Genomic DNA, 115,343 nt, shown 5'->3' with positions numbered 1-115,343 from the left:
TACCTAATACATCTGTAGTTTGGGAGTTTGTTCTTTCGTATCCATTGAGTTCCTTTACCGTCGTTGTTAAGCCTGAAACAGAAGTTACAACCTCTTTTCCATTGAATGATTTTGCCGTTATTTTTGTTGGAAAAACAGTATCATCATAAGTGATTGTGTTCCATTGGGTAGGATTACTTCCTTCGAAGAAAGGCTCACTTTCTGCAGTTTTTCTTCCCAGTATATCATATTTGGTTTTTTTTGACACAAACTTCCCCTGTGTAAATGCTTTGGTTAAAATTTCAGACTTCTGTCCCAGTTTGTTGGTGTATGTTTTTGATACATCACCATTAGGGGCATATTGTATAATTGTTATGCTGGAAATGGCATCTCTTACATACTGATAAGTTGTTGTACCTTCCACATTGGTTTTGGAAGATAGAAGTTTGCCCCATTCGTCATATTTATTGATGAGTATATTACCAAGCGGATCGGTTTGCTTTTCAATCTGCCCCCAATTATTGTAAATAAGGTGAGTTTCCAGACCTAAATTATCGGTTTTCTTTTCTACAAATCTTCCTTTAGGTTCATATACCGCTTTGTTAGTTTGTACCTGAGAATCTATACTATTATTGATTGTTTTTTGAGTGAGGTTTCCAAAACCATCATAATTATATGTTTCTAAAAGATAACCAGTATTGTCTCTATTCCAGGTTTTGAGCGTTTTTAAAAGGTTATTGTCATAAGTATATTCCTCTTTGGCAGATTTCGTATCTCCATAAGCCTGAACGATATCAGTTTTAGATTCCGGGCGGCCAATATAATAATCTGATCCGGAACCTGCTGGATTATGGATGTAATTGAATGTGGAAGTTGTTGTTGCATACCCATTATTAACATTTAATACCGTTTGTACCGGAAGATAATAACCATTATAGGATACTGTGTTACTTGTTATGGTATTTGTTAAAAAATCTTTTGTCCTTGTGCTTTCCGGAACAATAGCGGTAACAATTTTCGGTTTGTCAGTAGTATATATCGAATAAATGTCTACGATCTGACCGTTTAATAGACTGATGGTTTTATAAATGGTTGATTTTAAACTTAATAATTGGCTGTTACTTTCCGAAATATCTGTTGGGAAAATTTTTGATTCATCATTAGTTCTGATGCTCCATTCTTTTACTGGAACGCCTTCGTTCAGAAGGTCTATTTCTGTTCCGGACCATATTTTTGTATTCTCCAAGCCATCAGCATACCAGGAAGAACGTGCGGTCTGATAATATCCTATCACTCCTTTTCCCTGCATATGTACAGTCATCCCTCTGTATCGGAAGTCCTGTTTTCTGCCTTCCTGTTGAAGTTGAGAGACAGCATACCCTCTGTCTATTCTATTTAAGGAGAAATAGGGATACAGTTCACTTTTTGTATTTTTATAAAAATTAGGAGTAGTCACATTATCAGGAACAATTTCCAAATAGGTAGCAGATGTGGTAATTCCACCTTGAGTAACAGACTGTATTCTTTTTAATTCATCTACCCCTGTAGGTGCCTTAATTTTAAGGACATTATTTTTTCTGAATAAGAAAACATTATAATAGTTATTATTGGATCTTATCACATTGGTTATTGGCTGATAGATGGAAAGATCATCATACGGTTGAATTATAGTATACTGAGGTGGGGTAGGAAAAGTATAAATATTCTGGGTTACAAAATCTATAGCCCCGAACGTGGGAGTTCCTTTAGAAATCAGCCCATTTACAGCAACCCCTATAGTTCTAGTAGTTGGAGTTAATGAATTTGAATAGGAATGCACCTGAACAATATCTGATTTTCCATCTGCATTAAGATCCGAAATGGAATACATCGTTCGGCTAAATCTTAGCCACGCCCCATTATTTTGGGTAGATTCATTTTTATACATTAAGAAATTAGGTTTGAATGCTGTATTAAAGCTTTTTCCTGTTCCTATGTAAAATTTCCAGTCATCTTTACCCACTTTTCCTTCCGTAAGAGGAAGGGTAAAGTCAAGCTTTCCATCCCCGTTGAAATCTCCAAATAATACAGGAAACCCGTTCCCTTTAGTTTCTTCTAAATTTCCGGAAAACTTAACCTTTCTTATGTACTCATCGTTTGCTACCTTTACAAATTCAAATATCGTGTATGCAGTGTTGGATATATTAATGATATCTACTTTTCCATCACTGTCAATATCTATATATTTTTGATCCGTATATAAACTTTCATTAATCCCACTATCTAAAGTATGAGTAGCGACAGGATTTCTTACGTTGCTCAAATCTACAATGTATCTTTCTACAGATCCTGATCCTGATAGAGTAAGAAAGACATCAGATATTCCGTCACCATTGATATCTCCTTCATTTAGTACAGGTGTACATGTTGTACATACTGTATGAGAAATCAGCTTTTCAAATACCTTGACAAAAGTATTGTTTCTAAAAGCATATACAGAAATTTTACCGCCTTCATATTCAGCAATCCCGTTACCATTAATCACCTTTTTAGTCTCGTCCAGAAATGTATTGACAACCACAGAACTGGAATTGAATATTTTATTAGTCTGAATAACATTAAAATCATCATTAAAAACCCCCAACTTGATAGTCCCATCGGTCATTACAAAATCCAGGTAAGCATCCCCATTAAAATCTCCGGTAAGTTGAATTTTATCAAACAAGGCCTGACTGTCTAGATTCCAGCCACTAATAGAGGTTGGACTTACAGCCGGATAATTAAATTCAATTGGATTCGCCAACTCGCCTGTCGAGTTAGATTCAGTAATATTTTTAACGTACTGATAACCTGTATAGTCGGTTGCATATTTTGGTTCATATTTCTTGAAGACTAGTCCATTTGTTTTTACTGTAATATCTTTTAGAATCTTTGTTTGGGTAAACAAAGTTCCGGAACCGTTGATATATGCACTTTCCGGAATATTTCTATTTTTATAATCGAATATAATTTCGTTGAAAGAAGCAGTTCCTAGCTTCTCGTTTCCTCCCCAAGTTATCGATTTAATGACGTTGACATTCTCTTCCTGATCATAGCTATAATTGATAACATTTCCTTGAGCATCTTTCCATTTTACGATACTGAATCCTAAACGATTGGTAGCATTATTGGAGCCGGGAGCTGTTCCGCCATACCAGGCCTGAGAGCCATCTTCAAAGGTTACCTCCCAATATTCAGGCTGTTTCCAGTTAGGCATATTTCCAAGGGACTTAATTTTGATGTTAGAATACTTCTCTGTAATATACTCTGCACCGTCTTTGCCGTATTCTCCTGATTTTAAAATAAGTCTCTGTCCGTTGAAGCTGTAATAGTCCGAATAATCAATCTGGATACTTTTTACCTCTCCGTCTTTTTCGATGTTTTTTCCAGTTCTGGAAATAGAAGTGATACCGGATAAACTCCAGCCATAACCGGCAACTCCATTTCCGGAATCACTGGAATAGACAAGATTGATTTGAGGAGCGACGCTTTTTACTCCCGGAGGTAGGGCAATTGGTAAAGTAAATTGCAACTGGCCACCACCTGCAACTTCAATATTCCCCTTAGTATCATGGAATTTTTGGTTACCAAAAACAGTTGTTCCACTTGGGTTATTCGCTCCTGCATTAGAGTCCAAAGGACCCCCTCCGGGATTTACTGTACCGGGTCCTATTTTAGCAACAAAAGGATCAGCCACTGTGGAAGAAGCATGGAACCCTTGTGCAAGCACCACAGTCTGTGGGTCCTGAACCGTTCGCGAGGCACTTTCCGGCTGGTATAATATAGTTTGTGAATAGCCTAATACCGAAATACAGGATATAATGAATGAATAGAAAATTTTCATATTCTTTTTCTTTGTGTTAATAAATTGATAAATAACGAAATCAAAAACAGTTTATCGTTTTGTAACATTTCTACCGAATACTCTTCCGTCTTTCAGGGTAAATCGGAGAATATAGATTCCCCAATCATATCCCGTCATATTGATCTTCAGTTGACGGTTTAGCCCCGGAATATTCTGTTGCTGGAATTTCCAGTGTACGGTGCTGTGCTGATAGAGTGAAACGGATTCTATAAGATCATCTGCTTCTTCAGTCCAATCGATGGTAAGAACATCATTGACAGGTACCGGATACAGCCTGATCTGTTTCCAAAATGTTTTTTCATCCATTGCAGCTGGCTGTTGCAAAGAAGCTGCGGTTGTAGTTTCTTTTTTTGCTGTTTCAGCGGGAGCATTTTTTCCTGCAGCATTTGGACCTCTGTATCTTTGGTTTCCAGCTTCGTCATATTTAAAATAGACTTCAGTTTGAGAAAACCCGAAAAAGCCTATAAACAAAGAAAATATCGAAAGTAATTTTGTTTTCATAAGTGTTTTATTTTTTTTCAGAAAGGAGTTTTTCCAGTTGTCTCTCTATTTTCTCGATCTTTTCAGATTGAGCTTTTAAAAGCGCATTTTCTTTTTGAAGACTTTTTATTTGTTTGTTTTGCTCAATAGAATAGAGAGTAAGCTCTTCAATTTTTTGTAATAGCTTAATTTGAAATTCACCGACATTGACGCCTTCTTTTTCCATTACATTAGCTGAAGCGATTTCCGGAAGATGTTTTTTCTCTTTGATATGTTTTTCTACATCTTCGAGCTTTGGAAGGTCATACTTCTCATCAAAAACAAAATCTGCTGTTGGTGTAAGGGTTACTTTAACTTCTTTTGCCTCGAATTTACCTTGAAGAGAAGCATTTCCATTAGGCATAATGGCCATTTGTATTTTCTTATTGGAAACAAAATTAATAGCTCCTAAACTTGCGCTATTATTATCATTTTCGATATTAAAATCACCATAGCTTCCATATCTGAATCCACTGCCTGTATAGCCTGAATTGAGTTCCAGATTGGCAGTAGTATGATATCCTATACTCACCATCGCGCTACCTCCGGTTGGACCTGAAGCCATAAATTTACCCAAAACTACATTTTGGTTATTTGTATTCTCTTTAAGGACATGTAGCTTTGAATTGGGATCAGTGGTTCCTATACCAACATTCCCATTGTTTAATAATTGTACTAACGCCTCAGATGTTTGCAGTCTAATACCACCATACCACTTGATATCCAGGCCGTCGGAACCCGTTACAGGATAGTGGGTAAGGTAATAATTTGTGGGGTCTGAATTTCCATATAATTTGTCAAAAGGAATATTTTGAGAAAACAGTGTTCCAAAGGTGGCTATTCCGATAATTGATAAAATTTTTTTCATAATGAGGTATAATTGTTTCTGTTTAAATCTTAAAAATATTTTTTTAGTTTCCATGAGAAATCTGTTAAATTCAATACAGCTTCTCTGATCGTAAATTTTATAAACATTCCTTTATATAAATAAAGGGGATATCATTGCCTATAAAGTTTAAAAATATAATTTATATATTCTGGAGATGAGATAATTAAATATATAGAATGCTTTTTTCACTTACCGTGGAGATTTGTGTTTTTTTGGCAAAAGTAAATAATATCTTTATTAAATCCATCTAACGTTGATACATATCATCTAAGAGAGATCTATTGGGGTTTAAGATGAAGAAAAAAAGAAAATATTTAATTAAATATTAAAATTGAATGAAAAATACACCATAGAAGGAGATCTTTAATAGTCCTAACCTGTAATGAATCTTTAGATCAACAGGTAGAACGTATTGAAAAACCTGCCTGATTATTCAGAAAGGTTTCTTAATTATTCGATCTTAAATTGCTTCTTCTCCGGAGGAACTACTTCTATGACAACCTGCTGCTGATCTTTTAAATCTCCTTTTGCATATTCATCAGAACCAAAAGCATGCTGGGGACCGAAAGTCATAAAACTATATCTCTCTCTTTTGTCAAGATTCATTGATACTGTTCCCAAACTATCTGTAAAATATTGTCCGACTTCTACATATTTTCTGGTTGGAAATCCCCACGATCCCATTCTGACCTCAACTCTGTCATTTACTCTGGGTTTCTGCGTGTAGGAATCAACGACCTTTATGGTGACCTTAATTTCATTTTCTTTTGTAGAATTACTACAACCGATTAACAGCCAACAAAAAAGCATTTGCATTATTACTTTGACCGCCATAGCCTTTTTTTTAAAATTTAAATAAGTAACCGTCTTATGCATACTTTCTACTTATTAATAGAAACAGTAACCCAATAATAATACTTAATACCAGATATAAATAATTTACAGAATTATTAATGATGGTTTTACTATCTATTTTGAGTTTCTGTATTTCAATATCTCTATAATTTTTACTTTCTTCCTCACCAACCCAGATCGAAATTTTGCTGCCTACCGGAATTTCAGATGCAACTTTTTCAAGGTATTTACTTCTTAGATCATTTCCAGTGTTTTCATAGGTATAGAATCTATGATCAGTAGACTCCGTTTCAATGTATAAATAATTGATATTCAAATTGGTTTTTCCATACTTGAACTCACTTTCTGTCTTTTCTTTTTTGATGTAAACTTTTTGTACAGTTTGAATTATTGAGGTTAAATGTTGAAGGTGATAATAATTATAGAGCATAATGATTATGGAACCTGTTACTAAAAAAGAGCCTAAAACCGATAGCTTATTTTTAAAAAGGAATCTTAGCATATTTTTTATATTGTAGATTTAAAATGTTTTATAATCATATAACATCCAGGAATACATATTAAAAGAAGAAACAAGAAAATCCCAATCTCTTTTTTGTTCATCAGATTAAATTTTAGGATAAATATTTTTAGTGATATAAATGATAATGCTAAGTAAAAATAAAAAATAACTTAGAATTGTAAAATTCTTTGATTTTGTTTTTACCAAATGATTGAAAAATTTTGAAAACTCTCCTTTAGATACCTTCTCATCACCGGCACTCGTAATATAGTTTACCAAAATCGAAAATAGTCCAAATAAAAATAATGCTATTGAAAGTTTTAAAATCTTTTCATCCATAATTTAAATTATATTTTGTTTTCAGGAATGGTTTTGGCGGGTTTCTAAAATACCTACTGTTTTTCAATTCTATAATAAATCAACGAATCAAAAGTTCTCATGAATCTTTTTAGTTTTCCACTTTTATCTTGGTCTATTTTATCTTTTCTGTCCATAAAATAATGATAAGTAATAGACAGCTTTCTTTTGTTCGTTTTAATGCTGATGGTCTTAGGAAGAGATATGGAAGTTGTGCTTTCACCTATGTCAGAATCATCATCTAAGGTATAGATCTGATTTTTATCAAAGCTTTTTCTCAGAATATCCCAATCCTGGTTGGAAAATCGAATTTTAAAAGTATCAGACTTTGATTCTTCCGTAAAACTGTTGCTCTCGTACACCACAATTCCTTGAGTCGTGGAAACAAAAGTATTCTCCTTTGAAAGAGAGAGATCTCTGCCCTCTAACTGTTCCTTTTCTGTACAGGAAAAAAGCACTGCAAGAGAAAGGAAGGTTACAATTTTTTTTATTTTAAACACATTCTATTTTTTTTTACTGTGTAAGAATCGGTACTCTTCATTATGTCAACTTTCATCCTCTCTGAAATAGTCTGCGACAGAAATTCAGGATTAGATCCTACACCCAAAAATAAAGAAAATATATCGTCCTTTCAAAAAACACTGCAATGTCAAGAATATATTAAATAGCCCATATAAATCTCCCGTTTTAGAAAAAAACTTTACCTTTGTCCATATGAACCTGTTAAGATGGATACTTGCATTCTATTTCATGGCATTGTCACTGATGCCCTGCGAAGATGTGCACCGTCCTGCAGGGCCTTCGGAAATTAAACTATCATTCAATATTCAGGAATCCCATTCAAAGGACAAAGGTGATATTTGTTCACCGTTGTGTACATGCAGCTGTTGTCAGATGACGGTATCTTCTTTTAAAATGGATTCTTTGTTTGAAATTCCAAGCCATGTTCAGGCTTATTTTTCAAAGAAAATTCTTTTCCAGAAAAACAATTTCGCTTACCAGATGTACGATCATATCTGGCAACCTCCTAAGATTTAATTTTATTGATTATTAGAAAGTTACGCTTTCTATCTATTGAACTTTGCAATACCGTTGCAGAGGTCTTCGTGATATTTTTGCAACGGCATTATTGCCGTATGCAGTTATTACCAATAAAAAATTAAATACAGATCGTGTTAGATAAAATCATAAAATTCAGTATCAAGAACAAGGTGGTTGTGGGGATCATGACCTTACTTCTCATTATCTGGGGAGTGTGGAGTGCTACAAAACTTCCCATAGATGCGGTTCCTGATATTACCAACAATCAGGTGCAGATTATTACGGCATGTCCTACACTCGCAGGACAGGAAGTAGAGCAGCTTGTTACCTTTCCCATAGAGCAGAGTATTGCCAATGTTCCGGATATCCAGGAAACCAGAAGTATTTCAAGATTCGGACTTTCCGTGATCACTGTGGTATTCAAAGAAAATGTAGACGTTTATTTTGCCAGACAGCTGATCAATGAACAGTTGAAGCTGGCTGCTGAAGAAATTCCTAAAGGAGTGGGAACTCCCGAACTTGCTCCTGTAAGTACAGGCCTTGGTGAAGTGTATCAGTATATTCTTCACCCGAAAAAAGGCAGCGAAAAGAAATATTCTGCCAAAGAACTCCGTACCATGCAGGACTGGATCGTCCGCAGACAGCTGAACGGTACGCCGGGTGTTGCAGAAATCAACAGCTTCGGAGGAGAATTGAAACAGTATGAAGTAGGGGTAAATCCTGACCGGCTTAAAGCAATGGGCGTAAGCATTTCCGATATCTTTACAGCCTTAGAAAAAAACAACCAGAACACCGGTGGAGCTTATATAGACAAAAAACCGAATGCCTATTTTATCCGTGGAATCGGCTTTGTAACCTCTTTGGAGGACATTAAAAATATTTCCGTTAAAAATGAAACAGGGAGTGTTCCGATTTTTATAAAAGATGTTGCAGACGTACGTTTCGGAAGTGCTGTACGGTACGGAGCATTGACCTATAACGGAAAAGTAGATGCTGTAGGCGGTGTCGTCATGATGCTGAAAGGAGCCAACAGTAATGACGTTGTCAGCCTTATTAAAGCTAAAATTCCAACCATTCAGAAATCCCTTCCCGATGATGTTGTGATAGAACCATTCTTGGATAGAACAGATCTTGTAGGAAGAGCAATCAATACCGTGGAGAAAAACCTGATAGAAGGTGCGCTGATCGTTATTTTCGTATTAGTGGTTTTCCTTGGAAACCTGAGAGCAGGACTTATTGTAGCTTCAGCCATTCCATTGTCTCTTCTTTTTGCTTTGGGAATGATGAATGTTTTTGGAGTCAGTGCCAATCTGATGAGCCTTGGAGCCATAGATTTCGGATTGATTGTGGATGGCGCCGTAATCATTGTGGAAGCCACTTTACATCATTTAGGCGTAAGGAAATCGGTACGGAATCTCACGCAAAGTGAGATGGACAAGGAAGTTTTCCTTTCTGCATCAAAGATCAGAAGCAGTGCTGCTTTCGGTGAAATTATTATCCTTATCGTTTACATTCCGATCCTTACACTGGCCGGAGTAGAAGGGAAAATGTTTACCCCTATGGCTAAAACAGTTGGATTTGCCATTTTAGGAGCATTAATCCTTTCACTGACCTATATTCCGATGATGAGCGCCTTGTTTTTGTCCAAAAAGATTTCGCATAAAGAAACCTTTTCAGATAAGATGATGAGCTTCCTGCAGAAGATCTATCAGCCAATGTTGCACAAAGCAGTGAAAGTAAAATACATCATTGTTTCAGCCACGATTTTCATTTTCGTCATCAGCGCCTTTATTTTCAAAAATATGGGTGGCGAATTTATTCCCCAGCTGCAGGAAGGAGATTATGCATTTCACTGTATCCTGCCGCAGGGAAGTTCACTTAGCCAGAGTATCGAAACCTCCATGCAGGCTTCAAGAATTATCAAACAGTTTGATGAGGTAAAAATGGTCGTTGGAAAAACCGGTTCCGCTGAGGTTCCTACCGACCCGATGCCTCCCGAAACTACCGATTTGATTGTCGTTTTAAAACCGCAAAAAGAATGGAAATCAAAAAAATCATACACAGAACTCGCCGATGAGATCAGTGAGAAATTAGAAACTATTCCAGGGGTATTCTTTGAAAAGAACCAGCCGATTCAGATGCGTTTCAATGAGCTGATGACAGGGATCAGACAGGATGTTGCCGTTAAAATTTTTGGGGAAAATCTGGATTCACTGTCTATTTATGCAGATAAAGTAGGAAAGATCATCCAGACCGTTGACGGTGCGACGCCTCCTCAGATCGAAAGAATAAGCGGACTTCCCCAGATCAACGTAGAATATGACAGAACGAGAATGGCCAATTATGGTTTAAATATAGAAGACGTAAACAATGCCGTAAGCACAGCCTTTGCCGGAAAAGCAGCCGGTCAGGTGTTTGAAAACGAAAGACGTTTCGATCTTGTAGTGCGTCTCGACAGTCTTCACAGAACGAATATCGATGATGTGAATAATTTAATGATTGCAACAGGTACAGGAGCACAGATTCCCCTTTCCCAGGTGGCCAATGTCAGCTATAAACTGGGGCCTGCACAGATCAGTCGGGAAGAAGGGAAAAGAAGGATCGTGATCGGTTTTAATGTAAAAGACCGCGATGTACAAAATGTGGTGAAAGATATTCAGGCGAAATTAGATGAACAGATCAAGCTACCTTCCGGATATTACTTTACCTATGGTGGACAGTTTGAAAATCTGCAGGAAGCCAGCAAGCGTCTAATGATCGCGGTTCCGGTTTCCCTGTTTCTGATTTTTATGCTGCTCTATTTCACTTTCCACTCATTTAAGCAGGCTGCATTGATTTTTACAGCCATTCCGATGAGTGCCATCGGAGGGGTTTTTGCCCTTCTTTTAAGAGATATGCCGTTCAGTATCAGTGCCGGAATCGGGTTTATTGCCCTTTTCGGAGTCGCAGTTCTTAACGGAATTGTTTTGATAGGAACTTTTAACCAGCTGGAAAAAGAGGGCGAGACGGATGTATTGAAGAGAGTATATGAAGGAACAAAAACCAGATTAAGACCGGTTCTGATGACCGCAACGGTAGCTTCATTAGGATTTCTGCCTATGGCGATTTCTACAGGAGCAGGAGCTGAGGTACAGAAACCATTGGCAACCGTAGTTATCGGAGGATTGGTGACCGCTACATTCCTAACCTTATTTGTTCTGCCAATGCTCTATATTATTTTTAATTCAAAGATTCCACGAAAGATGAGTAGAATTAAGCCCATCACAACAGTTATTATTCTTGGGTTGCTGATGTTCGGACAGACGTTCAATGCGCAGACCAGACAGATTTCTGTTGATCAGGCCGTAGAAATGGCTGCCGAAAATAATTTGGTTTTAAAATCAAAAGATCTGAATATAAAATCTGCAGAAGCTTTGAAAGGGACGGCAAAAGAACTTCCCAAATTAAATTTTGAAGCTCAGCTGGGTCAGTATAACAGTCCGAAATTCGACCAATCATTTGCCATTTCGCAGAGTATTCCTTTTCCTACGCTGTTCAAAGCAAGGAGAGAATTGATCACTGAAAATATAAAAGCCAGACAGATTGATAAAGAAGTTTCTGCAAACGAACTTACAAAACAGGTAAGAACGTATTATTATCAGATCGAATATCTTCAGTACAATAAATTTAAACTGAAAGATCTTGATAGCCTTTATCAGGATTTTATCAGGATTGCAACCGTAAGATTTAAAGCGGGAGATATCAAGAAGATTGAAATTAATACAGCAGAAACCCAAAAAGGAGAAATCAATCTGCTGCTGAAACAGAATGAAGTGTATTTAAACAATGCCTATAAAAATTTAAAGACATTACTGAATACCTCCGAGAATTTCGAAGTTCCGTTTAAAAGCGATTATGAACCCCTGAAGACAGAAAATATTCTGGACAGTTCATCTGTAGCCAATAATCCGACAGTTAAAGCTTTTTATCATGAAATGGAAATGGCCGAAAAGAATAAAAACGTGGAAAAATCCCAGGGGCTTCCTGAATTCAGCCTTGGTCTGACGAGCCAGTCACTGATAGGTTTACACACCAAAAACGGACAGGAGAAATTCTATAATGCCGGCGACCGTTTCAATTCGTTCTCTGTCGGGGTTGCGATTCCATTGACGTTTGGAGCAACAAAAGCAAGAATGCAGTCTCTGGAATATGAAAAATATGCCGCTGAAACCAATGCGAAGATGCAGCAGAAACAACTTTCGACACAGCTCGAAAATGCTTTCGGACAGTATCAGCAGGACATACAGCAATATGAATATTATGTCAATCAGGCTATTCCGAACGCTGAAAAAATTGTCAAGGCAGCTCAGTTAGGCTACAAAACAGGAGAAATCTCTTACGTAGAATATCTTTTTGCCCTGCAGACCGCCACCAATATTCAGTTGAAATATTTAGAATCCATTCAGCAGGTCAATCAATCTGTCGTTACCATTAATTCAATCATCAATAAATAACATGAAAATAAAGCACAATATCATATCTCTGACCGTCACGGCACTTTTATTTTTAAGCTGCGGGAAAAAAGAAACGCCTGCAGAAAAACCCGAAGTGAAAACTGAAAAAGCTGAAGCCGGTCATGAAGAAGCACCGCAGACTATTGCTTCTTTAACGGAAGAACAGATCAAATCGGTCGGAATATCTTTAGGTCCCTTAGAAATGAAAGAACTTACGTCCACCGTCAAAGCAAACGGTCTTTTGAGGGTTCCAAATAATAATAAAGCCACCATCACCTCTCTGTACGGCGGAGTGATCAAAACTCTGAATGTACAGGTTGGAAGCATCGTGAAAAAGGGACAGGTGATCGCAACCATCGCCAATCCTGAATTTATCCAGTTACAGGAAGAATACCTGACGACGAACAGCAGAATTACCTATTCAGAGCAGGAATACAGAAGACAGCGTGAACTTTTTGACAACGATGCAGGCGCCAAGAAAAACCTTCAGAGTTCAGATGCCGAGCTTAAAACACTGAGAACGAAAAAAGCTTCCCTTATGAGACAGCTTCAGATGATGGGGATCAGTCCGGGAAAAGTGAATAATGGGAATATGAGATCAGGGTTGGTGATTACAGCCCCAATCAGCGGAACCGTCAGCAGTATTTCAGCACAGATCGGAAGCTATGTAGACGTTTCATCACCTGTGGCAGAAGTTATCGACAACAATTCGATTCACCTTGACCTGCAGGTTTTTGAAAAAGACCTTCCTAAAATGAGAGTAGGGCAGATCGTGCATTTTAAGCTGACCAATAATCCTGAAACGGAATATGATGCCATGGTGTACAGTGTAGGATCTTCTTTTGAAAATGAAAGCAAAACCGTTTCTGTACACGGCACAGTGACCGGAAATAAAGCAGGTCTTATCGACGGAATGAATATCACCGGAATTGTCAGTCTTGATAAAAATACAACGCCTGCTGTTCCTAATGAAGCCATCGTAGAGGCAGACGGAAAATACTATGTCTTCATCCGTACCGATAAAAAACCGGAGGAGCATGAAGGGGAAGAAGGTGGAGCCGATCATAAAAATGAAAAAGGAGAACCTGCACAACATCAAAAAACCTTGAACTTTGAAAAAGTAGAAGTGATAAAAGGAACATCAGATATGGGATATACAGCCATTACGCCTGTAAAAGGAATTCCTGCTGATGCCAGAATTGTAGTAAAAGGAGCCTTTTTCGTGAATGCTAAACTCTCCAATTCCGGCGGGCATGAGCATTAAAATAAGGAAATGATAATCGATTTATAGAAACTGGCCGGAAGAACTACCGATTTTTATGCCTAAATTAGAGGTGTTTACGGTACATTTTCAGGGGCAGAATATAAAAAACATTCTAATACATCATTCAGTTATGCTGTTAAACAAGAAAATATCCATCTGGTATTTCATCCGTGAAATAAAAACCCAGATACTGTATATGGGAATATTTGCTGTGTCCATAGGATTATTAGACCTTCTCCCATGGTTCCGGAAAATTTCACTTCCCCTTAATATTCCGGCTCTTTTAGGAACAGCTGTTTCGTTGCTGCTGGCATTCCGTACTTCCCAGTCCTACGAAAGATGGTGGGAAGCCAGAACAGTCTGGGGTGCCATAGTGAATGATTCAAGAACGCTGATGAGGTTGATCATCCAGTTTTTCCCGGCAGGAGAAGATAAAATCATAAAGGAATTTGCAGAAAGGCAGATCATCTGGACGTATGCTCTTGGTGAATCTTTGAGAAGACAACCTTTTTCAGACCGGGTTCAGAACTATTTGGATCAACATAAGATCAAAGCGGCCAACGTTCCGAATGCACTTCTGGATGCCCATTCCCAACAGCTCAGAGATATCGCTTCTTCAAAAGGTTTAACAGACTTTCAGCAGATGCAGCTGAACGACATCATCACAAGGCTCTGCGACAGTATGGGAAAATGTGAAAGACTGAAGAATACGGTTTTTCCAAGGTCTTACAGTATTTTGCTGCATACCTTGATCTATGTTTTTGCGGCCATCCTTCCTTTTGGACTGGATGATGGACAGCTGGCTGTAGAGATTATCATTACGTTCCTGATTCCGGTGATGTTTCTTGCGATCGAGAAAACATCTATTATCATGCAGGATCCTTTTGAAAACGGACCTGTAGATACACCTGTGACCGCATTGGCACAGACCATTGAAATTAATATTAAACAGATGACAGGAGATCAGAACATTCCTGCCAAAAAAGATAATTCTTTGTATTACGAAATGTGATCCACTAAAATTTCAGAAAAACATGGAAGAAATAAAAACACAGACAGGTTCACCGGCCAGCAGACATAAAAAGAATCTGCTTTTTGTGCTGATATTGAGCGGAACCTATATGATCGCTGAGGTGATCGGGGGCCTTGTCACCCAAAGTCTTGCCCTGATGGCAGATGCGGCACATATGCTGACCGATGTGGTCGGTTTATTTTTGGCATTTATCGCCATCAAAATAGGAGAGCGGAAGGCAGATGCTTCTAAGACATTCGGGTATTACCGGACAGAGATATTGGCAGCAGTAATCAATGCAGTGGTATTACTAGGTATTTCCCTGTATGTACTGTATGAAGCTTACCAAAGATTTCAGAATCCTCCCGCAGTCCAGAGTAAAACAATGTTGATTGTAGCGGGAATAGGACTTGTAGTCAATATTATCGGAATGATGATCCTGAGAAAAGATTCAGAAGGAAGCCTGAATATGAAAGGTGCTTATTTTGAAGTGCTTTCCGACATGCTTACTTCCATCGGAGTCATGATCGCCGGAGTCATTATGCTGACAACAGGTTGGTATTATGCAGATCCAATTATTTCTGCATTGATTGGTCTTTTGATTTTCCCCAGAACCTGGCGTTTGCTGAAAGAAGCAGTTAATGTATTATTAGAAGGAACTCCCAAAGATGTAGATATTCACAAGCTGCGTCAATCACTGGAAGAAGTTCCGGGAGTGAAAGAAGTTCATGATCTTCATGTATGGTCATTGACATCAAGCGTAAATGCGATGAGCGTGCACATTATAAGAGATAACAGAACGGCTCAGAATCCATTGCTGAAAACTTTAACGGAAGTGACCACCGGAAATTTTAAAATCATTCATACTACTTTTCAGATTGAAGAGGAAGGGTATGAAGAACAGGAAATGCACTTATAAAAATTAATTGTAGAAATGAAAAAAGATATAGAAAACAAACTCATCGATAAAAATACCAAACCCACCAGCATGCGGATTCTGGTGTATGATTTTTTGAGTACACAGGAGGCGGCACTCTCCCTTTCAGAAGTGGAAAGTCATTTTGATAATGCGGACAGGACAACGATTTACCGGACACTGAAAACGTTCGAAGAAAAAGGAATTGTCCACAGCATACAGGAAAATACCACTACAAAATACAAATTATGTGATGACGGCTGCGATGAGAAAACCCACAAAGACTGGCATCTGCATTTTTACTGCAAAATATGCAAGCAGACGACCTGCAGAGAAGATATTTCCTTTCCTCAAAATGTTCAGTCCAATTTCAGAATCGATGAAATAAGACTTTTTGCCAAAGGAATCTGTGAAAACTGTCTTGAAAGTTTGCAATAGTATTGCATTGAGTATAACTTTAATTTTACATCAAAATAGTATTTATGGAAGAATGTTGCAGTACAAAACCCAAAAAGAAAGAACAGCATACACACGATCATTCCGAAGGAGACGGGCATGATCACTCTCACGATACAGGAGACAAAACACCTTTTCAGATGTTTCTACCTGCTATCATCTCTTTCCTGTTGTTGCTGATAGGAATAGCATTGGACAATTATATAAAAACAGAATGGTTTACAGGCTGGGTGCGTTTGGTCTGGTATCTGGCGGCCTATATTCCTGTAGGATTTCCTGTATTAAAGGAAGCCTACGAAAGTATCGTTCATGGAGATGTCTTTTCTGAATTTTTCCTGATGGGAATTGCCACAGTAGGAGCATTTGCAATCGGGGAATATCCCGAAGGTGTTGCTGTAATGCTGTTCTATTCCGTAGGAGAAGTATTCCAGGGAATGGCCGTTTTAAGAGCCAAAGGAAACATCAAAGCCTTGCTGGATCAGCGTCCTGATGAGGTAACGATCATTGAAGCCAGCCAGCCAAAGACCATTAAAGCAAAAGAAACCAAAATAGGAGACATCATCCAGCTGAAGCCGGGAGAAAAACTGGCCCTTGACGGTGAACTGATGACTGAGTCAGCTTCATTCAATACCGCAGCGCTCACAGGTGAAAGTAAACCGGATACCAAAACAAAAGGGGAAGCCGTATTGGCCGGGATGATCAATATGAACAGCATTGCTCTCGTAAAAGTAAATACGGCTTACGAAGACAGCAAACTGAGTAAAATTCTGGAACTGGTTCAAAACGCAACCGCGCAGAAAGCCCCGACCGAATTATTCATCAGAAAATTTGCAAAAGTATACACGCCGATTGTCGTATTTCTTGCCATAGGAATCTGTCTTCTGCCGTATTTCTTTGTTGATGATTATCAGTTCAGGGACTGGCTGTACAGAGCCTTGATCTTTCTGGTGATCTCATGTCCTTGTGCATTGGTGATCTCCATTCCTTTAGGATATTTCGGGGGAATTGGAGCAGCGAGCAGAAACGGGATTCTGTTTAAAGGAAGTAATTTCCTAGACAGTATCGCAGAGATTAAGAATGTGGTGATGGATAAAACCGGAACCATGACGGAAGGTGTATTCAAAGTACAGGAAGTAAGCATTAATCCAGAATTCAATAAAGAAGAGATCCTGAAACTGGTCAATCTACTGGAAAGCAAAAGTACGCACCCTGTGGCTACAGCAATTCATAATTATGCAGGAGAGATTGAGCATTCTATTCCCCTGGAAAATGTGGAAGAAATTGCAGGACATGGTTTAAAAGCGTCAGTCAATGGAAAAGAATTGCTGGTCGGTAATTTTAAGCTGATGGATAAATTTAATATCAGCTACGATACCAAGCATGCTAATATTGTGTATACGCTAATTGCTATAGCTTATGATAAAAAGTTTGCAGGGTACATCACCATTGCAGACAGTATAAAAAGCGATGCCAAAGAAACCGTTGACAATCTTCACAGAATGGGCGTAAAAGCAACCATGCTGAGCGGTGATAAAAGTACTGTTGTCAAATATGTGGCAGATCAGTTGGGCATCGACAATGCTTTTGGAGATCTCTTACCGGAAGACAAAGTCAATAAAGTAAAAGAGATTAAAGCAAAAAATCAAACCGTAGCCTTTGTTGGTGATGGCGTAAATGATGCTCCCGTTGTTGCGCTCAGCGACGTAGGAATTGCCATGGGAGGACTCGGAAGCGATGCCACGATTGAAACCGCAGATGTAGTTATCCAGGATGATAAACCGAGCAAAATTCCAATGGCGATCAATATTGGTAAGCAAACCAAAAAGATCGTTTGGCAGAATATTGTTCTTGCGTTTGCGGTAAAAGCTGTAGTCTTAGCGCTCGGAGCCGGAGGTCTGGCAACGATGTGGGAAGCTGTATTCGCAGATGTAGGAGTAGCGATGCTGGCTATTTTAAATGCGGTGAGGATTCAGAGGATGAAGTTTAATTAGGGAGTAGGTATAAGGAATAGGTTGCAGATAGCAGGTAAAAGGTGCCAAACAATAGCTTCTAGGTTGAAGCGACCCATTATTAACTATTAAAACGGTATAAAATTTTATCGGAGATAAAATCCTTGCGTCTTAAAGCATCTTTTTATAATATTCTTCGCGGCTTTGCGATAAAAAATACGACATCATCGGTTTAAAAATAAAAACACCCAAACCTATAAGGTTTGGGTGTTTTATGCGCAAAAAGAATCTGCAAAATGACCATAATCTGCGAGAGCAAACTATCATAACAATAAGAAACCTTATTTTCCCCTAATCCCTAATCCCTAATCCCTAATCCCTAATCCCTAATCCCTAATCCTAATCCCCAAAATAATCAATGACATTCATCATAAATAATACATAAACCCAATTTGAGTAGTATATTTGTAGAACAGAACTGATCATTGAGACTTTTTATTTCCATATTCATCATTTTTACCATTGCATTACGCCCTGTTTTGCCATTGGTGAACTATGCCGTGAACTATGATTATATTGTAAAAAATCTCTGTGAGAACAGAAATATTCCTCAGTCTACGTGTAAAGGGAAGTGCTACGTCAGCAAAGAACTGGCGAAAACAGAAAAGCAGTCCAATAATTCCCAGGTCATCAAAATATCCGTTCTGGATGTTTTTGTTTCCCACGGTACCCTTTCATTTTTAGGACTGAAAGCATCTGATGCTGAAAATGAGGCTATACATTCAGATTATCATATTAATCATACTTCGGAATATTTTTCCAGAATATTCCATCCTCCTTTAGCTTAATTTCAACTATTCTTTTAGTTTTTTCTCAAAGTGTCTTCTTTTTTTACGACCTCATGTTGTAAAATCGGTGCTTAGCTTTGCATTAAAAATTAATTCACACATTCATAATACTATCAATTTCAATTTACCATTAAAATGAAATCAAAAATTATTTTGACTGCATTATTGTCAGTTTCATTATTTGCCTGTGCCCAGGAAACCCCTAAAGTAAAGCATAAAAAGAGCAGTGCCTCTTCAAAATCAACGGTTAAAAAAGTAAAATTTGCCAATGCTGAAGATCCTATCTGTCACATGAAAACAGAAGATTATATGAAAGATACGGCAGTCTATAAAAATAAAACGTACGGTTTTTGCAGTAGTCTATGTAAGGACGAGTTCAAAAAAAATCCCGAGAAATATGCCAAAAAATAATAAGACCAAAAACGGAGCCAAGAGAAAGGTGATCATTCCGATTGCGATTTTCGCTCTTCTGTTTCTGGGAATAGGTGTAGGAATGGGATATTTCAAGAAGAACCTGTACACCGTAATGAAGGTTCCCGATTTTGAACTCACCGACCAGAATAATAAAAAAATCACCAATAAAGATATGCTGGGAAAGGTATATCTGGTAGAGTTTTTCTTTAGCAGATGTCCTACGATTTGTCCTGTGATGAACCGGAATATGAGATTTATTGAAGATGAGGTGAACAGTCCTGAATTCGGGATCATTTCAATAAGTATAGATCCGGAAAATGATACACCTGCTGCGTTGAAAGAACATGCTAAAAGTGTAGGTGCAAAATCTCCGGACTGGCATTTTCTTACCGGAAACAGAGATTATATCGGAAAACTGGCAGACCAGTTCAATATCTATGTGGGAGATAAGGAAGACGACAGTGAAAGCCTTAACCATAGCGGAATGATCGCTTTGGTGGATAAAGAAGGAAATATCCGTTGCAGATACAATAAAGATAAAATGCCGATCCTGTATTACTCCGGACTGAATTATGAAGATCCGGAAGGGAAAACTCCCAAGCTTACCGGAAAGTATCATCCAGACCGAGAAATATTGATCGAGGATATTAAGAAATTATTGAAATAGATTTGGGAAAGGAAGATGGAAGAATGAAGCTGGAAGTTTAATGATGAGGGTAATGATGAATGAGAGTCATCAATGTAGAGGATTAAAAGACTGAATGAATTGGTGATCATGAAGTAGGGTAGTCTTAATGTAGAAAGTAATGACTGGGATAATGATGGGTGAAAGTCATGAATGCTGAGGGTTAAAAAGAGAGATGAAGAAGTATCGATGAAGTATAGTTATCTTAAGACAGAAATGACTTCCCTCTTCCATCCTCCCGCTTCCCTTCTATAAGTATAAAAATATTGTTAAACCATAAAAACAAAACGTTATGAAGATTTTGAAAATAGCAGCTTTAAGTGCCGTATTTGCCGCACAGTTTGCTTTTGCGCAGTTTAAGCAGACACCGCTTCCGTATGCATACAATGCACTGGAAGGTTCAGTAGATGCACAGACGATGGAAATTCACTATTCAAAGCATGCGGCAGCCTATGTTGCCAATTTGAATAAAGCGATTGCCGGAACACCACAGGAAAAACAAACGCTTTTCCAGATCCTTTCAGGAGTTTCTAAACTTACGCCGGCAGTAAGAAATAATGCAGGTGGACATTACAACCACGAGCTTTTCTGGACGGTTCTTACGCCTGTAAAAAATACACAGCCCTCTGAAAAATTAGCCAAAGCGATTACGGAAACTTTCGGAAGCATGGATGCGTTCAAAGAAAAGATCAGTAAAGCAGGGGCGGACCGTTTCGGTTCAGGATGGGCATGGCTTTCTGTGGATAAAAACGGAAAATTATTCGTGTCTTCTACAGGAAATCAGGATAACCCTTTGATGGATGTTGTAGAGGAAAAAGGAACTCCAATATTAGGAATTGACGTTTGGGAACACGCCTATTATCTGAAGTACCAGAATAAAAGAGCAGACTATCTTACTGCTATCTGGAATGTGCTAAACTGGAAAGAAGTGAGCAGAAGATATGATGAAGCCGTAAGCAAGAAATAAAAGATGAATTTAATTTGCAGCATATTCCTCACTCTTTATATGGTGTTCAGACCTCTGATCCCACTGATGGAGTATGCTGTAAATTATGATTATATCTCCACCGTTCTCTGTATCAATAAAAGCAAGCCGGAGCTTCACTGTAACGGAAAATGTTACCTGAGCAAAGAACTTGCAAAAACGAATGATTCCGATTCTTCGCCTTTAAACAAAACCAAAAATTCAGGACAGAAAATTCTTGACATCTGTACACTCCCTGAAATTACAGGAATCAATAAAGCGGAAAGTTTCCTTTCTGTACACTCCAATTTTCTCTACGAAACAGCCTATTCTTTTCTGTTTCTCAAACACATTTTCAAACCACCGGTTTTTTAAGTTCAGTTTTAATCATTACAAAACTACAGAACGCATATAAGGTTCGCTGAAATTCAGTGTTCTTCTATATAGTTGTTCAATACACTTTACATAACTGAAGTGTCAAAAGCTTTTGTGCCTTTGATGTGATATTTTTCACCACAAATTGCACAGATGTTTACACATATTATTCAGGTAAAAAATCTTTGATTTTTTTTAAACTTAAGTGATCTTCTTATGGAAAAGCATTTCAACTTCAAGTAACTAAAGTGTCAAAAAACTTTTGCGCCTTCTGTGGTTAATATAATGAATGTTCACGCATTCAAAAGTATTTCTATTTTAAAAATTCAACTTAAAAAATCAAAATGAAAACTTATAAATTTTTATCATTATTCTTTATTGCCTTTAGTTTATTCACTTTATCGTCATGCCGAAACAACGACGATGACGATCCACAGGATACTTCAACCGGAAACCTTCAGATAAAATTTGAAAACGGATTCAATAACCTGGGGAATATCGTACTTAACCAAACTGTACAGACTTCAGCTGCCGGGCAAAAACATAATTTCTCCGCTGTAAAATATGTTATCAGCAATATCACACTGATTGACGAAAGCGGAAATGAATTCAAATACAATGAAAATAACCCTGATAGAGGTGCTTTCATCGTAGATCAGGCAGATGCCGTTGCAGGAGTTGTTTACCTTGATCTGAACGGAATTCCGAAAAATAATTATAAGAAAGTAAAATTCGGACTTGGGATAAGTCAAAAGGCTTATCTGTTGGGGCAAAACGGTCAGGCTGAATTCTGGACGAAAGCCAAGCAGAAAGGAATGTCATGGTCATGGGCAGCCGGTTATGTCTTTGTAAAACTGGAAGGTAAATACGGAACTGCCTCCGCAGATACAGAATTCATGAATCACACCGGAAATATGGGAAATGTAACGGCTAATAATACGCCGGATCTTTACCGGGAAATTACGTTGAATCTTCCGACAACCGCCAGAGTAACGGCTCAGGTAAGACCTTCCATTCACATTCTTGCAGATTTGAATCAGTTTCTGAGCGGCAGCAAAACGCTTTCCCTTACTACAGAAAATAACATGATGATGGGTTCAAGCCAGCACTTGGTGGATGTTACCAATAACCTTACCGCAATGTTTAAAGTAGATCATGTTCATAATGATTAGGATTTTATTAAAAACAATGCTGCTGGTCATTACATTTCTGAGCTGTTGGTCCTGTTCAGATGAGGTGATGCAGCCGCTGGAAAAAGATGAGGCCTATTCATTGCAGTTTCCGGCGTACTTTCCGGAAATGACGTTCGATGCATCCGGGAATCCGGTGACGAAAAAAGGAGTAGAGTTGGGAAGAAATTTATTTTATGAGGGTAGACTTTCCAGAAACAATACCATATCATGTGGTTTCTGTCATATTCAGGAAAATGCTTTCACGCATCATGGCCACACGGTTAGTCATGGAGTGGACGACAGAATTGGAATCCGTAATGCACCACCCATTCAAAACATGGCCTTCCTGAAAAGGTATATGTGGGACGGAGTGATCCATAATTTGAATGAGCAGCCGATCATTCCGATCACGGATGCCAATGAAATGGACAGTTCCATGCCCGAGGTGATTTCTAAATTAAAGGATGATCAGAAGTATAAAAAACTCTTCATGGCGGCTTATGGTGACGAAAATATAACCGGTGAACGAATATTGAAGGCTTTGTCACAGTTTATGGTCAGCATGATTTCTGCAGATTCGAAATATGACAGGGTGAAACAGGGAAAAGAAAATTTCACCTCTGACGAATCTCAGGGACTAGCTCTTTTTAATCAGAAATGTGCTTCCTGCCATGGCGGAGAATTATTTACCGATGAAAGTTTCAGGAATACGGGGATGTATTACAATGCCCAGTTCAAAGATGCGGGCCGTCATCGCGTGACCCTTGATCAGAATGACTGGATGAAATTCCGTGTGCCGAGCCTGAGAAATGTAGAATATACCGCACCTTATATGCATGACGGGAGATTTTACACGCTGAGCGCAGTTCTTAATTTCTATTCAGATAGTGTGGAGGATAATCCCAATCTGGATCCGCAGCTAAAAAAGAACGGGCATATCGGAATTGCGATGAATACGCAGGAAAAGCAGTTTGTCATCGCCTTTTTGAAAACCTTATCCGATAAAAACTTTATTTCTAATCCAAAATTTGCAGAATGAGCATCATGAACATGAAAAACATAATTTTTATACTGAGCATCACATTATCATTAGTCTGTCAGGCTAAAACAATCAACGACAGTTTGTATATCGCAGATCATATAGATAAAATTGTATTTGACGACTGTGATGCGTGCGGCTGTGCTGCAGGAAACGGGTCTTCCGGTTTTGAATCTTTGCTGAATCCGCAGTTTATCGGGATCAAATATTTTGCCCAGCATTATAAAGCTAAAGAAAATCTTTTTGTAAAAGATCTTACACAGGATCAGTATTTCAATACCCTGCAGGTTTGGGGGAAAATTCCATTGACAGAAAAGCTGAGTGTATACGCCAGCCTGCCCTTTCATTTTCATGAGAAGAGAACCATGCAGGGCGATATCAACATTAATGGGATCGGAGATCTGAACCTGATGGGAATTTATCGGATCGTGAGTTCTAAAGATAATTTTCACCAGCTTAATGGAGGTTTGGGAGTCAAAATTCCTTTAGGAAAATTTGATGAAAAAGGAGCTTCTGGCGTTAATCCAAGTTTTCAGCTGGGAACGGGAAGCTGGGATTATCAGGCCGCTTTGAATTATAAGTTTCAAAAGAATAAGCTGGCTGTACTGATCAACACAGATTACACCGTAAAAACCGAAAACAAAAAGAATTACCGTTTCGGAAACCAGTGGAATTACGCCGCGACAGGTTTTTATCAGCTTTCAGGAAATGAAAAGGCCATTTTCTCTGCAAAAGCCGGACTTCAGGGCGAAGTTTATGATAAAAACAAACAGTTTGACGAGGTATTGCCCAAAACGGCCGGAAGCGCTTTATATGGAAAACTCGGTTTTGAGGCTTCCTATAAAAAGTTCAGTCTGGGAGGAGAGGTCATGCTGCCTGCTTATTCCAATCTGGCAAGTGGGGACATTGAAGCAAAATCAAGATTCAGTGTTTTTATCAATTTTGGAATTTAAGGTCATGGTGGCTTCGAGCCTCAGCCATCAAGTGTAGGTTATTCAATGTTCATTACATGAGAAGTAATTTTACATTTTACTGTAATTTCTAAAAAAACCGCTGGCTGAGGTTCCCAAAGCCACCGGTTTTTGTACAATCTCTTCTTTGCACACTTGCTTTTTTCCATTAAAAAAAAGAGTCTTTACAATTTTTAGTCATTAAAAATGTCGTTTAAGATGTTTTTATAGTGTTGATAGTTAATTTATTATGTGATGTATTGCATCTGCTAATTATTTTCTATCTTTGCCGAAATCTGGTGCGCTGTAAAAAGCACTTAAAAGGGAATCCGGTGAAAATCCGGAACAGACCCGCTGCTGTAAGCTCCACATCAAAGTTTTTGAAGAGTATATCCACTGTTTTTTAATGGGAAGGATTTCAAAAACGGAGTAAGTCAGAAGACCTGCCAGAAGATAAACGTTTGATGCTTTCGTGGAATAAAGCTTAGGACAACAATGATTCTGTGCAGTAACAGCTGCGCTTTATCTTTGCTATCTTATATCCATTAGCGTCAACATTATTCTCAATGAGCTAATGGTCAGAAAATATACTGCTTCACAGTTTAAAAAAGGCGTTATCACATTATTTGTGGCAGCATCTCAACTTATATTCTCACAATCCGGAGACACCCTCAGGGAGAAAACCATTCTTCCTATCCAGCTTTACAAAAAAGATTTTAAAGAAATTCTTCCCGCACAGATCCTTTCAGGGGAACAACTTGAAAGATTGAACAGCCAGTCGGTGGCCGATGCTTTACGGTATTTTTCAGGAGTTCAGATCAAAGATTATGGCGGAATGGGTGGCCTGAAAACGGTCAATATCCGAAGTATGGGAAGCCAGCATGTGGGTGTTTTCTATGACGGTATCCAGCTGGGAAATGTTCAGAACGGAATCGTGGATCTTGGAAAATTTTCACTGGATGATCTTCAAGCCATTTCTTTATATAATGGTCAGAAAAGTGAAATTTTTCAGCCTGCAAAGGACTTCGGATCTTCCGGATCTATTTATCTTCAGCCTAAAATACCTGTTTTTAAAGGAGATCAGAAGACCAATCTGACGGTTAAGCTGAAATTAGGTTCGATCAGTTTGTTTAATCCTTCCTTCCGTCTGGAGCAGAAGCTTTCAGACAGAGTTTCGGCAAGTTTCAGCTCGGAATTTGTACAAAGCGATGGATTATATAAATATAAATACGAAAAGAAAAATTCCGACGGATCTGTTGCCAATGATACCATTGCCAGAAGATATGATTCCTACATCCGAGCGAAACGTTTTGAAGGCACCTTAAACGGAACCATTAATGACGGAAGCTGGAGTGTACGCGGATACGGCTATATTTCCGATCGTGGAGTTCCCACAGCCATTGTTAATAATAATTTCACACCTAAAGGTCAGCAGATGCTGGATGAAAACTATTTTGTCCAGGCCAGTTTCCGAAAAAAGCTGTTTCCAAAATTTGAAACGCAGTTCAAAGCTAAATTTGCTTACGACTACACCCGGTTTTTAGATACAGTGAATATAGCCAACACAGCGCTGCCGATAGATAATTCTTATGTTCAGAGAGAGCTCTATTTTTCCAATTCAAATATTTATTCTATTAATAACAACTGGGATGTAAGTGCGAGTTTTGATTTTCAGTATAATAATCTCAATGCCAGTCTGAGGGATTTTTCATATCCTACCCGTTATACTTCGCTCGTTTCTTTTGCTACGACCTATCAATGGAATAGATTTAAGTTTCTGGGAAGTGTTCTGGGAACTTTTGTCCATGAAAACGTAAAAATGAATGCGAAGTCTCCCGATAAAACCGAATGGACCCCTTCCGCTTTCCTGAGCTATCAGCCTTTTGAATCTAAAGATCTTACCGTTCGGGCTTTCTACAAAAGAGTTTTCAGAATGCCTACTTTCAATGATTTGTATTACACCATGATCGGGAATGTAATGCTTAAACCTGAATACACGAACCAGTATGATGCAGGTTTCACCTATCAGAAACTCTATGACCATCAATTTTTTAAAGGAATCTATGTGAAAGTGGATGGCTATTATAATGAAGTTGAGAACAAGATTATCGCGGTTCCTACCACCAATCTTTTCAGATGGATGATGGTGAATTTGGGTGAAGTAAAAATCATTGGGGCAGACGTGAATGTTCAGGCTGAATTTGATATTAATAAATTGAAACTGAAACCTTTGGTAAGCTATACCTATCAGCGCGCCGGAGATTATACTGATAAAAGTGACGATTATTACGGTGACCAGATCTCCTATGTGCCATGGCATGCATTAACTTTTACCATGATGGCAGACTATAAAGACTGGAGTTTCAATTACAGTTTTATGTACACCGGAGAACGCTATGATGCCCAGCTGAATAATATCAAAGCCAATTATCTTCAGCCATGGTACACCCATGATTTATCCGTTCAGAAAAAATTCAACTGGCATTCTCACCAGATTAATGCCGGTTTTGAGGTCAATAACGTCCTTAATCAATACTATGACGTGGTCAGGAATTATCCGATGCCCGGAAGAAATTTTAAACTTATTGTAAGCTTTACATTATGAAAAAACTAAACTTTTGCCTGCTGGCCTTTACTCTTTTCTTTCTGTTCTCATGTAGGACAGATGACAATATAGTTCCTTCGGAAACAAAAGAGGTAAGCAATGGAGAAGATACACCTATTAAAGGATTTTATCTTCTGAACGAAGGAAATATGGGCAGCAACAAATGTACGCTCGATTATTTCGATTATGCGACAGGAACATACCGTAAAAATATTTATGGGGAAACCAATCCGAGTGTGGTAAAAGAGCTGGGTGATGTGGGAAATCATATCATGATCTACGGTAGCAAAATGTATGTCGTAGTGAATGTTTCCAATAAAATTGAAGTACTGGAAGCGAAAACAGCCAAAAGAATCAAGACTATACAGCTGCAGAACTGCCGTTATCTGGCTTTTAAAGGCAATAAAGTCTATGCCAGCAGCTACGCAGGTCCCGTTGATCTGAATCCGAACTCGCCACCGGGAAAAGTAGTGGAAATTGATACCACATCACTGAACATCGAAAGGCAGGTTGTAGTTGGATATCAGCCGGAAGAAATAGAAATTATGGGAGATCAGCTTTTTGTGGCTAATTCCGGGGGATATATGTTCCCGAATTATGACAAAACCGTTTCCGTTATTGATTTGAACAGCTTTACGCAAATCAAGAAAATTGATGTGGCCATTAATCTTCACCGTATTAAAAAGGACAACTATGGAGATCTGTATGTAAGTTCAAGAGGAGATTATTATAACATTCCATCCAGTCTTTTCCTTGTGGATGCTGCTACAGGTACTGTGAAAAAAGACTTTCACGTTGCTGTCAGCGGAATGACAATCGTCAATGATAAGCTGTACTATTACGGAAATGAATTTAATTACAATACCCATACATACGTCAAAACCTTTGGAATCATTGATGTAAAGACCGAGCAGGTTATTTCCAACAAAATCATCGACCAGCAATATGTGGACGAGATCAAAGCGCCTTATGGAATTGCTGTAAATCCTTATACGGAAGACATTTATCTAACGGATGCGAAAAATTATGTAACCACCGGATATGTATACTGTTTCGACAAGAGCGGAAAATTCAAGTGGAAAACAGAAGGCGGAAATATTCCTGCTCACTTTGCTTTTTTATATAAATAATCAGATCAGGAAAATAATGGAAAGAAAAACGAAACATATTTTAAAAACACTTCTTCTCTCTTCCTTGCTGTTGGGAACGGCAGCCTGTAAAAGCGATAGTGAAGAAGTGATGGAGGAAGTAACTTTTCCAGCAGAAGTTCTTAAAGAATCATATACAATTGACAGGCTTAAACTTTTAAGTATAGATCCAAAAATTGACGGCAAGCTGACCTGGAGCATCAATGATGCTGTTATTTCCGATCATCTGCAATTGGATTTTGTGAGTTCCACCGTGCAAAACTATCCTTTGACATTGAAAGTAGAGGTAAAAGGAGCGGTGAAGATTTATAAGTCGACTATCATTGTTAATAAAGAACTCACGCCTTACAGTAAATATATTTCAGATGTCTTTGAATTCCGTCCCGCTATAGGCCAGTTTATCAATGAGAACCCGGAATATTTGAACGGAAATACGGAGTTGGATATGATCAAAAAGGCAAAAGAATCATTGGTAGGGGGAAATTCAACGATGGTTACGCTTGGCGGTTTCGGAGGCTATGTTGCTTTCGGCTTCGATCATACGATCCCGAACCTTGACGGAAGAGATTTTAAAATTCTCGGAAATTCATTCTGGGGAAATGATGCCAATGCTACCAGAACAGGATCATGCGAACCCGGTATCATCATGGTTGGCTATGATAAAAATAACAACGGTAAACCGGACGAGGATGAATGGTATGAGATCGCCGGCAGCGAATATTTTAAAAATTCAACAACGAAAAATTACAGCATAACCTATTTCAAACCCAACGAAAGCAAGCCGCCTGTTCCCGGAAGTGATTTTTGGCAAGCTGATGTGGAGTACATCAAGTGGCAGGATAATATAGGGAATTCTGGATTTAAAACCAGAAACGCCTTCCATGCGCAAAGCTATTATCCTTTATGGCTCCCGACTGCTTCTTACACACTTACGGGGACCAGACTTAAGGATAATTTTTACGACCAGAGCGGAGTGGGGACTTATTGGGTGGGAACCTCTTATGAGTACGGCTATGCAGACAACGCCCCGAACAACGATGAAGCTTCCAACATAGATATTTCCTGGGCTGTAGATAAGAACGGAAAGTATGTAAAACTTCCGGGCATCGATTTTATAAAGGTGTATACGGGAATCAATCAGGAAGCCGGCTGGCTTGGAGAGGTTTCCACAGAAGTGGCAGGAGCCTATGACCTGCATCTCAATTAGAAAATGGAAAACAAAATTTAATATATATAATTCGAAAAATGAAAAAGTTTTATCTTTTTACCGTACTGTTTCTGTTTGCGTTCTTTGCGAATGCACAGGTAAAAGTACAGGGCGTACCCAGAAATGATATTCAGGGTACTGGCAGCAATCAGCTGAATACGACAGTAACCACCAATATCAGTTTTTCTGATATTCAGTATTGGGTGGGAAGCGGTACCAACGAAGCAGCTTTCGTGGTACAGTGGAATGACAGCAAAAATCCTGATGCTTTGGTATGGGGATTCAGATGGAACGGAAACGCTACCGGAGAAGACATGCTGAAAGCGATTGCACAGGCAGATCACAGATTTTTCACATTGCTTTATCCGGGGACACAGTTCGGAACTGCAATCGGAGGAATGGGCTTTGATTTGAACGGACAGAACAGCAATGCACTCTATAAAAGCGGGAATGTAACTTATCCTTATTACCCTGTCAATGGTATCGTAAATACAGCTGCTTATGATTTTGATGATTATACGGCAGCCGATGCTTCAGATCATTGGGGATCAGGATGGTACAACAGCTACTGGTCATATTGGGTAAAAGATCCTACAGATGCCGATTTCGGATATTCAGGAGTAGGTGCTACTTCCCGTGTCCTTCAGAATGGGTCATATGATGTTTGGAATTTTAACCCGGGAATGGCTTCTTTCCCTATTTCATCAACGATGACGCCAGTATCTCCTTATGTGGCATCAACCAATTTTACGAATGGATATTTTATTGTGAATGAAGAATGGTTCGGGCATACCAATGGTTCTGTGAACTTCATTGACAGTAACGGACAGATCAATTACCGTGTGTACAGCAATGCTAATAATAACCAGGCCTTTGGTGCTACAACGCAATATGGAACAATCTACGGAGATAAATTCTATTTTATTTCTAAGCAGGCTGCAGACGGTGGTGATACACAATATACGCCTGGAGGAAGGCTGGTCGTAGCGAATGCGCAAACGATGCAGAAAATCGCAGGATTTAATAATATCGGCGGAGGTGACGGAAGGTCATTCGTCGGAGTTAATGAGAATAAAGGATACATCGGAGCTTCGAACGGTATTTTTATATTTGATATCGCGAATATGCAGGTGGGAAGCCTGATCACTGGAACAGGCGGTGGCGGCCAGTATGCAGGACAGATCGGGAATATGGTCCGTTCTTCGAAATATGTATTTGCCGTGAAACAGTCTGCCGGAATTTTAGTAATTGACCCGGCAACGGATACGCTGGTGAGCACAATTCCGGGAGCTTTCCATTCTATTGTTCAGGCAAAAGACGGAAGTATCTGGGCCATTCAGGATCAGAAAGTAGTGAACATTAATACAACGACATTTGCAACGACTCCTTATAACATCCCGACGACTAAATATTTAGGATCCTGGGGAGCCTGGAATGCTGGAAGTTTTACAGCAAGCAGCAAACAAAATGTTTTATATTGGAATAATTCAGTAAACAGTTTCGTGTCAGGAGCACAGATCGTAAAATTTGATGTAACGACAAAAGTATTTAACGAAAACTTTGCTGCAATTCCTGGTCAGACAGGTACTTATAAGCAAATTCCTTACGGTGCCGCACTTCGTGTGAATCCTATAACGGATGAGTTGATCTTAAATACAACAGAAAGTGGCTTTGGTGCCCACTACCAGAAAAACTGGATCCATACTTATGATGCAACCGGAACCCTTACCAATACAAAAACGCTTAATGATTATTATTGGTTCCCTGCTGTAACCGTATTCCCGGATAATACACTTCCTACAGTAAGCAGTACGTTCCCTTCACAGGTTAGTGTGAACAGTGCATCTGTGATTGATCTGAAAACAATCGTTTCTGATGAGGATAACCTTTCATCAGCTATTGTAAAATCAATTAAATCCAATTCAAATCCGGCAGCTGTATCTGCAGTAATCAACGGAAATGATGAACTTGTTCTGACACCGATTGCTTCAGGAATTGCTGATATCAAGATCAGCTTTAATTCAAACGGAAAAGTGGTTGAGAAAACCCTTACCGTAAACAGTACAGTTTCTGTTTTAGCGACAGCAGAAGTGAAGAAAATTGAATTCAGCATCTATCCGAATCCGGTGACCGATATTCTTACCATCAAAACTCAGGAGAAAATTCTAACCGTTTCCGTTTATGATGCTTCCGGAAAAATAGTGAATACGCAGCTTAACAATGGCCAGATCAATGTAAGCATGCTTCCGAACGGAGTATATATTCTGAAAGCGGTAACTGATAAAGCAGTATACCAACAAAAATTGATCAAAAAATAGTTTTCACAGTCTATTTTATTTCAAGGAATCGGCGGCCCTTCGGGCCGCTGATTTTTTTTAACTTGTAATTAACTTCTAAAAAGTTTAAAAATGTTCAAAAAAAACTCCGGCAGGCTAAAAGCCTGCCGGAGTTTTAATAAGTCCTGTTACTTAGTTTGTAATTCTGATCTTACGGGTGTAAGTCTTTTTATCTTTTGCTTCCACGGTCAGGATGTAAACACCTTCCGGTTGTGGAGTAGACAGTTCAAAAGTATTTGATTTCAGGGTAGAACGGTGTACTTCTTTTCCTGAAGTATTTCTTAGAGTAACTTCAGCTCCTTCTAATGGAACAGTACCACCCAGCGTAATCTGTCCGGCTTTGCTGTAAGCCATGATCGTAGCAAGCGGATCCTGGTAAGCATAATATACTCTGAATCCACCACCAAGACTTAATACACCTCCGCTCAGTCTGATTTTAACGGCGTTGTATGAGCTGGCAGGAGTAAGTTCAATCGTTGCTCTGTTAGGAGTGTCTGCTAGCTTCAGTAAACTAGCCGTGATCATTTGGCTGTCATTATTAGACGTCGTTCCGCTGATCGTTTCTATATACACACCGCTTAACAGCTGAACTGTCAGAGGAATGTTATTGGTTCCGATACCGATTACTAATTTAGTGTTGATTCTCACATAAGGGAATCTTAGGGTCTGTTCAACGCCCCCCAATAAAACGGTACCCATGACCATGGTAGAGTAATTGTCTTCGTTGTCTCCCACGGCATTCAGAGGATTCTGTACGGCACATCCCAGACATACTCCATATACATTGGAATGCTGATCGTTTGCATAGATTCTGCTTTGTGCCTGTGAATTATTCGATTGGAATAAAAAGGCTAAAAATAAGGCGGCCTGAAAAAGGCGGCTTTTGGAAAGTAAAATAGATTTCATACTATAGAGATTTACGGTTAATGTTTTAACCAAATTTAAGCATAAAAGTATATGTATACAATATTATCTCTATAAAATGTGAAATATATAATGATTCCTTAACCTTGAGCATATTGCCCGTCAGAAAATAGTATGATCAAAATGGATAAAGGATGTTCTTTACAGCTTTTATTTTCAGCCTATTTTTTATGACCTTTAATATTGGGTAAGAAAGCTGTGATAATACCTATAAGAGGTAAAAATGCACAAATTCTGAATACATATTCGATTCCGGTATCATCTGCTACAGCTCCTAAAACTGCAGAACCAATTCCTCCCATTCCAAACATGAACCCGAAGAATAATCCCGCGACCAATCCAATTTTATTAGGCATAAGATCGGTAGCATACACCAATATGGCAGAAAATGCCGATGCGATAATTAACCCTATTAAAACAGCAAATACGATGGTCCATCCCAGAGAAAGGTAGGGAAGACAAAGGGTAAAAGGGGCTGCTCCCAGAATAGAAGCCCAAATAATTTTCTTTCTTCCGTATTTATCACCCAATTTTCCACCGAGAATAGTTCCTATAGCCACGGCTGCAAGAAACATGAATAAATACAGCTGGGAATCCTGTACGGAAATATGAAATTTATCAATCAGGAAGAACGTAAAATAGTTCGTCATGGATGCCAGATAGATGTATTTGGAAAATACCAAAGCCAACAGAATGGTAATAGAAAATAGGACCTTTTTGCGGGAAAGCTGTATCTCAATAATGTTATCAGGATGTTTCGCTGATTTCTTAAATGATAATCTTTCTGCATACCAATTTCCGATTCTCCATAATACGATGATTCCTATAAAAGCGGCAATCGCAAAAAGAGCGACATAGCCCTGTCCCAGAGGAAGTATAATTAATGCAACCAATAAAGGCCCGATAGCGCTTCCCGAATTTCCGCCTACCTGAAAGATCGATTGAGCCAGTCCTTTTTGTCCGCCGGATGCCAGTTGGGCAACTCTTGAAGCTTCAGGATGGAAAATAGATGATCCCATACCAATCAGTCCAACGGCAATCAGAATCACATAATATTGATGAGCAGCGGCCAGAAGTAATAAACCGGCCATTGAAAGTCCCATTCCTATGGCCAGAGATCTTGGATTGGGCTTTTTATCGGTGTAAATTCCAACAAACGGTTGTAAAATAGAAGCCGTAAGCTGAAAAACCAGCGTGATGATCCCGATCTGCGCAAATGATAAACTGAATTCGCCTTTCAGAATAGGATATAATGACGGAATAGTAGATTGGATCAGATCATTCAGCAAATGCGAAAAACTGATCATAAATAAAATAGGATAAACAATTTTAGTGGTATCAATGGTTTGTGTATGTACCTTTTCCATAATGTAATCTTTAATTCGTCAGGTCATCTGATGAATTTTGTTATAAATTTAATGTTTAGTATACTTTTTCAACAATCAGCTGGGCAATACGCGCAGCAGTGTCGGAATCTTTATTTTCAATAGCATTATAAAGATCAGTATGTATTTTTTGAGAAAGCTTAAAAGAGTCCGTATTGTTATTGTGACTGCTTTCAAAAGTTCTTAGGATATGTTTGCTTGCAATTCGGTAAATTTCTTTCAATAGGGTATTGCCACATGCTTCAGCAATAGATATATGGAAATTAATGTCTGCCTGATAGCACTCCAGTGCCTGGTTTTCTTCTGCAAACTGATCTCTGAGATCCAGATGCATTTTAATAGTCTCCAATTCCTTCTCACTTCTGTTAACAGCTGCTTTTGCCGCGATCTTTGAATCTAAGAGAGAACGAACCTCATACACTTCATTGAATTCAGCATTACTGATCTGATCTTCCAGTGATTCCTGGATATTCTTTGAAGTCACAAAGGTACCTACACCTTGCTGCACACTCAGAACCCCTTTTATCGATAAAATTTTTATAGCCTCACGGATGCTGGACCTGCCGACCCCATATATTTTCATCAATTCCGGTTCAATCGGAAGCTTATCCCCTACCGCATAGTCTTCATTCGTAATTCCCTGAATTAATCTTTCTGCGACTTCCTGAGCCAATGATTTTCTTTGAATTTGCATATACATCTTATCATCTGATGAATGCAAAGGTATGACTTTTTTAAAATATTTAAATACAATTTCCGAAAGGATTTTATTTACATTGAAAAAGAACGAAAAAATAAGTTGTATTCAGGGAGCTCATCAATAGAAAAAAGGCTATCTCGTTTAAGAGATAACCCCGGTAATTGCTATAGATAAGACTATTTTATTTTTTTAAATTCAATATTGACAAGATTAGATCCAGATAACATAAACTTCGTAACTCCATTATTCTGATCATATTTAAAATCAAGTTGTCCGAAATAATCCGTTGTGGAGTAGAAGCTTGTAGATGTTAACGGATATAGTTCAATATCACCATTTAAAGGATGCATTGCTATGAGCTTATTGTTTTCAATGACGAGCTGATAAGTTGTATTAAATTCCTCATTCCTGTAAAAACCGACCAGTTTGTTCAGAACCGTTTTATCAATTTTAGGCGGGTTCAGGGTCACCTTTTTTGCAGTGTACGTAAAATCGGCGATTCTAAGGACAACCGCACCGCTATTAAAGGTTAAACTTGCTGTAGGAATAGAAGTAATCTTAAATTTATTATCCCCAATGATCTGAAGCGGTTCCTTGCCTTTTCGATTATAGGTTCCTACATTAAGATCTTTCCCTTCCGCTGATATTTGAAGGAAATTTCCCGGACTGAATTCATAAACTCCTTCAAATTTTTTGAGTTCAGTTGGAGTATAGATTGTTTTTTGTGGCAGGGAAGGAAGCGTCTCTTGATCTTTGAGAAAGAAGTCTACCAATTGATAAACAATCTGTAAACCTTCAAAGCTCTGCTTATTGCCCAGCATTACTACAGAAAACTGTTGAGAAGGAACATGTAAAATATAGGCACGATAGCCCACTGTACCACCACCATGAAATACAAGGTCTAAACCTTTATACTTTTCAGTTTGCAGTCCCAATCCATATTCTATGGTCTTGCCGGTATTGAGGGCGGTATTCTTTTGCATTGTGTTATAAACCTCACGGCCTCCCTGCACCGGCTTCTGGAAATTGATGGCCCATTGACACAGATCATTCAGTGTTGTATAAATATTAGATGAGCCGTTCACCATTTGTGCGATAGGATATTTCAGAAAAGTGTTGCCCTTTGACCTGTAGGATTCAGCTACATTTGGAATGATTGTATCAGGATGATCTATTGCCATGGTGTTTTTCATATGCAAAGGGTTAAAAATAAATTCCCTTGCGATTTGATTAAAATCCTTTTTGTAAATCCTGTGGAGAATTTCAGCGAGCAGTGTGAACCCCGTGTTGTTATATTGGTAATTTTCCCCGGGAGGAAAGTTGATGCTTTTAATTCCCAGAATGGTTTGCACTCCTTCCTCATGAGTTACCTTAAATTCGTCCCCAAAACCCTGCAGTTTTTTTATTTCCGAAAAGTTGGGTAATCCATGGGTATGATTGGCTAACTGGCGGATCGTAATTTTATAAGGCAAATGTTTCAGTTCAGGCAGATAGGTTCTGATGTCATCATCCAGAGATAGTTTTCCTTCCTTTTCAGCCAAAAGAGTAATGAATGCAGTGAACTGCTTGGAAACGGAGGCTATATTAAAAGCCGTGGAATCTGTGATCGGAGTTTTGTTTTCCAGATTAGCCAGTCCGTAGGTTTTCTTATAGATTATTTTTCCGTCTTTTATAATGGCAATGGCCATACCCGGAGTATTTTCCTGTTGATAGATAGTCAGCAGAGAATCTGCTCTCCTGATCGGATCAGTTGGTTTGGATTGGGCGGAGCATAGTCCGGAACTTAATAAAGAAAAAAGGAACAATGCCCATTGGATTGATAGCTTCATTTGATTTAATTTTTAAATGATGAAGCAAATCTGGAAATTTACCATGGGATAAACATCCGACTACCGGAACCCGGACTGATTTTGAATCATAAAAATTGTCCGACTTAAAATCGGACACAGTTAAACTATTGATTTTCTGTAATCTGTAGGGGTTAAGTTGGTTTCCTTTTTAAACGCAGTATAGAATGAAGATTTTGAGTTGAACCCCACTTCGTACAATACTTCCAGTACGGTTAACTGCGATTGCTCCTTGAGGAGAGTTTTGGCATCATTAATTCGGAACTCATTGATAAAATCAAAAAAATGTTTCCCGGTATGTTGATTGATCAGCAGGGATAATTGCTTTTCGGGTAAACTAATCTGTTCAGCTAATTTCTGCAATGTCAGTTTGTCATCTAAATAAGGCCTTTCAGTTTCCATGAATTTCAGAAGGCTTTTCAATTGCTCCGGTTCTTCCTTTACTTTATTTTCCGGTTGTACAGGAACCAGATCTTTATTGATCCCGGCAAAAAGATTAGGACGGTATAAAGCATTCAGTACAAACCAGGTGATCACAAATAAGACAAACACAGAGGTGAAAGTGAATAAATAGTTATAAACAGGACTATTGTTCTCTACGAATCCTCTGATCAGAACGAAGAGGTTTCCAATCAGAAAAAGAATAGTGGTTTGCATCAGCCATTTATAGGTAAGATGATGATTACTGGAATAATTTTCCTGATATAGTTTTCTGAAATTCCGCAACACCAGAAATACAGCAATGATGTAATAGTAATATTGAATGATAGAGATCACATCAAATATCTTATAACCCTTTTCTGAAATTCCAGTTATGCTGAAGAAGCAAAAAACGAATAAAAACGGGAGTCCATGGAGAAGGTGTTTTTTATGAAGCTTGAAATTATAATAGCAGGCTGAGTTGACATATAAATAATACAGAGGCATCTGCAACAGAACGCTGGCCAGTTTTCCTCCTTTGATTATTTTGGAGTCTGGAGGGGATAGGAAAAGACCGGAAAAATCTATCACAGATACCAGGAGAAAAGCAGCAAATAAATAATCAGGTAATTTTCTTTCGGATTTTGCGGTAATCAGAAAAACACTTAACAGTAAAAACAAAAAAACAATAATCTTACCTAGGTCGTTAATGAATGCCATGTTTTTATTTTGAATACTACAAAACTACAAATTATAGTTTCTCTTCTGAGAATTAATATGCAGATCAATGGCTCTAGCCCATTTTTAAACCCGATATGCTCTATATTGATGAATCCAGTTTCCTGAAATGATGATTGAAGTTGAAAACAAGCCGAAATTTAAAAAAATATAATAGGTTTTGGAAGAGACTACATAAGAAAGATTGTAGAAAATCCGAAGTATAATCCACAAAAAAACTCTGATAAAATTACCAGAGTTTTTTGTTGTTAAGTAGCCCGTAGGGGAATCGAACCCCTCTTACCAGAATGAAAATCTGAGGTCCTAACCGATAGACGAACGGGCCATCTACCAAACTGTAAATAAAATACCTACAGGGTTAGTTTTTTGTTTTTATAAGTTTCAACTCTTAGTATAACCACCCGGTTAGTAGTGATTAAGTTTTGTAGCCCGTAGGGGAATCGAACCCCTCTTACCAGAATGAAAATCTGAGGTCCTAACCGATAGACGAACGGGCCAACTATGCTGTTACGCTAATTTATTAACGTGCTTTGCCAATTTGCTTTTTAAGTTAGCAGCTTTGTTCTTATGGATGATATTTTTCTTAGCTAATCTATCCAACAAAGCGATAACTTTTGGAAGTTGCTCAGTAGCTGCAGCTTTATCTTCCTCATTTCTCAAAACTTTGATTGCTGTTCTAGCAGTTTTGTGGTAGTATCTGTTACGAACTTTTCTAACTTCGTTTTGTCTAATTCTCTTTAATGCTGATTTATGATTTGCCATATCGTTCAAATGTGAGTGCAAAACTATAAACTTTTTTTTAATCTGCCAAATTTATTTTTAAAATTTTTTAATTTTCTTCTGACAGGTATTTTCTGAGTTTATCTATTGCTTGTTCTATTTTTAAATTCTCTTGTTCTCGTTCTATTTTCTTGATTGTGCTACTTAACATAATCATTGCGTTGTTCCATTCTCCAGTCGTGTTGGTGAAGGTAAGTCCATCAATTGTTACTTCAAAGGCGACCCTTTCTCCAGTCCGGTAAAGTCTGAAACTTATTTTATCATCCCTGCCTGTAATCCCGTCTTCATTGATTTGTAAATCGTAACTTTTTGGGTTAGAGTGGATTTTCTTAAAAAGAAGTTTTGCTTCTTGTATTTTTAAATCCGGCATGATATCAAATTTGGTAGCCTATAGGAGAATCGAACTCCTGTTGCAAGGATGAAAACCTTGAGTCCTAACCACTAGACGAATAGGCCAAATTTTGAGGTTGCAAAAGTAATGATTAACTTTTTAACTTCAAAATTATTTTTCAAATTATTTAAAAACTTTTTGAATAATCGTATTCTTGATTCCCTTGGTTTCAAGGTCTTTTTGGAGCTTTACGGCATCCTCCAAAGTGAATACTTTTCCATACGTATAATAGAAAACTCCGTTCTCTTTGTTGCGTTCTACATCCTTCAGTGTCTGTAAGATAAATGAGTTTCCATTTAGCTTTTCGCCCGTATAAACCTCAATAGTATAGTAGCCTGAAAGCAGTTTTTGATTAGGCATAAATCCTACCGCATACGCATTTCTGAACCCTGCATCTTTGGCTGTTTTTAAATTGATGTCTTTTACCGAAGCCATGTTCGTTACACCGTAGTAATATTTGTACTGTCCGTTATCTTTAAGAGGAAGAATATAATTCAGACCTTTTAAAGCAGGATCTCCGTCGTTGTATTTCGTAGGTGAACTTAGCAGCAGAATTCTGAAATCATTTTTCAGAGGAGACTCAGCGGGTTTCTCAGGTTCAGGTTTTTTCACTGAAACTGATCCTCCTGTTTTTCGGTCAATCGCTTTTTTATAATCGATGATGGCGTTGTAGATACTTTCCGAAATTTCGGTCTGTCCCTTTTCGGATGCCAGATAGTGGCTTTCCTCAGGATGGTTGATGAATCCGGTTTCTATCAGTACGGAAGGCATGGCATTCATACGGAGAACGTGAAGGTTCTTCTGGAAAACACCCCTTGAAAATCTTTTATCTTTATTCACGAAATTATCTTCTACCAATCCGCCAAGCAGTAAACTGGACTCCAGATATTTATTTTGCTGCAGTTTCAGGGCGATAAGAGATTCTGGAGAGCTTGGGTTATAAGAACCGAAGGTCTGTCTGTCTTTTTCATCCAGAAAGATCACATCGTTTTCCCTTTTGGCTACTTCAAGGTTTTCATCGTTCTGATTCGGTCCTTGTACATAGGTTTCAGTTCCGTAAGCGGTAGGTCTCTGTGAAGAGTTACAGTGAATGGATACAAAAAGATCTGCTTTACTTCTGTTCGCCAGGTTGGTTCTGTCCGAAAGAGAAGGATATTCGTCAAATTTACGGGTGTATATTACTTTGAAATCTCTGTTTTTCTCCAACATTGCCCCAACTTTTAGGGTAACGGCAAGCGTAACATCTTTTTCTGCGACTCTTCCAATGTCTGCATAAGATCGGTTCGCTCCATGGTCACTTCCCCCATGCCCAGCATCTAAAACGATCGTAAACTTCTTTTGCGAAAATATTAAAGTGCTCGATAAAATAAGGAGAAATGATAAAATTATTTTAAAATTTTGGTTGTGCATCTTACAGTTTTAAAAATTATATTAATTTTGAGCCTTAATTATATAGAACAAAAATTGGCCAAAACCGTCCTCAAAAATATATTACAAATTTTAATTATCCTAATTTTTAACAATTTTTTAGCACAGAAAACACCTGAAAAATTGCCTAAAAATGTGGTTAATGATACTATTTCCAAAAAGGATACCATTGTTGTAAAAAAGGAATCTTTAGATGATATTCTCCGCACAAAAGCGGATGATCAGCGAAGAGACATCCCAAAGAAAATGACATTCCTCAATAAAAATGCCCAGGTAAAATACCAGGATATGCAGATTGATGCGGATTATATTTCTATCGACGATAATAAAAATCTCATCTATGCCCGTGGAAAACAGGATTCCCTGGGGAAGATTATTGAACCCGTAATCACTACTCAGGCGGGGAAAAAATATGAAACCAACGAGTTCAGCTACAATACCAAAACGAAACAGGCTATTGCATTCAATGCAAGAACCGAAGAAAACGAAGGGGTAATTACCGCACAGAAAACCAAAAAGTATAACGATTCTGTCTTCGCGATGAAGAATGCAGATTATACCACCGATGAATACTATATCAAGAAAAAAGATACGGCATCGGATTATTTTATGCGTGCCTCCAATATCAAGCTGATCAAGACTAAAAATAAATCACAGATCGTTACCGGGCCTATCCAGATGTATATCGAGAAGGTTCCTACCCCTCTGATTCTGCCGTTTGCCATCCTTCCGTTTTCAGACAAGAGGGCAGCCGGTATTCTGATTCCGAGTTTCGGGGAAAGGGAAGATGTAGGGTTTTTCCTCAACGGACTGGGGTATTATCAGCCGATAGGGGAACATTTTGATCTTAAAGTGCTTGCCGATATTTATACCAAAGGAAGCTGGAATATACGGCCACAGATGAACTATCTGAAGAAATACAGGTATTCCGGGACATTTACAGCAGATGTCGGAACGATGATACGTGGAATCAAAGGTCTGGATGATTATAACAAAAACAGTACGTACAGAATTGCATGGACACACACTCAGGATTCAAAATCAAATCCTTTTCTGACGTTCAGTGCCTCTGTGGATATCGTAAGTACAAAGTTTTACAACAATAACCTGAACAATAATTATATTTTCAATCAGAATGTCCTGAACACGCAACAGAATTCAGCGGTAACGGTAACCAAAAGATTCTTGAAACTGCCAATTACAATTACAGGATCTGCATCCTATGCTCAAAACTTTGCCACCGGACTGGCGGATCTTCGTCTTCCTCAGATGAACGTGGCGATCAATCAGTTTTATCTGTTTAAATCTAAAACAGGAGTAAGACAGGGACTTCTTGAAAATATTACAGTGAATACGGGTTTCAATCTGACCAACTATGTAAGCACCCAGGAAAATGAGCTTTTTACAAAGGCGATGTGGGATAAAATGCAGACAGGTCTTAAAAATAATATTGCTTTAGGAACCAATACAACGGTAGCGAAATATTTCACGTTCAGTTTAAGTGCGAATATTGATAACGCTTTAACGACGAAAACACTTAAGAGATATTATGATCCTATAAAAACGGTTGATGTGGACGAAGTTCAGAAGAACGTTGCAGGGTATTCTACATTCTCTACTTCAGCAAGTCTTCAGACCACGCTTTACGGAATGCTGAAATTTAAAAAAGGAGCTGCTGTAGAAGCGATAAGACACATGATGACACCGAGTCTTAGCTTTACGTATTCACCGGATTTCTCCAGTCCCGGTTTCGGATATTACAGAAATTATTACAATGCGGAGGGTGCTTTAACGCCTTATTCTATTTTTGATAAAGGAATTGTAGGAAGCCCGTCAAGTGGAGTAGTAGGAGCTTTAGGTTTCAATATCGGAAACAATATCGAAATGAAGGTGAAATCTAAAAGTGATTCTACGGGAGTGAAAAAAATAAAGATCTTCGAATCACTTAGCTTATCCGGAAACTATAATTTTGCCGCAAAAGATCACCCGTGGTCTGTATTCAGTATCAACGGGCAGTCCTCTTTCTTCAATAATAAACTAAGTGTGAACACCAGTCTTTCACTGGATCCTTATAGAATTGATTTTGCTCCGGGTGCTACGCAGGGAATAAGAACGGAAGAGTTCGGTCATTTCAGTGTACAGGGATTCAACGTACAGCTTTCTTATCCTTTGAGCAGCGAGATATTCGGAGAGAAAACAGATTATGCTAAAAAGTATCCTGCAAAAGGAGAAGTGAGGAATGAAAATTATTATTTTGATGATGATAATTATGCCCATTTCGATCAGGCCTGGACCTTAAATATCAATGCAAACTACGCTTATTCAAAAGGGACCTCCTTACTTGGAACCAAAATTGCTTCTGTAGGGCTGGACGGTAGTATTAAGCTGACTCCTTACTGGAATATCAACGGAAGTACGCATTTTGACCTTGTGACGAAAGATCTGGCCTATACCAGAATCGGATTCTCAAGAGATCAGCGAAGTTTTACGATCAACTTTAACTGGGTGCCTTTCGGACAGTATAAGGTATATGACTTCTTTATCGGGATCAAAGCCAATATCTTAAGTGATGCACTGAAGTACAAGGACAGAAGTTTTACACAGCCTAACGCACCTTTCTAATATCAGATTGACTATTGTAAATATAAATTTTATATTTGCAACCAAAATAAATTCAATGAAATCACGGTTAACGAATTGAGTGAGCAAACGAATACCGGAAATAGTGATTGCATATGACTTTTGAAAAAATAAATACCCATATATGAAACAAATAATCAACACAGTTAATGCACCTGCAGCAATAGGGCCTTATTCACAAGCTAATATGGCCAACGGAATTTTATATATTTCCGGACAGATTCCTGTAGATCCTGCAACTGGTAAATTGGTAGAGGGAATTGAGAAGGAAACACATCAGGTGATGAAAAACCTTGAGGCGATCCTTACTGAAGCTGGAATGACTTTCAAAAATGTAGTAAAAGCGACCATCTTCCTTAAGAGCATGGATGATTTTGCAGTTATGAATGATATCTATGCTTCATACCTTGATACAGACAGCTATCCGGCGCGTGAAACGGTACAGGTTTCTTGTCTGCCTAAGAATGTGGATATTGAAATTTCTATGATTGCACATCAGGATTAATGAATTTTATTAGAAATACAGTTGCGGTTCTTGTAGGCCTTGGTATAGCGGGGCTTATTATCACTCTTGGTATAAGAGTGTTTCCGCAATGGATCACTTTCGAAGCTTTTGCTCCTTTTGAGCACTGGCAGAGATTTCTTTACAGCATGAAGAACGATAATGCATTTTTCGGATTTCTGCTGTTTATTTCAGGGCTTGGATCTACGATCGGAGGAGTCGCTACTGCTCTTATCGTGAAGTACGCTAAAGTGGCTTATGCTATTCTTATCGGCTTTATTATGCTTTTCATTGCCATGCTGGATGTTATTATATTTCCGTACCATCCTACGTTTTATAAGATTTCTATTTTCCTTACATTTTTCCCGTTCTCGTGGATTGGAGGAAAGATTGTAGAAGTTATTTATGAGCGGAACAAGAAGAAGAGAATTGCTGAGAAAATGAACAAAACCAAATAAAAAACGCTGCAGATTCTGCAGCGTTTTTTGTTGATATGAATAGACCGTTGCCTTTATGGATTAAGGCATTCTGAATCCTTTGGTATAGATTCTTCCGTAGTCGTCCACAAACTTCACCTGTACATTACCTTGGTATTTATCCAGTACCTTTTCTACATCTTTCTGTGAATTCACCGGCTTGCCATTGATCTCGATGATGATATAATTATCTACGATTCCGATCTTCGCCATTTCGCTGCCTTCGCTTACGTTTTTAGCAACTACACCGCTGTTCAGTCCGTATTCTGTTTTGAATTTTTCAGTAAGCGGATCAAAGTCTGCTCCTATTTTTTCAGTCACGCTCAGATCAGCTTTTGTTCTGGTGGTAGTTCCTCCTTTCTGGTCTTTAAGGGTTACCGTAGTTGTACTTTCTTTACCATTTCTTGAGTAAGTTACCTGAACTTTATCTCCCGGACGTTTGCTTCCGATAGACATGGAAAGATCCGCGAAATCTGTAATATCGTACGTATCAATTTTAGTGATGATATCTCCTTTTTTCAGACCTGCATCTTCAGCACCACTGTTATCTCCAAATCCGGTCACATAAACTCCTGAACCTACTTTCAGAGTGGTTTTGAACTGCTTGTTGTAAGCCGTTACCTGCTGATCGCTGGAAAGGTCTAATGATGAAACCCCTAAAAATCCTCTCTGTACGATTCCGAATTTCTTGATATCCTCAACGATTTTTCTTGCCAGATTAGCCGGAACTGCAAATCCATATCCCTGATAGTATCCTGTAGTAGACTGGATCGCAGAGTTAATCCCGATCAGATCGCCATTAACGTTCACCAGCGCTCCTCCCGAGTTACCCGGGTTAATTGCGGCATCGGTCTGGATAAAGCTTTCAATTGGGTTGGTAGCCTTTCCCTGACCTCCTAAGATCCCGATTCCTCTTCCTTTAGCTGAAACAATACCTGCGGTTACTGTAGAATTTAATCCAAGCGGATTTCCTACGGCAAGTACCCATTGTCCAACCTCAATATTATCTGAATTGGCGAAATTTAAATAAGGAAGCCCTTTTTCTTCGATCTTAAGTAAAGAAATATCGGTGTTTGGGTCAGTTCCTACTAGTGTTGCGATATAAGATTTCTTGTTGCTTAGAACAACCTCCAGTTTATTCGCTCCTGCTACCACGTGGTTGTTGGAGATGATATATCCGTCCGGTGAAATGATCACCCCGGATCCCATTCCTGATGGCATGTTGTCCGGAGCCTGCTGCTTCTGTCTCTGCTGTCCTCTTCCTCCGAAAGGATCTCCGAAGAAAAAATCAAACAAATCCTGTTCTGAAGCTCTGCTCGTAGATCTGCTTTGATAATTTTTAATGGTTACTACAGCCGGAACGGTTGTTTTTGATGCTTTTACAAAATCATCGCCCACAGTTGCTGTGTTCATTCCTACGAATGAAGCGTTAGGGGCCGCAGCGGTGAAGTAAGACTGGTCAGCGTTACTGTTATGCTTACCGAAATATTGTAGTGTCCCAACGGTAGTAGCTCCTGAGACAACGCCCACTACTGCAAATGGTAATAGTTTTTTTAAAGTACTCTTCATTGTATATCTTTCTTTTTTATTTATTGATTTTTTTTGTTTTAACGTAAACAAATTTAATGCTAAATAAGTAAGCAATTAGCATGCTGTGTTTCAATTTTAACTAAAATTTAACGGCTATTATGTCATTTTATGTATTATGTCATAATTACGAATAATGTATTAACAAAACTTAAAAAAATATTAAAGCCAAAATGTGACATTTTGTAAGCTGAAGGAGGATAAAATGTCATGATTAAGATACGACAATTTATCTAAAAGTCTTTCATTTATCACCATTCGGTGACTCATTACCTGTTATTTCCTGATCATGACTCATATCAGGAAAAAGGGATTCAATTGAAAAATCATTATATTTGCAAAAATATTTTTCTCACTTAAAACGTTTATAGCATGCAACTGTATAACACCTTAAGCGCAGAAGAAAGAGCTCAACTTATTGATGAAGCTGGTAAGGAACGCCTTACGTTGTCTTTCTATGCGTATGCCAAAATTGAAGATCCCAAGAAATTTCGCGACGAATTATTTATAGCCTGGAACGCCCTTGATGCACTTGGCCGTATCTATGTAGCCCATGAAGGAATTAATGCTCAAATGAGTGTTCCCGCGGATCAGTTTGAGGCTTTTCGCGAGACGCTGGAAGTGTACGACTTTATGAAAGGCATCCGTTTAAATGTAGCGGTGGACCAGGATGATTATTCTTTTTTAAAACTGACCATCAAAGTCAGACATAAAATCGTTGCCGACGGTTTGAACGACGAATCTTTTGATGTGACCAATAAAGGAATTCACTTAAAGGCACAGGAATTTAATAATTTGCTCGAAGATCCCAATACGATTGTTGTGGATTTCAGAAATCACTACGAAAGTGAAGTGGGGCATTTCGAAGGAGCAATCACTCCTGATGTGGAAAACTTCAGAGAAAGTTTACCGATTATCAATGAGCAGCTTCAGGATTTTAAAGAAGATAAGAATCTATTGATGTACTGTACAGGCGGAATTCGTTGTGAAAAGGCCAGTGCTTACTTCAAACATCAGGGCTTCAAAAATGTGTACCAACTGGAAGGCGGAATTATTGAATATACCCGCCAGATCAAAGAAGAAGGGATAGAAAGCAAATTTATCGGAAAGAACTTTGTGTTTGATCACCGTTTAGGGGAGCGAATTACAGAAGATATTATTGCACAGTGTCATCAGTGCGGTAAACCTTGTGACAACCATACCAACTGTTCCAATGATGCCTGTCATTTATTGTTTATTCAGTGTGATGAGTGTAAAGAAGCCATGGAAAACTGTTGTTCTACGGAATGTCTGGATATCATTCATTTACCTTTGGAGGAACAGCTGAAATTAAGAAAAGGATTGCAGGTTGGAAATAAGGTGTTCAGAAAAGGAAAATCTGATGCTCTGAAATTTAAAAATTCAGGGGACTTACCAAGTAAACCTTTAGCAAAAGCTGAAACCAAAAATATCCGCCAGAAAATAGCCATTAAAAAAGTATTGGTTGGAAAGGCCGAACATTATTATACAAAATCGAAAATCGGACAGTTTTTAATTGAAAATAAAGAACTTTCAATAGGCGACAAAGTTTTGATTTCAGGACCTACAACCGGTGAGCAGGAACTTACCATTACGGAAATTTATGCAAATGGAGGTCCTTGTGAAACGGCTAAAAAAGGTGATCAGATCACTTTTGAAATTCCGTTCAGAGTCCGTTTGTCTGACAAATTGTATAAAATTATACAGCCCTCTGAAAACGTATAAAATGATTGAGTAATGCTAAAAGCTGAACTTAGAAAAAAATATATGCAGAAAAGAAAAGCCTTGTCAGTTGATGAGGCTTTCCTGTTATCTAAAGAAATATTAAACAATTTTCTTAATTATTTCAAGCCTGAAAAAGGGCAGAAGGTGCATGTATTTTTGCCGATCAAAAAGTTCAGTGAAATAGATACACAGCTATTTATTGATGCTTTTTTAGAAAAAGGGATCCGTGTTTTCGTGCCTAAAGTTGTAGCAGATGATCTTATCTCAGTAGAAATTACTGAAGATACGGCATTTGAAACCAGCATCTGGGGCATTTCCGAGCCTTTTTCCAATGAAGATTCCGGAGAACTTCATTTTGATTTTGTGATCACGCCCTTATTGTATTGCGACGATAAAGGAAATAGAGTAGGCTACGGAAAAGGCTTTTACGACGTATTTTTCCAAAGTATTTCTGCCGCATCCAAAAAGATTGGTGCTAACTATTTCAGTCCGGATGAATCTATTGACGATGTCTGGGAAAATGATATGCCCCTGAACTACTTAGTGACGCCTACTGAGGTACTGTCTTTCTTCAATGGGGCAGAATAGAAATCTAAGAAATAAAATTTAAATTCTTTTTTAATCATCGGGGTGGAAAGTAAAATGTATTGTGCATTTTTCTCAAAAGTTCCCAAAGATTTATTTTTTGCATCAAAATATTCCAGATTGAATTTAGCATAATCCAATGTATCCTTTTTATAGAATTCTTTGTAAACATTCAGGCTGTTTACTTTCACCGATTTTACTTTCAGACTGTCCAGTTCTCGTAAAAGCTTTTTAAACGTCAGAGAATCCGGTTTGTGGAAATAACTTTCCATCTGTGAAAAAATTACCGTATCGATTTCTGTATTTCTGTTGCCGGACAAATATAAAGTAGACAGGTCAAGAAGTTCCTGTACCTTTTGTTTTGTAATGGAATTAATGGCCTGCATGCTGTCCATCTGTACCGCCGGATAGCTTTTTACATTGGTGCTGTTTCTCAGCTTATCCAGATCGCTTACTTCAGTCTTTTTATTATTGCAGGAAACAAATGCTAAAAAAAGTACTGCGAAAATTAAAAACTTATTTATTCTCTTCATCTGTGGATGCAATTTTAAATTTAATAGATACTATTTTTCCTTTACTGTCTTTTTTCATCTCTATGACATTAAGGTTTTTCAGAGATGTGGTAGGGGTTGTGACCAGTGTAATGTATTTTTGCTTATCAAGCCTTTCTATACCGTATGTCTTGTTGTCGTATACCTGATAAATAATGGCGCTGTTGCTGATCAGATTTTCCAGTTGGTTTCTTTTCTGCTTGATCAGAGCGATCTGTTCCTCAGGATTTCCGCCTTTCACATCTTTAATGGAGAAATAATAGGCTGCCATTTTATAATCATCAGGTTTCAGCTCGATCATTTCCTCTTCAGGAGCATTTTCTAGATTACGGTTGACTTCCAGATACTCATAGAAGGGAGCACTGATCTGCATTTTTACATTTTTATCCTTGGTAGAATAATAAAAACATTCCCCAGGTTTGATTTTAAATAAAAGCGGAGATTCATTTTCCTTAATCACTCTTATTTCAAGAGTATTGATGACGGAAACGCCACGGTCCTTATCCGTAAAACAATATTTATAAGTTTTGGAAAAAATTTCGTCCTTGAAACCAAGAACTCCGGTAATGGTAATTAAGATAGAAGTAATAATAGCCCAGGCGTTCTTTTTAAAGAAATTCTTTTTAATTATTACAGGTTGTATTTCTGCATTATTTACCGGTGTTGTGTTTTGTGTAACAATTTGATTATCAGTGTTTGATTTTTGTAAATCAAGGTTTTCCTGTGGCAGATATTCGATTTTTTTGGATGAAATTTCAGTTTTCGGAAGATCAGGCGCTGCGGCAACCATTTTTTCTAATTCCTCGATTTCTTCCTCTTCAAGATCTTCGTTTTCAAGCAGTAATTCTCCTGCAAAAAGATGTTGTTTTTTGAAGTCATACCATGATTCGTATCCCGCATAGATACTCAATAAATTGAGCATATCAATTCTTGGTAATTTGGTAACCGGCGAAGTTTTGAAATAGGTGTAAAATGACTTTTCACTGATGTTGCCTTTGGCTTTTTTGCGAAGGTCTTCCTGGAAATATATAATATCTATCCCCTTCCATTTTGAAATATCATCATGGGAAGGGGTGGATCTTTTTAAATATTCGGTCTGAACGTCTTTTTTTAGCTGTTCAAAATGCAATAGATCTAAATCTGTCAATTTTTATAAAATAATTAAATTGTTGATTATCAGCTTTATTTATTTGTAAAACTATTTTACAAATGTATTACAATTATTTTTCATAAACAACTTTCTTATCTGGTCTACCTTTGTCTTGTTCAAATAACAGAACAGAAGAAAATTTATAAAAACAATATTAACAAAATTAAATTTAATTTATTATGAAAAAGTCATTATTCGTAGCTGCTATCGCTGCAATCTCTCTAGTTGCTTGTAAAAAAACTGAAGCTACTTCTACTGAAGGAGCAACTGATTCTGCTGCTGCTAACGTAGCTGATTCTGCTGCTGTAGTTTCTGATTCTGCTGCTAAAGTAATCGATTCTGCTGCTACTACTGCTGTTAACGCAACTAAAGATGCTGCTGCTGCAACTACTGCTGCTGGTGCTGATGCTGCTAAAGATGTAGCTAAAGGTGCTGCTGACGCTGCTAAAGGTGCTGCTGATGCTGCTAAAGACGCTTCTAAAGAAGCTGCTAAAGAAGTTAAAGACGCTGCTAAGAAATAATTTTAGCTTAAGCTTAACAATAAAAGAACCGTTTCACCTGGTGAGACGGTTTTTTTATGCTTTATACTCTCGAAGATTCAAAATAAGGATGACTTTCATAATCTTCCCACTATAATCTTCCAGCTTTCTTCGCCTTACAGCCATCTATCCTTTTTTCTGCTTCAAAGATTCATAGCATGTGATAGCCACCGCATTACTTAAATTCAATGAATCAATACTTCCCGCCATCGGTATCAAAGTATTTTTTCCTTTACCGATCCAGAAATCACTTAAGCCGGAATGCTCGGTTCCGAATAATACCGCAGAACGCTGTTTGAAATCTCTTTTGTAAAGGTCTTCAGCAGTCTCATCCATAAGGGTGGTGTAGATATTGAAGTTGTTTTTCTGCAAAAACTCAAAAGTTTCTTTATTTTCAGCATCATAAACTTCCATTCCGAACAGGCATCCGACACTTGATCGTATAACATTTGGGTTATAAAAGTCTGCTTTTCCATCCGCAACAATCAGAGCATCAATTCCAAAAGCCTCGCAACTTCTCAGAATGGCACCCAGATTACCAGGTTTTTCAACACCTTCTACAATAATTACCGTTGAATTCTCTTTAGGAACAAATGATGAAAGCACATTATCTTTGGTGTTATAAATTCCGATGATCCCTTCCGAGCTTCCCCGGTACGCGATTTTTTTGTATACTTTCTCACTTACATAGTGAATTCTGCCTTCAGGAAGGACTCCCTTAAAGATATTTTCACAGATAAAAAACTCTACAGGTTCAAAATCATACTGTAGAGCTCTTTCATTTTCCTGCTGTCCTTCAACAACAAAAACCTTTGATTTTTTACGAAACCGATTGTCTGCCAGAAGTTTGGTGACATTTTTTATTTTATCGTTTTGAAAACTTTCTATCAACATCCTGCAAAATTATGCAAAATTTGTGATTAGGCCGTTTTAGTTTTCGTGAAAAGGGTTTTTGGGGTGATTCGGAACAGAACTTTATCATTGTATTTTCTATAGATAATGATGGCTATAATCAACATAATGGATAAAATCTTAAATGAATTCCCGTACAGGTTTCCTGAAACATTTTCCGAAACATTGAAAATTTCCCAATACAAATTCATTAAAATATGAAGAAATATGGCTGCCCAAAGATTAAAATCCATTTCAAAGTAAACCCATGAGAAAAAAACGGATCCGAAAAATGTAATCAGAAATATCTCTATAATTTCCGTTCCGCTGCTTCCCTGATATAAATGAACCTGCGCAAACAGAAGTGATCCGAATAAAGCAGAAGTGATAAATCCCAGTCTGCTAAACCTGTAGAGGATGCCTATAAGGAATGCTCTGAAAATAAGTTCTTCAAAAAATGCAGATGAAATCGTATTGATAAACAGAGATTGAATATCAATTTTGTCAGTCAGGCTGAAATTGATTAAATAACCTGCGAGCATTGGAAGTGTACCTATAAAAGCCAGATTGAAACCTTTTAAAACAGATTTGTTGATTGAAAACAGATCAGCTATATTCTTTTTAGGGAATAAGATTTTTAAGGTAATGATGAGCGGTATCATAGTGACTGAGTATGCTGCAACATGAGCGAGGGCTTTACTTCCTGACAATTCTCTTACGAAAGTTTGAATGGTCTTAAAATAAAAAAGATCAAAGAAGTAATACACAGAAAATCCGAGTACAAAAAAGAAAAAGAAAGAAATGATTTTGTTCATTGTTTATAAATTTTGAACAAAATTGCAGTTTGCAGAAAGCTTGACCAAATTAAAGTGATCAATGACAAAGAAATGTGACGAATTACAAATGTTAGGTTTTTAAATCTTTTAATTTGGGAATAATCAATGAGATAAAGCTTCTGGAAACTGGGACTTCAAAATCAATTTCAGAAAGAAAAAGTTTGTAGCCCTGTGCATTTCCTTTAAGACTTTTGACGTGATTTAAATTGAGAATATAAGAACGGTGACATTTTTTTATACCATCGGTCTCTATCTGATTCAAAAGATCGGACAGGCTGATTCTGATCAATACCTTTTTCACCATATGATCTTCTATAAAGTAAACCGAACAGTAGTTTTCCATAGACTGCGCACAGATAAAATGACTCTCAGGAATCTGCAGATTCGTCTGATTGGCAGCTATATTCAGTGTTGTATCGGGTTTATGATCTGTTGGCTGATGATAATCTGCCAGCTGCTTTGAAACCAGGTTGGCTGTTCTTTCGTGAATGCTTTTTAAATAAATATATCTTGACAATATATAAATGGTGGAAATAGGAATTCCCAATGCCAGACAGTAGAGAAACATATAAAGAAAGTTGCTGAAACTCAATTTGACATGACTAACGAATAAAGTATTGTAAAAATAAGACAGGATGGAGGCTAAAAAAATAATCCCGATCAGCTTTAGTAATTCGAAGCCGATGTTCCAGTCTTTGAAACGGATGATGCAGAAATCTGCAATAAAAAAAGCGGCTCCAAATATCAGAGAATACGGGAAAAGCAGAAGATACTTATACTGATGATGGAAGTTTTCTGTTCCAAAAGGCTGGAAAACGATGAGAAATATATAGAATAAAAGGCCTGCAACCATTGACGAAACCAGAATCTCTTTATAAGAATCAGATTTGGGATACGGATAGGCTGCAAAGGAAAACATACAATAAGTTTTTGGAGTTTAATTTTTCAAAACGGTCTGAGAATCCGGTTTGGAACGTAAGAGAAGTAAACTGCCGGCAAACATGGTAAGACAGCTCGCCAGCCACAGATAATATCCCGGTCCGTAGGACGTTATAGGAGATTTATGTCCTGCTTCATTAATGGTTATTTCGGTTTCCGTAAAATAATAAAGCGCCACACCTACAGAAAGTAAACCTAAAAACGCTGCCAATTTAGGCTGTTTGACCAAGAGGAAAATCCACGAGAACAAAAGAATAGGATTCGCCAGCCATGAAGTTCCGTCTCCTAAAAGATCAGTCCATCCCAGTAGAAAAAGAGCCAAACCATACATCTCATTATCCTTTCCTGTGAAAACCGCGGGCAAAGCCAAAGAAATTACAAAAACGAGAATACTGATTATTAAAATGATGTGACTTTTTTTCATAAGATTAGTTTTCTGTATCTAGAAAATTACCATTGTCAATAAGACTTTGTGGTAAATCTTTTTTATTTTTAATACCCAGCGATTTCAGTTTCTGGGTCTGGATCACAAGATTGTCATTCCCGCTGGAAAGCTGTTTGTAGGCATCATTGTAAACATTTTTAGCCTGGTCCAGATTTTTTCCTACTTTTTCAAGGTTCTCCACGAAGCCTACAAATTTATCATACAGTTTCGCACCACGTTCAGCAATCTCCATGGAGTTTCTGTTCTGATATTCGCGTTTCCAGAGATCTGCAATAAGCTTCAGAGAAGTGATTAGATTGCTTGGGTTGAGCAGAAGGATCCTTCTGTCGTATGCAAAGTTCCACAGATTCTGGTCTGCCTGCATCGCTGCAATATAAGCGGGTTCACTAGGAATGAACATCATCACAAAGTCCAGCGATTTTCCATAGTCGTCATATGCTTTCTGACTCAGTTGCAGAATGTGATTTTTGATTGAACCTAAATGCTGGCTGAGTTTTATGGCATATACATCCTGGTCGGTTTCATCTACCAGTTCTGTAAAAGCAGTCAGAGAAACTTTGGAATCAATGATCACATTTCTTTCATCCGGATATTTTATAACTGCATCGGGACGCATTTTCTTTCCTGAAAATTCGGAAAAAAGGGCTTTATTATCTTCATCACGAAGTTCATGTTCAAGAAAATATTCTCTTCCTTTGACCAGTCCTGATTTTTCAAGAATGCTCTCAAGGATCATTTCACCCCAGTTTCCCTGGGTTTTGCTTTCCCCTTTCAAAGCTCTTGTCAGTTTTTTTGCATCTTCAGAGATCTGTTGATTTAGTTCTGCCAGTTCTTTTACTTTTTCAGCAAGTGAGAAACGTTCCTTATTTTCCTTTTCATAGGCTTCGTTCACCCTGTTTTTAAGGTCGGTTATTTTTTCCTGGAAGGGTTCCAGAATATTTTTTAAATTATTTTGATTGAGAGTGGTGAACTTCTCTGTTTTTTCTTCTAAAATTTTATTGGCCAGATTTTCAAACTGCAGTTTTGATTCATCCTGAATTTTGGTAATTTCTTCCTTCTGTGTATCAAGAGACTGCTGCATGCTTTGATTTTTAGCAGAAAGTTCAGCATTTTTTGCAAAAACATGTTGCTTTTCAGAAATCAAAGTTTCTATTTGGGTGGTCTGCTTTACATTGAACTGCTTCTGTTCTAAAAACTGAGAATGTAATGAAGCGTGTTCTGCAGATATTTTTGCGTATTCATTTTTCAGATCGTTCAGAAGATCAGCCTGCTCTTGGTTTTGTTCTTTTTCTCTGGTGATATTTTGGCTCAGTTCCTGAGCTTTCAGATGAAGATTTTCAAGATCAGACTGTGTTTTGATATGCAGATTATTCAGTTCATCATAAGAACTTCTTGAAACCGTAGACGATTTTAGGGCAAAATACAAAATAACGGCTCCCAGAACTCCGCCGGCAATACATCCGATAATTAAATAGGTCATCTCCATGTTTCAAAATTACAAAAAGAAAAATTGATTCTTTTTACGGAAACCCAGCAAAATTTCAACATATGATTCTGTATTAAATATTTTTGGTTCCGGATAAGATTTCAATATTCTTCACCACATCGTTGCTCTCACATTTTTTCAATTCTTTAGTAAGAGCCGGGGTCAATATTTTAGGATTTAAAATCTGCGAAGCTACTTTTGCTGCGGCATAATCTACAATATGGATAACAGATTCTCTTAAAAAGTTGGGTGTGTTGGATGCAATAACTGCTGTTGCCCAGGAGGTTTCTCTTGCTTTGGAAATGGCGAAATCCAGAATGGCGTTATCTTTTCCGTTGGAAATTTTGTCAATGAGGTTGACGGGATAGCATATGGTATTTAACGAGTCCTGAACCTGTTGATTGATCGAGGCGATGACCGTATTGATGTTTTCAAAATCTTTTTTAAGCGAATTTATTTTACGGTAGGGCATCACCATTGCTGCAGAAATCCCGAGGTCCAGATTAATATGGGCATTCATTCCCAGGAAAATATGCTGTAAAATCAAAAGGTTTTTATTTTTCGTCGCTTCAAAAGCGGTGTACCACGATTGGGTGCATTTTTTTCCTTTGCTGTAATTTTCCCAGGCTTCCAGGTATCTTTGCGCAAAAGCGATGTCGAGTAGGATCATTCTCGGATTGTCTTCAAATTTTTTCTGTTGAATTCCTTTTAGCACCTGCGCGGTCATAATGCGGTACGTGCATGCGAAATATCCCACCGGGCTTTGGTTTTCTTTGCTCCAGATGATGATTCCATCCAGTTTTTTCAGTACTTCTTCAATCGTTTTCATAGCAGTTTTTTGTTTATTTAAAGATAATAAAAACCTGTGATCAGTGGTGTATTGCTTTGAAAACGAGTATGGTGATCTTTTTAATAATGAAAAAGTGAGCCGGAAAGCTCACTTTATTTTTGTTGACCAGATTATGGAGTGACGATAACCGGACCTGGAAAGGGCTCAAGGATTAATGGTTTGCACATTGCGGCCGGTTCACATCTGTTACCCATGCATATAAAATTAGTCATCGTGGTGGAGCCGTCAGGACATCTGATCATGGCCTCACCCGGGCATCCTCCGGGACATGGTGCCGGATACAGTGTTCCTCCGAATACTTCTTTCAGTTCCGTTCTCGATAGTTTGGATAGGTTCGTTTTTTTCATGGAATTAATTTTTTGATGGTTTTAATTTGTATATTTCTGAAAATGAATCCCTAAGATACTAAAAAAATAAATCACTACAATGTTACATAATGATTTATTTGATTTTTATACAATCTTTATCAAGTCAGACTAAGGTTTGACGATTTATAATTCATTTAGCAATTTTTCTGAACTCCATACATTGGCAAATTCCTCATTTAAATTAGCGAGGCTGGTAAGATGTATTAATTCTGAATCGTATTTTTCACCATGTATTCCTACTCTGTCAAAAGTTGCAGTGGCATCTGAAATTACATAGGTTTCATAGGCATAATTTCCAGCCATTCTTGTGGTGGTAGAAACACAATGATTGGTCGTTATTCCAATAATAACTAAAGAATTTATGTCCTGTTGATCAAGTTGTTCTTTTAAATCAGTTCCAATGAAAGCGCTATTTACATTTTTTGTAATGACAGGCTCATTGTTTTTTGGCAGAACATAATCATTGAATTCAAATCCGGTATGGGTTTCATGCAGTTTTGAATCGGGATTTAGTGAGCTGTGTCTGATGTGGAATATGGGCAGATTCAGTTCTCTCCATTTTTCTAATATTTTTCCACTGATTTTTTCCGCTGTTTTATTATTTCTGTTTCCGCCCCAATACTGTTCATCAAGAAATCCTTTTTGAATGTCAATTAAAAGTAAGGCTGGTTTTTTATCCCGAAGTTTCATATCATGTGATTTTAATTAGATACCCTGCTGGGTAATGGAGATGTAATTTGCTTAGCTTCCTAAATTCATAGAGAAAGTTGGTGTGTCATTCTCTTCTTGCCCGGCATCGTTTGGTGTGAGACCTTCAAAAAAGATGTGATCTCCGAGGTCTTTTTGACTGACCTGATTTTGTAACTGATAGAGCAGATCCAGAGCTGTAAAGTTGATCCCGTTGCCTGCTTTTAGTCTTGCAGAAAACTCAACCTGAAACATGCCATAGTCACTATTGTCTTCACTGAATACATCATCTTCATCACCAATGATTGTTTCATTATCTGCAATATCTTCTTTCCCTTTAATCCAGGCTTCATAGAAAACGTTTATTTCAGGTGCATCTATTACGGTTTTATAAGGTTCCCAGGATGCTTTCTCTTTTAATATCAGTGTCTGGTAGTCTGTGATTTCTTTATTGAAATCTTCGATGCTACTGTAGCCTTTCCTTTGAAAAGCCCAAAGAATGTTTGATAATAGGCCCATTTGTTTTGTTTTTTTAGAGGATTATCTTATTATGAATAATTAATAAGAAAAATAAGATACACAAAATTAAGTACAGAGGCTATAAATGAAGCAATAAATACAGCCAAATTATCACGTGTTTTTCCTGTGAATAATCTTATGATCCAATAATTAATGATGTAAGCAGGTATAAGTAAACCAAAAGAGAAAACGGATAGAAATATAAATTTGTATAAAATGATCAAAATAACAATAGTACTGACAACCGAGGCTATGATAGTCCCAAAAATGCTGAACATCAAAGTATCTGAATCAACTTTTAAATTCTCCACCTTCCGATGGATCTGATTGTATTTTGTATTAACAAGGATTCCGATGGTTTTATCAGATAACAAGTCAGAATTTAGTAATGCTAAACATTCCTTTTTAGATAATTTGTTCATGTAATGGCCATGAATCTCTCTTATCAGTCTGTTTTGTTCATTCAAAAACAAATGTTGATTTTTAATTTTATCATGAAAATCTTCCAGAGATCCTCTGCTTAAAATTTCGTCTATGATCTCTTGATCCGGTTTGCCCTGATAATCCATCTGATTCTTATAAGATTCGATCAGATCCTGTTCTGAAAATTTACTGTAAAAACCCACTTCTTTTACGGATTCACTTTAGATATTTCCTCATGATGCTTCAGATATAAAGGTAGCGCTGCAGATCCGTACCACGGGAAAATTTCATAACTGAAGACGCCTGCCTTTACAGCGGGATCTGTTTTTACCCATTGCTCAGCTTCTTCCTTAGATTTTGTATTGAAGATAAACATACCGCGGTAGTTTTCTTTGTTCTTCTCCAAAAATGGACCGGCTACTACAATTTTTCCTTCATCAGCCAGCTTTCCGATATTGGTCATATGGCCTTTCATCACTTCGCCCATTTTAGCTTTGTCTTCAATTTTTGTACTGCCAGTGGTCAGCATGACAATCGTGTAGGCTTTCATTCCATACTGATCTGCACCGAGAGAGGTCGCTAGTTCCTGGTTGAATTTTGCTTTTTCTGCTTTCTTTTCCTGGGCAAAAGATAAAATTGCCATTAAAAAAGAGATGGATACATAAATTTTTAATTTCATAGCAATGATTGTATTATAAGTCCAACATCTAACATCTTATGTCTGAAATCTGACGTCTGATATCTAAACTCTAATCTAATCTTTTATTCTCAAAAATTCCTTAGCCAATTCAATCATTTTTGGATCTCCTGTATATTTTCCATGTTCGTCGGAAAGTTTTACCGTTGGAATCCATTCTTTGTTTGGAGCCTGTACACCGATCAGTTTCATGACGATATTCATTGGTTTTAAACCGACATCGTTGGTAAGATTGGTCCCGATTCCAAATGAAACTCCAATCTTTCCTTTGCAGTAATTGGTGATTTCTTCTACCTTTTCAAGGTTCAGGGCATCGGAGAAGATGATGTATTTGAATAAAGGATTGATTCCGTTATTTTTATAATGGGCAATGGTCTTGTCTGCAAATTCCAGGGGATCACCGCTGTCGTGACGAACGCCGTCAAACAGTTTCGCGAACTTCTTGTCAAACTGCTGGAAAAAAACATCTGTGGTATAGGTATCGGAAAGAGCCACTCCAAGGTCTCCTCTGTAGACGTCTACCCAATGTTCAAGAGCCATTTCATTGGCCATTTTGAATCCGTATTCTGCCGCGTGGAACATAAACCATTCGTGGGCGTGGGTGCCGATTGGTTTTACCCCGAACTTCATCGCAAAATGAACATTGGAGCTTCCTATGAATGTGGATTGTTTATTTTGTGTTAAAGCTTCCATGACCAGATTCTGTACTTTGTAAGAGTGTCTTCTTCTGGTCCCGAATTCTGCGAAATTAACGCCAAGTCGTGCCAGAGAATCTGCTTTTTCCAGAGTTCTGCTCATCACGATATCATTGGAATCTCTTTCCATGTGATTCATTTCGTAATGAAGCTCACTGATCAGGGCCAGTAATGGAACTTCCCAAAGGATGGTTCGGTACCAGAGTCCTTCCACGGTTACAGAGAGCTCGCTTCCTTCCTGATGGATTTTCACCTCAGACGGATCGTAATGATAGCCTTCAAGGAAATCAAGGTAGGGAAGGTCTATATAGGGACAGGTTCTTGCCATGAATTTCTTTTCATCTTTGGTCAGCTTCAGCTCTGCCATTTTATTGACGGCTTCTTTTAAAGCTGCATCAAAGCCTTCCGGAAACTGGTGCTTTCCTCTGTTGATGAATTCGTATTTTACGATAGAGCTTGGAAATAATTTGACCACTGCATTCTGCATGGTGATTTTGTAGAAATCATTATCCAGTATAGAGTTTAATCGAACGTCGTACATAATATGTGTAATTTTAACGCAAATATAGTCATTTAAAATAAAAACCGCCTAAATGTAAGGCGATTTTTTTATTTATCAGTGTATTTCTGTCGGTTACTTCCCTAAATAAGAATTGTACATCCATACTTCTTTTTCCTGTTCTGTTATGTAGTCGCTCATCTGGGAATTTGTCCCTTCATCTCCCGCTGCATCTGTAATGTCCAGAAGTTCTCTCTGTAAATCCAGAACTACTTTAAATGAACTTAAAATATTCTCTACGCTTTTTGTACCGTCACTTACTTCTTTACTTTCCTTGATCGTAGATACTTTCAGATAGTCGGAGTAGTTGTGGGCCGGAGTGGCTCCTAATGTCAGGATTCTTTCTGCGATCTCATCGATCTTTAGTACCAGACTGTTGTACAATTCTTCAAACTTTGGGTGAAGCGTAAAGAATTGATCTCCTTTGATGTTCCAGTGTGAACCTCTTGTGTTCTGATAGAAAATGGAATAGTTGGCTAAAAGGATATTTAGTTTTTCTGAAATGTTTTTACAGTCGGCTTCTTTTAAACCGATAATGCTTGCATTTTTCATAAGTTTATTTTTTATATTAACAAAATTAGAAAATATTGTGCCGAAAGGACTTCAATGTCAATAGAAGATAACTATAAGAAAATGTTTTAAAATAGTTTGGAAACATGATACATATTCAATTTAAAGTAATGACGAAATAATACTATATAATAAGGTATAAATGAAATTGGTTTGAGAATGCACCGGAATGTATTTTTCTTTAAAAGAATATAGAAAAGTCATAAGATGAAAAAAAGGTGGAGCGCAGAGTGGATAGAATAAATTTTACAATTATTTAATACAGAGTCTATAATAAAAAATAACCTTCTTTATTTTACATTTTCTCAGCATATATCGGAAGTCTGTTATTGAGCTGTTCACAGGCAATGTCTTTTTGGTGTAAGTGTTTGATTTTAATTTTCATATAAGTTTTTGTAGATTGGAAAAATATTCCTATTTTTGCACCCTAAAATAAAAAGCAATTAAATGCCTACTATTCAACAATTAGTAAGAAAAGGAAGAGCCACGCTTGCCAAGAAGAGCAAATCGGCTGCCCTTGATTCTTGTCCACAAAGACGAGGTGTATGTACGAGAGTATATACTACCACTCCTAAGAAACCTAACTCTGCACTTAGAAAAGTTGCAAGGGTAAGACTTTCTAACGGGAAGGAAGTCAACGCCTACATCCCGGGCGAAGGACATAATCTTCAAGAGCACTCGATAGTATTGGTGAGAGGCGGAAGGGTGAAAGACCTACCGGGAGTACGTTACCACATCGTAAGAGGTGCTTTAGACACTGCAGGTGTAAATGGAAGAACACAGAGAAGATCGAAGTATGGAGCTAAGAGACCTAAGCCAGGTCAGGCAGCTGCTGCACCAGCAAAAGGAAAGAAAAAATAATCATTAAATAAGGTACAGAAGCAATGAGAAAGACAAAAGCGAAAAAAAGACCGTTGTTACCAGATCCGAAGTTTAATGATCAATTGGTAACTAGATTCGTAAACAACCTAATGCTTGATGGTAAGAAGTCAATTGCATTCAAAATTTTCTATGATGCTTTAGAGATCGTAGAAACTAAAAAAGGAGAAACTGAAAAGACTGCCCTTGAAATCTGGAAAGATGCATTAACAAACGTTATGCCTCACGTAGAAGTACGTTCTAGAAGAGTAGGTGGAGCTAACTTCCAGATTCCTATGCCAATCAGAGCTGATAGAAAAATTTCTATGGCAATGAAATGGTTAATCCTTTACTCTAAAAAGAGAAACGATAAGTCAATGGCTTTGAAATTGGCTAACGAAGTTGTAGCGGCTTCAAGAGAAGAAGGTGCTGCTTACAAGAAAAAATCTGATACTCACAAAATGGCGGAAGCTAACAAAGCTTTCTCACACTTTAAATTCTAATTAGAAATGAGTAGAGATCTTAAATTTACAAGAAATATTGGTATTGCTGCGCACATTGATGCTGGTAAAACTACTACTACAGAAAGAATCTTATTCTATACGGGTGTTAACCACAAAATTGGTGAAGTTCACGATGGTGCTTCTACAATGGACTGGATGGAGCAGGAAGCTGAAAGAGGTATTACCATTACTTCTGCAGCGACTACTTGTAACTGGAACTTCCCGACTGACCAAGGTAAAATTTTACCTGAAAGTAAGTCTTATCACTTCAACATCATCGATACACCGGGACACGTTGACTTCACAGTAGAAGTAAACAGATCTTTGAGAGTATTAGATGGATTGGTATTCTTATTCTCTGCAGTAGATGGAGTAGAGCCTCAGTCTGAAACAAACTGGAGACTTGCTGACAACTACAAAGTAGCAAGAATGGGATTCGTAAACAAAATGGACAGACAAGGTGCTGACTTCCTTAACGTGGTAAACCAGGTTAAGACTATGTTAGGATCAAACGCAGTTCCAATCGTTTTACCAATCGGTGCTGAAGAAGATTTCAAAGGTGTAGTAGACTTAATTAAAAACAGAGCTATCGTTTGGGACGAAGCAGGACAAGGAGCTACTTTTGAAGTAGTGCCAATTCCTGAAGACATGAAGGCTGAAGTTCTGGAATACAGAGAGAAATTAGTTGAAGCTGTTGCTGATTATGATGATACTTTGATGGAGAAATTCTTCGAAGATCCGGATTCAATTTCAGAAGACGAAATCAACGAAGCTCTTAGAAAAGCTACTATCGATTTATCTATTATCCCAATGACTTGTGGTTCTTCATTCAAGAATAAAGGAGTACAGTTTATGTTGGATGCAGTATGTAAATACCTTCCTTCTCCATTGGATAAAGATGATATCAAAGGTACTGACCCAAGAACAGATCTTGATATTACAAGAAAACCATCTGTAGACGAGCCTTTCGCAGCTTTAGCATTTAAGATTGCTACTGACCCGTTCGTGGGAAGATTAGCATTCTTCAGAGCATACTCTGGAAGACTTGATGCAGGTTCTTATATCTTGAACACTCGTTCAGGTGATAAAGAAAGAATCTCTAGAATCTATCAGATGCACGCTAACAAGCAAAATCCTGTAGAATATATTGAAGCAGGAGATATTGGTGCAGCGGTAGGTTTTAAATCTATCAAAACTGGTGATACAATGTGTGATGAGAAACACCCAATCGTTCTTGAATCGATGGTTTTCCCTGATCCGGTAATTGGTATCGCTGTTGAGCCTAAAACTAAGGCAGACCAGGATAAAATGGGTAACGCTCTAGCTAAACTAGCTGAAGAAGATCCTACTTTCCAGGTTAAAACTGACGAAGCTTCTGGTCAAACGATTATCTCAGGAATGGGTGAACTTCACCTTGACATTCTTGTAGATCGTATGAGAAGAGAATTCAAAGTAGAAGTTAACCAAGGTCAACCTCAGGTTGAATACAAAGAAAATCTTACAAGAGTTGCTCAACACAGAGAAGTTTACAAAAAACAATCTGGTGGTAAAGGTAAATTTGCTGATATTGTATTTGAACTAGGACCAGCTGACGAAGGTAAAATTGGTTTAGAATTCATCAATGAGATCAAAGGTGGTAACGTTCCTAGAGAATTTGTTCCTGCTATTGAAAAAGGCTTTAAAGCTGCAATGAAGAACGGTCCTTTGGCTGGTTTCGAAGTTGAAGGTATTAAAGTTGTTCTTAAAGACGGATCTTTCCACGCGGTGGATTCTGATGCTCTTTCCTTTGAAATGGCTGCTAAATTAGGATTTAAAGAAGCGGGACGTGCTGCTAAGCCAGTAATTATGGAGCCTATTATGAAACTGGAAGTTGTAACTCCGGAAGAATATATGGGTAACATCATTGGTGACCTTAACAAGAGAAGAGGTACAATCAGTGGTCAGGAAGAGAAAAACGGAGCTGTTGTAATCAAAGGTTCTGTTCCACTTTCTGAAATGTTTGGATATGTTACTACTCTAAGAACACTTTCATCAGGAAGAGCTACTTCTTCTATGGAATTAGAGAAGTATCAGGCTACTCCACAAAACGTTGCTGAAGAAATCATAGCTAAAGCAAAAGGTTAATTTTTTAAATTAGAAAAATGTCACAAAGAATCAGAATAAAACTAAAATCTTACGATTACAACTTGGTAGACAAGTCTGCTGAGAAAATCGTAAAAACGGTAAAGGCTACTGGTGCTGTTGTAAACGGACCAATTCCATTGCCTACTAATAAGAGAATCTTCACTGTGTTGAGATCTCCGCACGTAAATAAGAAAGCAAGAGAGCAGTTCCAACTTTCAGCTCACAAGAGACTAATGGATATCTACTCTTCTTCTTCTAAAACTGTTGATGCTCTAATGAAATTAGAGTTACCAAGCGGTGTAGACGTTGAAATTAAAGTGTGATAACTGCATACTTTGCAATGATTATAGATCCGTCCCTTTTTAGGGGCGGATTTTTTTGTTTAAACTATCGGCTATTATTAAGAGATTCACCACTCACTTGCGAAGCAAAATTGACTATTCCCATTTCTTAACCTTAATTTAAGCCATTTCTTAAAAGTCTCATTTCTGAAATCTGAAATCTTGATTCTAAAATTGACCATTCACATTTCCTGCTATTTCATCCTTTATACCCATAAGTCTACTTTAACATGGTCCCTTGAATGATGCTACGGTATCGTTAAAAGATCTCTACCACATACGGAGGCTCATTTATAATCTGATAATGATTAGTCATATCGAGGTGAGATATGTCACTTAGGTTTATTTATTTAGAATTATTAAAAATAATAATTTTGCAAAAAATTATCAGATGAATAAAGTAGTATCCTTTTCTCTGCTTGTATTAGGTGGGGTTTTTGTAAACGCACAGCAAGTGAATGATTCTATTAAAAAATCAAAAGAGATTGATGAAGTAGAACTGTTTGGTGAAAAAAAGAAACAGCCGGTAGGCCTTGAAGCCATTACCAGACTTCCTTTGAAAACCAGAGACCAGATCCAGAGTATTTCCGTGATCTCCTATAAAGTAATTGAAGATCTTGGAGGACTGACTGTAACTGATGTCGCTAAAAACATCCCTGGTGTTACCCAGTTCGGAAGCTATGGGGGAACAAGAGAAAGTATGTCTATCAGAGGGTATCGCGGAGTACCAGTTTTAAAGAACGGGGTTCAGATGGATTCTGATTTCCGTACAGGAGCTATGCTTACGGACATGCAGGGAGTGGAAAGTATTCAGGTGATTAAAGGTTCTGCTGCAGTAACGCAGGGAATCGGTGACGGACTTGGTTCTGCCGGTGGTGTCATCAACGTAGTGACTAAAGTTCCTAAGTTTATTAATGAAACCAATGTTGGTTTCAGATACGGAAGCTGGGATTTTTACAGAGCCACAGCAGACTTCCAGAGAGTTCTGGATGCTCAGGGCAAAGTAGCCGTAAGATTGAATGCTGCTTACCAGGATAACAACAGCTTCAGAAGATTTATCAATACAGACCGTATTTATGTAAACCCATCTATTGCATTCCGTCCTGATGATAAGACGGAGATCATAGTGGAGATGGATTATATGCAGAATAACACCACACCGGACAGAGGAACAGTGAACCTTGCCAAAGGAGATGTGGAAGCGATATACAGAATGCCGGGAAGGAAGTTCCTGGGTTTTACTTCAGATAATGCAAAAATCGAGACCTTCAATTTCTCTACAACGGTAACAAGAAAACTTACCGAAAAATTAAAGTTAAGAGCAGCTTATATAAGCTCTTCTTATCACTCTGAAATTGTAGGTGCTGCTTTGGCACCGGTGAATAGAAACAATCCAAATGAACTACGTGACCGAACACTGACTAGATCAGACAGAGAAGATTTAAACAAAGTCTTTCAGTTTGACTTTATCGGGGCAGATGTAAAGACCGGTTTTATGAAACATACTTTCCAGCTGGGATTTGACTGGAAAGAATCTAATGTGACTACAACTTCTTATAAAGCAGAAAAGGTTGACCAGATCAATGTTTTGAATGATGTTAATAATATTCTTCCTGCAGGAGTTAATATCAATCTTGCAACAGCTAATGCCGTTAACGCAGTAGCCCCAACTATGGGAGTAATGGCACAGGATGTCATCACTTTTAATAAATACATCAAAGCCCATTTAGGACTTCGTTACAGCAGATTAATCGGTTCTGATAAAGAAAAAGATTTTGCTTGGAACCCATCATTGGGAATCATGGTTTCTCCTATTGAAAATATGAATGTTTTTGGTTCATATACAAGCACTACTTCATTAAGAAGTTCAAACAATGCATTGCTTGGTGGTGGTACAGTAGGAGCTTCCACAACAAAGCAATGGGAAGCAGGAATAAAGTCCGACTGGCTTAATGAGAGATTAAGATTCAATGTTACGTTCTTTGATATTAACACGGATAATTTGTCCTATGAACTTCTGAAAGACGGAAACAGTACCGGAATTTATGCAATGGCAGGTGAATTAAGAAGGAAAGGGATGGAGATAGAACTGATCGGGAAAATCCTTCCCAATCTTCAGGTAATGACGGGGTGGGCTTATGTAGATGCCCAGTATAAAGACAGTCCTTCATTTGTAAATGGTTCGGCTCCTATCAATACTCCCAAGCATTCTGCAAATGCATGGCTGAATTATAAATTTAATGAAGGAGCTTTAACAGGACTTGACGTAGGAGCAGGAATTTATTATGTAGGAACCAGGCCGGTTGATGACTTCAAGCAGATTTATACGAATTCTGAAAATGGTCACGTCAACGGAACACAGCCTGGTGAAAAACCTTTCAACATGCCGGAATATACTACCGTAGATGCTCAGATCGGGTATACCTTCAAAAACGGATTGGGGCTGAGAGGTTTCTTCAACAATATTTTTGATGCTGTAGGGTACAATTCATATTTCAGAGGCGGCTACATCGATCAGATTCAACCGAGAAACTTTGCCGTACAGGTAAATTATAAATTCTAATCAGCAAAATTATTCATTATGAAAAGTGTAAAAACATTATTCTTAGCCTTTGCTCTGGCTGCAGTATCTATTGCATGTTCAGGGGACAAAAAGAAAGGAATCGACTATAATCAGTTTAAAACTGAAGTACAGCTTACCCCGGATCAGGTGAAAAGCTTTGACGGGATTACTAAGAAATACCAGGACCTTCAGGAACAGAACTTCCAGGCTGCAAAAGCGCAGGGTGGAAATATGGACCGAGTGGCATTGGGAATCAAAAATGAAGAACTGAGAGCACAGCAGTCTGTTGAAATGGCTAAAGTTCTTGATGGTCCTCAGATGGAAAAGTTCAACAAATTCGTTGATGAAAATTCAAGAAAAAGACCGAGATATGACAACGCTATTCTTGAAAGAATCAAAACGGAAGGTCAGCTTTCAGAAGATGAATTCAAAGTAGTGAATGCAGCCAACGATGCATTTGAAAAAGCATTCAATGATGCCCATGATGTGTATCACGGAAACAATGATCTTGCTAAAGAATACTGGGAGAAATTTGATGCCCAGAGAAAAGCAGCGATCAAGACCGCTCTTACCCCGGAACACTATACGAAGTTCGAAGAGATCGTAAAAGATATCAAGTTTAAGGGAAGAAAATAATTAAGTTCTAAACTTAGCAAAGGTTCGAAGTTGGAAGTCATGTTAGTCGGTAACTGTTTTTTTTGGTCTACTTATTAAAGTTTGCAAAAGTCATTCTTTAAACTGAGATAACTTCCATCATCAGGCTTCGTGCTTCCATTCTGAATTAAGAAACATTCATATTAAATTTTAATTAGAAAACATTAAGGCAGTATTTCCTGTCTTAATGTTTTTGCTGTTAAAGAGATTGTTGCCGGAAACTGAAAGGTCAATAGTGAATTTTGCTTTGCAAGTGAATGGTAAATTTTAGAGTCAAGATATCAGATATCAGATATCAGATTTCAGACATGAGATCTTTTTATAGCAAATTTTGTAAACGATATGACCACAATCAACCAAACTCTCCATTGAATCTCGTACCCGATTAACTCGTATATCCTCAAACCCGAAACCCGTACCTCGTACTCCCGAAACTCAATGAAATCATTATTTAAAAGCCTTTACCGAAAACGGAGAAAAAATGAATCATTCATCAAATACCTGATGTGGATCATCCATCTTTGGCTGGGGCTTCTGTCGAGTAGTATTGTGTTTGTGATGTGTCTTACCGGATGTCTGTATGCCTTCAAAAATCAGATCACAGACCTTTACAATAAAGACCTGGTTTATATTACTGCAGGTTCATACGTTGCCCATACGCCGGATCAGATCCAGGCCGGGTTGCTGAAAAACGGAAAAGAACTTACAGGACTTCTCATACCGGATCGCAAAAACAGAAGTTATGTCGTTTCCTACCGGGAAAACCAGTTGGATAAAAGTTCGTACTATAATCAATATACCGGTAAGATTCTGGGGCAGGCTGATACGGGAGCCAACCGCTTTTTTGAAGTTGTTCTCGATATTCACCGAAATCTGATGATGGGAAATGCCGGACGGCAGATTGTTGGAGCATCTGTCCTGGTGTTCTGTCTGCTGTTAATTTCCGGATTGATTCTATGGCTGCCCAAAAAGCTGAAGTTCCTGAAACAGGGACTCGCCGTAAAACTTAAAGCGAAGTTCCAGCGTGTGAATTACGACCTGCACAATACATTAGGTTTTTATACCTTTCTCATGCTTTTCTTTATTGCAGTTACTGGATTATATGTCACGTATCCCTGGGTGAAAAACGGTCTTATTGTAAGCTTAGGCGGTTCATCGATTGACCGTATTGCCGAAGAAAAAAGCGGTGATGATCCTTTCGGAGGACTTCTTAAGGATATGCTGCAGAAACAGGATGAAAAAAAGAACCTTAAAAATACAGCTTCAGCATCTATAGACAAGATTCTCGAGCTTTCCAACAAGCAGCTTCCTTATACAGCGGTGACCAGTATCGAACTTCCCAATAAAGAAAATCCAAGATACGTTGTCATCAAGACGAATACCCAAAATTTCCTGGGGATGATGCTTCCGGATGAAATCACTTTCGACAAAACCGGAGTCTTTAAAACCAAAGAATTGTTTTCAGCTAAACCATTGAATAAACAGTTCACCGCTTTAGTCAAACCACTGCATACAGGCGAAATCATGGGACTGCCAAGTATCATTCTGTATTTCATCGTTTCATTGATTGGATGCTCACTACCCGTGACAGGATTCCTGATCTGGTGGCACAGATTTAAGAAAGGAAACGGGAAGATGGAAGCTGGAAGTTCATCAAAATCAAAGTAAAATTTTACCTGAGCTGGGGATGAAATATTTCTGTTTTTAAATTATGTCTGGAAGTTTAAGTTCTGAAGAAATGCCTGGCAAGGTTTTACAAGAGATTGATGGATATCTATTCTTCTTCTAAAACTGTTGATATTCCAATGAAATTAGAGTTACCTTCAGGTGTAGATGTTGAAACTAAAGTGTGATAATTTAATGATCATTATTATACAATCCTTTTTCGAAAGAAGAGGGATTTTTTGTACTTATTTTGAGAATTTTAAAATTAACATTATTAGGTATTGCAAGGTTCTGTTTTAATTGTATATTTGAAAAAAAAGAACTATGAAAAGAATCCTGTTAATAATGTTGTTTATCAATGTGTGTGTAATTGCGCAGACTCAAAGATTTATTTATGAAATGCAATTTAAGATGGACAGTGCAAAAGAAGGACATGAAAAAATTAACTTCGCATTAGACATCAATCCAAAAGATGTAAAGTTCTATGAATACGATTATCTTAAGGCAGACTCTATTAATAAAGCAAATGGAAATTATGCACATCATTACGGAGGCTGGTTTCCGTCAGTAAAAAGAGACAGAAACTCATTTAAGAATCAAAATTATGAACTAGTAGGGCACGATATGTTTTCCTTTCCATCTGAAGATAAAATAAGCTGGAATTTAACCAACGAAACGAAGAAGTTCGGTGAATATACATTACAAAAAGCGACTACGAATTTCGGAGGTAGAATCTGGACGGCATGGTTCAATAAAGAAGTAAATATTTCAGAAGGTCCGTATAAATTCCGGGGACTTCCGGGCTTGATTTTTCAGCTGGAAGATTCTAAGTCAAATTATATTTTTACACTAGTTAAAAACAGCAATTTAAAAGAAACGTACAATACGGTTGGTTTTCTTGAAACATTTTACGGAACAAAACCATTGGAAATATCAGAGAATATAAGAATCAGAAAAAAAAAGGAATTCTATGATGATCCGTTGAAGGATATGCGAAATGAATATAAGGATAATATGAAGGGAGAAATGAATGTAATGGGAACTAAGATTACAAGCAAAGAACAATTCAACGAGCTCAATAAAAAAGTTCAGGAAATGATGAGGAAAACCAATAATCCAATTGAACTTAATAAGGCCATGAAATATTAATCATAATTACCCATAAACGAACCTCAAAACTCTGCCACTTCGGCGGAGTTTTTGATGGTTAAGAATTGATTAAAACTAATAATATGGCTAATAAAGATAAAAGTATTTTTGAAAAATTTTCAGACTGGGCAACCAAATTTACAGGCAGTTCGTATGCATTTCTCGGTGCAACAGCTATCGTTGTAGCTTGGGCGTTTTCAGGACCTGTTTTTCACTATTCCGAAACATGGCAGCTCGTGATCAATACCGGAACTACCATTATTACCTTCCTGATGGTTTTCTTAATTCAGAAAGCACAGAACAAAGACTCCAAAGCGATACAAATCAAACTGAACGAACTTCTGGCCGCCAATGAAAAAGCAAGTAACAGAATTGTAGATATAGAAGACCTCACAGAAAAAGAACTGGATCAGCTTCACTGTTACTACGAAAAGCTGGCAGATTTTGCGGAAGAAGACGATGACATCCATACCTCTCATTCTATTGATGCTGCTAAAAGAAATCAGAATTATAAACACGATTTTTTTAAAAGGAAACACGAAGAATGGTTACAGAAACAGCAACAAAAAAAGGAATCGTAATGATTCCTTTTTTTATATAATTAAGTCTTGAAAATTATTTTCTCAGGAAATATCCGAAATAGCTACAGCTTCCTGATAGTCCTTTCAGTGTTTCCGTATCTGCATACTGGGATTTCAGCTGGGCAAAATACGTTCTGTATTTTTCATTTCTGATATTGTCCAGTTCAGTCTGGTGAGCCTGTTCCTTTTCAGAATATTTAGGATCTGAATAGTCAATCGTCTTTACATTTTTCGCTTCATACTGATAATACTTTCCTTGCTCTGCACTGGCCATCTGGAAAAGAACCCTTGCTCTCTGTTCCTTGTCTTTGGACAGTTTCAGGGTCTTTTGATAATAATTGATCGCGAGGTCAAAATTATCCGGTTCGATATAAGTAGTATAAAGGAAGTTCTTATAATAATACTTGTAAGGATTCTTTCTGTCTGTGTTCCAGAAGTCATACTTTCCACCATTGCTGTTATCGATATCCATCACGAATAATTGACGGTAATAGCCTAAGCAGGAAGTATTGTACATTAAGTTTCCGATAAGCTGGCTGGCTGTGGCTGCCTTTTCATCAGTTCCGTTGCTGATCTTCTTCAGCTGGATCAATGCATCTGCCAGTTCCAGTTTATTCATGCTGTTTTTAATGAAAGGGAACGAAGTGTAATCTTCAGCCTCCATACTTTCAGTTTCCGCACTTCCGAAACTTTCCCATACATTGTGCCCGAAGACCAGATTGGAAATATCTCTGAATCCATTGTATTCGCCGGCTGCATATTGTTTCGCAGTGATCTTTTCACCTTTATCGGTCCAGTCATAATTCATTCTTGGAATTCCTGCAAAGCCCTGAGCTTTTTCGTAATATGATTTAGCCTTTTCAAAATCTGCCTGTTTCATGGCTCTGTCTCCATAGATCATGCTGAAGAATGCATCAATATTTCCTACGTTGTCCATATTTTTGGCGATGATCTGCTGTTCAAACTGGGTCTTGTTCGGTTTCTTGTAAAAGTCTTCAACGCTTTTTACCAGACTTGAATTCGGGTTGTACTGAAGATCGGAAAGTTTGTTGTTCATTAAGAACGATTTTCCATCCTCACCCTGTAAGAAGTATCGGTTGGCAAGAACATCTTTAAGGAAGTCTGCGGTAGATGGAGTTTCACCGTAGTAGTCATAATCTGAAACGGCTGCAGTATCTTTCTTCACTTCTTTTTTAACGAAATAATCTGCATAGTCTTTCATCAGATGATCTTCGAATTCAGCATCAACTTTAGGATGTGAAACGATATCATTCAGGACTTTCATTCTTTTTATTTCTTCCAGATATTCCGGGTTCGTTGTTTTGATATCTTCCAGGATCTCGGAACTAGCTTTATAGTCTTTTTTCAAAAACTTAAGATAAGCATCGGCGATCTGCCAGTATTCATCCTTGGATACTTTCTTGGTTTTCTCAGTGAATTTTTCCAGGTTGTCCAGATAATCTTTCGTTTTTTCATCGTAGCCGTAACCTGATTTGGTGTAAAACGGAATTCGGTCCGGATTGTTCAATAGCTCGTTGTCGCTCTGGTCATTTTTACCACCATCTGCGCTGTCAGATTTTGAACCTCCGAAAAGATTTTTGAAAAACCTTACAATCTTTTGCCAGAACGAAAGCTTCTCTTCTTTTTTTACTTCTGCAGTTGCAGGTTCAGATTTTGTATCGGTAGAAGCTTTGTCGTGGTCATCCGCATTTCCTTTTTGCATATAGACATTATCTGAAGCATCAGAAGTATAGTAATAGATCGGCAGATAACTTCTTTCAAGCTCATTGATGCTTCTTACCGCCATTACTTTTAGGATCTCAGAATCAGGATTGATGTCGTACATCTTTTCCATGATGGGAATAGGATCTGTGAAACCCTCGTAGCCTAGCAGGAAGTAAGCCATGTTCTTTTCATCGCTGGTACCCGCTCTTTTCATGATATTACTGAAAGAAGCCGTATCCGAAAGCTTCATGGAAACGAAAGCAGATTCCTTACGGTCTTTGCTGTTCATAAAAACCTGGAAGAAATTCCAGTTCGCATCACTGTTCATTTCCTTTCCTCTCTGAGCACCGGCAAGCTGATCAAGCGCCATAAAATACACGGCACCTTTCTGTTTGATCGGTTCAATATACGTTTTGAAAGCTTCCAGTGCGGCATCATAATTTCTCGTGTAATGATTGAAACGCACCAGTTGATATCCGTAACGCTGCTTGATCTCCGGATTTCTTGTGGCATTGTATAAAGATGTCAGTGCATTGACTGTTTTCGCGTAATCAACGGAAGTGGCATTGAGATTTTTTGAAGGACCATTGTTGTAAAAAGAATCCGGGCTTTCCACATAATTGATGCTCATGTAAGGCTCCAGATATTTCGCTTCAATTAAATAATCGATGCCCTCCTTATACTTTTGGTAGAATCCTGTTCCCAGTTTCTGCAGAAGAGGATTGCTTGGCGTTCCGTTTTTCAAAGCATTCAAATCTGCCATGCTTATTTTGTACACCAGATTCTCTGTTTCCGCATAATTGAGCTGGTTGTTGAAGAATTTCTTCCACGTCTCAATATTATCGTCAGGAATCGTCATGTTTTTATAATCACCGTAGAACCTGTTGGAATACGTGAGAAGAAAAGGAAGATAAGATTTATCCTTAATGATGCTCTGCGTAAACAGGTTGAAGTATTCATAATCGGGGTCTGACCACGCACAGGCGTCAGATTTGGTATAAAACAGCGATAGAACCGCCAGTGAAAGAATATACTTTTTCATATAGTTGAGGGTGTTTTTATTTTTATAATTAAATGTGATCAGCAGGATTTAAAACCTGCTTAAAGTGCTCAATCTGCGGGAGATAAAATTTTAAAAATCCCGGTTACTTACAAATTTACTATCTAATTGATAATAAATTACATTAAAATCAGGTATTTTTTTCTCCAGAAAACGAACGACGTCTTCCAGCTGTTCAACAGAGATTTCCTCCACCTTTATCCTGAACCCTTTGCTCAGAAAACTCCCGAAATAGAAACCGTCTTTCGTAATCTCGACCTCATTGTCGGAGATCTTTTTAAATCCTGGGGTTTTAAGATCTTTTCTGGAAAGAGCATTGATTAATTTATGCTTTTCAAGATGATTGGTAACAATTCCCCAGGAGTAGATCGGCAGCGCGACTTCAATTTTCTTTACAGGATAATCCTCAAGTTTGGAGAGGTAGCTTTTTAAAATCGTGACATCAAGGATAGAATTCTTATTGGAGTTTTCCAATGGCGAGGAAGTAGAGTAGCACATCAGGTAGACTTTTTCTACAGGCGGAACCCCGGTCTGGTTTTTATCTTTAACCTGATGAAGGCGTAAAGTACATGTGATTTCTTTTCCGGAAACCCTTTTCAGTTCTTTTAAGAATTTAAAATAATCATCTCTGGTTCCGGCTGTCCAGTCACAGTCGATCTGAATTTCATTGTTGATTTTTAAACCGTATTCTTTGGATTTCTTCTGAACCAGATCATGAATATTTTTTGCCAGAAATCTGATCTCATCCGCTGAGATCCGGTACATCGACTGATTGGTAATGAAAACCGTCGGAACAATCTGTTTGTCCGTTTGGAAACTCTTGTCTTTCGTAATCACGGCAACCGGCTGAAACTGTCCGCCGATTTTATCTATATCAAAAAATCTTGTGTATATATAAGGAATTGACGCCTTGTCCAAAACTTTCTTCTCTTCCTGATCCAGCTTAAGGTGAGTCTTCCAGTAATAAAAAGTATAAGGATGGTTCTTTTTCCCGCCGCATGAAACAGCGAGAAGGAGGATCAACAGGAACTTTAATGTTTTCATTTCTTGTACAGTTTGCTTTCGCAGGTACAGGTGTCGTTGGAAGCGCTTTCCATGGAAGAGCAGCAGTCTTCAGATTTCTGGATGTTTCCTTCTTTATCGGTAAGGTAGATATTGTCTTTGTCAAATTTCACATAAAAGTTTTCGCCATATTTTTTGAAAACCACCTTCATGACTTTTGGGTTGTATTTTCCGGCATTCATTTCTTCGGTAGTTTTGGTTCCATCGGCCTGATTGACCTGAACAAACCCGAAATAAACATCACCGTTTTTCTTCACATCCAGATAATAAGATGGGGTTCCAGATCCGCTGAATCCTTCAATGATATTAAAACTTCTGTGACCGACAAATGGTGCTTTTGTCTGTGCAAAAGATAAAATGCTGATGCATAAGATCACTAAGCTGAAAATCTTTTTCATATTTTTTTTTTTCAAAAGTAAAAATATTTAAGCAAAAATGAAACCGTAAAAACCCGGTGATTGGCTGTTTGAGGTTATTGTAGCGTTTTTTTTTAACCACAAAAGCCACAAAAGCTTTTTAAACACTTTAGTTATTTTAAAGTTACATACATTACGGATATAAAGTACATTTAAGTTTTATGAAAATCTTCGATTTTCTTACTTATGTGATCTTACTGTTTTCAGCATCATAAAACTTTTAAATTAAACTAAAGTGTTCTTAAGTGTTTAAATGAATTAAATTTTTTGTTTAATAAATTGAACCATTAAGCTTCATTAAGTTTTTAAAAATATTACGGCGAGCTTCGCTTTAAGATGTACTGCTAAAAAAAATCATTATATCTTTCCTTAATTTTTCTTATCTCCTTTATTGATCTTAATGTTTTAAAAACCAGCCTACATCAGGCATCTATTTGAAATTAAACATATCGAAGATCAGCACAAAAAGTACAATGATCACTCCAATTAGGGGTGATCATTGTATAAATTGATTTAAAATTCAGATTAAAAAACAGTGGCTGCCAGCTGAATTCTTGCATACTTATTTGATGGATTCCACATGGCCATCATCGCAACCGGAAGACTGTAATGTTCCGTGATTTTGACGGTCTTGCTGGCTTTTACCCCAACGTTAACAATGTCAAAACTGTTTTTGCCGTTTCCATACAGGAAATTCCTGTCGTTCAGCGCAAATCCTGCACCGATGAAAGCATCCAGATTGACTTTCTGTCCTGCAATGACGGGATAGCTTACCTGAACGTAGGTCGAATACTTATTCTTTTTATAGCTTCCGTCAGATTCCAAAACCACTTCTCCTGCATTGGCTCCTCCGTACAGCATGATGTCAGCTTCAATATTCATTGGGAAAGAAGGTCCGAAAGTATAATTGGTCCTAAGATCAATGATATGAGCCGTTCTTGTTCTAGAATAATGGAATATGTCTTCTGAGGCAACCGCAGTATTGATGTTTCTGGAATTAAAAAGATCCCAAAGCCCGATATAAAGCCTTCCGTCTGAATACTGGATGTAATAATTGATCTCTTTATAATGTGTTCCGTCTTTGTCATCCGTCAGGGAAGAGGCACCCCAGATTCCGGCTTTCCATTTCTTTTCCGCATCGAAGGCATACGACAGATTTCCCATGACGACTGGTTTATCTGTAATGATCAGACCTCTCCATAAGTGGTTATTCTGAATATTCGCCGTGAAATCGAGTCTGTTGTTTTCCTTAGGTTCAGTGTTCTCCTGAGACCATAGTTTTCCTGTGCCCAAAATAATCAGGCATACTATTTTTAAAACTTTCATGGATGTATTTATTTTAAGATTCCATATAGAACTGCTGCGATAATACAGCCCAGAATAGGGCCTGCAACAGGAATCCAGGCGTATCCCCAATCACTGCTGCCTTTTACGGGAAGTATGGCGTGCATGATTCTCGGGCCTAAATCTCTGGCGGGATTAATGGCATAACCGGTGGTTCCACCTAAAGATAAACCGATAGCCCAAACCAGTAAGGTAACAGGAAGTGCTCCCACGGAGCCAAGTCCTACTTTAGCCGTTGGATCTGCATTCAGAGCAATGCTGGGATCCGAAAAATGAAAGATGACGAATACCAGGACAAACGTTCCGATGATCTCACTGATGAGATTGGAGAACGTATTCCTGATCGCGGGACCGGTACTGAAACAGGCCAGTTTAGCACCTCCGTCTTCGGTAATGGAGAAATGGTCTTTATTAAAAAGCCATACAAGGAAGGCTCCAAGCATTGCACCGAGAAACTGCGCAGCAATATACGTGGGAACCAGATCCCATGAGAATTTTCCTGCAACAGCCAGCCCGATTGACACGGCTGGATTCAGGTGAGCACCACTTACCGGTCCTGCTACTGTAACGCCTACAAAAACGGCCAATGCCCATGCCGTTGTAATGACGATCCATCCTGAATTATTTCCTTTGGTATCCTTTAAGACAACATTCGCTACAACGCCGTTGCCTAATAATATCATAAGCATGGTGCCTATGAGTTCTGCGGTAAATGGGTTCATGAGTAGTTTTTTTAAGTTTAGGATTTAATCTTCTATCCAGCTTTGGGAACGCTTCACAGCTTTATTCCAGAAATGGATCATATTATCTGCTTTTTCCTTATCCACTTTCGGAAGGAAATCTTCGTCTACAATCCATTGGGATTGAATTTCGTTGATGTCTTTCCAGTATCCTACTGCCAATCCTGCAAGATACGCTGCCCCTAAGGCTGTTGTTTCAAGGGTTTTCGGTCTTGTAATTTTGAAACCGAAAAGATCAGACTGGATCTGCATCAGAAGGTCACTTGCAGAAGCGCCGCCGTCTACTCTAAGCTCAAGACTTGGTCTTCCCGAATCCGCTTCCATAGATTTTACAATATCATACACCTGGAATGCAATTCCTTCCAAAGTCGCTCTTGCGATGTGTCCGTTGGTTGTTCCACGGGTTACGCCTACAATCGTTCCTCTGGCATATTGGTCCCAATAAGGAGCTCCCAATCCTGTAAGTGCGGGTACAAAATAAACGCCTCCGTTATCTTCAACACTTGCTGCCAGATCATTCACTTCTTCAGAGGTACGGATTAGTTTCAGTCCGTCTCGCAGCCACTGTATGGCTGCTCCACCTACGAATACACTTCCTTCCAGTGCATAATTTACTTCTCCGTTAATTTTCCATGCTACAGTTGTAAGAAGATTGTTTTTAGAAGAAACCGCTTCTTTTCCTGTGTTCATGAGCAGGAAACATCCTGTTCCGTAAGTGTTTTTTACCATTCCTGGCGTGATGCACATCTGTCCGAATAATGCAGCCTGCTGGTCTCCTGCAATTCCTGCAATAGGAATTTTAGTGGAAAATAGAGTGGTTGCCGTTTCTCCGTAAATTTCACTGCTCTGTTTTACTTCAGGAAGAACAGATCTCGGAATGTCGAATAAATCCAACAGTTCCTGATCCCATTCTAAGGTGTGAATGTTCAGAAGCATGGTTCTGCTTGCATTGGAGACATCAGTGATGAACATTTTTCCGCGGGTAAGTTTCCAGACCAACCATGTGTCAACGGTTCCGAAACATAATTTTCCTTCTGCCGCTTTTTCTCTTGCCCCTTCTACGTTATCCAGGATCCATTTTAATTTGGTTGCAGAAAAATAAGCATCCAGAACTAATCCTGTTTTTTCTTTGATGGTTTCGGCGTGCCCCTGTTCTTTTAATTCATCGCAATATTTGGAAGTCCTTCTGTCCTGCCAGACAATCGCGTTGTAAATAGGTTCGCCGGTTTCTTTATCCCAGACAATGGTTGTTTCACGCTGATTGGTGATTCCTATGGCAGCGACTTCCAATCCGGAAATGCCTGCTTTAGCGATAATTTCTGCGGCAACGGATATCTGGGAAGACCAGATTTCGTTGGGATCATGCTCTACCCATCCCGGAGTAGGGAAGATCTGTTCAAAATTTTTCTGGGAGATGTATTCTATAGCTCCGCTGTGGTTGAATAAAATGGCTCTGGAGGATGTCGTCCCCTGGTCCAGAGCGAGAATCAGTTTTTCCTTCATACTGCAAATTTTTAGTTATGAGTAATAGTTTTGGGAGAGTAAGGCGTTAATAAATATCCTTGTGCTAATTCAATAAATTCTTTTTCCTGATCATTTGCCCATTCCTGAGAATATCCTTTTTCTTTGGCAATAAGCTGTGCAATCGTGTGGGCACTATCGATAGCAGCTCTTGCGTCTAAAAATAAAAGTCGGACTCTTCTGGCGAGAATGTCTTCGATGGTTTCTGCCATTTCATGTCTTATGGCCCAAACTGCTTCCGCAATAGTGAAAGCATGATCGGGATGTATCTTTTTGGAATATTGCGGGTCGCTGTTTTGCAATGCTTTTATAGCTGGGATATCAGATCCGTACACATAAAGGTGGCTGGTACGGTCTACAAGTTCTGCTTTTATATTCCCGTGAATAGACATGTTTTCTGTTTGAGAAGGTCCTCCGTTTAAATGAAGAATTTCTACCGCTTTATCTACAGTGTCCTGTGCCATTTTACGGTACGTGGTCCATTTTCCACCGATGATGGAAACCAATCCTGTATCTGAAGTAATGACTTTGTGGCTTCGGGAAACTTCTTTTGTGTTTTTACCTCCTTCTTTGGGTGCGGCAAGCGGTCTCAATCCGGCGAACATAGATTTTACGTCTTCTCTCGTTGGTTTCTTCGCTAAATATTGTCTGGCTGTATTCAGAACGAAATTAATTTCAGATTCCAGAGCATGGGGTTCAAAGTTTGGGCTTTCCAGAAGGGTGTCCGTTGTTCCTACCAATGCTCTGTCGTGCCATGGAACCACAAAAAGAACTCTGCCGTCTGATGTTTTAGGGATCATGATGGCATCATCACTTTTCAGAAAAGATTTATCCAATACCAAATGGATGCCCTGGCTTGGAACGACAAATTTACCGTGCTTAGGATTATTCATATTCAGAATATCATTCGTGAATACGCCTGTTGCATTGATCACTGCTTTTGTACGAAGCTCATACTGCTGGTTTGAAAACTGATCTTCTGCTTTTACGCCATTTATTTTTCCGGAATCATTTTTCAGAAGGCCGGTCACTTTCATATAATTAACGGCACTTCCTCCTTTTTCTATAAGAGTCTGGGAAAGATTGATCGCTAATCTTGCATCGTCAAACTGTCCGTCCTGATACACCACACCGCTTGCGAGGTTGTGTTGTTCAATTGTCGGCAGCTTTTCAATGGTTTTGGCTTTGCTGATGTATTTTGTTTTTCCAAGGCTGAGTTTTCCGGCAAGGAAATCATAAACAGACAATCCTATCTTATAGTAGATGCCTCCCCACCATGTATAGTTGGGAATAATAAATGACTGGTTTTTGACTACATGTGCTGCATTTTGGGCAAGCAGTCCTCTTTCTTTCAGGGCTTCCTTTACAAGTCCTACATCTCCCTGGGCAAGATATCTTACACCGCCGTGCACCAGTTTGGTGCTTCGGCTGGATGTTGCTTTTGCAAAATCGTGGGACTCAAGGAGCAGGGTTTTAAATCCTCTGCTGGCTGCATCTAATGCTGAGCCCAGACCACTGGCTCCACCTCCTATGACAATAAAGTCCCATTCCTGCACACTGGTCAGTTTACTAAGTTCTTCGTTTCGTTTCATAAATGTTTCGTTTATGTTTCGTTTTCAAATGTATAAATTAAAAACGAAACTAAAAAGAAAATAAATGAAATTTTATCGGTCTCGGAAAAAAATGGTATTTTTGATGAAAGAATCAGAATGGAAAAGTTAATACCAAGGCACGATGATATATTAAAGGAACTGGATGAAAAAGGGCATGTTCTGGTACAGGATCTGTGCGAGAAGCTTAATGTTTCGTCAGTTACGGTTCGAAAGGATCTGAATTATCTCGAAAGTCTGGGTTTACTTTTTCGAAACCATGGAGGTGCGAGTAAGCATGTGCGTTATGCTTATGAAAGGAACGTAGATGAAAAGGAAACCATCAATGTAGAAGCGAAGCAGAATATTGCGAAAGCGGCTTTGCAGCTTATCCAGGAAAATGACTGTATCATTCTGGCTTCAGGAACCACGATGCATTATCTGGCGAGGATGCTGGTGAATTTCGGTCCGCTTACGGTTCTTACTTCTTCTTTAAGGGTGGCACTGGAACTTTGCAATAATCCTAATATTAATATTATACAATTAGGTGGGGAGGTGAGGAAGAGTTCTACTTCTATTGTAGGGTCTATCTCAGAAACGATCCTCAGACAGTTTTCCTGTAATAAGCTCTTCCTTGGGGTAGATGGTATTGATATGGAATTCGGGATCAGTACTTCAAATGCCGCTGAAGCTCATTTGAATCAGCTTATGATAGAATGCTCGGAAAAGGTGGTCATTCTTGGTGACTCTTCTAAACTGAACAAAAAAGGTTTCGGCAAGATCGCGCCTCTGGATAAAATAGATTATCTGATCACGGATAATGGGATTTGCGATGAAGATAAAGCCGGCCTGGAAGAAATAGGGGTTTCGGTTATCGTGAAATAAATTTCTGCTTCATTTCTTTTTTAAGGACAAAATAATTTCTCTGAAAATTTCATCCGGATTTTTTCAAAATGATCTAATCGATTAAAAATCAAAATATTTTACTCAAAATATTTGTCAGTTATAAAAATATTCATAAATTTGCACACTCCATTTTAGGGGCGTAGTATGCCTATATCAAAAGTAGAAATTACTTCAGACTTCCTAAAAATGTAGAAATAGAAAGATAAATTTTATTATAACATAAACAATGTCAGGTATTATTGGTAAAAAAATCGGTATGACGTCTTTGTTTAACGAAGAAGGAAAAAACATTCCTTGTACAGTTATTCAGGCGGGTCCATGCTCGGTTTTACAGGTCAGAACCATAGAAAAGGACGGCTACAAGTCAGTTCAGTTAGGTTTCGATGACAAGAGTGAAAAGAACGTAGGTAAAGCGTTAGCTGGCCATTTCAAAAAGGCTGGTTCTGCTCCAAAAGCTAAGTTGGTAGAATTCTACAGAGAATTCGTAGACGAAGTAAAAGTAGGAGAAGAAGTAAAAGTGAACTTATTCGCTGAAGGTGAATTCGTTGACGTAACAGGAACTTCAAAAGGTAAAGGTTTCCAAGGTGTTGTTAAAAGACATGGCTTTGGAGGTGTAATGCAAGCTACTCATGGTCAGCACAACAGACTTAGAGCTCCAGGTTCTATCGGTGCTGGATCGGATCCTTCAAGAGTATTCAAAGGAATGAGAATGGCGGGTAGAATGGGAGGTAAGCAGGTGACTGTTCAAAACCTTCAAGTATTAAAAGTGGATCAAGAACAAAATCTTTTAGTAGTAAAAGGTGCTGTTCCGGGAGCTAAAAATTCTTATGTAATTATCAGAAAATGGAACTAGTAGTATTAAATACATCAGGAAAAGAGACCGGAAGAAAAGTAACTCTAGACGAATCAGTATTCGGAATTGAGCCAAATCAGCACGCGGTTTACTTAGAAGTTAAACAGTACCTTGCAGCACAGAGACAAGGGACTCATAAATCAAAAGAAAGAAGCGAAATTACTGCTTCTACTAAAAAACTTAAGAAGCAAAAAGGATCTGGTTCTGCTAGATATGGTGATATCAAATCTCCAACTTTCAGAGGTGGAGGTAGAGTATTCGGACCAAAACCAAGAGACTACAGATTCAAATTGAACAAAGCTCTTAAGAGATTAGCTAAAAAATCTGTTTTATCTCAGAAAATGAGAGACAACAGCATCAGAGTAATGGAAGATATGAGCTTAAGCGCTCCTAAAACTAAAGATTTTATCTCTATCTTAAATGCATTGGCATTGAACGATAAGAAATCTCTATTCGTTCTTCCTGAAGCTAACAAGAATGTGTATTTGTCTTCAAGAAACTTACCTAAAACTAAAGTAATGAACTTCAACGAAATTAGTTCATATGACTTAATGAATGCAGGTGAGATCGTATTCTTAGAAGGTGCAGTTGAAAAATTCCAGGAAAATTTAAAGAAATAAATCATGTCACTTATTATTAAACCAGTTATCTCAGAAAAGGCTAATTACCTTACAGATTTAAGAGGTTCTTATTCTTTCTTAGTAGATCCTAAGGCTAATAAGATCCAGATTAAAAAAGCTGTTGAAGCAGCTTACGGTGTAAAAGTAGCAGACGTTAATACAATGATTTATGCTCCGAAGGTTTCTTCGAAATACACTAAAAAAGGTCTTCAAGTAGGAAAGACAAACAAATTGAAAAAGGCGGTAATCAAGCTTGTTGAAGGTGAGGTTATCGATATTTTTGCTGTAAATTAATTATTAATTATAAATAATAGTAATGTCTGTTAGAAAATTAAAACCTATCACCCCAGGACAGAGATTCAGAATTGTTAACAATTTTGAGGAAATTACTACCAACAAACCAGAGAAATCTCTAACAGTTGGTATTAGTAAGTCAGGTGGACGTAACCAAACTGGTAAAATGACCATGCGTTACACCGGAGGTGGACACAAAAAGAAATACAGAATTATCGACTTCAAAAGAAACAAGCATGATGTTGAAGCAACGGTAAAAACTGTAGAATATGATCCAAACAGAACTGCATTTATCGCTTTATTAGAGTACGCAGACGGAGAGAAGAGATACATCATCGCTCCAAACGGTATCAAAGTAGATCAGAAGGTAGTTTCAGGAGAAAGCGTAGAACCGAATATCGGTAACGCAATGAAATTGAAAAATATTCCATTGGGTACTGTTATTTCTTGTGTTGAAATGAAGCCTGGACAAGGTGCTATTTTAGCAAGAAGTGCTGGTTCTTCAGCTCAACTTACTTCAAGAGACGGAAAATATGCAATCATCAAATTGCCTTCAGGAGAATCAAGAATGATCCTTACTGAATGTTATGCAATGATTGGATCTGTTTCTAACTCTGATCATCAGTTAACTGTTTCAGGTAAGGCTGGTAGAAGCAGATGGTTAGGTAGAAGACCTAGAACTAGACCGGTAGTAATGAACCCTGTAGATCACCCAATGGGAGGTGGTGAAGGTCGTTCTTCAGGAGGTCACCCAAGATCTAGAAATGGTATGCCTGCTAAAGGTTACAAAACCAGAAAGAAAAACAAAGCGTCTAACCGTCATATCATATCTAAACGTAAATAATTATGGCAAGATCACTTAAAAAAGGACCATTCATTCATCATACTTTAGATAAGAAGGTTCAGACAAACATAGAGTCTGGTAAGAAGACAGTTATCAAAACTTGGTCTAGAGCGTCTATGATCTCTCCAGACTTCGTAGGACAAACTATTGCTGTACACAACGGGAAATCTTTTATCCCTGTTTATGTTACAGAAAACATGGTTGGTCACAAGTTAGGCGAATTTTCTCCAACAAGATCTTTCAGAGGTCATGGTGGTAATAAAAACAAAGGAAGTAGATAATCATGGGATCAAGAAAAAGAGAAAGTGCATTAGCACGTAAATTAACAAATCAAGATGTAGTAAAAGCATTACATAACGATTGCCCTTCTTCTCCAAGAAAGATGAGATTAGTAGCTGATATCATCAGAGGCGTAGAAGTAGACAAAGCTTTATACATCCTAAAATATTCAAAGAAAGACGCTTCTAATAAATTAGAAAAAGTTTTACTTTCAGCAATGGCCAACTGGCAAGCTAAAAACGAAGGTGCTGATATCGAAGAAGCTAATCTTATCGTTAAAGAAATTTTTGTAGACAGTGCAAGACAATTGAAGAGACTAAGACCAGCTCCACAAGGTAGAGGGTATAGAATCAGAAAAAGATCAAACCACATTACATTAATCTTAGGTAATAAAGAAAATTAATCAAGGTATGGGACAGAAGACAAATCCAATTGGTAACAGATTAGGTATCATCAGAGGATGGGATTCAAACTGGTTTGGTGGTAAAGATTATGGAGACAGAATCGCTGAAGACTACAAAATCAGAAGATACCTTGAAGCTAGATTATCTAAAGGTGGTATTTCAAAAATTTATATTGAAAGAACTTTAAAATTAGTTACAGTAACTATTACTACTGCTAGACCGGGACTTATCATCGGTAAAGGAGGTCAGGAAGTTGATAAATTGAAAGAAGAATTGAAGAAACTTACAGGTAAGGATATTCAAATCAACATTTTCGAAATCAAAAGACCTGAACTTGACGCAGTACTAGTAGCAGATAGCATCTCTAAGCAGATTGAAAACAGAATTTCTTACAGAAGAGCTGTTAAAATGGCGATGGCAAGTACAATGAGAATGGGTGCTGAAGGTATCAAAGTTCAGATCTCTGGTAGATTGAACGGTGCTGAAATGGCAAGAAGCGAATCTTTCAAAGACGGAAGAATTCCTTTGTCTACTTTCAGAGCTGATATCGATTACCACTGGGCTGAAGCTCACACTACTTACGGTAGATTAGGAGTGAAAGTTTGGATCATGAAAGGAGAGGTTTACGGTAAAAGAGACCTTTCTCCACTAGTGGGACAACAGAAAAAAGGAGGTCCTTCAGGAGGCGGAAACAGAGGTGGAGACCGAGATAACAGAAGACCTAGAAAAAATAACAATAATAACAATAATAATTAAAAATTTTAGGTTAGAAATTTTGAATTTTAAATTACCGTTACTTTTTTAAAATATAAAAAATCTAAAATCTAAAATCTAAAATCTAAAATTTAGAAATTATGTTACAACCAAAAAGAACCAAATTCCGTAGAGTTCACAAGATGAAGATGAAGGGGATTGCTCAAAGAGGTAATCAACTGGCTTACGGAACATTTGGAATCAAAGCTATAGAAGGTGCTTGGATCACTGCAAGACAAATCGAAGCTGCTCGTATCGCTGCGACTAGATATATGAAGAGAGAAGGTCAGCTATGGATCAAAATCTTCCCGGATAAGCCTATTACTAAGAAACCAGCCGAAGTAAGGATGGGTAAAGGTAAAGGTGCTGTGGAATATTGGGTAGCTGTAGTAAAACCAGGTAAAATCATGTTCGAAATCGGAGGAGTATCTTACGAGATCGCTAAGGAAGCTTTAAGACTTGCTGCACAGAAATTACCGGTAATTACTAAATTCGTAGTTGCTAACGATTTTGTTAAACCTCTATAATCTTTGATACAATGAAACAAGCTGATATTAAAAATTTAAGCGCGGGTGATATTCAAGCAAAACTTGCTGAATTGAAAACTCAATATTCAAAACTGAAATTGGCTCACAAGATCAGTCCAATTGAAAACCCGATTCAAATCAGAGATTTGAGAAGATCGATCGCTAGACTAAACACTGAGTTAACCACTAAACAACAATAAGATTTTCATACATTATGGAAAGAAACTTAAGAAAAGAAAGAATCGGAATAGTTTCCAGCAATAAAATGGAAAAGACCATTGTTGTAAGTGAGACTACGAGAGTGAAGCACCCGATGTACGGTAAATTCGTATTAAAGACGAAAAAATATACTGCACACGACGAGAACAACGAATGCACAGAAGGAGATACAGTTCTTATCCAAGAAACTAGACCTTTGAGCAAGAGCAAGAGATGGAGATTAGTAAGAATCATTGAAAAAGCTAAGTAATAATGTTACAAACAGAATCAAGATTAAAAGTTGCTGATAACACAGGTGCGAAAGAAGTACTAGTTATCAGAGTTCTGGGAGGAACCAGAAGAAGATATGCTTCAGTTGGTGATAAAATCGTTGTTACTATCAAGGATTCTACGCCATCAGGAAATGCTAAAAAAGGTCAGGTATCTAAAGCTGTAGTAGTAAGAACTAAAAAAGCAGTAAGAAGAAAAGATGGTTCATACATCAAATTCGAAGACAATGCTTGTGTATTACTAAACGCAGCGGGAGAAATGAGAGGAACGCGTGTTTTCGGACCAGTTGCTCGTGAGTTGAGAGACAAAGAATATATGAAAATCATTTCATTAGCTCCTGAAGTACTTTAATTTTTAAAATTTTTAAAAGAAAATGTCAAAGTTAAAAATAAAAAGAGGAGATAACGTCATCATTACTACTGGTAAGAAAGATATCAAAGGTAAGACTGGTGAAGTTATTGAAGTGATCAAAAAAGAAGGAAAAGATCCTAGAGTTATCGTTGCCGGTCTAAACATCGTTAAGAAACACGTTAAGCCTTCAGCTTCTAACCCTCAAGGTGGAATCACTGAAAAAGAAGCTTCAATTCATATCTCAAACATCGCTCTAGTTGGTAAAGACGGAAAAGCGGTTAAAGTTGGTTATAAAATCGACGGAGATAAGAAAGTAAGAATCGATAAAAAAACGGGTGAAACTTTATAATTTGAATTAACACATGGAATTTATAGCAAGACCCAAAAATATATACAAAGAGAAAATTGTTCCTGCAATGATGGAAGAATTTGGGTACAAATCTGTAATGCAGGTACCTAGATTAGAAAAAATCATCCTATCTCAAGGATTAGGTGATGCCACTGCGGACAAGAAAATCATTGATTACGCTGTAGAAGAATTAACGATGATTACTGGCCAGAAAGCAGTAGGTACCATCTCTAAGAAAGACGAAGCGGCTTTCAAATTGAGAAAAGGTATGCCTGTAGGTGCTAAAGTAACATTGAGAGCTCATAAAATGTATGAATTCTTAGACAGACTTACTGCTTCTGCTTTACCACGTATCAGAGATTTTTCTGGTATCAAAGCAGACGGGTTCGATGGTAGAGGTAACTACAACTTAGGTATTACTGAGCAGATTATCTTTCCTGAGATCGTAATTGACAAAGTGAAAAAAATCCAGGGGATGGACATCACTTTCGTTACAACTGCGAAAACAGATAAAGAAGCGAAAGCATTATTAACTCACTTCGGTTTACCATTTAAAAAGAACTAAGAAATGGCTAAAGAATCAATGAAAGCGCGTGAGCGCAAAAGAGAAGCACTAGTTGCTAAATACGCTGACAAAAGAAAAGCTTTAAAAGAAGCTGGTGACTATGAAGGTCTTCAGAAATTACCTAAAAATGCTTCTCCTGTAAGATTACACAACAGATGTAAACTAACAGGTAGACCAAGAGGGTACATGAGAACTTTCGGTCTTTCTAGAGTAACGTTCCGTGAAATGGCCAACAACGGTCTTATCCCGGGAGTGAAAAAAGCTAGTTGGTAATAATTACTAATTAATCGGGACAATTAAGTTGTCTGGATACTAAAGAATAAAAATATCAGACCCAAGTTTTTCTGAAGTCTGATATTTTAATCTTCAAGTCCCTTCAATACTGATTGTCTTTAACCAATAATTTAAAATAGAAAAATGGTAACAGATCCAATTTCAGATTTCCTAACAAGAGTAAGGAACGCACAAAGCGCAGGCCACAAAGTGGTGGAGATTCCTGCATCGAAAATCAAAAAGGAGATTACTAAGATCTTATTTGATCAGGGTTATATCTTAAACTTTAAGTTTGAAGAAAGCGCTGTTCAAGGTACGATCAAAATCGCTTTAAAGTATGACAAGCAAACTAACAAGCCGGCTATTAAATCTATCCAGAGAGCTTCTAGACCAGGTTTAAGACAGTACAAAGGTTCTACAGAACTTCCAAGAGTACTGAACGGTTTGGGAATAGCTGTTATCTCTACTTCTAAAGGAGTAATGACTGACAAGAAGGCTAGAGAAGAAAAAGTAGGCGGTGAAGTAATCTGCTATGTTTATTAATTTTTAATCAGAGGAAAATGTCAAGAATTGGTAAAGCAATTATAACAATTCCAGCTGGAATTACAGTCACTGAAAATAACAGTGTTGTAACGGTAAAAGGTCCTAAAGGAGAACTTTCTCAGGAGCTTACAGCAGGAATTACTTTAGAACAAAAAGATGGCGAACTTACAGTAAGCAGACCGTCTGAGTCTAAACAACACAAAGCGCTTCACGGTTTATACAGAGCGTTGATCAACAACATGATTATTGGTGTTGCACAAGGTTTCGAAAAGAAACTAGAACTAGTAGGGGTAGGATATAGAGCTTCACACACAGGTCAAAAACTTGAGTTAGCTTTAGGATTCTCTCACGGTATCGTATTGGAACTTCCAAGCGAAGTAAAAGTAGATACATTGACTGAAAAAGGTAAAAACCCAATTATTACTTTAGCGTCTCATGACAACCAACTTCTAGGAATGGTAGCTGCAAAGATCCGTTCTTTCAGAAAGCCTGAGCCTTACAAAGGAAAAGGTGTAAGATTCCTGGGAGAAATTGTTAGACGTAAAGCTGGTAAATCTGCTTAATAAATTATAAGTATTATGGCATTAAGTAAATTAGAAAAAAGAATAAGAATCAAAAGAAGAGTAAGAGGAAAAATCTCTGGATCTTCTGAATTGCCAAGATTATCTGTATATAAAAGTAATAAGGAAATTTACGCTCAGTTAATCGATGATAAAAATGGTACAACATTAGTTTCCGCTTCTTCCAGAGAGAAAGGTGTAGACGCTAACGGTACTAAGACTGAAGTTTCTGCTGCTGTTGGTAAAGCTATCGCTGCTAAAGCTATCGCTGCAGGAATCGAAAGTATTGTATTTGACAGAAACGGTTTCGTTTACCACGGAAGAGTGAAAGCTCTTGCTGATGGAGCGAGAGAAGGAGGACTTAAATTCTAATCATAAAAATTTCGGAAATATGTTAGGACTAGATAATATAGAAAGAGTAAAACCGGGAGGATTAGAATTAAAAGATCGTCTCGTAGCTGTTAACAGAGTAACAAAAGTAACCAAAGGAGGTAGAGCTTTCGGATTTTCTGCTATTGTTGTAGTAGGTAACGAAGACGGAGTAATCGGTCACGGTCTTGGAAAATCTAAAGAAGTAGCTTCTGCAATTGCTAAAGCTGTTGAAGATGCTAAGAAAAACCTAGTGAAAGTTCCTGTAATGAACCACACTATTCCTCACCAGACTACTGCAAGATACGGTGGTGCAGATATCTTCTTAAGACCTGCTTCTCACGGTACAGGACTTATCGCCGGTGGTGCGGTAAGAGCAGTACTTGAGTCTGCTGGTATTCACGATATCCTTTCAAAATCTAAAGGATCTTCTAACCCTCACAACGTAGTGAAAGCTACTTTCAAAGCGTTATTGGATATCAGAAGACCTGAAGAGATCGCTAGAATGAGAGGAGTTTCTCTAAGTAAAGTGTTTAACGGTTAATATTAGAACAATGGCAACAATCAAAGTAAAGCAAGTAAGAAGCGCTATTGGAAGAACAAAAACCCAAAAGAGAACGCTTGAAGCATTAGGATTTAAGAAACTTCACCAAGTTGTAGAACACGAAGCTACGCCTTCTATTTTAGGAATGATAGCTGCAGTTAGTCATTTACTTGAAGTTCAAAAATAATTTTAAAACAAAAATTAAAATGAATTTAAACAACATAAGACCTGCTGCAGGTGCTACTCACAACTCTAAAAGAATTGGTAGAGGGCAAGGTACAGGAAAAGGAGGTACTGCTACGAAAGGACACAAAGGTCAGAAAGCTAGAGCTGGTTATTCTCAGAAAATCGGTTTCGAAGGTGGACAGATGCCTTTACAAAGGAGATTACCTAAATTCGGATTCAAAAACGTAAACAGAAAAGAGTTTAGAGGCGTAAACCTTGACACTATTCAAACTTTAATCGAGAACAAATCCATCACTGGAGAGATCACGAAAGAAGTTTTAGTAGAAAACGGGATCGTTTCTAAAAACGAATTAGTGAAAATTATGGGTAGAGGAGAATTGAAATCTGCGGTTTCAATCTCTGCTGACAAGTTCACTAAATCTGCTGAAGAGCTTATTGCTAAAGCAGGTGGAAAAGCAATTACCTTATAATACTTACTAATGAAAGAATTTATACAAACCCTTAAGAATATTTGGAGCCTAAAGGAATTAAGAGATAAAATTCTCTTTACGTTAGGTATTATCCTTGTGTATAGATTCGCATCTTATATCTCACTTCCTGCAATTAACCTTGCAGAGGTGGGAGATCTCTTAGAGCATTATAAAAATCAAGGCGGTAACAAGCAAGGAGCAGGTCTCCTTGGCTTGCTTTCGTCGTTTACGGGGGGAGCTTTCAGCCACGCTTCCGTAATGGCGTTGGGTATCATGCCTTATATTTCTGCTTCTATTATTGTTCAGTTGATGGGAATGGCTATTCCTTATCTTCAGAAACTTCAGAAGGATGGAGAGTCAGGTAGAAATACATTGAATCAAATTACTAGATGGTTAACGATTGGTGTTTGTCTTGTACAGGCTCCTTCTTATTTAACTTCTATTACTCAATTGTTTTTACCATATGCTCAGTTCTCTTCTGCATACTATGTAGAGCCAAATTCTATCATGTTCTGGTTACCAAGTATTGTAATCTTGGTTGCTGGTTCAGTATTCGCAATGTGGTTAGGTGAGAAAATCACCGACAAAGGTATCGGAAACGGTATTTCCATCCTTATTATGGTGGGGATCCTGTCAAGATTACCGGAAGCATTCGTTCAGGAAATGGCCGTGCAGAACGGAAAAGGAGGAATGGGATCTATTATGATCCTTATTGAAGTAATATTCTGGATGCTGGTAGTTCTTTTAGCAGTCGTATTATCGGTTGCTGTCAGAAAAATTCCAATTCAGTATGTAAGCAGAGCTCAAGCAAGAGGAGGTGTAAACAGAAATCTTATGCAGGGAGCAAGACAGTGGATTCCATTGAAAGTAAATGCTGCTGGTGTAATGCCGATTATCTTTGCTCAGGCATTGATGTTCGTACCAGGATTATTAACTAAATTCGATGAGTCCAATACTTTTCTCGCAGGTTTCAAGAATGTTTTTAGCTGGCAGTACAATGTATTGTTTGCGCTATTAATTATTATATTCTCATTTTTCTATACTGCAATTACAATTCCGGTGAACCAAATGGCTGATGATTTGAAGAGAAATGGAGGTTTAGTACCGAAAGTAAGACCCGGTAAAGAGACAGCTGATTATTTAGATGATATTTTATCTAAAATTACCTTGCCAGGTGCAATATTTTTGTCTATCTTTGCAGTCCTTCCAGCAATAGTGCATGGAAGCTTTGTTCAGACAGATGCGTTCGCCCTATTTTTCGGGGGAACATCACTATTGATTATGGTTGGAGTTATTTTAGATACCGTTCAACAGATTAATACATATCTGCTGAACCATCACTATGATGGCTTAATGCAGTCTAAATTGTCAAGAACGACTGGATATTAATTTATGGCAAAACAAAAACATATTGAACAAGACGGCGTTATCACGGAAGCACTTTCGAACGCTCAGTTCCGTGTAGAGCTGGAGAATGGGCATATACTTATCGCTCATATTTCCGGTAAAATGAGAATGCATTATATTAAACTTTTACCTGGAGACAAGGTAAAACTAGAAATGTCTCCCTATGATTTATCGAAGGGGAGGATCACATTTAGATATTAAAAACAGCTGCCAAATGGAATGTATGTTCCATTTGGCTCTTGTTGAAAAATAAATACTATCAAAATGAAATCGTATGATTCCATTTGGCAGTAAAAAAAATAAATATTTCAAATGAAAGTTAGAGCATCAATTAAAAAAAGAAGCGCTGATTGCAAGATTGTACGCAGAAAAGGTGTACTATTCGTAATCAACAAGAAGAACCCAAAATTTAAACAAAGACAAGGCTAACATTAAATTATGGCGAGAATTGCAGGTATTGATTTACCAAAAAACAAAAGAGGTGTTATCGGTTTAACTTACATCTACGGAGTTGGAAGAAATACTTCTTCTGAAATCCTTAAAGCTGCCGGTATCAGCGAAGACAAGAAAGTCAACGAATGGAATGACGATGAATTGGCTGCAATCAGAACATATATCTCTGAAAACGTAAAAGTAGAAGGAGAATTAAGATCTGAAGTGCAATTGAACATCAAGAGATTGATGGACATAGGATGCCAACGAGGAATACGTCACAGACTAGGACTACCTTTAAGAGGCCAGAGAACGAAAAACAACTCTAGAACCCGTAAAGGAAAGAGAAAAACAGTTGCTAACAAGAAAAAAGCAAGTAAATAATCGTTAGGAATTATGGCAAAACAAAGTAAAGTAGTTAAAAAAAGAAAAGTAAAAGTTGAGGCTATTGGAGAAGCGCATATTCAAGCGTCTTTCAATAACATCATCATTTCTTTAACAAATAAAAGCGGAGAAGTTATCTCTTGGGCTTCTGCCGGTAAAATGGGATTCAGAGGTTCTAAAAAGAACACTCCTTTTGCTGCTCAAATGGCAGCTGAAAATTGCTCTAACGTAGCTCATGAAGCTGGATTAAGAAGAGTAAAGGTGTATGTGAAAGGTCCAGGTGCAGGTAGAGAATCTGCTATCAGAACAATTCACAATTCAGGTATTGAAGTTAGCGAAATTATTGACGTTACTCCTATGCCACACAATGGATGTAGACCACCAAAAAGAAGAAGAGTTTAATTTTTAGAATTTACCCATTATGGCAAGATATATTGGACCTAAAACTAAGATTGCTAGAAAGTTTGGTGCTGCAATCTACGGAGATGACAAAAACTTCGAAAGAAGAAAAAACCAACCGCCAGGACAACACGGTCCTAACAAAAGAAGAGGTGCTAAGAAATCAGAATATGCAATTCAGCTAGCTGAAAAGCAAAAAGCTAAATATACTTACGGTATTTTAGAAAAGCAGTTTGCTAACTTATTTGAAAAAGCACACAGAAGTAAAGGTGTAACAGGTGAAGTTCTATTACAGCTTTGTGAATCAAGATTGGATAACGTAGTATTCAGATTAGGTTTTGCTAAAACAAGATCTGCAGCTAGACAGTTAACTTCTCACAGACACATTACTGTGAATGGGGAGATCCTTAACATTCCTTCTTATTTAGTAAAAGCAGGTGATGTGATCGCTGTAAGAGAGAAATCTAAATCTCTTGAGGTTGTTACTGATTCATTAGCTTCTAAAGCTAATTATGAGTGGTTACAATTCAACGATGAGAAGAAAGAAGGTACTTTCGTTTCTGCTCCTGAAAGAATCCAGATTCCGGAGGACATCAAGGAACAGCTTATCGTCGAACTTTACTCTAAATAATTTTTTAATCAAATTTTTGCTCAACCCAATAATATGGCAATTTTACAATTCATAAAACCCGATAAAGTAATTTTACTTAACTCTGATGAATTTAAAGGTCAATTCGAATTCAGACCATTAGAACCAGGTTTCGGGCTTACAATCGGTAATGCTTTGAGAAGAGTGTTGCTTTCTTCTCTGGAAGGATATGCTATTTCATCTATCAAAATAGAAGGTGTAGAGCACGAATTTTCAACTATTCCAGGAGTAATCGAAGATGTTACCGAAATTATTCTTAACCTTAAGCAGGTAAGATTAAAAGCTTCAGCAGAAGGCCAGGCCAACGAGCAGGTAATTGCTAAAGTATCAGGTCAGACGGTTATTACTGCTGGTGATTTAGGTAAGTCTATCAACGGATTTGAGGTGCTGAACCCGGATCTTTTGATCTGCAACCTAAACAGTGATGTAACTTTCGAAATCACTTTCAATATTGAAAAAGGTAGAGGGTATGTTCCTTCAGAACAAAATAAGTCAAACAATGCTCCTGTAGGAACTATTGCTATTGACTCTATTTTCACACCAATCAAGAAAGTACAATACAGCATTGAAAATTATCGTGTAGAGCAAAAAACAGACTACGAAAAACTTGTATTAGATATAGAAACTGATGGATCTATCAGTCCTCAAAATGCTTTAACAGAAGCTTCTAAGATATTAATTTATCACTTCATGCTATTCTCTGATGAGAGAATCACGCTTGAAACTGAAGCCGTAAAAGCATCTATCCAATATGATGAAGAAACACTTCACACAAGACAATTACTTAAGTCTAAATTAGCAGATATGGATCTTTCTGTAAGAGCCCTAAACTGTCTGAAAGCAGCTGAAGTAGAAACTCTTGGAGAGCTTGTTTCTTACAGTAAGTCTGATTTGATGAAATTCAGAAATTTTGGTAAAAAATCTTTGACAGAACTAGAAGAATTAGTGCATTCAAAAGGTCTTAACTTCGGTTTCGACGTTGCAAAATATAAGTTAGACGCTGATAAATAATTAATAATGAGACACGGTAAAAAATTCAATCACTTAGGAAGAACAGCTTCTCATAGAAGTGCTTTACTTTCTAATATGGCTTGTTCTCTAATTGAGCATAAAAGAATCAACACTACTGTAGCTAAAGCTAAAGCTTTAAGAGTATATGTTGAACCTCTATTAACAAAGGCAAAAGAAGATACTACACACAATAGAAGAATTGTTTTTTCATATCTTCAAAGTAAAGAAGCAGTTACTGAACTTTTCAGATCAGTAGCTCCTAAAATCGCAGAAAGAAACGGTGGATATACAAGAATCATCAAGACTGGATTCAGACAAGGTGATGCTGCTGACATGGCTCTTATCGAGCTAGTTGATTTCAACGAACTTTACAATCCTAATGCTGAGGAGAAAAAAGCTACAAGAAGAAGCAGAAGATCTGCAACTGCAAAAAAAGTTGAAGCTGTAGTGGCTGAAGCTCCAAAAGCAGAAGAGAAAGTTGAAGAGCCTAAGGCTGAAGCAACAGACTCTGCAGAAGAGAAAACTGAAGAATAATATTCATTCAGATATAAATGAAAAGCCATCCGAAATCCGGATGGCTTTTTTATTGGGGTACCCCGAATCATAAAATCCGGCACCCGATTGTTATCCAGGGATAGGGTTAAATCTTCGTTCTCTTGAGTTCAATTATATTATTCCCTTGCTCCAGATGTAAGCTATCACCTTTTACTCTTGCGGTCATATCATCTTTCTCATAGATGGTTTCCCCGTTTTTTGTTTCAGTTTTATGTAGGGTAAAGGTTTTTTTATTGCTGGTAATGGCAACCGTACTTTCCTTAGGATCATTTTTGAAAACCACCTTTACCAGAGTTCCGTCTGTGGCTTTGTATACAAAATCTGTTTTTTCAGTTTTCTGCCCATTCACTTCCATGGTGGAAGAACTTTCGGTTACAGAATCTATTTTCCCGTTGTTATCTGTGACCACAGTAGTAGAACTGTCCATTTTGATCACGCTTTTGTTCCCGCTTTCATTTTTTTTACAGCTCGTTAATAATAATGCCACAGCCGAAGAGGCTATTAAAAGACTTTTTCTCATGATATTTATTTTTTAATGTATCGGTAATGAATTGTTTTCGTATCGTAACAGAAATTTAAGTAAATTTAGTAGAAACAAAAAACAAACCAATAACCCTGAACTCAAGTCTTAAAATTACACAAAAGTGTAATTGATTCCGCCTTGTTTTCTTACGAAATTTGTCTTAAACAAAAAAACAATGAGCATTTCCATCGCCATAGTAGAAGACGAAAAGAACTACAACAATGCGTTGAAGAAAGTCATCAATTACCAGGATGACATGAAGGTGGCCGCCCAGTTCTTTGACGGGAATGATGCCCTGAAAAATCTCCCCGATATTGCTCCGGATGTGGTGATGATGGATATCCAGCTGCAGGATATGCTAGGCATTGAAATCATCGAAAAGCTCAGAAAAGAAATGCCTGAAACGCAGTTCATCATGTGTACCAGTTTTGAAGATGATGAAAAGATTTTCAATTCTTTAAAAGCCGGTGCGATGGGTTATCTCATCAAAGGTGAAAGTATGGATAAAATACTTTCTTCCATTCGGGATGTTTATAATGGTGGTGCACCTATGAGTCTGTCTATTGCCCGAAGAGTTTTGAGTCACTTCGAAAAAAAACTTCCCGAAACTAAAGAGTTTGATGATCTCACAGAGCGTGAAAAGGAAATTCTTGAACTTCTTTCACAGGGACTTTTATACAAAGAAATTGCCGACCAGAAGTTCATCAGCATTGACACCGTAAAAAAACACGTAGGAAACATTTACCGAAAGCTGCATGTAAGCAATAAGGTAGAGGCAATCAATAAATTTAACCATTTTAAAAACTAAGTGACTATGGAAACATTAGAATTAAGAGACCCGGTGTATGGAACCGAGGCTGTTGGTAACAAACTTGAGAATTTAGTGTCTGAAAAGATAGGAATTTTTGTTCCTATGGCTGAAACAGATATGGATCATGATGTGGGTGTCATGTTCAAATATCAGGCAAGGAAAGGGGTTTTGAAGTGCTTTGGCAATGATGAAGCCAGTAAACCTTATTTAGATAGCTATTTTGTAAAAATAGATATATTAAAAACCCTTCACAGTAAATATAAATCTATTGGAAAGGGAATTAAATTTGATTTTGTTTTTATTGACAGACTAGATTATATGAACCTGACAGGTCAAACAGGTATTCCTACCACTGCAGGGAAACTTCTGTATTTTATTGCCACTCCAATAGATAATAGTGACAATCCTGCTAATGAACATTATGTGATTTTTAATCTAGATCATGATTTTGTGCTGGAGAATGACATGATTGATGGCAGTATTTTAGAAAATCTTGTTGGAAATTACAAAGCTGAAAAGGCATTCACGGACATGGCCGCATACAGTCATCCCGTAGTGCCTACATATCATGTATATTATACTTGGGATGATATACATGACATATTTACTGAAACGAATAGTAAGGGGCAGCTTTATGATTCATTAAAATTTATTCCTGGTGAGGTGATAGAGTTCGCTGTTATTGTCCAGCATTTCAAAGACACGGGTTATGATTTTGCCGAAGATGATTATAAGGAGGCTTATCTGAAACATGAAAAGAGGCTTACAATACTCGGTATGTATATGCCTGATGATAAGAAAGAAAAAGAAGGTTATTTCGATATGGGCTCACTATATCCGTAAAATGTTTATTCAGATATTATACATTACAGTACTGTTCATAGATACTGTGAGATCAATGGTTTTAGCTGGGAAGAATGGTCTTTCCAGCCAAAACTATTTTGTGGTTTATCTTCTTCTCACATTGGGGCTGGAGCTTTACGGACATTATAAAATATATAGAGGAGAGTTTGATTTTGCCTACCTCTTCAATTATTACAGTATTTTTTTAATTCTGTTTTTTTATCGCTATTACGCAACGATTTTTTCAGAAAGATTGAAAAGAATATCGTTAGGTATTATGATAGCAATATGTTTATACATAGGCTTATGTACAAAATTTTATGGTGAAAACTATGAAAACAAAATTGGAATACTGGTTTGTTTTTATTTTATAATTACGGCATTGGTGTGGTTTTATCTGAGACTTAAAAATTTTGATGAAAAGAGAATCATTGATGATCCGCATTTCTGGGTTTCTTGTGGGATATTGTTTTGGAGCATTTTTTTTATTTTCCGATCTATACCCATGTTTTTTCTTAAGGATAATGATCCCGATTTCCTTACTATTTTAAAAACAATCCAGTATGGTGTAAATACAGTGATGTATACTCTCTTCTACATAGCTTTAAGAAAATTTGAATACAGCAGCAAAACAAAAACACAAATATGAAACAGTTGCCAGATACAATAAGGCTGACTTATATTATTGCAGTTATTCTGCTCATAACTTTTGTCGTCTTTATTGTTTTAATTGTTGTTTTGTATAATAAAAAACAGGTCTTTTTTATTCAGCAACAAAAGCTCAAAGAAGCAGAATACCAAAACCAGCTCCTCCAGAAAGAGCTCGAAAAGCAAAAGTCCATAGAACAGGAACGCGAACGTATTTCCCACGATATGCATGACGATCTGGGAGCCGGCATTTCAGCGCTGAAATTGCAGGCAGAATTCCTGAAACAGAAGGCCGAAGATGACGATCTGCAAAATGACATTGACGAACTTCTGAAAACTTCCGAGGAAATGAATCTTTCCATGAGGGAAATGCTTTGGAGTCTGAATTCAGGAAATGATACCCTGGGAAGCTTTATAGATTATGCCATTCAATACGCGGATAGCTTCCTGAAAAAAACAAAAATCAAATTATGGTCGGAAAGTGTGGACGTCCTGTCAGAAACTCCAATTTCTACAGAATTGAGGAGGAATATGTTTTTATGCTTAAAAGAAGCCATTAATAACGCCTATAAACACAGTCTCGCGAATACGTTGAAACTGTCTTTCTCACAGGTGAATAATGTCTTTTCCATGAAAATTTCAGATGACGGATCCGGAATTCCTGAAGGGCATCCCGAAGGAAACGGGTTGAGAAATATGAAACGAAGAATGCAGGAGCAAAACGGAGAATACCATATTTTAAAAAATGTACCCGGAACTCAGATACTTTTCAGAGTTACCATTTAGACTTTTATACAGGACCATTTTCGCTTTAATCACCCTTTTGTGTAATTGACATGAGAAATTTTTAAGCTGAACTTTACTGAAATAAAAACTAATTACAATGGATAATCATTTTTTTTCAGTATCAAATACAGGTGAACTGGCAGAGTTTGAAAACAAAACGCTACCATCACCCTTTTCTCAGGTAGAGGGGCTTGATACCAATACTCTGGAAGAAGTTCAGGGATTTAAATTACGTAATGCAGACTGGCTTGAAGCTTTATCAGATGATATTGTGAATATTCCGCACATTGACTCATTCCTGCCGGAAAGCACTTGTGGCAACGATGACAGGGTAATGGTCAACCCTCAGAATGTACCGTACAGATACATATGCAGTTTGATTATTACGGCAAGCAATGGAGGGCAATACATCGGTACCGGTTTTTTTATTAACAAAAGATGTATTATTACGAGTGGCCACTGCGTTTTTATAAAAAATGCCGGAGGCTGGGTTCGTTCAGTTCAGGTTATTCCCGGTCGTGACGGAGGAGATGCACCGTTTGGATCACAGGTGAGTACCAATTTCAGAACCATGGAAGAATTTATCCGGAATGAAAATTCTGATTTTGATCATGGCGCTATTATTCTTCCGGACAATACGCTTTTTAACAGAGTCGGCGGTTATTTTGGCTATTCCGAATTGAAAACTTCTACCATTCTGAATAATTCAGGATATCCAAAAGATAAACCCCGAGGAACCCAATGGTTTAATGCCGGAGCACCAACTAATGTGACCGACTACATGCTTGAATATATGATTGACACAGAAGGAGGGCAAAGTGGAAGCCCTGTTTATGTAAATGCTCCGGTTCGTTCAGTAGTAGGCGTTCATGGCTATGGAGGCTGCCCGAATAAAGCGGTTAGAGTAAGAGATTACTTTTTTCAAAGATGGGCTGAATGGTCAAGACTGTAATGATATTACCCATCTACAAATGGAATTTCGTCTACAATAAGATATAAACTAATACCAATAACCATAAAAACTAATCACCATGTCATTGTATTATATCGTAATCATTATGGCTGCAACAGGTATTTTTGGAGGAATTGTCAATTTTTATTCAGATGCCAATGCACAAAGAGAAGCTGAAAGTACCACCATAATAAAATTACGGCCTATAGGAGTCTGTATCCTTTTTGGATTGGCTGCGACGGTCCTTGTACCCTTGTTTCTGAAATTTGCAGACAGCAAACTATTGCAGGAAATTCATATTCCGGTAAAGGTACCTCCAACAGAGACCAAGCCATCAGGAAAACCCGTTCCTAAGGCCGCAAATTACAGTTTGGTAAAAAATGATTCTATACAAACTACGCCGTCCAATAATAACACAGGAGCTCAACCCGTATCTACGAAGCCTGATGGAGGTAAAAAAACGGAAGAAAAAGAAAAATCCGTTGCCACAGATTATATGATCTGGACTGCTTATTGTCTGCTTGCCGCGTGTGCCGGTATGAGGTTTATAGACCTGCTGATGTCAAAGATTATTACCAAAGAAACGATGAATCAGAAAAATAATGAGATCCAGGAACTGAGTAAGGAAATTAAAGGGAAGGAAAAAGAATTGACTACATCTCTGAATAATTATAAAGTAAGTGAATCTATTCAGCTGAAAGATGCCGTGGAAAGCAAAAGTTTCACTGAGATTGGAACCAGTGCACTGGATCAAAGTGCATTATTAATCTCATGGCTACCACCGATTACTCATTCCAATGATCCGCAGAAAGGAAGATTCGGAGGAAAGAGCAGGGTCAATGGAAAATCGCTTACCGCAGATTATGACCATTCCAATCTTCCAGGTGTCCTGAATCTGATCATAAAGGTCTCTTCCGTAGAAGGGGATTTAAATAGTGATGTTTACTTATTTCTGCATAATTCTTTTGCTAAATCCATCATCCATCTTGAAGGAAATGGGAAGAAAGTAGTAGAATACAAAATTCCTGCTTATGGAGCGTTTACCATAGGAGCAATTACGGATAACGGGAATACCCATTTAGAACTTGATCTTGAGAAACTGGAAAATTTCCCGGAAGATTTTAGAAACAGATAATATAAAAGAAATTAGCTCCAAATTTTTCATACCCATTCTCCAATCAACAAGGTTGGAGAATTTATGATTTATTACCAAATATTAAAGCTCTGTTTTTTTCATCAGGTTAGTTTTTTCATTAAATTTGTGATCAAGTATAATTATTAATAAAAACAGCCTGAAGCATTTGCTGATGGTTTAAAACTAAACAATATGAGTGCAATTTCTTTTATAGAAGCGAGACAAATTTTGGATTCCAGAGGTAATCCTACCATTGAAGTAGATGTATTTACGGAAAGCGGTGCCATGGGACGTGCTGCAGTGCCTTCAGGAGCATCTACGGGTGAACATGAAGCAGTGGAATTACGTGACGGTGGTTCAGATTATATGGGTAAAGGCGTCCTGAAAGCTGTAGAAAATGTAAAAGAAGTCATTGCAGAAAACTTAATTGGACAACCGGTTTTTGAGCAGAACTTTATCGATCAGATCATGATTGATCTTGATGGAACTGCCAACAAAGGAAACCTGGGTGCTAATGCAATTTTAGGAGTTTCTCTGGCTGTAGCAAAAGCGGCTGCTGCTGAATTGAGAATTCCTTTATATAAATATGTAGGAGGTGTGAATGCCAACACCCTTCCTGTTCCTATGATGAATGTTATTAACGGTGGATCTCACTCTGATGCGCCTATCGCATTCCAGGAATTCATGATCATGCCGGTAAAAGCAGAATCTTTCTCTGATTCATTGAGAAAAGGAACTGAAATCTTCCACAACCTGAAATCTATTCTTCATTCAAGAGGTCTTTCTACTGCGGTAGGTGACGAAGGAGGTTTTGCTCCTACGTTCAAAGGAACTGAAGATGCTTTGGATACATTGCTTCAGGCGATCGAAAAAGCGGGTTATAAGCCTGGTGACGATATCATGCTGGCACTGGACTGTGCAGCTTCAGAATTCTACAAAGACGGAATCTACGATTACAGAAAATTCCAGACTCCGGATGCAGCTCAGTTCTCTAGCAGCGAGCAGGTTTCTTACCTTGCTGAATTAGCTGCTAAATATCCTATCATCTCTATCGAAGACGGTATGCAGGAAAACGACTGGGAAGGTTGGAAAATGCTTACAGATAAAATCGGTGACAGAGTACAGCTTGTAGGGGATGATTTATTCGTAACCAACGTTGAAAGACTGTCAAGAGGAGTAAAAGAAGGTATTGCTAACTCTATCCTTGTAAAAGTAAACCAGATCGGTTCTCTTACCGAAACTATGGATGCTGTACAAATGGCTCAGAACAACAAGTTCACTTCAGTAATGTCTCACAGATCGGGAGAAACTGAAGATGCTACCATTGCTGACCTTGCAGTAGCGATGAACTGCGGACAGATCAAAACAGGATCTGCTTCAAGATCAGACAGAATGGCGAAGTACAACCAGCTGTTAAGAATTGAAGAAGCATTGGGTGATACTGCTTATTTCCCTGGATTAGATGCATTCAAAATTAAAAGATAATTGAATTTATAAATAACGGCAAGCGATAATTTTTGTTTGCCGTATTTTGTAATAAGTAGTATATTTAGAAAAAAAAATAAAATAAATGTCAGACAACAAAGTAATATTGAATTACGACGGTAATTCATATGAATATCCAATCGTGGATAGTACTATCGGAGACAGAGGAATTGATATTTCAAAATTAAGAGACCAGACAGGTTTAATCACTCTGGATTTAGGGTACAAAAATACCGGAGCTACTCTTAGCGACATCACTTACTTAGACGGAGATAAAGGAGAATTATTCTACAGAGGTTATCCAATCGAGCAAATTGCTGAAAAATCTAACTTCACAGAAGTAATGTATCTTTTATTACATGGTGAATTACCTACTCAGGACCAATTCGGTACTTTTAACAATAATATTAAAAAATATAATTTTATAGCAGAGGAGATGAAAAAAATCATCGATGCTTTCCCTCGTTCTGCTCATCCTATGGGAGTTTTATCTTCTTTAACTTCCGCTTTGACCGCTTTCAATCCTAAAGCTGTTAACGTAAACTCTAAAGAAGAAATGGACCACGCTGCAGAATTGATGATTGCTAAATTCTCTCACCTTTGTGCATGGACGTACAGAAAAACTCAGGGGCTTCCGCTTAACCACGGAGACAACAGCCTTAACTACGTAGAAAACTTCTACAAAATGGCTTTCAGATTACCAAACGAGGAATTTGAAGTAAACCCTGTCATTGTAGATGCTCTTGATAAATTATTAATCCTTCATGCTGACCACGAGCAAAACTGTTCTACTTCTACAGTAAGAATGGTAGGTTCTGCTCACACAGGTCTTTTCGCTTCTATTTCTGCGGGTGTTTCTGCACTTTGGGGTCCTCTTCACGGAGGAGCGAACCAGGCTGTAATAGAAATGCTTGAACTGATCGAAAAAGATGGTGGAGACGTTAACAAATGGGTAGCAAAAGCTAAAGATAAAAATGACAGCTTCCGTCTAATGGGCTTCGGACACAGAGTATACAAAAACTTTGACCCAAGAGCAAAAATCATTAAGAAAGCAGCTGATGATATCCTTAACGCATTAGGAATCCAGGATAAAGCTCTTGACATTGCAATGCAGTTGGAAAGAGTAGCTCTTGAAGACGAGTACTTCGTAGAAAGAAAACTATATCCAAACGTGGATTTCTATTCAGGTATCATCTACAGAGCGCTAGGAATCCCTACAGAAATGTTCACCGTAATGTTTGCATTAGGAAGACTTCCGGGATGGATTTCTCAGTGGAAAGAAATGAGAATCAAAGGAGATCCTATCGGAAGACCAAGACAGGTTTACCAAGGTGCTCAGAAAAGAGATTACATCGATATTACAAACAGATAATCACTGTTTCTATTATAATTAAAATCCCAAAGCTTGCTTTGGGATTTTTTATTTTACATTGTTGTTTTGAAATTAAATTTCCTGACTGATAAATACTAAAGTTCTTACCCCATAAATCATAATCATTGAAGCTTTGCCAGTTTCGACAAAATAGAATAATCTTTTACCTATAGATAATTCAACTTCACCTAAAGTATACGAATCCGTTTTGCTTTTAAATTCTCCATACCATTTGTTTTTAGCATTGATCAAACTTCCGGATTCTATATTTCCCTTATTGTTTGTTATTAGTTTTCTTGTAGTTAGAATACTATAATTGTCGGAATCAATAATGACAGAACAAATAATAAGTTCTTCTTCAGCAAAATCAATTGGGAAATTTTGAAATAATAATTTAGGTTCGGAATCTGAATCATAAAACTGAGTCCATTTGAAATCATAGGGTTTCATTGTTTTCCGTTTTATTGAAGCTATGCAAATATTGTAAAGGGATTGATCAGACTTTTTCATTGATTTAAGAATAGTCTAAAGTACAAAAATTTAAAGGTGAATCTTTTATCAGATTAAATCAATTCGAACACAATAATTTTATTAAATTTACTTCCATAAGTTAATAACTGTCAATAGGTTTCGGCTAAAGCCGGATGATGAGGTTTTATTGGTAAAACGGACTAAAGTCCGTTCCTATTGAAATCACCCATACAGATTAATAAAAGCGGCTATTGATCATCTTTACAGCAAATAAAAAACAAATACAATGACTTTCGGACAGCAGATGTTATTTTTCTTTAGTGCGGTAGGAGCCTTTAATGGGTTGCTGCTTGGGATCTATCTTCTGTTTGTCAAAAAATTCAAATATCTTCCGGATTTCTTTTTAGGCTTAATTTTACTGACTTTAAGTACCAGAGTAGGTATTTCAGTTGGAATGTACTTTTATCCGGATTTGCCGAGAATTATTCCTCATTTTGGAATGGCAGCATTATTTTTTACAGGACCGGCTTTATATTATTATATCAGATCATCATTTTTACGGGAAGAATTTGATTTAAAACAGTGCAGAACTTCTTTTGGTATTCTGACGTTGATCCTTGGAGCTGTCGGATTGGTGTATTTATTCTTTCCGATGACCTGGGATAGATATTTCGGAACCTTTATTTATACCATTTGGTCAGTATTTGTAGTGTTATCGGTGTACCAGTATTATGTTTTTTCAAAACAGACGACTCAAAACCCCAATAAGTTTATCCTTCCGGTGATGATCAGCAATGTGATTATCTTCCTGTCCTATCAGCTAATTTCTACGGGTTGGCTTCAGATCTACTGTGCTAGTGGAAGTCTGCTGTTCTCCTTTGTGCTGTATGCTAATTTTTTAATTATATTCAGTAAAAAGAGTGATCAGGAGTATGTAAAGGAAGTTCCAAAATATACTAATAAAAAGATTTCAGAAGAGCTTGCAGATAGTTTTGTTTCAAAACTTGAACGACTGATGAATTCTGAAGAATTATACAAAAATCCAAATCTGAAATTAAGTGATCTGGCCACCAAAATGAATATGTCTGCCCATCAACTTTCCCAGCTGCTGAATGATAATCTTTGTAAAAGCTTTTCAACCTACATCAATGAATACAGGATCAGCGAAGCTTGTGACAAAATAGAAAACGGTTCCTTTCTGAAGATTGAAGAGATTGGTTATGAGGTTGGATTTAATTCCAAGTCTACCTTCTTTTCCACATTCAAAAAAATTAAAAATACAACACCACTTTTGTACAAACAGTCTCAAATGCCTTCTGAGGGCAGGTTCCAGAGTTCAGAATTATAATTTCGTACTGCGGAATTTAAACTTCAAAACCTTATTTTTCCTTCATCCCACTACTTTTGGTTTCATAAAATTTAAAATTTATGAATATCAGATTATGGCTTTTCCTGCCGCTCTTATTTATTTTCTGTTTTGGAAAAGGTCAGGAAACAATCAAAGGAAAAGTTTTGGATTCAGAGACGAAAGCACCGGTTTTTCAGGCTGAAATTTCTCTACTTAATACATCAGACCGGCGCATCATTCAAAAAGTTTTCACAGATTCTTTAGGGGTTTTCCAGCTCAACACCACGGTTGATAGCTCTTACATTGTTATTCAGAAAAACGAATACCGGACTAAAGAATTGGATAAGACCGGAGACCTGGCTCTGATTGAGTTGAAACCTGCCACCGAAAATATTTCTGAAGTAGTAATCCGTTCAGCAGCGAGAAATATCAAGCTCAGTGATGGAAATATCGTCATGAGCGTTTCCGGAAATAAAGACTTTAAAACATCCGCCAATCTTCTTGAAGTTTTAAGGAAAACTCCCGGTGTTTCCATAGATCAGGAAGGTGGGATTTTTATCGGTGGAAGAATTACACCCGCGATATTTATTGATGGGAAACCTATTGCCATGAGCAGTCAGGAATTGCAGTCCTATTTACGTTCGTTGCCTCCTGAAATGGTAGAATCTCTTGAAGTGAATACGAATCCGTCTTCAAAATATGATGCGGAATTTAAAGGCATCATAGATATCAGACTGAAAAGAAACGGAAATCTCGGCTGGAAAGGAAATTACAATGGAAATACCTATGCAAATAAGTTCAGCTACAGGGAAAACTCTTTAAATCTTTCCTACAACACGGAAAAAACAGCTTACAGTCTGCTGGTCAGCTACAATAACGGAATTTCCACCTACCGTTATAATGCGCTACAAAAGCTTGCCAATACCAATGTGATGCGAACCAATACGTATCAGGAAGATGAAGGAACGGTGTACGCTATCCAGACCGGAGCAGATTTCAGGATGAATGATAAAAACAGGATGGGTATCAGCTTAAGAGGGAATTTCAGACAGAGTGACCGGATCCGCTTTGGATCGCTTTATACGACTAACAAGGATGAATCACAGCTGATCTTTAATACCCAAAGCGAAAATCCGACAGCGTATTCCCAGGAAAATTATGGAATCACCGCTGATTATGCATTTCAGAACAAAGGTTTTAAACTCAACTTTTTAGGAAATTATCTTTCCGTTAAAAATAAACAGAATGATGATTTTATAAATAGAGATCAACCGACCTCCCAGCTTTTATCCTACTGGAAATCTGATCTGCTGAATAAGATTAATATTCAGTCGATACAAATTGATGCTTCCCAAAAGATAGGTAATGCAGATCTTGAAGCGGGAATGAAATACAGCCGTTCAGATACGGATAATAATATCCGATATGATACACTGTCCGTAAACAACCGTTTTGTTTTTGATCCGGAACGTAGCAATATGTTTTCATATAAAGAGAAAATTTGGGCCGGTTATGTATCTTACAGGCAGAAATTCGGAAAACTTCAGATAAATGCGGGACTGCGGTTTGAGAATACACAGAGTATTTCAGATGCTGTTACCAGAGATTCCATCGTATCGAGAAATTATCTGGAATGGCTGCCGTCTTTCAGTACATCCTACGCATTTAATAAATCCAATGAACTGTCTTTATCCTACAGCAGAAAGATGACAAGGCCTGTTTTTTCACAGCTCAATCCATTCCGGGTTTATTTCAGTCCGCTGAATTACTGGATCGGGAATCCTTATCTGCAGCCTTCTTTCACCAGCCAGATCAAACTTACGTACCGTTATAAGAATTGGGTTGCCAGTTTTACAGCAGGAAAAGAAAAAGATGCGATGACACGTTACCCGATCTACAATCCAAAAACCAATGTTCTCGAATATTTGGGCACGAATCTTCCGTACAGAAAATTTGCCTCCATTGAAACCAGCTTTCCATTGAAACTGACGAAGTGGTGGAATATGACCAGCCAGATCGCAGGATACTATAATGATGAATTCAGGCCATATCTCGATGAGGTTTTTGCCTTAAAAGTATATAATTATGAACTCAGGATCAATCAGGTTTTTTCTTTGCCAAAGGGATATACCGTTAATCTCTTTGCCAATTATGAATCCAAAACCGGAAATAGCCTCTACATTATAAAACCAAGATATACGGTGGATCTGTCCCTGCAGAAATCATGGTTTGACAATACGCTTAATACAAAAATCAGCTATAACAACATTTTTGATTCGTACGATCAGAGTCTGGAGTTCAGGCATAAGCAGATCATGGACAACCGCTTAAACCATTGGTGGGACAGCAGTCGTCTTATTGTTTCTGTGGGGTACAGCTTTGGAAGTTCGAAGTATCAGGCTAAGGAGCTCCAGAAGACTGAAGAAGAGAACAGGGCCAGATAAAAAGAAAACCTGCTTGTGATAAGCAGGTTTATTGTTTTTTGATTAAGGGCAAACGCAGTTTCCGCAAGTCCAGATCGTACATTTTCCATTGTCGTCCCATTCACAGCAGTATCTTGGTCTGTTGATGCCGCCTCCTACGATTGATTTCTGTTGCTCTCTTCCTAATTTTTGTGCGTTTTTCAGCACTGGATTTTTCTTGTTCATGATTTTGATTTTTTGATGTTAATAATTAAGTTTTTAAAATGATAATTCCATCGGAATTATATCACTAATATAGGAATTTATTTTATAGAATCTATACTTTTTTATTTCTTATGTAGATGGATAATAGAAGGTTGTAGATAAATAGTAGGCGTTTTTTGAAATATTAAAATAACAAACCCTGCTTGTAAAAACAGAGTTTATTATTTTGTTTGGATGCCGACCGGCTTGCTTAAAAGGTTTGGAGAGTGATCTGATAAAGAACATGTGTACCTGAATGAATTGCTTTTAGGCGTATTCTGGCTTGTGGTATTGTTACATCTATTTCATTACCACTATTGGCACCTATTATCTGTCCAACATTGAAGGTATAGGTCCTGGAAATTGGTAATCCATCTTGATAAGCAGTCCAAATCACCTTTAAATGAAACAGTTCAAATGTCTGAGCTGTATTCGGACTGGGAGCCGGAGCGATAAGATAAGTAACAGTTGTTCCATTAATAACATATTTGCTCTCGAGAACAGGGGTTGTCTGCGTAGAACTGTTAGGAGGAGAAATAATGTGTTTATGACGATCATAGTCCGCTTCTACTTTTATTACTTCAGGTGGAGGAGCGTTAAAGCCTGACTGTGCAACGTATTTAACACTAAACGAATTCTGTGCAAATAAACTGGTTACTGATACCACTGTTAATAAAACAGTTAATAAAAAGGTAAGATTTTTCTTCATAATAATAAGATCTAAAATTAATACGGCTAATGTAGTGGTCACCAGCAAGTAAAACCAGTCCAACTAAGTAAGTGCGTACACTTGAGCTATAAGCGCGTACACTAAAATTATATGTGAGTATGATGTGGTGGTATTTTCTGTATATATTGTTTTATGCGGATAAAATAACTGTAAATAAAACCATCCTTAGAGTAACCTGAATATTGGATAAAATTATAAGGATAAAGCAATTCAAAAGTTTCCCAGATACAGACCTTTACTTATATTTGTAGTATTGCATAAATCTTTATGAGACTAAACATTAAAAACGAAACGGGCAGGCTGAAATCAGTAGTTCTAGGTCAGCCTAATTCAATGGGAGCTGTTCCCACACTAGAGGAGAGTTATGACGCCAAATCATATTACTCCATCGAACACAATATGTATCCTAAGGAGGTGGATATCATCAACGAAATGAATGCTTTCGAAGCAGTACTTAAAAAATATGATGTAGAAGTACTTCGCCCAAGCATTATCAAAGATTATAACCAGGTTTTTTCAAGAGACGTAGCTTTCGTGATTGACGATAAAATGATCATTTCAAACGTGATCGCAGACAGAGCCGATGAGCAGGATGCCTATAAAAAAGTTTTTGAAAAAGTAGCCTGGAGAAAGATCATCAATCTTCCGGAAACTGCACACATCGAAGGCGGGGACGTTATTGTATGGGACGATTTTCTTTTTATCGGAACATGCTTCAGCGAAGATTACAGAAACTATAAAACAGCGAGAACGAACGAATATGCTATTGAAATTTTAAAAGAATATTTTCCGAAGAAAAGAATCATCGATCTTGAATTAAAGAAAAACGATAAAATTCCGTTCGAAGGAATTCTGCATCTGGACTGTACCTTCAATCCGGTAGGAAAAGATAAATGTCTTATTTATAAAAACGGATTTGTAGATGAAAGTGATTACCGCCTGATCATCGATATTTTCGGGGAAGAAAACTGTTTCCATCTCAATGATGAGGAAATGTTTGAAATGTTCCCGAATATATTCTCCATTTCTCCGGACGTTGTGGTATCAGACAAAACATTCACCAGAATGAACAACCACCTGAGAAACGAGTGGGGAATGACCGTGGAAGAAATTCCTTACCGGGAAATCTCTAAAATGGGAGGATTGTTGAGATGTTCTACAATGCCGCTGGTAAGAGAGTAGATTGATGTGAAGATTAGACGATTTGCTGATGGGGTAATTACCAAATCTTTTAATCTTTCAATCTTTTAATTTTTAAATCTAAAATAATGCAAACAACAGATACAGTTTTAATGATAGAGCCGATTGCATTCGGCTACAACGCTGAAACGGCGAAAAATAATTATTTTCAGGTAGAACAGAAAGGTTCTGATATTCAATCCAAAGCTTTGGAGGAATTCAACACTTTTGTTGGAAAGCTGAGAAACAAAGGAGTGAATGTCATCACTATAAGAGATACATTGGATCCTCATACACCGGATTCTATTTTCCCAAACAATTGGGTAAGTTTCCATAAAGACGGTAAAGTCGTTTTATACCCGATGTTCGCTTCCAACAGGAGAGTGGAAAGAAGAGAAGATATTCTTGAAACCATCAAAGAGCAGGGATTTGAATTGACCGAAATTGATGACTGGTCTTTACCGGAAACTCAGGGGCACTTTCTTGAAGGAACAGGAAGTATGATCTTCGATCATGATAATAAGATCGCTTACGGTTCGGTTTCTTTAAGACTTGACGAAAAATTGTTCAGAGAATTCTGTAAGAAATATGGCTTTACACCGATTGTTTTCCATTCTTACCAAACTGTAGGAACAGAAAGACTTCCTATTTATCACACCAACGTTATGATGTGTGTGGCTGACCAGTTTGTCGTGATCTGTTTAGACTGTATCGATGATGAACTGGAAAGAGAAAAGGTAATTGAAACCATCAAAAACTCAGGAAAAGAAATCATTGAAATTTCAGAAGAGCAAATGCAGCAGTTTGCTGGAAATATGCTTCAGGTTCAGAACAAAGAAGGACAGAAGTTTCTGGTGATGAGCCAGACCGCTTACCAGTCTTTGACCTCTGAGCAGGTAGCTGCTATTGAAAAATACTGTGAGATCATTTACTCAGATCTGAATACGATTGAAGTGAATGGTGGAGGAAGCGCAAGATGTATGCTTGCTGAGGTTTTCCTTCCGAAAAAATAAGAATTGAATAAAATTCTATTTGAACATATTTCCGGCCCTATGACAGGGCCGGAATTTTTTTTTGATCTGTTTCACTTATTCAAATTGAGACAAAAGACAAAAAAGTTACCTAAATTTGTTCATTAAGCAAAAATTATGAAGATGCAGCAGTATTTTTTAGCATTCGCTGTTCTGTTCGGGATGCTCGTAAGTGCCCAGCAGAAAACGTTCTGTAACCCTATTAACATCGATTATGGCTATACGCCTTTCGAGGTTTTTTCAAAACAGGGGAAACACCGCGCAACAGCCGATCCTGTGATTGTTAATTTTAAAAATAAACTATTCCTTTTCTCCACCAATCAGGAAGGATACTGGTACAGTGATGATATGCTGGACTGGAAATTTGTCAAAAGAAAATTCCTGAGAGACAATAAATACATCCATGATCTGAATGCTCCGGCAGTGTGGGCAATGAAAGATACGCTCTATGTGTACGGTTCTACCTGGGAACAGGATTTCCCGATCTGGAAAAGTACCAATCCTACCAAAGATGACTGGAAAATTGCGGTGGATACTTTAAAAGTTGGTGCATGGGATCCGGCTTTCCATTATGATGAGGATAAAAACAAATTATATCTGTACTGGGGATCTAGCAATGAATGGCCGTTACTGGGAACCGAAGTGAAAGTGAAAACCCTGCAGTCCGAAGGTTTTACAAAGCCCATTATCAGACTGAAGCCGGAAGATCACGGTTGGGAAAGATTTGGAGAATATAATGATAATGTTTTCCTTCAGCCCTTTGTAGAAGGAGCCTGGATGACGAAGCATAACGGAAAATATTATATGCAGTACGGTGCTCCTGCAACCGAATTCAGTGGATATTCCGATGGGGTTTATGTCAGCAAAAATCCACTCGAAGGCTTCGAGTACCAGCAGCACAATCCATTTTCCTACAAACCCGGTGGTTTCGCAAGAGGAGCGGGGCATGGCGCTACTTTTGAAGACAATTACAAAAACTGGTGGCATATCTCAACGATTTTCATTTCCACTAAAAATAATTTTGAAAGAAGATTGGGGATCTGGCCTGCAGGATTTGATAAAGATGATGTGATGTACACGAATACGGCTTATGGAGATTACCCGACCTTTCTTCCGCAGTTTGCCCAGGGAAAAGATTTCTCAAAAGGACTTTTTGCAGGATGGATGCTTTTAAATTACAATAAACCCGTTCAGGTTTCCTCTACTTTAGGAGGGTATCAGCCAAACTTAGCGGTAGATGAAGATATCAAAACGTATTGGAGTGCAAAAACGGGAAATTCTGGAGAATGGTTTCAGACTGATCTTGGTGAGGTTTCCACCATCAATGCGATTCAGATCAATTATGCTGATCAGGATGCGGAGTTTATGGGGAAAACCCTGGGCAAAATGCATCAGTATAAAATCTATGGTTCCAATGATGGTAAAAAATGGAATGTAGTTGTGGATAAAAGCAAAAACACCAAAGATGTTCCCCACGATTATATAGAACTTGAAAAACCAGCACAGGCCAGATTCCTGAAAATGGAAAACCTGAAAATGCCTACCGGAAAATTTGCATTAAGCGGGTTCAGAGTATTTGGGAAGGGAGCGGGAGAAAAACCAAAGAAAGTGGAAGGATTTGTTCCTTTAAGATCAGAACCTAAAAAATTCGGTGAAAGAAGAAGCATCTGGATGAAGTGGCAACAGAATCAGGATGCAGACGGATATGTGATTTATTGGGGAAAATCTCCGGATAAATTATACGGAAGTATCATGGTATACGGAAAGAACGAATATTTCTTCACCGGAGCAGACAGAGCTGATTCTTACTATTTCCAGATCGAAGCTTTCAATGCCAATGGAGTTTCGGAATGGACGGAGGTTGTAAAATCTGAGTAAGATAAAGTAGATGATCTCAAATGAATCATCGGTTATTATATAGAATGCCCTTACAAAGTAATATGCTTTTAAGGGCATTTTTATGGGAAATTAGCTGTTTCAAAATTGCATAAATAAGTTTATGAATCATTGAATTTTTCAGTTAAAACCTTTTTATAGTAGTCTTGACCAGGATCATTGTTGTGCTCAAGATAATTGTATTCTTTTTGAAAATAAAATCTTTGACAGCTTTTGGGAAGATATTGATTGATAAGATCAGAATCTGTATGCTCAACAATAGGATAGGTTGGGAGCTCAACTTGTAACGACTCCTTATTCTTCGCTAATATTTCGATGACATTATACTGATAAACACTGTTACAGCTGTATTGTGCAATATCTGATTCTATGTATTTGTTATAATAGTAATTGATGGCTTGTTCTGTAAATGCTTTGTCCTTCCTGGAATTTACAGTGGTAAGCACGGTATAAAGCCAGTTGTATTTGATATGATTTTTTAATTTTTTGGTAGAATTCTTGTCGTCAGGAGAAACAAGCACGGAAGACAATTTTACTTTCTTCAAAACACCCGAAAGAAATATTTCTGAAGCGTTTTTTAATTCTTCGATATTCTTCTTGTTAGAAGCGGTTAGATAGTCTTTCATTTTTCCGAAAGTTTCCACGTTCAGTTTTTCATTAAGGTATTCATGGATATCTGCTTGGTCTCCAGAATAAGAAATGGTATTGCCCTGTTTTAGGGTAATGGTGAGCTTTTCTGTCGGTTCGAGGAATACAAGTATGGATCTGTTCAGATTTTGAGAGCCGGTGACTGATAATCTATTGGTTATACCTGAAAATTCCTTTTTGTTTCCTTCATTTATGACAACTTCTTTTTTATCATTCTGTACAGTAAAAGGTTCAGTGGTGCTGTTAATGATAATAAGTTTTTGGGCGGATAATGTTGAAAAACAAAAAAAGAAGATGTAAAATATCCACCTATTTAAAAATGATTGCTTCATGTTTTTAATGTAAACCTAAATCGTTGTAATGAGAAAAAAAGGTCTGTAAATATATAAATATAATTCCTAAGTGCGGGAGTTTTATAATGTGTCAGCTTGTTTAAGGAAAACCGCAATTTTATCAATCAAAAACTGATCATGAGGCGCTTTGTCCCAATCCAGATGGCCGCCGCTGAACTCATAGCTTTCGTGGCTTACCTTATTTTGGGTGAAAACAGAATCCAGTCTTCTCTTTTGAGATAAAGGAATAACCTGATCTCTGTTTCCATAATAGGAGAGTGTAGGAACAGAAGCAGAATTCACCCAGCTGATCGGGCTTGCAAAAGAGGTCGCAGACATTCCGGGAGCAACTGCTTTGGGATTGACCAGATAATTTTTGACAAATGAATAATCCACATATTTTTCAAAACCCGGATCTGACAGATCGGAAGGACCGACAATATTCACCACAGCTTTTACTCTTTTTTTAGCATCAAAGTGATAGGCATACAGCATTGATAAATGAGCACCGGCACTGTTTCCAAGTAGAATGAACTTCGGGTTATACTTTAGCTTTTTCTCTACATATTGGACCGCATTTTCAATATCATCCGTTTGGTTGGGAATCCCGGAACTGGTCGCGGTGGCCAGTCTGTAATTGAGATTAACGAAAATATGATCCGGAAATTTCTGCATCATCGAAAGGGTAAAGAAGGTCAGTTGGGATTTATCTCCGCCCCGCCAGCCTCCGCCATGAATGATCATAAAAACATCTTTCTTTTTTGAAGGTTCCTGATGAGGTAGATAAAGATCCATCACCTGCCCGGAATCATTTCCGTAATGAATGTTTTCTTCTTTCTGAAAGCTGATGTCTTTTCCAAACGTCACTTTTGTTTCTTTGCATCCGGTCCAAAGAAAGCACAGCAAAATACAGCCGATAATAATTGAAAGACGTTTATCCATAATCATAAAGATAGAAAAACCCGACGGACATACCGACGGGTTACCACAAAAATAGTTAATATGAAGAAAGATAGTCTCTTTATCTTGTTCTGCTCTTGATGGCATCTGATGCCCCTTCGATGTCTCTTACTTTTTTCACTTTCTGATTTCCGAAGTTGTACACAATACTGAACGTCATCCCACGTCTGAACTGATCGTTTTTTACATAATTGTAGTTTCCTGATGACTGATAATCTTCAATTTCCACAACATTGGTTCTTAATACGTCTGTTACATTAAGAGAGAAAGTCCAGTCGTTCCAGTTTTTCTTGATGCTCAGATCTAAACTCATCAGGTTTTTCAACATTCCCAGCTCGATCTGCTGCTTGTCTACGTAGAAATAGTTGACACCCAGAAACCAGGTTTTCTTTTTATCCAGACGGATG

120 protein-coding genes, 3 tRNA genes, 1 pseudogene and 1 riboswitch (2 of these 125 running past the window's edge) are annotated in these 115,343 nt (G+C 37.8%); of the genes and pseudogenes, 77 read left to right on the top strand and 47 right to left on the bottom strand.

What is annotated here, in order from left to right; all coding sequences use genetic code 11:
- From LC419_RS19490 to LC419_RS19460, 7 genes are all read right to left on the bottom strand, one after another.
- A protein-coding gene (locus LC419_RS19490) for a SpvB/TcaC N-terminal domain-containing protein (protein ID WP_223608904.1) crosses the window boundary here: on the bottom strand, positions 1–3,841 show its 5' portion. It extends 2,744 nt beyond the left edge of the window; 3,841 of the gene's 6,585 nt are visible here — the first part of the coding sequence; it begins with the start codon at positions 3,839–3,841; its stop codon lies beyond the left edge, outside the window.
- A 51-nt stretch (positions 3,842–3,892) separates the two neighbouring features.
- Positions 3,893–4,363 carry a hypothetical protein gene (locus LC419_RS19485; RefSeq protein ID WP_223608903.1) on the bottom strand — a complete coding sequence of 157 codons (471 nt, stop codon included), beginning with the start codon at positions 4,361–4,363 and terminating at the stop codon, positions 3,893–3,895.
- 7 nt (positions 4,364–4,370) lie between these two features.
- The gene (locus LC419_RS19480; RefSeq protein ID WP_223608902.1) at positions 4,371–5,249 is read right to left on the bottom strand and encodes a coiled-coil domain-containing protein 30; all 879 of its coding nucleotides are present in this window, start codon (positions 5,247–5,249) and stop codon (positions 4,371–4,373) included.
- A 471-nt stretch (positions 5,250–5,720) separates the two neighbouring features.
- Positions 5,721–6,104: a hypothetical protein gene (locus tag LC419_RS19475; RefSeq protein WP_223608901.1), complete on the bottom strand. Its 384-nt coding sequence runs from the start codon at positions 6,102–6,104 to the stop codon at positions 5,721–5,723.
- Between the two features lie 34 nt (positions 6,105–6,138).
- A complete protein-coding gene (locus LC419_RS19470; protein WP_223608900.1) occupies positions 6,139–6,627 on the bottom strand; it encodes a hypothetical protein in 489 nt (162 codons plus the stop codon).
- Between the two features lie 105 nt (positions 6,628–6,732).
- Positions 6,733–6,966, bottom strand: a complete 234-nt coding sequence (locus tag LC419_RS19465) for a hypothetical protein (RefSeq protein ID WP_223608899.1) — start codon at positions 6,964–6,966, stop codon at positions 6,733–6,735.
- A gap of 53 nt (positions 6,967–7,019) precedes the next feature.
- On the bottom strand, positions 7,020–7,484 hold the full coding sequence (locus LC419_RS19460) for a hypothetical protein (RefSeq protein WP_223608898.1): 465 nt from the start codon (positions 7,482–7,484) through the stop codon (positions 7,020–7,022).
- Between the two features lie 214 nt (positions 7,485–7,698).
- Between LC419_RS19460 and LC419_RS19455 the strand changes: the two genes are divergently transcribed.
- From LC419_RS19455 to LC419_RS19365, 19 genes are all read left to right on the top strand, one after another.
- Positions 7,699–8,022 (top strand): DUF6660 family protein, encoded by a 324-nt coding sequence (locus LC419_RS19455; RefSeq protein ID WP_223608897.1) that lies wholly within the window; start codon positions 7,699–7,701, stop codon positions 8,020–8,022.
- Positions 8,023–8,156: 134 nt separating this feature from the next.
- Positions 8,157–12,518 (top strand): CusA/CzcA family heavy metal efflux RND transporter, encoded by a 4,362-nt coding sequence (locus tag LC419_RS19450; RefSeq protein WP_223608896.1) that lies wholly within the window; start codon positions 8,157–8,159, stop codon positions 12,516–12,518.
- A 1-nt stretch (position 12,519) separates the two neighbouring features.
- Positions 12,520–13,782, top strand: coding sequence for an efflux RND transporter periplasmic adaptor subunit (locus tag LC419_RS19445; RefSeq protein WP_223608895.1), 1,263 nt, complete (start codon positions 12,520–12,522; stop codon positions 13,780–13,782).
- A 130-nt stretch (positions 13,783–13,912) separates the two neighbouring features.
- Positions 13,913–14,794 (top strand): bestrophin family protein, encoded by an 882-nt coding sequence (locus tag LC419_RS19440; protein WP_223608894.1) that lies wholly within the window; start codon positions 13,913–13,915, stop codon positions 14,792–14,794.
- A 22-nt stretch (positions 14,795–14,816) separates the two neighbouring features.
- Positions 14,817–15,713, top strand: coding sequence for a cation diffusion facilitator family transporter (locus LC419_RS19435; protein ID WP_223608893.1), 897 nt, complete (start codon positions 14,817–14,819; stop codon positions 15,711–15,713).
- A 15-nt stretch (positions 15,714–15,728) separates the two neighbouring features.
- Positions 15,729–16,148 (top strand): Fur family transcriptional regulator, encoded by a 420-nt coding sequence (locus LC419_RS19430; RefSeq protein WP_223608892.1) that lies wholly within the window; start codon positions 15,729–15,731, stop codon positions 16,146–16,148.
- 44 nt (positions 16,149–16,192) lie between these two features.
- Positions 16,193–18,157, top strand: a complete 1,965-nt coding sequence (locus tag LC419_RS19425; RefSeq protein ID WP_223608891.1) for a heavy metal translocating P-type ATPase — start codon at positions 16,193–16,195, stop codon at positions 18,155–18,157.
- A gap of 443 nt (positions 18,158–18,600) precedes the next feature.
- Positions 18,601–18,963, top strand: a complete 363-nt coding sequence (locus tag LC419_RS19420) for a hypothetical protein (RefSeq protein ID WP_223608890.1) — start codon at positions 18,601–18,603, stop codon at positions 18,961–18,963.
- Between the two features lie 135 nt (positions 18,964–19,098).
- Positions 19,099–19,374, top strand: coding sequence for a YHS domain-containing protein (locus LC419_RS19415; protein ID WP_223608889.1), 276 nt, complete (start codon positions 19,099–19,101; stop codon positions 19,372–19,374).
- Positions 19,361–20,044: an SCO family protein gene (locus LC419_RS19410; protein WP_223608888.1), complete on the top strand. Its 684-nt coding sequence runs from the start codon at positions 19,361–19,363 to the stop codon at positions 20,042–20,044. The genes LC419_RS19415 and LC419_RS19410 overlap by 14 nt, the downstream gene beginning before the upstream one ends.
- Before the next feature lie 310 nt (positions 20,045–20,354).
- Positions 20,355–21,029: a superoxide dismutase gene (locus LC419_RS19405; RefSeq protein ID WP_223608887.1), complete on the top strand. Its 675-nt coding sequence runs from the start codon at positions 20,355–20,357 to the stop codon at positions 21,027–21,029.
- A 3-nt stretch (positions 21,030–21,032) separates the two neighbouring features.
- Positions 21,033–21,401, top strand: coding sequence for a hypothetical protein (locus tag LC419_RS19400; protein WP_223608886.1), 369 nt, complete (start codon positions 21,033–21,035; stop codon positions 21,399–21,401).
- A 344-nt stretch (positions 21,402–21,745) separates the two neighbouring features.
- Positions 21,746–22,573: an MbnP family protein gene (locus LC419_RS19395; protein WP_223608885.1), complete on the top strand. Its 828-nt coding sequence runs from the start codon at positions 21,746–21,748 to the stop codon at positions 22,571–22,573.
- Entirely contained in the window at positions 22,566–23,612 is a 1,047-nt protein-coding gene (locus LC419_RS19390; protein ID WP_223608884.1) for a cytochrome-c peroxidase, read from the top strand. Before LC419_RS19395 ends, LC419_RS19390 begins: the two co-directional genes overlap by 8 nt.
- 11 nt (positions 23,613–23,623) lie before the next feature.
- Positions 23,624–24,565: a transporter gene (locus LC419_RS19385; protein WP_223608883.1), complete on the top strand. Its 942-nt coding sequence runs from the start codon at positions 23,624–23,626 to the stop codon at positions 24,563–24,565.
- A gap of 277 nt (positions 24,566–24,842) precedes the next feature.
- Positions 24,843–25,028: riboswitch (cobalamin riboswitch) on the top strand.
- A gap of 108 nt (positions 25,029–25,136) precedes the next feature.
- A complete protein-coding gene (locus tag LC419_RS19380) occupies positions 25,137–27,167 on the top strand; it encodes a TonB-dependent siderophore receptor (protein WP_223608882.1) in 2,031 nt (676 codons plus the stop codon).
- On the top strand, positions 27,164–28,297 hold the full coding sequence (locus LC419_RS19375) for a YncE family protein (protein ID WP_223608881.1): 1,134 nt from the start codon (positions 27,164–27,166) through the stop codon (positions 28,295–28,297). The genes LC419_RS19380 and LC419_RS19375 overlap by 4 nt, the downstream gene beginning before the upstream one ends.
- Positions 28,298–28,313: 16 nt before the next feature.
- Positions 28,314–29,522 carry a cell surface protein gene (locus tag LC419_RS19370; protein WP_223608880.1) on the top strand — a complete coding sequence of 403 codons (1,209 nt, stop codon included), beginning with the start codon at positions 28,314–28,316 and terminating at the stop codon, positions 29,520–29,522.
- A 38-nt stretch (positions 29,523–29,560) separates the two neighbouring features.
- A complete protein-coding gene (locus LC419_RS19365; RefSeq protein WP_223608879.1) occupies positions 29,561–31,840 on the top strand; it encodes a DUF5074 domain-containing protein in 2,280 nt (759 codons plus the stop codon).
- A gap of 150 nt (positions 31,841–31,990) precedes the next feature.
- On the opposite strand, the gene LC419_RS19360 is transcribed toward LC419_RS19365, so the two are convergent.
- The 11 genes from LC419_RS19360 to LC419_RS19310 form a co-directional block, all read right to left on the bottom strand.
- Complete coding sequence (locus LC419_RS19360; protein WP_223608878.1) at positions 31,991–32,764, bottom strand: T9SS type A sorting domain-containing protein; 774 nt, start codon at positions 32,762–32,764, stop codon at positions 31,991–31,993.
- A 179-nt stretch (positions 32,765–32,943) separates the two neighbouring features.
- Entirely contained in the window at positions 32,944–34,149 is a 1,206-nt protein-coding gene (locus LC419_RS19355; protein ID WP_223608877.1) for an MFS transporter, read from the bottom strand.
- 55 nt (positions 34,150–34,204) lie between these two features.
- Positions 34,205–34,861 (bottom strand): FadR/GntR family transcriptional regulator, encoded by a 657-nt coding sequence (locus LC419_RS19350; protein WP_223608876.1) that lies wholly within the window; start codon positions 34,859–34,861, stop codon positions 34,205–34,207.
- Between the two features lie 182 nt (positions 34,862–35,043).
- Entirely contained in the window at positions 35,044–36,696 is a 1,653-nt protein-coding gene (locus LC419_RS19345) for a serine hydrolase (protein WP_223608875.1), read from the bottom strand.
- A 120-nt stretch (positions 36,697–36,816) separates the two neighbouring features.
- Positions 36,817–37,854 (bottom strand): AraC family transcriptional regulator, encoded by a 1,038-nt coding sequence (locus LC419_RS19340; RefSeq protein WP_223608874.1) that lies wholly within the window; start codon positions 37,852–37,854, stop codon positions 36,817–36,819.
- Between the two features lie 271 nt (positions 37,855–38,125).
- A tRNA-Glu gene (locus tag LC419_RS19335) sits at positions 38,126–38,197 on the bottom strand.
- A 100-nt stretch (positions 38,198–38,297) separates the two neighbouring features.
- Positions 38,298–38,369: transfer RNA gene (locus LC419_RS19330), tRNA-Glu, on the bottom strand.
- A gap of 10 nt (positions 38,370–38,379) precedes the next feature.
- Positions 38,380–38,634, bottom strand: a complete 255-nt coding sequence (gene rpsT, locus LC419_RS19325; RefSeq protein WP_034738887.1) for a 30S ribosomal protein S20 — start codon at positions 38,632–38,634, stop codon at positions 38,380–38,382.
- Positions 38,635–38,701: 67 nt separating this feature from the next.
- Entirely contained in the window at positions 38,702–39,022 is a 321-nt protein-coding gene (locus LC419_RS19320; RefSeq protein ID WP_047454243.1) for a hypothetical protein, read from the bottom strand.
- 11 nt (positions 39,023–39,033) lie between these two features.
- Positions 39,034–39,108: transfer RNA gene (locus LC419_RS19315), tRNA-Glu, on the bottom strand.
- A 58-nt stretch (positions 39,109–39,166) separates the two neighbouring features.
- A complete protein-coding gene (locus LC419_RS19310) occupies positions 39,167–40,453 on the bottom strand; it encodes an N-acetylmuramoyl-L-alanine amidase (RefSeq protein WP_223608873.1) in 1,287 nt (428 codons plus the stop codon).
- A 27-nt stretch (positions 40,454–40,480) separates the two neighbouring features.
- Here LC419_RS19310 and LC419_RS19305 point away from each other — a divergent pair, with 27 nt between their 5' ends.
- The 3 genes from LC419_RS19305 to LC419_RS19295 all read left to right on the top strand — a co-directional run bounded on the left by LC419_RS19305 (position 40,481) and on the right by LC419_RS19295 (position 44,071).
- Positions 40,481–43,093 carry a putative LPS assembly protein LptD gene (locus tag LC419_RS19305; protein ID WP_223608872.1) on the top strand — a complete coding sequence of 871 codons (2,613 nt, stop codon included), beginning with the start codon at positions 40,481–40,483 and terminating at the stop codon, positions 43,091–43,093.
- 142 nt (positions 43,094–43,235) lie between these two features.
- Positions 43,236–43,616, top strand: coding sequence for a RidA family protein (locus tag LC419_RS19300; RefSeq protein WP_223608871.1), 381 nt, complete (start codon positions 43,236–43,238; stop codon positions 43,614–43,616).
- On the top strand, positions 43,616–44,071 hold the full coding sequence (locus tag LC419_RS19295; RefSeq protein WP_223608870.1) for a hypothetical protein: 456 nt from the start codon (positions 43,616–43,618) through the stop codon (positions 44,069–44,071). The genes LC419_RS19300 and LC419_RS19295 overlap by 1 nt, the downstream gene beginning before the upstream one ends.
- Before the next feature lie 60 nt (positions 44,072–44,131).
- Here LC419_RS19295 and LC419_RS19290 read toward each other — a convergent pair whose 3' ends face one another.
- Positions 44,132–45,658, bottom strand: a complete 1,527-nt coding sequence (locus LC419_RS19290; RefSeq protein ID WP_223608869.1) for a trypsin-like peptidase domain-containing protein — start codon at positions 45,656–45,658, stop codon at positions 44,132–44,134.
- Between the two features lie 390 nt (positions 45,659–46,048).
- Between LC419_RS19290 and LC419_RS19285 the strand changes: the two genes are divergently transcribed.
- Positions 46,049–47,419, top strand: a complete 1,371-nt coding sequence (locus LC419_RS19285; protein ID WP_223608868.1) for a rhodanese-related sulfurtransferase — start codon at positions 46,049–46,051, stop codon at positions 47,417–47,419.
- 12 nt (positions 47,420–47,431) lie between these two features.
- Positions 47,432–48,007: a 5-formyltetrahydrofolate cyclo-ligase gene (locus tag LC419_RS19280; RefSeq protein WP_223608867.1), complete on the top strand. Its 576-nt coding sequence runs from the start codon at positions 47,432–47,434 to the stop codon at positions 48,005–48,007.
- Here LC419_RS19280 and LC419_RS19275 read toward each other — a convergent pair.
- Together LC419_RS19275 and LC419_RS19270 are read right to left on the bottom strand one after the other, a co-directional pair.
- The gene (locus tag LC419_RS19275; protein ID WP_223608866.1) at positions 47,956–48,537 is read right to left on the bottom strand and encodes a hypothetical protein; all 582 of its coding nucleotides are present in this window, start codon (positions 48,535–48,537) and stop codon (positions 47,956–47,958) included. The two genes, LC419_RS19280 and LC419_RS19275, sit on opposite strands and share 52 nt — an antisense overlap.
- Positions 48,521–49,702, bottom strand: coding sequence for a hypothetical protein (locus LC419_RS19270; protein ID WP_223608865.1), 1,182 nt, complete (start codon positions 49,700–49,702; stop codon positions 48,521–48,523). Before LC419_RS19270 ends, LC419_RS19275 begins: the two co-directional genes overlap by 17 nt.
- 182 nt (positions 49,703–49,884) lie before the next feature.
- On the opposite strand from LC419_RS19270, the gene LC419_RS19265 reads away from it, so the two are divergent.
- A complete protein-coding gene (locus tag LC419_RS19265) occupies positions 49,885–50,226 on the top strand; it encodes a hypothetical protein (RefSeq protein ID WP_223608864.1) in 342 nt (113 codons plus the stop codon).
- 144 nt (positions 50,227–50,370) lie between these two features.
- On the opposite strand, the gene LC419_RS19260 is transcribed toward LC419_RS19265, so the two are convergent.
- The 12 genes from LC419_RS19260 to LC419_RS19205 form a co-directional block, all read right to left on the bottom strand.
- Entirely contained in the window at positions 50,371–51,138 is a 768-nt protein-coding gene (locus LC419_RS19260) for an RNA methyltransferase (RefSeq protein ID WP_223608863.1), read from the bottom strand.
- 26 nt (positions 51,139–51,164) lie between these two features.
- Complete coding sequence (locus LC419_RS19255) at positions 51,165–51,950, bottom strand: CPBP family intramembrane glutamic endopeptidase (protein ID WP_223608862.1); 786 nt, start codon at positions 51,948–51,950, stop codon at positions 51,165–51,167.
- A gap of 91 nt (positions 51,951–52,041) precedes the next feature.
- A complete protein-coding gene (locus tag LC419_RS19250) occupies positions 52,042–52,890 on the bottom strand; it encodes a LytTR family DNA-binding domain-containing protein (protein ID WP_223608861.1) in 849 nt (282 codons plus the stop codon).
- An 18-nt stretch (positions 52,891–52,908) separates the two neighbouring features.
- Positions 52,909–53,334 carry a hypothetical protein gene (locus tag LC419_RS19245; RefSeq protein WP_223608860.1) on the bottom strand — a complete coding sequence of 142 codons (426 nt, stop codon included), beginning with the start codon at positions 53,332–53,334 and terminating at the stop codon, positions 52,909–52,911.
- Between the two features lie 4 nt (positions 53,335–53,338).
- Positions 53,339–54,835 carry a DNA recombination protein RmuC gene (gene rmuC, locus LC419_RS19240; protein ID WP_223608859.1) on the bottom strand — a complete coding sequence of 499 codons (1,497 nt, stop codon included), beginning with the start codon at positions 54,833–54,835 and terminating at the stop codon, positions 53,339–53,341.
- Positions 54,836–54,914: 79 nt separating this feature from the next.
- Positions 54,915–55,670, bottom strand: coding sequence for a DUF5995 family protein (locus LC419_RS19235; protein WP_223608858.1), 756 nt, complete (start codon positions 55,668–55,670; stop codon positions 54,915–54,917).
- 131 nt (positions 55,671–55,801) lie between these two features.
- The gene (locus LC419_RS19230; protein ID WP_223608857.1) at positions 55,802–56,038 is read right to left on the bottom strand and encodes a hypothetical protein; all 237 of its coding nucleotides are present in this window, start codon (positions 56,036–56,038) and stop codon (positions 55,802–55,804) included.
- Positions 56,039–56,182: 144 nt separating this feature from the next.
- Positions 56,183–56,749 carry a cysteine hydrolase family protein gene (locus tag LC419_RS19225; protein WP_223608856.1) on the bottom strand — a complete coding sequence of 189 codons (567 nt, stop codon included), beginning with the start codon at positions 56,747–56,749 and terminating at the stop codon, positions 56,183–56,185.
- Between the two features lie 51 nt (positions 56,750–56,800).
- Positions 56,801–57,265, bottom strand: coding sequence for a hypothetical protein (locus LC419_RS19220; RefSeq protein WP_223608855.1), 465 nt, complete (start codon positions 57,263–57,265; stop codon positions 56,801–56,803).
- 631 nt (positions 57,266–57,896) lie between these two features.
- Positions 57,897–58,367 (bottom strand): YciI family protein, encoded by a 471-nt coding sequence (locus LC419_RS19215; RefSeq protein WP_223608854.1) that lies wholly within the window; start codon positions 58,365–58,367, stop codon positions 57,897–57,899.
- A 75-nt stretch (positions 58,368–58,442) separates the two neighbouring features.
- On the bottom strand, positions 58,443–59,621 hold the full coding sequence (gene pncB / locus LC419_RS19210) for a nicotinate phosphoribosyltransferase (RefSeq protein ID WP_223608853.1): 1,179 nt from the start codon (positions 59,619–59,621) through the stop codon (positions 58,443–58,445).
- 93 nt (positions 59,622–59,714) lie between these two features.
- Positions 59,715–60,191 carry a Dps family protein gene (locus LC419_RS19205; protein ID WP_223608852.1) on the bottom strand — a complete coding sequence of 159 codons (477 nt, stop codon included), beginning with the start codon at positions 60,189–60,191 and terminating at the stop codon, positions 59,715–59,717.
- A gap of 465 nt (positions 60,192–60,656) precedes the next feature.
- On the opposite strand from LC419_RS19205, the gene rpsL reads away from it, so the two are divergent.
- From rpsL to LC419_RS19155, 10 genes and pseudogenes are all read left to right on the top strand, one after another.
- Complete coding sequence (gene rpsL / locus LC419_RS19200; RefSeq protein WP_002983146.1) at positions 60,657–61,070, top strand: 30S ribosomal protein S12; 414 nt, start codon at positions 60,657–60,659, stop codon at positions 61,068–61,070.
- Between the two features lie 23 nt (positions 61,071–61,093).
- Positions 61,094–61,570, top strand: a complete 477-nt coding sequence (gene rpsG, locus LC419_RS19195; RefSeq protein ID WP_055987532.1) for a 30S ribosomal protein S7 — start codon at positions 61,094–61,096, stop codon at positions 61,568–61,570.
- Positions 61,571–61,576: 6 nt separating this feature from the next.
- Positions 61,577–63,694, top strand: a complete 2,118-nt coding sequence (gene fusA, locus LC419_RS19190) for an elongation factor G (RefSeq protein ID WP_223608851.1) — start codon at positions 61,577–61,579, stop codon at positions 63,692–63,694.
- Between the two features lie 17 nt (positions 63,695–63,711).
- Complete coding sequence (gene rpsJ / locus LC419_RS19185) at positions 63,712–64,017, top strand: 30S ribosomal protein S10 (RefSeq protein WP_002661363.1); 306 nt, start codon at positions 63,712–63,714, stop codon at positions 64,015–64,017.
- Between the two features lie 409 nt (positions 64,018–64,426).
- Positions 64,427–66,598, top strand: a complete 2,172-nt coding sequence (locus tag LC419_RS19180) for a TonB-dependent siderophore receptor (protein ID WP_223608850.1) — start codon at positions 64,427–64,429, stop codon at positions 66,596–66,598.
- 18 nt (positions 66,599–66,616) lie between these two features.
- Positions 66,617–67,234 carry a hypothetical protein gene (locus tag LC419_RS19175; protein WP_223608849.1) on the top strand — a complete coding sequence of 206 codons (618 nt, stop codon included), beginning with the start codon at positions 66,617–66,619 and terminating at the stop codon, positions 67,232–67,234.
- A gap of 456 nt (positions 67,235–67,690) precedes the next feature.
- Positions 67,691–68,920, top strand: a complete 1,230-nt coding sequence (locus tag LC419_RS19170) for a PepSY domain-containing protein (RefSeq protein ID WP_223608848.1) — start codon at positions 67,691–67,693, stop codon at positions 68,918–68,920.
- An 86-nt stretch (positions 68,921–69,006) separates the two neighbouring features.
- A pseudogene (locus LC419_RS19165) lies at positions 69,007–69,105 on the top strand (30S ribosomal protein S10); the annotation flags it as partial.
- Between the two features lie 136 nt (positions 69,106–69,241).
- On the top strand, positions 69,242–70,066 hold the full coding sequence (locus LC419_RS19160; RefSeq protein ID WP_223608847.1) for a GLPGLI family protein: 825 nt from the start codon (positions 69,242–69,244) through the stop codon (positions 70,064–70,066).
- Between the two features lie 83 nt (positions 70,067–70,149).
- On the top strand, positions 70,150–70,647 hold the full coding sequence (locus LC419_RS19155) for a low affinity iron permease family protein (RefSeq protein WP_223608846.1): 498 nt from the start codon (positions 70,150–70,152) through the stop codon (positions 70,645–70,647).
- A 34-nt stretch (positions 70,648–70,681) separates the two neighbouring features.
- On the opposite strand, the gene LC419_RS19150 is transcribed toward LC419_RS19155, so the two are convergent.
- From LC419_RS19150 to LC419_RS19120, 7 genes are all read right to left on the bottom strand, one after another.
- Positions 70,682–73,414, bottom strand: coding sequence for a hypothetical protein (locus tag LC419_RS19150; protein WP_223608845.1), 2,733 nt, complete (start codon positions 73,412–73,414; stop codon positions 70,682–70,684).
- A 90-nt stretch (positions 73,415–73,504) separates the two neighbouring features.
- A complete protein-coding gene (locus tag LC419_RS19145) occupies positions 73,505–74,476 on the bottom strand; it encodes a hypothetical protein (RefSeq protein WP_223608844.1) in 972 nt (323 codons plus the stop codon).
- On the bottom strand, positions 74,473–74,892 hold the full coding sequence (locus LC419_RS19140) for a hypothetical protein (protein ID WP_223608843.1): 420 nt from the start codon (positions 74,890–74,892) through the stop codon (positions 74,473–74,475). The genes LC419_RS19145 and LC419_RS19140 overlap by 4 nt, the downstream gene beginning before the upstream one ends.
- Positions 74,893–75,435: 543 nt before the next feature.
- On the bottom strand, positions 75,436–76,236 hold the full coding sequence (locus LC419_RS19135; protein WP_223608842.1) for a hypothetical protein: 801 nt from the start codon (positions 76,234–76,236) through the stop codon (positions 75,436–75,438).
- Between the two features lie 8 nt (positions 76,237–76,244).
- Positions 76,245–76,976, bottom strand: coding sequence for an MIP/aquaporin family protein (locus LC419_RS19130; protein WP_223608841.1), 732 nt, complete (start codon positions 76,974–76,976; stop codon positions 76,245–76,247).
- Between the two features lie 24 nt (positions 76,977–77,000).
- Positions 77,001–78,497 (bottom strand): glycerol kinase GlpK, encoded by a 1,497-nt coding sequence (glpK, locus tag LC419_RS19125; RefSeq protein WP_223608840.1) that lies wholly within the window; start codon positions 78,495–78,497, stop codon positions 77,001–77,003.
- A gap of 11 nt (positions 78,498–78,508) precedes the next feature.
- Positions 78,509–80,107, bottom strand: coding sequence for a glycerol-3-phosphate dehydrogenase/oxidase (locus tag LC419_RS19120; protein ID WP_223608839.1), 1,599 nt, complete (start codon positions 80,105–80,107; stop codon positions 78,509–78,511).
- A 117-nt stretch (positions 80,108–80,224) separates the two neighbouring features.
- Here LC419_RS19120 and LC419_RS19115 point away from each other — a divergent pair, with 117 nt between their 5' ends.
- From LC419_RS19115 to rplQ, 29 genes are all read left to right on the top strand, one after another.
- Entirely contained in the window at positions 80,225–80,989 is a 765-nt protein-coding gene (locus LC419_RS19115; protein WP_223608838.1) for a DeoR/GlpR family DNA-binding transcription regulator, read from the top strand.
- Between the two features lie 247 nt (positions 80,990–81,236).
- Positions 81,237–81,863 carry a 50S ribosomal protein L3 gene (rplC, locus tag LC419_RS19110; RefSeq protein ID WP_034725991.1) on the top strand — a complete coding sequence of 209 codons (627 nt, stop codon included), beginning with the start codon at positions 81,237–81,239 and terminating at the stop codon, positions 81,861–81,863.
- Positions 81,854–82,483 (top strand): 50S ribosomal protein L4, encoded by a 630-nt coding sequence (gene rplD / locus LC419_RS19105; protein ID WP_047454297.1) that lies wholly within the window; start codon positions 81,854–81,856, stop codon positions 82,481–82,483. The genes rplC and rplD overlap by 10 nt, the downstream gene beginning before the upstream one ends.
- A gap of 3 nt (positions 82,484–82,486) precedes the next feature.
- Positions 82,487–82,777, top strand: coding sequence for a 50S ribosomal protein L23 (gene rplW, locus LC419_RS19100; protein ID WP_034702844.1), 291 nt, complete (start codon positions 82,487–82,489; stop codon positions 82,775–82,777).
- Between the two features lie 22 nt (positions 82,778–82,799).
- Positions 82,800–83,621, top strand: coding sequence for a 50S ribosomal protein L2 (gene rplB, locus LC419_RS19095; RefSeq protein WP_034702846.1), 822 nt, complete (start codon positions 82,800–82,802; stop codon positions 83,619–83,621).
- 2 nt (positions 83,622–83,623) lie between these two features.
- The gene (gene rpsS / locus LC419_RS19090) at positions 83,624–83,902 is read left to right on the top strand and encodes a 30S ribosomal protein S19 (protein WP_034702850.1); all 279 of its coding nucleotides are present in this window, start codon (positions 83,624–83,626) and stop codon (positions 83,900–83,902) included.
- Positions 83,903–83,904: 2 nt separating this feature from the next.
- A complete protein-coding gene (gene rplV, locus LC419_RS19085; protein ID WP_034702853.1) occupies positions 83,905–84,303 on the top strand; it encodes a 50S ribosomal protein L22 in 399 nt (132 codons plus the stop codon).
- A 7-nt stretch (positions 84,304–84,310) separates the two neighbouring features.
- Positions 84,311–85,060, top strand: coding sequence for a 30S ribosomal protein S3 (gene rpsC / locus LC419_RS19080; protein ID WP_223608837.1), 750 nt, complete (start codon positions 84,311–84,313; stop codon positions 85,058–85,060).
- Between the two features lie 98 nt (positions 85,061–85,158).
- Positions 85,159–85,584 carry a 50S ribosomal protein L16 gene (gene rplP, locus LC419_RS19075; protein WP_047454300.1) on the top strand — a complete coding sequence of 142 codons (426 nt, stop codon included), beginning with the start codon at positions 85,159–85,161 and terminating at the stop codon, positions 85,582–85,584.
- A gap of 11 nt (positions 85,585–85,595) precedes the next feature.
- Positions 85,596–85,784 carry a 50S ribosomal protein L29 gene (rpmC, locus tag LC419_RS19070; protein ID WP_034725985.1) on the top strand — a complete coding sequence of 63 codons (189 nt, stop codon included), beginning with the start codon at positions 85,596–85,598 and terminating at the stop codon, positions 85,782–85,784.
- Positions 85,785–85,795: 11 nt separating this feature from the next.
- Positions 85,796–86,053 (top strand): 30S ribosomal protein S17, encoded by a 258-nt coding sequence (gene rpsQ / locus LC419_RS19065; protein ID WP_053073319.1) that lies wholly within the window; start codon positions 85,796–85,798, stop codon positions 86,051–86,053.
- Between the two features lie 2 nt (positions 86,054–86,055).
- Positions 86,056–86,424, top strand: coding sequence for a 50S ribosomal protein L14 (gene rplN / locus LC419_RS19060; RefSeq protein ID WP_007839504.1), 369 nt, complete (start codon positions 86,056–86,058; stop codon positions 86,422–86,424).
- Positions 86,425–86,446: 22 nt separating this feature from the next.
- Positions 86,447–86,773 (top strand): 50S ribosomal protein L24, encoded by a 327-nt coding sequence (rplX, locus tag LC419_RS19055; protein ID WP_034725983.1) that lies wholly within the window; start codon positions 86,447–86,449, stop codon positions 86,771–86,773.
- 13 nt (positions 86,774–86,786) lie between these two features.
- A complete protein-coding gene (gene rplE / locus LC419_RS19050) occupies positions 86,787–87,338 on the top strand; it encodes a 50S ribosomal protein L5 (protein WP_223608836.1) in 552 nt (183 codons plus the stop codon).
- A gap of 3 nt (positions 87,339–87,341) precedes the next feature.
- A complete protein-coding gene (gene rpsN, locus LC419_RS19045) occupies positions 87,342–87,611 on the top strand; it encodes a 30S ribosomal protein S14 (protein ID WP_034702868.1) in 270 nt (89 codons plus the stop codon).
- Between the two features lie 144 nt (positions 87,612–87,755).
- Positions 87,756–88,154: a 30S ribosomal protein S8 gene (gene rpsH / locus LC419_RS19040; RefSeq protein ID WP_034725979.1), complete on the top strand. Its 399-nt coding sequence runs from the start codon at positions 87,756–87,758 to the stop codon at positions 88,152–88,154.
- 17 nt (positions 88,155–88,171) lie between these two features.
- The gene (rplF, locus tag LC419_RS19035; protein WP_223608835.1) at positions 88,172–88,717 is read left to right on the top strand and encodes a 50S ribosomal protein L6; all 546 of its coding nucleotides are present in this window, start codon (positions 88,172–88,174) and stop codon (positions 88,715–88,717) included.
- Positions 88,718–88,732: 15 nt separating this feature from the next.
- Positions 88,733–89,086, top strand: a complete 354-nt coding sequence (gene rplR / locus LC419_RS19030; protein WP_034725976.1) for a 50S ribosomal protein L18 — start codon at positions 88,733–88,735, stop codon at positions 89,084–89,086.
- A 19-nt stretch (positions 89,087–89,105) separates the two neighbouring features.
- A complete protein-coding gene (gene rpsE, locus LC419_RS19025) occupies positions 89,106–89,627 on the top strand; it encodes a 30S ribosomal protein S5 (protein ID WP_034703137.1) in 522 nt (173 codons plus the stop codon).
- Positions 89,628–89,637: 10 nt separating this feature from the next.
- Positions 89,638–89,814 carry a 50S ribosomal protein L30 gene (rpmD, locus tag LC419_RS19020; protein WP_007839493.1) on the top strand — a complete coding sequence of 59 codons (177 nt, stop codon included), beginning with the start codon at positions 89,638–89,640 and terminating at the stop codon, positions 89,812–89,814.
- A gap of 19 nt (positions 89,815–89,833) precedes the next feature.
- A complete protein-coding gene (gene rplO / locus LC419_RS19015) occupies positions 89,834–90,283 on the top strand; it encodes a 50S ribosomal protein L15 (protein WP_034726154.1) in 450 nt (149 codons plus the stop codon).
- Positions 90,284–90,292: 9 nt separating this feature from the next.
- The gene (gene secY / locus LC419_RS19010) at positions 90,293–91,672 is read left to right on the top strand and encodes a preprotein translocase subunit SecY (protein WP_034725974.1); all 1,380 of its coding nucleotides are present in this window, start codon (positions 90,293–90,295) and stop codon (positions 91,670–91,672) included.
- A gap of 3 nt (positions 91,673–91,675) precedes the next feature.
- Entirely contained in the window at positions 91,676–91,891 is a 216-nt protein-coding gene (infA, locus tag LC419_RS19005; protein ID WP_027381317.1) for a translation initiation factor IF-1, read from the top strand.
- Positions 91,892–92,002: 111 nt separating this feature from the next.
- Positions 92,003–92,119, top strand: a complete 117-nt coding sequence (rpmJ, locus tag LC419_RS19000) for a 50S ribosomal protein L36 (protein WP_007839480.1) — start codon at positions 92,003–92,005, stop codon at positions 92,117–92,119.
- A gap of 9 nt (positions 92,120–92,128) precedes the next feature.
- Positions 92,129–92,506, top strand: a complete 378-nt coding sequence (rpsM, locus tag LC419_RS18995; protein WP_034738759.1) for a 30S ribosomal protein S13 — start codon at positions 92,129–92,131, stop codon at positions 92,504–92,506.
- Between the two features lie 12 nt (positions 92,507–92,518).
- Positions 92,519–92,908, top strand: coding sequence for a 30S ribosomal protein S11 (gene rpsK / locus LC419_RS18990; RefSeq protein WP_034702879.1), 390 nt, complete (start codon positions 92,519–92,521; stop codon positions 92,906–92,908).
- A gap of 19 nt (positions 92,909–92,927) precedes the next feature.
- Positions 92,928–93,536 carry a 30S ribosomal protein S4 gene (gene rpsD / locus LC419_RS18985; protein WP_111957101.1) on the top strand — a complete coding sequence of 203 codons (609 nt, stop codon included), beginning with the start codon at positions 92,928–92,930 and terminating at the stop codon, positions 93,534–93,536.
- A gap of 33 nt (positions 93,537–93,569) precedes the next feature.
- Positions 93,570–94,565, top strand: a complete 996-nt coding sequence (locus LC419_RS18980) for a DNA-directed RNA polymerase subunit alpha (protein WP_034725969.1) — start codon at positions 93,570–93,572, stop codon at positions 94,563–94,565.
- A gap of 6 nt (positions 94,566–94,571) precedes the next feature.
- Positions 94,572–95,099 (top strand): 50S ribosomal protein L17, encoded by a 528-nt coding sequence (gene rplQ, locus LC419_RS18975; RefSeq protein ID WP_223608834.1) that lies wholly within the window; start codon positions 94,572–94,574, stop codon positions 95,097–95,099.
- Between the two features lie 106 nt (positions 95,100–95,205).
- On the opposite strand, the gene LC419_RS18970 is transcribed toward rplQ, so the two are convergent.
- Positions 95,206–95,640: a hypothetical protein gene (locus LC419_RS18970; RefSeq protein WP_223608833.1), complete on the bottom strand. Its 435-nt coding sequence runs from the start codon at positions 95,638–95,640 to the stop codon at positions 95,206–95,208.
- Positions 95,641–95,818: 178 nt separating this feature from the next.
- On the opposite strand from LC419_RS18970, the gene LC419_RS18965 reads away from it, so the two are divergent.
- The 8 genes from LC419_RS18965 to LC419_RS18930 all read left to right on the top strand — a co-directional run bounded on the left by LC419_RS18965 (position 95,819) and on the right by LC419_RS18930 (position 103,675).
- Positions 95,819–96,451, top strand: coding sequence for a response regulator transcription factor (locus LC419_RS18965; protein WP_223608832.1), 633 nt, complete (start codon positions 95,819–95,821; stop codon positions 96,449–96,451).
- 6 nt (positions 96,452–96,457) lie between these two features.
- The gene (locus LC419_RS18960; protein ID WP_223608831.1) at positions 96,458–97,297 is read left to right on the top strand and encodes a hypothetical protein; all 840 of its coding nucleotides are present in this window, start codon (positions 96,458–96,460) and stop codon (positions 97,295–97,297) included.
- Complete coding sequence (locus tag LC419_RS18955; protein WP_223608830.1) at positions 97,245–97,946, top strand: hypothetical protein; 702 nt, start codon at positions 97,245–97,247, stop codon at positions 97,944–97,946. The genes LC419_RS18960 and LC419_RS18955 overlap by 53 nt, the downstream gene beginning before the upstream one ends.
- On the top strand, positions 97,943–98,731 hold the full coding sequence (locus tag LC419_RS18950) for a sensor histidine kinase (protein WP_223608829.1): 789 nt from the start codon (positions 97,943–97,945) through the stop codon (positions 98,729–98,731). Before LC419_RS18955 ends, LC419_RS18950 begins: the two co-directional genes overlap by 4 nt.
- Positions 98,732–98,828: 97 nt before the next feature.
- Positions 98,829–99,683, top strand: a complete 855-nt coding sequence (locus LC419_RS18945; RefSeq protein ID WP_223608828.1) for a serine protease — start codon at positions 98,829–98,831, stop codon at positions 99,681–99,683.
- 79 nt (positions 99,684–99,762) lie between these two features.
- Positions 99,763–100,818: a YEATS-associated helix-containing protein gene (locus LC419_RS18940; RefSeq protein WP_223608827.1), complete on the top strand. Its 1,056-nt coding sequence runs from the start codon at positions 99,763–99,765 to the stop codon at positions 100,816–100,818.
- A 192-nt stretch (positions 100,819–101,010) separates the two neighbouring features.
- Positions 101,011–102,303 (top strand): phosphopyruvate hydratase, encoded by a 1,293-nt coding sequence (eno, locus tag LC419_RS18935; RefSeq protein ID WP_223608826.1) that lies wholly within the window; start codon positions 101,011–101,013, stop codon positions 102,301–102,303.
- An 85-nt stretch (positions 102,304–102,388) separates the two neighbouring features.
- On the top strand, positions 102,389–103,675 hold the full coding sequence (locus LC419_RS18930; protein WP_223608825.1) for a citrate synthase: 1,287 nt from the start codon (positions 102,389–102,391) through the stop codon (positions 103,673–103,675).
- A 72-nt stretch (positions 103,676–103,747) separates the two neighbouring features.
- Here the strand turns inward: LC419_RS18930 and LC419_RS18925 are convergent, their stop codons facing one another.
- Positions 103,748–104,125, bottom strand: coding sequence for a hypothetical protein (locus LC419_RS18925; protein WP_223608824.1), 378 nt, complete (start codon positions 104,123–104,125; stop codon positions 103,748–103,750).
- A 307-nt stretch (positions 104,126–104,432) separates the two neighbouring features.
- On the opposite strand from LC419_RS18925, the gene LC419_RS18920 reads away from it, so the two are divergent.
- The gene (locus tag LC419_RS18920; protein ID WP_223608823.1) at positions 104,433–105,494 is read left to right on the top strand and encodes an AraC family transcriptional regulator; all 1,062 of its coding nucleotides are present in this window, start codon (positions 104,433–104,435) and stop codon (positions 105,492–105,494) included.
- 80 nt (positions 105,495–105,574) lie between these two features.
- Entirely contained in the window at positions 105,575–107,938 is a 2,364-nt protein-coding gene (locus LC419_RS18915; RefSeq protein ID WP_223608822.1) for a TonB-dependent receptor, read from the top strand.
- Between the two features lie 42 nt (positions 107,939–107,980).
- Here the strand turns inward: LC419_RS18915 and LC419_RS18910 are convergent, their stop codons facing one another.
- Entirely contained in the window at positions 107,981–108,142 is a 162-nt protein-coding gene (locus LC419_RS18910) for a hypothetical protein (protein WP_223608821.1), read from the bottom strand.
- A gap of 229 nt (positions 108,143–108,371) precedes the next feature.
- Positions 108,372–108,869, bottom strand: coding sequence for a hypothetical protein (locus tag LC419_RS18905; RefSeq protein ID WP_223608820.1), 498 nt, complete (start codon positions 108,867–108,869; stop codon positions 108,372–108,374).
- 288 nt (positions 108,870–109,157) lie between these two features.
- Between LC419_RS18905 and LC419_RS18900 the strand changes: the two genes are divergently transcribed.
- The 3 genes from LC419_RS18900 to LC419_RS18890 all read left to right on the top strand — a co-directional run bounded on the left by LC419_RS18900 (position 109,158) and on the right by LC419_RS18890 (position 112,978).
- Positions 109,158–110,072 carry a dimethylarginine dimethylaminohydrolase family protein gene (locus LC419_RS18900; RefSeq protein WP_223608819.1) on the top strand — a complete coding sequence of 305 codons (915 nt, stop codon included), beginning with the start codon at positions 109,158–109,160 and terminating at the stop codon, positions 110,070–110,072.
- An 86-nt stretch (positions 110,073–110,158) separates the two neighbouring features.
- Positions 110,159–111,082 (top strand): citrulline utilization hydrolase CtlX, encoded by a 924-nt coding sequence (gene ctlX / locus LC419_RS18895; RefSeq protein WP_223608818.1) that lies wholly within the window; start codon positions 110,159–110,161, stop codon positions 111,080–111,082.
- A 141-nt stretch (positions 111,083–111,223) separates the two neighbouring features.
- Positions 111,224–112,978 carry a discoidin domain-containing protein gene (locus LC419_RS18890; protein WP_223608817.1) on the top strand — a complete coding sequence of 585 codons (1,755 nt, stop codon included), beginning with the start codon at positions 111,224–111,226 and terminating at the stop codon, positions 112,976–112,978.
- A gap of 119 nt (positions 112,979–113,097) precedes the next feature.
- On the opposite strand, the gene LC419_RS18885 is transcribed toward LC419_RS18890, so the two are convergent.
- The 3 genes from LC419_RS18885 to LC419_RS18875 all read right to left on the bottom strand — a co-directional run.
- The gene (locus LC419_RS18885) at positions 113,098–113,976 is read right to left on the bottom strand and encodes a hypothetical protein (RefSeq protein ID WP_223608816.1); all 879 of its coding nucleotides are present in this window, start codon (positions 113,974–113,976) and stop codon (positions 113,098–113,100) included.
- Positions 113,977–114,057: 81 nt separating this feature from the next.
- On the bottom strand, positions 114,058–114,918 hold the full coding sequence (locus LC419_RS18880; protein ID WP_223608815.1) for an alpha/beta hydrolase: 861 nt from the start codon (positions 114,916–114,918) through the stop codon (positions 114,058–114,060).
- 79 nt (positions 114,919–114,997) lie between these two features.
- Positions 114,998–115,343: the 3' portion of a TonB-dependent receptor gene (locus LC419_RS18875; RefSeq protein WP_223608814.1), read on the bottom strand. It continues 1,910 nt past the right edge of the window; the window shows 346 of its 2,256 coding nt (coding positions 1,911–2,256); its start codon lies beyond the right edge, outside the window — the gene reads right to left on this strand; the stop codon is at positions 114,998–115,000.

Source organism: Chryseobacterium sp. OSA05B (genome assembly GCF_019970065.1).
Taxonomy (GTDB): Bacteria; Bacteroidota; Bacteroidia; order Flavobacteriales; family Weeksellaceae; genus Chryseobacterium.
This window is presented reverse-complemented; position numbering and strand designations above follow the sequence as displayed.

Excerpts from the sequence above, each read along its gene's own strand:
- LC419_RS19485 (WP_223608903.1), bottom strand. The coding sequence starts at position 4,363 with ATGAAAACAAAATTACTTTCGATATTTTCTTTGTTTATAGGCTTTTTC.
- LC419_RS19480 (WP_223608902.1), bottom strand. The coding sequence starts at position 5,249 with ATGAAAAAAATTTTATCAATTATCGGAATAGCCACCTTTGGAACACTG.
- LC419_RS19475 (WP_223608901.1), bottom strand. The coding sequence starts at position 6,104 with ATGGCGGTCAAAGTAATAATGCAAATGCTTTTTTGTTGGCTGTTAATC.
- LC419_RS19470 (WP_223608900.1), bottom strand. The coding sequence starts at position 6,627 with ATGCTAAGATTCCTTTTTAAAAATAAGCTATCGGTTTTAGGCTCTTTT.
- LC419_RS19465 (WP_223608899.1), bottom strand. The coding sequence starts at position 6,966 with ATGGATGAAAAGATTTTAAAACTTTCAATAGCATTATTTTTATTTGGA.
- LC419_RS19455 (WP_223608897.1), top strand. The coding sequence starts at position 7,699 with ATGAACCTGTTAAGATGGATACTTGCATTCTATTTCATGGCATTGTCA.
- LC419_RS19445 (WP_223608895.1), top strand. The coding sequence starts at position 12,520 with ATGAAAATAAAGCACAATATCATATCTCTGACCGTCACGGCACTTTTA.
- LC419_RS19440 (WP_223608894.1), top strand. The coding sequence starts at position 13,913 with ATGCTGTTAAACAAGAAAATATCCATCTGGTATTTCATCCGTGAAATA.
- LC419_RS19435 (WP_223608893.1), top strand. The coding sequence starts at position 14,817 with ATGGAAGAAATAAAAACACAGACAGGTTCACCGGCCAGCAGACATAAA.
- LC419_RS19430 (WP_223608892.1), top strand. The coding sequence starts at position 15,729 with ATGAAAAAAGATATAGAAAACAAACTCATCGATAAAAATACCAAACCC.
- LC419_RS19425 (WP_223608891.1), top strand. The coding sequence starts at position 16,193 with ATGGAAGAATGTTGCAGTACAAAACCCAAAAAGAAAGAACAGCATACA.
- LC419_RS19415 (WP_223608889.1), top strand. The coding sequence starts at position 19,099 with ATGAAATCAAAAATTATTTTGACTGCATTATTGTCAGTTTCATTATTT.
- LC419_RS19410 (WP_223608888.1), top strand. The coding sequence starts at position 19,361 with ATGCCAAAAAATAATAAGACCAAAAACGGAGCCAAGAGAAAGGTGATC.
- LC419_RS19405 (WP_223608887.1), top strand. The coding sequence starts at position 20,355 with ATGAAGATTTTGAAAATAGCAGCTTTAAGTGCCGTATTTGCCGCACAG.
- LC419_RS19400 (WP_223608886.1), top strand. The coding sequence starts at position 21,033 with ATGAATTTAATTTGCAGCATATTCCTCACTCTTTATATGGTGTTCAGA.
- LC419_RS19395 (WP_223608885.1), top strand. The coding sequence starts at position 21,746 with ATGAAAACTTATAAATTTTTATCATTATTCTTTATTGCCTTTAGTTTA.
- LC419_RS19390 (WP_223608884.1), top strand. The coding sequence starts at position 22,566 with ATGATTAGGATTTTATTAAAAACAATGCTGCTGGTCATTACATTTCTG.
- LC419_RS19385 (WP_223608883.1), top strand. The coding sequence starts at position 23,624 with ATGAAAAACATAATTTTTATACTGAGCATCACATTATCATTAGTCTGT.
- LC419_RS19380 (WP_223608882.1), top strand. The coding sequence starts at position 25,137 with ATGGTCAGAAAATATACTGCTTCACAGTTTAAAAAAGGCGTTATCACA.
- LC419_RS19375 (WP_223608881.1), top strand. The coding sequence starts at position 27,164 with ATGAAAAAACTAAACTTTTGCCTGCTGGCCTTTACTCTTTTCTTTCTG.
- LC419_RS19370 (WP_223608880.1), top strand. The coding sequence starts at position 28,314 with ATGGAAAGAAAAACGAAACATATTTTAAAAACACTTCTTCTCTCTTCC.
- LC419_RS19365 (WP_223608879.1), top strand. The coding sequence starts at position 29,561 with ATGAAAAAGTTTTATCTTTTTACCGTACTGTTTCTGTTTGCGTTCTTT.
- LC419_RS19360 (WP_223608878.1), bottom strand. The coding sequence starts at position 32,764 with ATGAAATCTATTTTACTTTCCAAAAGCCGCCTTTTTCAGGCCGCCTTA.
- LC419_RS19355 (WP_223608877.1), bottom strand. The coding sequence starts at position 34,149 with ATGGAAAAGGTACATACACAAACCATTGATACCACTAAAATTGTTTAT.
- LC419_RS19350 (WP_223608876.1), bottom strand. The coding sequence starts at position 34,861 with ATGCAAATTCAAAGAAAATCATTGGCTCAGGAAGTCGCAGAAAGATTA.
- LC419_RS19345 (WP_223608875.1), bottom strand. The coding sequence starts at position 36,696 with ATGAAGCTATCAATCCAATGGGCATTGTTCCTTTTTTCTTTATTAAGT.
- LC419_RS19340 (WP_223608874.1), bottom strand. The coding sequence starts at position 37,854 with ATGGCATTCATTAACGACCTAGGTAAGATTATTGTTTTTTTGTTTTTA.
- rpsT (WP_034738887.1), bottom strand. The coding sequence starts at position 38,634 with ATGGCAAATCATAAATCAGCATTAAAGAGAATTAGACAAAACGAAGTT.
- LC419_RS19320 (WP_047454243.1), bottom strand. The coding sequence starts at position 39,022 with ATGCCGGATTTAAAAATACAAGAAGCAAAACTTCTTTTTAAGAAAATC.
- LC419_RS19310 (WP_223608873.1), bottom strand. The coding sequence starts at position 40,453 with ATGCACAACCAAAATTTTAAAATAATTTTATCATTTCTCCTTATTTTA.
- LC419_RS19300 (WP_223608871.1), top strand. The coding sequence starts at position 43,236 with ATGAAACAAATAATCAACACAGTTAATGCACCTGCAGCAATAGGGCCT.
- LC419_RS19295 (WP_223608870.1), top strand. The coding sequence starts at position 43,616 with ATGAATTTTATTAGAAATACAGTTGCGGTTCTTGTAGGCCTTGGTATA.
- LC419_RS19290 (WP_223608869.1), bottom strand. The coding sequence starts at position 45,658 with ATGAAGAGTACTTTAAAAAAACTATTACCATTTGCAGTAGTGGGCGTT.
- LC419_RS19285 (WP_223608868.1), top strand. The coding sequence starts at position 46,049 with ATGCAACTGTATAACACCTTAAGCGCAGAAGAAAGAGCTCAACTTATT.
- LC419_RS19280 (WP_223608867.1), top strand. The coding sequence starts at position 47,432 with ATGCTAAAAGCTGAACTTAGAAAAAAATATATGCAGAAAAGAAAAGCC.
- LC419_RS19275 (WP_223608866.1), bottom strand. The coding sequence starts at position 48,537 with ATGAAGAGAATAAATAAGTTTTTAATTTTCGCAGTACTTTTTTTAGCA.
- LC419_RS19265 (WP_223608864.1), top strand. The coding sequence starts at position 49,885 with ATGAAAAAGTCATTATTCGTAGCTGCTATCGCTGCAATCTCTCTAGTT.
- LC419_RS19260 (WP_223608863.1), bottom strand. The coding sequence starts at position 51,138 with ATGTTGATAGAAAGTTTTCAAAACGATAAAATAAAAAATGTCACCAAA.
- LC419_RS19255 (WP_223608862.1), bottom strand. The coding sequence starts at position 51,950 with ATGAACAAAATCATTTCTTTCTTTTTCTTTTTTGTACTCGGATTTTCT.
- LC419_RS19250 (WP_223608861.1), bottom strand. The coding sequence starts at position 52,890 with ATGTTTTCCTTTGCAGCCTATCCGTATCCCAAATCTGATTCTTATAAA.
- LC419_RS19245 (WP_223608860.1), bottom strand. The coding sequence starts at position 53,334 with ATGAAAAAAAGTCACATCATTTTAATAATCAGTATTCTCGTTTTTGTA.
- rmuC (WP_223608859.1), bottom strand. The coding sequence starts at position 54,835 with ATGACCTATTTAATTATCGGATGTATTGCCGGCGGAGTTCTGGGAGCC.
- LC419_RS19235 (WP_223608858.1), bottom strand. The coding sequence starts at position 55,670 with ATGAAAACGATTGAAGAAGTACTGAAAAAACTGGATGGAATCATCATC.
- LC419_RS19230 (WP_223608857.1), bottom strand. The coding sequence starts at position 56,038 with ATGAAAAAAACGAACCTATCCAAACTATCGAGAACGGAACTGAAAGAA.
- LC419_RS19225 (WP_223608856.1), bottom strand. The coding sequence starts at position 56,749 with ATGAAACTTCGGGATAAAAAACCAGCCTTACTTTTAATTGACATTCAA.
- LC419_RS19220 (WP_223608855.1), bottom strand. The coding sequence starts at position 57,265 with ATGGGCCTATTATCAAACATTCTTTGGGCTTTTCAAAGGAAAGGCTAC.
- LC419_RS19215 (WP_223608854.1), bottom strand. The coding sequence starts at position 58,367 with ATGAAATTAAAAATTTATGTATCCATCTCTTTTTTAATGGCAATTTTA.
- pncB (WP_223608853.1), bottom strand. The coding sequence starts at position 59,621 with ATGTACGACGTTCGATTAAACTCTATACTGGATAATGATTTCTACAAA.
- LC419_RS19205 (WP_223608852.1), bottom strand. The coding sequence starts at position 60,191 with ATGAAAAATGCAAGCATTATCGGTTTAAAAGAAGCCGACTGTAAAAAC.
- rpsL (WP_002983146.1), top strand. The coding sequence starts at position 60,657 with ATGCCTACTATTCAACAATTAGTAAGAAAAGGAAGAGCCACGCTTGCC.
- rpsG (WP_055987532.1), top strand. The coding sequence starts at position 61,094 with ATGAGAAAGACAAAAGCGAAAAAAAGACCGTTGTTACCAGATCCGAAG.
- fusA (WP_223608851.1), top strand. The coding sequence starts at position 61,577 with ATGAGTAGAGATCTTAAATTTACAAGAAATATTGGTATTGCTGCGCAC.
- rpsJ (WP_002661363.1), top strand. The coding sequence starts at position 63,712 with ATGTCACAAAGAATCAGAATAAAACTAAAATCTTACGATTACAACTTG.
- LC419_RS19180 (WP_223608850.1), top strand. The coding sequence starts at position 64,427 with ATGAATAAAGTAGTATCCTTTTCTCTGCTTGTATTAGGTGGGGTTTTT.
- LC419_RS19175 (WP_223608849.1), top strand. The coding sequence starts at position 66,617 with ATGAAAAGTGTAAAAACATTATTCTTAGCCTTTGCTCTGGCTGCAGTA.
- LC419_RS19170 (WP_223608848.1), top strand. The coding sequence starts at position 67,691 with ATGAAATCATTATTTAAAAGCCTTTACCGAAAACGGAGAAAAAATGAA.
- LC419_RS19160 (WP_223608847.1), top strand. The coding sequence starts at position 69,242 with ATGAAAAGAATCCTGTTAATAATGTTGTTTATCAATGTGTGTGTAATT.
- LC419_RS19155 (WP_223608846.1), top strand. The coding sequence starts at position 70,150 with ATGGCTAATAAAGATAAAAGTATTTTTGAAAAATTTTCAGACTGGGCA.
- LC419_RS19150 (WP_223608845.1), bottom strand. The coding sequence starts at position 73,414 with ATGAAAAAGTATATTCTTTCACTGGCGGTTCTATCGCTGTTTTATACC.
- LC419_RS19145 (WP_223608844.1), bottom strand. The coding sequence starts at position 74,476 with ATGAAAACATTAAAGTTCCTGTTGATCCTCCTTCTCGCTGTTTCATGC.
- LC419_RS19140 (WP_223608843.1), bottom strand. The coding sequence starts at position 74,892 with ATGAAAAAGATTTTCAGCTTAGTGATCTTATGCATCAGCATTTTATCT.
- LC419_RS19135 (WP_223608842.1), bottom strand. The coding sequence starts at position 76,236 with ATGAAAGTTTTAAAAATAGTATGCCTGATTATTTTGGGCACAGGAAAA.
- LC419_RS19130 (WP_223608841.1), bottom strand. The coding sequence starts at position 76,976 with ATGAACCCATTTACCGCAGAACTCATAGGCACCATGCTTATGATATTA.
- glpK (WP_223608840.1), bottom strand. The coding sequence starts at position 78,497 with ATGAAGGAAAAACTGATTCTCGCTCTGGACCAGGGGACGACATCCTCC.
- LC419_RS19120 (WP_223608839.1), bottom strand. The coding sequence starts at position 80,107 with ATGAAACGAAACGAAGAACTTAGTAAACTGACCAGTGTGCAGGAATGG.
- LC419_RS19115 (WP_223608838.1), top strand. The coding sequence starts at position 80,225 with ATGGAAAAGTTAATACCAAGGCACGATGATATATTAAAGGAACTGGAT.
- rplC (WP_034725991.1), top strand. The coding sequence starts at position 81,237 with ATGTCAGGTATTATTGGTAAAAAAATCGGTATGACGTCTTTGTTTAAC.
- rplD (WP_047454297.1), top strand. The coding sequence starts at position 81,854 with ATGGAACTAGTAGTATTAAATACATCAGGAAAAGAGACCGGAAGAAAA.
- rplW (WP_034702844.1), top strand. The coding sequence starts at position 82,487 with ATGTCACTTATTATTAAACCAGTTATCTCAGAAAAGGCTAATTACCTT.
- rplB (WP_034702846.1), top strand. The coding sequence starts at position 82,800 with ATGTCTGTTAGAAAATTAAAACCTATCACCCCAGGACAGAGATTCAGA.
- rpsS (WP_034702850.1), top strand. The coding sequence starts at position 83,624 with ATGGCAAGATCACTTAAAAAAGGACCATTCATTCATCATACTTTAGAT.
- rplV (WP_034702853.1), top strand. The coding sequence starts at position 83,905 with ATGGGATCAAGAAAAAGAGAAAGTGCATTAGCACGTAAATTAACAAAT.
- rpsC (WP_223608837.1), top strand. The coding sequence starts at position 84,311 with ATGGGACAGAAGACAAATCCAATTGGTAACAGATTAGGTATCATCAGA.
- rplP (WP_047454300.1), top strand. The coding sequence starts at position 85,159 with ATGTTACAACCAAAAAGAACCAAATTCCGTAGAGTTCACAAGATGAAG.
- rpmC (WP_034725985.1), top strand. The coding sequence starts at position 85,596 with ATGAAACAAGCTGATATTAAAAATTTAAGCGCGGGTGATATTCAAGCA.
- rplN (WP_007839504.1), top strand. The coding sequence starts at position 86,056 with ATGTTACAAACAGAATCAAGATTAAAAGTTGCTGATAACACAGGTGCG.
- rplX (WP_034725983.1), top strand. The coding sequence starts at position 86,447 with ATGTCAAAGTTAAAAATAAAAAGAGGAGATAACGTCATCATTACTACT.
- rplE (WP_223608836.1), top strand. The coding sequence starts at position 86,787 with ATGGAATTTATAGCAAGACCCAAAAATATATACAAAGAGAAAATTGTT.
- rpsN (WP_034702868.1), top strand. The coding sequence starts at position 87,342 with ATGGCTAAAGAATCAATGAAAGCGCGTGAGCGCAAAAGAGAAGCACTA.
- rpsH (WP_034725979.1), top strand. The coding sequence starts at position 87,756 with ATGGTAACAGATCCAATTTCAGATTTCCTAACAAGAGTAAGGAACGCA.
- rplF (WP_223608835.1), top strand. The coding sequence starts at position 88,172 with ATGTCAAGAATTGGTAAAGCAATTATAACAATTCCAGCTGGAATTACA.
- rplR (WP_034725976.1), top strand. The coding sequence starts at position 88,733 with ATGGCATTAAGTAAATTAGAAAAAAGAATAAGAATCAAAAGAAGAGTA.
- rpsE (WP_034703137.1), top strand. The coding sequence starts at position 89,106 with ATGTTAGGACTAGATAATATAGAAAGAGTAAAACCGGGAGGATTAGAA.
- rpmD (WP_007839493.1), top strand. The coding sequence starts at position 89,638 with ATGGCAACAATCAAAGTAAAGCAAGTAAGAAGCGCTATTGGAAGAACA.
- rplO (WP_034726154.1), top strand. The coding sequence starts at position 89,834 with ATGAATTTAAACAACATAAGACCTGCTGCAGGTGCTACTCACAACTCT.
- secY (WP_034725974.1), top strand. The coding sequence starts at position 90,293 with ATGAAAGAATTTATACAAACCCTTAAGAATATTTGGAGCCTAAAGGAA.
- infA (WP_027381317.1), top strand. The coding sequence starts at position 91,676 with ATGGCAAAACAAAAACATATTGAACAAGACGGCGTTATCACGGAAGCA.
- rpmJ (WP_007839480.1), top strand. The coding sequence starts at position 92,003 with ATGAAAGTTAGAGCATCAATTAAAAAAAGAAGCGCTGATTGCAAGATT.
- rpsM (WP_034738759.1), top strand. The coding sequence starts at position 92,129 with ATGGCGAGAATTGCAGGTATTGATTTACCAAAAAACAAAAGAGGTGTT.
- rpsK (WP_034702879.1), top strand. The coding sequence starts at position 92,519 with ATGGCAAAACAAAGTAAAGTAGTTAAAAAAAGAAAAGTAAAAGTTGAG.
- rpsD (WP_111957101.1), top strand. The coding sequence starts at position 92,928 with ATGGCAAGATATATTGGACCTAAAACTAAGATTGCTAGAAAGTTTGGT.
- LC419_RS18980 (WP_034725969.1), top strand. The coding sequence starts at position 93,570 with ATGGCAATTTTACAATTCATAAAACCCGATAAAGTAATTTTACTTAAC.
- rplQ (WP_223608834.1), top strand. The coding sequence starts at position 94,572 with ATGAGACACGGTAAAAAATTCAATCACTTAGGAAGAACAGCTTCTCAT.
- LC419_RS18970 (WP_223608833.1), bottom strand. The coding sequence starts at position 95,640 with ATGAGAAAAAGTCTTTTAATAGCCTCTTCGGCTGTGGCATTATTATTA.
- LC419_RS18965 (WP_223608832.1), top strand. The coding sequence starts at position 95,819 with ATGAGCATTTCCATCGCCATAGTAGAAGACGAAAAGAACTACAACAAT.
- LC419_RS18960 (WP_223608831.1), top strand. The coding sequence starts at position 96,458 with ATGGAAACATTAGAATTAAGAGACCCGGTGTATGGAACCGAGGCTGTT.
- LC419_RS18955 (WP_223608830.1), top strand. The coding sequence starts at position 97,245 with ATGATAAGAAAGAAAAAGAAGGTTATTTCGATATGGGCTCACTATATC.
- LC419_RS18950 (WP_223608829.1), top strand. The coding sequence starts at position 97,943 with ATGAAACAGTTGCCAGATACAATAAGGCTGACTTATATTATTGCAGTT.
- LC419_RS18945 (WP_223608828.1), top strand. The coding sequence starts at position 98,829 with ATGGATAATCATTTTTTTTCAGTATCAAATACAGGTGAACTGGCAGAG.
- LC419_RS18940 (WP_223608827.1), top strand. The coding sequence starts at position 99,763 with ATGTCATTGTATTATATCGTAATCATTATGGCTGCAACAGGTATTTTT.
- eno (WP_223608826.1), top strand. The coding sequence starts at position 101,011 with ATGAGTGCAATTTCTTTTATAGAAGCGAGACAAATTTTGGATTCCAGA.
- LC419_RS18930 (WP_223608825.1), top strand. The coding sequence starts at position 102,389 with ATGTCAGACAACAAAGTAATATTGAATTACGACGGTAATTCATATGAA.
- LC419_RS18925 (WP_223608824.1), bottom strand. The coding sequence starts at position 104,125 with ATGAAACCCTATGATTTCAAATGGACTCAGTTTTATGATTCAGATTCC.
- LC419_RS18920 (WP_223608823.1), top strand. The coding sequence starts at position 104,433 with ATGACTTTCGGACAGCAGATGTTATTTTTCTTTAGTGCGGTAGGAGCC.
- LC419_RS18915 (WP_223608822.1), top strand. The coding sequence starts at position 105,575 with ATGAATATCAGATTATGGCTTTTCCTGCCGCTCTTATTTATTTTCTGT.
- LC419_RS18910 (WP_223608821.1), bottom strand. The coding sequence starts at position 108,142 with ATGAACAAGAAAAATCCAGTGCTGAAAAACGCACAAAAATTAGGAAGA.
- LC419_RS18905 (WP_223608820.1), bottom strand. The coding sequence starts at position 108,869 with ATGAAGAAAAATCTTACCTTTTTATTAACTGTTTTATTAACAGTGGTA.
- LC419_RS18900 (WP_223608819.1), top strand. The coding sequence starts at position 109,158 with ATGAGACTAAACATTAAAAACGAAACGGGCAGGCTGAAATCAGTAGTT.
- ctlX (WP_223608818.1), top strand. The coding sequence starts at position 110,159 with ATGCAAACAACAGATACAGTTTTAATGATAGAGCCGATTGCATTCGGC.
- LC419_RS18890 (WP_223608817.1), top strand. The coding sequence starts at position 111,224 with ATGCAGCAGTATTTTTTAGCATTCGCTGTTCTGTTCGGGATGCTCGTA.
- LC419_RS18885 (WP_223608816.1), bottom strand. The coding sequence starts at position 113,976 with ATGAAGCAATCATTTTTAAATAGGTGGATATTTTACATCTTCTTTTTT.
- LC419_RS18880 (WP_223608815.1), bottom strand. The coding sequence starts at position 114,918 with ATGGATAAACGTCTTTCAATTATTATCGGCTGTATTTTGCTGTGCTTT.